This is a genomic window from Salinibacterium sp. NK8237, assembly GCF_015864955.1.
GTDB lineage: Bacteria > Actinomycetota > Actinomycetes > Actinomycetales > Microbacteriaceae > Rhodoglobus.
The window spans coordinates 57,173-169,947 of the sequence record NZ_JADYWE010000001.1; the positions used below are offsets into that span (position 1 = coordinate 57,173).

The following is a 112,775-nucleotide window of genomic DNA, read 5'->3' on the forward strand; positions in this document are numbered from 1 at the left end:
GATTCGCCGGTTCTCTAACGTCGAGGGTCGAGCGGGATGGCTGGTCAGACCAACGGTCTAGCCTGCCAGAGTTTCGGCAAGCAGCCCACGCAGGTGGCGTTGGTTTTCGCCACATACGCTGATCGAATCGCCACCATAGTGCTCACATGTAAGAATTCCGCTGTATCCCAGCGAAACTGCGAGTTCTACTACCTCGCGGTAGTTGATGACGCCGTCACGCAACGTGCTCGGGGCAGTTGCGTAATACGAGTGGTCGACTGCCTCATCGCGGGTGTAGTTCTTGAGGTGCCAGTAGTTGGCGTAGGGCAGAGTCTTGGCGTACGTTTCGCGCCAGTCTTCAACTTCACGGTGGAGGCGAACGAGGTTTCCAACATCTGGATTGATGCCTACGAGGTCGGTGCCGACATCCTGAACGAAGCGCACAGCGCTATCTGAACTGCCGAGGTAGGTGTCTTCATACATTTCGAGCGAGGTGATCATGCCGAGGTCTTGCGCGTGGAGAGCGAGCTCCCGGATGCGCGTGACCGCCAAGTTCCACACCTCGGTGTCGCCGACCGGATCGATTGGCCCCTGGCCATTCCAGAACCAGAGAGCCTCACGCTGAGCCTGATTGAACGGCTGGTGCAACCCTGTCGAATAGACGCTGATGCCCATCTCAGCAGCAGCCTCAATTGAGGCGTGCTGGTAAGCCAAGTTTTCGGCTTCCTTACCCGGCTCGATGACGCTGACGCGCTGGATATGAACCGACGGGATCTTCAACCCCAGGTCTGCTGCGATGGAAACAAGCTCGGCACGCTCGCTGCTGCTCAGCAAGGCAGGCTTCAGCCACGCATCCGACAGCTCCACATTGGTGAAACCTTGATTCGCGATCTTGGTTAGCTGCTTCTTCCAGAACTCTGGGCCAGCAACCTGGGCAGATGTTCCATCGCGTGTGGTGGTATCCAACCCCAGCATGCAGCTGGTGATGGGCCAAGTCTCGGCGGTAAAAGCGGACACGTCATTGTCCTAACGTTTGTGGCGCGACCGTAGTCGGGCGAAAGTGCAGAAGGGAAAAGTGAGCCGGGAACTCAGCGAATGCCGAGCATTGCCAGATCTTTAGTGAAGGTAAAGCCCGCCGTCGACGTTGAGCGTCTGGCCGGTGATGTAGCCCGTCTCTTCGCCAATGAGGAAGTGGATGGCTGCTGCGATATCACGCGGCGTACCGATGCGGCTCGTGAGCAGATCCTGAGTGAGCTCGTCTTTGCGAGCATCCGAAAGAGTGCCGCCCATGATGTCGGTGTCGATCGGGCCAGGGGAGATGGCGTTGACGGTGATGTTGAACCCGCCGAGTTCGCGAGCAACCGACCGAGTGAGACCAATAACGCCGGCCTTCGACGCCGAGTAGGGAGTCTTGCTGAACGTGCCGCCGCCGCGCTGGGCGGATACAGAGGAGATGTTGACGATGCGACCGATTTGGTTGGCAACCAAAATACGCGCGACACGCTGCGAGACGTGGTGCACGCCATCGAGGTTGATCGACATCACGCGCGACCACTCAGAAGGGGTGACCTCAAGGTATGGAACGGGGGAGCTGACGCCCGCGATGTTGGCGAGGGCCACGATCTGCGGAAGACCTGCTTCGAAGGAGGTGATGGCGGCATCTACGGACTCAGGGTCTGTCACGTTTGCGCCATAGCCGAGGGCCTTGACGCCGTAGGTGGATGCGATTTCTTCGGCCACTGCGACCGAGCTGTCGTGGTCAACATCGATGACCCCGATGTTCCAGCCGCGTTCTGCGAGGTAGGACGCTGTGTAGCGACCGATTCCACGGGGGGACACTGCTCCGGTAATGATCACGGTGCGTTCGGTGGGGAAATCCATATTGCCAACTCCTTTGTTGATTCTCGGGCCAATTCGCCCGATGCATCTAATCGTAGATCATATAGCATCTTTTGAATCGCGCGCAAGCTAGACAGGAGTAGCACCGCATAATGCCAGCAGACAGGCCGGAGTCAGCGCTCGGGGAAGGAGGGCAGCGTGGGACTCGGAGGCGCGTGGGGCCGAAGGATGGGCGCGCACATTGCGCACGACAGTCACGTACTCATTGCGTGAGAAAGCGACCGAACGCGTGTGAGGGCTGGTGTTCGTACTAGCGCTGGTGTTGCTACTAGCGCGGGTGCTGGTTAGCGAATGGAGTCGTCGCGGGCACGATCGCGCACTTTAAGGATGTGGCTGCGCATGGCAGCCTCGACCGCCTCGGGGCCGTCAGGGAACGCGTCGAGGATGGCGCGGTGTTCCACTGTCGCCTCCTCAGCATCGCTCACGCCGGTGGCGACGGTCTGACGCATCCGATGAACGCGCGTAGAGATCGCTTCAGACATATCAATGAGGAACGGGTTGTGCGTGTGCTCAAAAATAAGGTGGTGAAAGTTCCAGTCGGCGGCGAAGTAATCGCGCAGCAACTCCAACGGAATCTCGCCAACCAGCGAGGCGTCGTGAACGGCTGCGGTGAGCTTCACGTGCTGGGCGAGTGCCTTCTCAAGAATGGGGAGGAGTGTCTCGGGATTGCGGGCAGCGATGGCGGCAGAACCTGACTCGAGCACGAGCCGAGCGTCGAACAGTGCTTCGAGCTGGTCGGCGGCCAGCGGCTCAGCAACGGTGTACCCCTTGTTGGCCACTCGAGTGACGAGGCCGGTGCGTTCCAGCTGCACAAGGGCTTCTCGAACGGGAGTGGGGGAGACACCAAGGTCTCGAGCAATCGTGTCGATTGAGAGGCGGGAGCCTGGTTCGACTCCGGGCCCTAAGAGAACGTCGAGCACGCGGTCATAAACGTGGTCGCGCAGTCCGCGGCGCTCGATTGAGGGTGACGAGTTCGATGTGAACAGCGAATCGGTCGTCATTGGAGCCTTTCCTAGAGACCGGCCACGGCAGAGTGGCCGGATCTGCGGTCGACAGTGATTCTACCTATTTCATCGAGGATCGATCGGATGGCAGCCGGATCGTGTGCAAATCTCCCGAGGAAAAGTCCATCAACGGTGCCGGCGAGTTCGGTCAAGAGTCCTGGCCCGGCGCTTCCGCCATAAATGACCGTCGAGCCGGCGTGGAGCGTGAGCGTGTGAGCATACTCGCGCAGACGAGTGCAGACCGCCTGAATGTGCCCGGCCGATGCTGGCTCTGGCGCACCAATAGCCCAGTGCGGCTCATACGCGATCGTGATCGGACCCTGGTGGTCGTGGGTATCTGCATCCCTCACCGCGTCATCCAACTGTCGGATGCACTCAGTTGCGGCCTCGGCAGGAGTCGCCTGAGCTGCCTCTCCGATACACAGCACCGGGCGCAAGTTGTTGCGCAACGCTGCCGCTATTTTTGCCCGCACAATATCGTCGGTCTCGCCGAAGAGGCTCCGTCGCTCCGCATGGCCGACTTCAACTACTGTGCAGCCGACTTCGGCAAGAACACTGCCACTGACTTCGCCGGTAAGGGCACCGGCATCCTCTGTGCTGAGATTTTGAGCTCCCACTCGGGCAAGACCATTCAGTATCTGCTGCGCCGCGGGGATAGACGGGAACGTGGGTATAACGAACAGCTCAGCAGCGCCCGACAGCACGGCGTCGTGAGTGCGTGCGATCTCCGCGACCGCAGTGCACCACTCAATAGTGCGTTGATGACTGAAGTACATCTTCAAGCTCACGCCTACCTGCACCGGCGTGACGCTGCTGAGACTGTTCACGATTAGGCGTTCTCGTAGGCAGAGATCTCTTGCACCTTGTCGTTCGAGGCACTTGCAGTGTCGAACTCGTAGGTGAGCCATTCGCGCACGTTGCGGCGCGCAAGTTCGAGGCCAACTACACGCTGGCCCATGCACAAGATCTGCGCATCATTAGAGAGGATGCTTCGTTCAACCGAGAACGAATCATGCGCGGTGACCGCACGGATGCCCGCAACCTTGTTCGCGGCAATCGCGACGCCGAGCCCCGTTCCGCAAATGAGGACAGCGCGGTCAGCATCGCCCGCCGCCACGATCTCGGCAGCCGCAATTGCCACGCCAGGGTAGTTCTGTGAAGCCTCAGCCGAGACTCCAACGTCGACCACCGAAGTGACTAACGGGTTGTTCTCCAGATCGCGCTTGATGATCTCTTTGTAGTCGAATCCGGCCTCGTCTGAGCCGATAACAACGCGCCATGTCGTGGACATAGTGTTCTCTACTTTCTCTGCAATGGATGGTTGGGCAAGGGCGTAAGGAACTAGGCGTCCGCGAGCTGGGTGCCGAGCATCGTCACGATGAGCGACAGCGACACCGCCCCAGGATCGGGGGTACCTACAGACTTTTCGCCGTGGGAACGGGCACGCCCAAGCCCAGGCATCATGTCGCTCGTGCGCTCCGTGGCGAGAGTTGCTTGCTTCGCAGCCTCGATCCACGCTGCCGCGAGAGTGTCGCCAGCCTCAACACGCGTGAGGAGCGATTCAGAGAATGGAACTAAGGCATCCACCAGCGTTTTGTCGCCAACGGATGCTCCGCCATACGCCATCACAGCGTCACTCGCAGCGCGCACCCCGTCGCTCACCGACTGGCTCGTGATCTCGGTGGTATCCCCGAGATGCTCGCCCAGATTCTTTAGAATTACCGCCCAGAGAGCGCCAGAGGTTCCACCAGCTCGGTCGGACCACTCGTCAGCGGCACGGTTGAGCAGTGTCTGTGCGCCAGCGCCTAACTCCGCAGCCTGCGCGGCGGCGACTGCCGCGGCATGCGCGCCACGCTGCATGCCGATGCCGTGGTCACCATCGCCGGCGACGGCATCCAATCGTCCAAGTTCTTCGACATTGTCGTCGATGAGGGTACTAATAGCGGCAAGGGATTGAGCGATCGTGGCTGCTGCGGCCTTCGACTCCGGTGAGGACTCAGCGACAGCCTCGTCGACCGTTGGTGAGTCGTCGCTCTCGATGGCAACGACGCCCGCTGATCCCATCGAGCCGGTGCGGAACGCCGGAGTGTGTGCTGGAGCGGCCCAGAGTTCCTCGAGTTCGTCGTTGAGCCAGAACAGGGTGAGCGAGACGCCGGCCATGTCGAAGCTCGTGCAGAACTCGCCAACCTGGGGATCGACGATAGTGATGCCGGCGGCTTCGAGAAGCTCGGCGATGCGGGAGAACACCACAAAGAGTTCTTCGTTTTTCACGGACCCGAGCCCATTGAGCACTGGAACGACCCGGGCGCCCTGAGCCTCAACGCCCTCGGGGATCTCGGCCTCAGCGAGCAGGCGCTCTACAAACAACTCAGAGAGAGCATTTGCCGTTGGTACCTCGGTCTCTTCGAGCCCGGGTTCACCGTGGATGCCGAGGCCGATTGCCATGCGACCTTCCGGCACCGAGAATAACGGCTCCGATGCGCCGGGGAGCGTGCATCCGGAGAATGCGACCCCCATCGTGCGAGTTCGTTCGTTTGCGAGAATCGCAACGCGCTCAACATGATCGAGATCGTGCCCAGCTGCCGCAGCTGCGCCGGCCACTTTGAAGACAGTGAGGTCGCCAGCGATTCCACGGCGCTTTGCCTTCTCCGTGGGGGGAGCGCTGAAGATGTCATCGGTTACGACGACCGAGCGGCAGTCGATGCCCGCCGCTCGCGCCGCAGCTTGGGCGGTGGAGAAATGCATAACGTCGCCCGCGTAGTTGCCGTAACTGAGCAGCACACCGCGACCTTGTTGGGTGGCGTGGATGATGGACTCCACTTGACGGGACGAGGGGGAGGCGAAGAGGTTACCCATCGCGGCTCCGTGGGCCAGCCCGGGACCGACGAGTCCGGCGAAGGCAGGGTAGTGACCAGATCCGCCACCGATGACGACCGCTACTTCCGGTGCCTCGGAGCGGGTGGAGCGAGCCACGCCGCCTGAGGTCTTGCGGACCCACTTGCTGTTGGCGCGGACGAATCCGTCAACCATTTCGTTGGCAAAGTCCGCTGGTTCGTTCCACAAACGGGTCATTGTTCACGCTCCTCATCGTTGAGCTGCAGCCCTACGCGACTGCACATTCAAAGATACTATAGGAAATAGGAAACGTGGTGCGGCCGATGTTGATTACGAACGGCCTCCATCCGCAGCGGAATACGAATGGCGTTGTCGGTGTTGCACACGAGAGCGACGACCGCACCGGCCTCAATCGCCGGCGTAACGTACCGTCACACACGCCCGGTGCGCGTCACCGAAAAATATTATGAAGAGGTGAATTCTGTGGAAACCGCGTTCCTGCTTATTGGCTTGGTGGTTTTGTCGACCGTCCTGGGGCTCGTCTGGCGCGCTCGCACGGGCCGCATCCAACGAACCCGCACCACCGCCGCGGCTCACGAGGCGAAACGCATCACGATTCCCGGTGCCGCACCGTTCGGCAGCCGCGTGACTCTGGTTCAGTTCTCAACCGAAGCCTGCGCAATCTGCCCCACGGTTCGCACACAGTTGAGCGCCCTCGCCGACGAATTCGATGATGGAACCGGCTCTGTCGTTCACGTCGACGTGGATGTCACCTCGCGCCCCGAAATCGCCAACCAGTTCAATCTGTTGCAGTCTCCGACCACGTTCATCCTCGATGGCAACGGTGTGCTGCAGGCCCGCATCGGTGGAGCCCCCAAAATCAACGATGTCCGTGCCGAACTGCACCGGATGCTCAGCCCCGCGCTGGTCTAAAAACTAGTCACCGCACCCGTCCACCCCGAGACAGCGCTCCCACGCGGAGCACCACAGATAGCGACTCCCATGACTTCGAATGACACCCGCGCCACCGAGCAGGCCCAGCTCTCCGGCTCCAAAGCAGCTCTCGCAGCAAAGCCCGGCCAGGCCGGAATCGACCCGCGTGGTCCTCGCTTCGGCGCCGGCATCACCGCCGTACTTCTCCTCACCGTCATCGGGCTTGGATTGGATGCCGCGGCAGCCGTACCAGCCGCACTCGCCGAACGCGCGACCCAGCCAGCCTTCCTTCTTCTCACCGCCATCGCAGTGCTCTTCGCGTGGGGCGCGTTCGCTGGCATTCAGCGTCACCCCTATGGGTTCTTCTTCAAGGCAGCGATTCGTCCGCGCCTGAGCGCACCGAGTCACCTCGAAGACCCGCGCCCGCCGACGTTCTCGCAGGGCGTTGGCCTCGTGGTGACCGTGATCGGCATCGTTCTGCACTTGCTCGCGGTGCCCTACGCGCTCGTCATCTTTGCGGCCTTCGCGTTCATCGCCGCGTTCCTGAACTCGGTCTTTGACTACTGCCTCGGATGCCAGCTCTACGTGCTGCTCGTGCGTGCCGGGCTGGTTGGTCGCGCTCGCTCCGCTGCCTAAGTTCTTAGGCGGCGGAGCGTAACTGCGAGCCCGGGAAACGTCAGGCCTTTCGGGATACGTTGGATGCATGCAACGCACGAGCCTGACTCTCCGCCTGATCATCCCCGCAATCTGGCTGGGGCTGATCATCGCCATCTCCTTCGTGGAGACGCCGCTGAAATTTCAGGCACCGGGAATCACGCTTGAGCTCGGCCTCGGCATCGGTCGCCTCGTCTTCTTCGCCATGAACACCACGGCGTTGGTGTTGGTCGCGATCCTGACGCTCGCGATGATTCGACCGCGCGCATCACGACTGCAGTGGGGGCTACTCGTTGGCCTGTGGGTGGTGCTGCTCACTCAGATCCTGATCATCCGTCCGCCGCTCAATGCGCGAACGGATGCCGTCATCGCTGGCGTAGACACCGGCGGCTCGCTCTGGCACTACTTCTACATCGCAGCCGACGGCACGATCTTCGTGCTCCTCATCGTCTTCGTGGTCGTGACGGCTCGAAAGCTGATTCCGGCGATCGCGCCTCAAAAAGCTGGATAGCTAATCCGTAGAAAGCGAATGCCGTTAGTGAAAGCTTGAGTGGTGCGTGCTCCTGCAACGTGAACACGCACCCCGACGCTTGGTTAGAGCGAGACGCTGGTGTGCTCCCACTTCCACTTAGCGATTCGCGGTGCGACCCAGAAGCCGTAGATGCCCAGCGTGATCACGATGAGAAAGAACCATTTGATCCAGAGGCCGAAGAGTCCCAATCCGGTGCCCGTGAAAATCAACGGCTGACCGTCGATGAACGAGTGCTTAGCGCGCCAACGTTCGGTAAGCACCAAGCTAAATGGGTAGCAGATTCCTAATGTTAAGAATGTGATGAGACCGCCAAGGAATGCGGTGCCGAAGTAGGTGCCGGCCCCTCCGTCGAAGGTAAAGCTGCCGTTACGTGCCATGGGAAATCCCTAATATCAGGTGCGCGGTAATCTGTGTGCTTCCTGAACGTAACATTGAGTGTTCGCCACTTTCGCCAATCGATGACCCCAGTGTGAGGCGGCGGCTGTGGGCAGCGAAAGTGAGCCGGGCGTCAGCGCTAGCTGGCTAGCGACTCCCACGGTGCGAGCGTGACGGTCCCCTCGATGCGTCGTCGGAAGTCGGCATCCACAGTGACAAAAGCATCAGCTTGTAGCTGCGCGACCGCGACGTACTCGGCATCGTTTGTGTCGGGCCAATCGAGACTCGCGGCAATCTTCCACGCCGTCGCACGGGATACGCGGTCGCCGAGAAGACGGATGCGCATGGTGGTGATGCGATTCAGTATTTCTAGGGCATCATCCTGACTCAGTTCTCCCGCGCGCGCTTGGGAGTAGAGAATCGACAGCGCCTGTGATCGCAAGACATTCGGCGCGACAAGTTGATGCTCTGCGGAGACAATGATCTTCTCGCGCGCGAGCCGGATCGCGGTGGGAGCGTCGATCGCATAGCGGGTCATGTGAATATTGTGCTGTCGACCGCTAGCAAAGTACAGGGGCGACGGCGTGAATCGTATCGTGGAGGTCTTGACAGAAGTGTAGACATTCGTTGACACTAATAATGTGACCAACACCGGAGCCGAAACGGACGACACCGACGCAATCATCGCTGCGGTGAATCCTGCCAAGCAAAATCCTGCCAAGCAGAATCCCGCTCAAGGGAATCGCGAAGGCGACGCCGACCTCCGTGCGCTCGCCAATTCTGTGCGCCTCGACATGCTCAGACTGCTGCGCGATCGCGAGTGGACAATGGCAGAACTCGCCACCGAGTTGGGCCTGCGCAAGGGAAGCATCAGCTACCACTTGCGTGTGCTGGAGCGTGCCGGAATCGTTCGCCAATCTGCCGAGCGAAACGTTCGCGGTGGGCACCAGCAACTCTGGGCGCTGAGCGCCGCATCAATGGCGGGCAGCCCAGAGTCGACAACTCCCCGCTCGCGGCCCGCAGTGCTTCGCGCGTTAGCTTCGCAGATGGAAGCAAGTGCATCCCAGCGATTGCTCGTTTGCCCGGCGCGACTGGATGCTGCAGGAAAAGAGAAAGCGATCGTTCTGTTGGAAGCTGCGCTGGCATCGATCCGCGAACTCGAGACCGAGGCGGGAGACGTCGTCACTCTTGGTGCCTTCACCTTCGGTTCAGCCGCCGAATGACAATCTGATCGTGGCCACCGAGTCTCAGCTTGGGCGACCATTCTGGGTTTTCTGGAGTGCACTCACTGCGACGAACATTGGCGACGGTATCCGGCTCGTTGCCTTGCCGTTATTGGCGACACAGCTCACTCAGAACCCCACGCTCATTGCGTTGGTGACTGTCTTCACCTATTTGCCGGCGTTGATGTTTGGGCAGATTGCCGGTGTTGTCGTTGACCGGGTGCGCAAGCGCCGACTGATCGCCGGTTCGCAGATTGTTCGCGCGGCGGTGTTGACGTGGGTGGCGTTCGCAATTGCCCTCGGGAATCTCGACATCAGTATGTTGTGCGCGGCGGCGTTTCTGTATGGCGTGGCAGAGGCCGTCTCTGATCCCGCCGCCCACGCAATGCTTCCGGGACTCGTTCCTGCCGCAGGGCTGAGCCGCGCTAACTCTGACCTGCAGTCGGGGCAAATTGTCGGCGAAATGTTCGTCGGGCGAGCGCTCGGCGGTATCCTCTTCGCGGTGGCCCAACCGCTGCCTGTCGTGGCTAACGTGCTGCTGCTCGCAGTCGCGGCGGTCGGGATGTTGTCGCTCGGAGAGCGGGAGAGCGAGACTCACAGCGATCAGGCGGCGCACGCAGGGGAGCACCCGTTACATCGCGCAGCGGAGCGGACCGATTACCGCGGCGGCGACCGCGCGGCAGGCAGCATCCGTAAGTTCGTTCGTGAACTAGCTGACGGCATCCGCGTCGTGACTCACTCCCGACTGCTTGGTGCCATGTCACTGCTGCTGGCGGTGTGGGCGGGCGTATCCGGCGCATTCTGGGGCGTTGCCGCCATTTACGCCCTTCGAAATCTTGATTCTGGAGAAATCGGATTCGGGATCATGCTGGCATTGTCAGCGGTCGGATCTTTGGCGGGCGCTCGACTCGCGGTCCGGGTGATCCGAACACTAGGGGCACCGAGTGCGGCGCTCACCGCAGTGCTCGTGAGCAGTGCCTCGATCATCGCCCTCACCTGGACGCGCGAACTCTGGCTCGCCTCTGTGCTGCTCGCATTCAATGGTGCCGCCGTAACGCTCTGGAACGTAATGACCATCACCATAAGACAAGCCACCGTGGAGCCGCGCCTACTCGGTCGTGTCAGCAGTACCTACCTCGTACTTGCACGTCTCGCCTTGCCCATTGGTGCCGGACTCGCAGGACTCATTGCTGCTGCGGCCGGTGCGCCCGCAGTCTTCCTTGTCTTCGGCGGCTTTCTTTTAGCAGTCTCTGCCGTGCTCCTTCCGATGTTGTGGAAGGTGTTTGGCCAGGTATGGCCGCGTGGTCAAGCGTCTGCGATGCACTCGGCACGCTGGCCTTCCCAGTGAGAATGCCGTGACCTGGGCCGCAACTCTTCCGCCGTCTGAGGCACGCGATTATCGTGGCATTACAGTGGGCGGCTACCGAACACGATGGTTGCCCGATTCCTCAACGCGAGCGAAAAGGACGAAACCATGTCTGATCTCAACAGCCCAGCAGCCGCCGAAAACGGTTCAGGCCCCGACGCCCACAACATCCAAGACTGGACAGATCTTGGCAAAGAAATGTGGTCGTATCTCACGGGTCGCAGTGCTGTCATTGACTACAACTTCATCGACATGACGGTCGAAGTTCCCCGCGATGTTGGTCAGGATGCGCCGCGTGCCACCTGGAAGCTCAACGGCACTCTCAGGGTGACCACGAGCGAGGGATCCGGCTCCGAACCGACCGCCCCGTAACGATGAGTACCTCAACGACGAGTACGCCAACGAGGCTCGACATCGATCTAGCGTTCTCCCTCATCGAACCGATACTTGACGATGCGGATGACGCGTCATCAGGCAGCGGTGAGTCTGGAGCCGCGCCGCTCGAGACCGAGAAGATGACGGGCACCATCAGTGCCAGCGGCATGGACATCGAAGTATTTTCGAGCAAGCCAGAGCTGTTCCTTCAGGCACGAACGGTGAAGCTCAAAGACGTGCGTAGCGTGGCCAAAGTCTTGGCGGACCGCGGGCTAACCGTCGCGCTCTCAGGGCCGCTCGGTCTCATCGCTCGTGTCGGGGCGATCAAGCCTTCGGTCGCGCAACGAGTGCTTACTGGCTCTCCGCACATTTCGCTGGGGAGTCGCGCTGCGATTGCTCCGCTGCTGCGGCGCCGTGATGCGGGCGCGGCGACGGCATCCGAAATGCAGTTTCCGCCAAGCACGCTGCTGCCGCTGGTGCCGACGTTCGATCGGTTTGTTCGCAAACAGATCACCACAACGCACTACACGGCGGGTGCGGGGCGACCTCGACTGTTCTTCGTTGTGGGCTCCGAAAACTGGAACGGCCAGATGCCGCGAGAGTTCGAGCTGCGATCAGAAGTCACCACTATTGGATCGTCTTCTGCCGCGGACCTGCAGCTTCCCGGCCTCGAGCCAATCCACGCCGAAATCCGCCACGATGATGACGATGAGTACGTGCTCCACGCCATCGGTGCCGTGGGTGGCGGTTCGCGCCCGCTCACAGGGCAGGATCCCGGCGCACGCACGCTCAGAACGGGCGCGCGAATGGAAATGGGCGAGTGGCGCCTCGGGTTCTTCCGCGAAGAATACGCCGACCACGGTCGGCCATTCGGCGGTCGCATCGGAGGCGAAATGGGGCACCAGAAACCGCAACCCGGGCGGCACCGAAATGCACCGGAATCCGCACCGGCCACACAGCCCGAGGGGCCGGAAGTTCCGGAGACGCCCTAAAGGCCGACAGTTCGCTTCTTGCGTGGGCTACTGCTCGATGAGCAGCCTGCGCAAGGTTGAGCGCGTCGCAATTGAGACGTCGAGGAGGTCGAAGACCTCATGAGCACGCGTGGCGGTGTCATGCACGAGTGGCAGTTTGTCGAACATCCATTCGTCGACTTCTTCGGGCGTCTGCACGACTTGGGGATCTTCGTCGGGAGTCACCTGCGCAACGACAGCCATCGCGTGAACGGAGGCGGCGTAATCGGCGACGACCGCGTCGGGTTCAACTCCAGCGTTGCCGAGGAGTAGAGCGCTGATCATGCCGGTGCGATCGCGACCGGCGCTGCAATGCACGAGCGTTCCGGGGGTGGCAGCGGCGATTGCCTCGAGCGCGCCCCGCACTAGTTGGGGTTGCAACCGCCAGTTGTGCTGCCAGTATTCGGGGGAGTCAAGAATGGGGGCGCAGGTCTCCCAGAACTCGGGATCATCTTGATCCTCGGTCGGGGCGTTGACGATGGAGATGCCAGTGAGCACGTCATCCGCAATGTCGTGATCGCCCTGGCCTGCACCTACTTCATGCTCGCAGCGGAGATCGACGACGGATGCCAAACCCCACGAGCGAGCATCGTTCCACCCGGCCGCGGTTAGACGTTCCCGGCGCGGCCCTCGCGCAATTCGGCCTGAAATGGTCGCCCCGGTGCTCGACAGCGCTGTCGGAAACCCTCCCAAGTCTCGGGCATTGATATAGCCATCCCACTCAAGTGTTGTCATTTCCTCAGCATAGGGATCGGTCGCAGCACAGGCCAGAGTGGCGCCACGGATCACGGCGAATTCAGATGTTTGCGCGCCTCCGCAGAGAGCTGGCAGTGAGGCGTAGCTCTGCAGTTCAGCGAAACAATCGGCCGTTACCCGGGATCGGTGATTATGCTCGCGACGTGTCAACGACATCCGTTGCTAACCCCGAACCCACGAAGGAGCGCACCATGTCAGTGCTCGACGAAGTCCTCTCCGCCAACGCCACCTATGCCGAAAACTTTGGCGACAAATCCGAACTCGCTTTGCCGCCGGCTCGTGGCTTCGCGATCCTTACCTGCATGGATGCGCGCCTGGACCCTGCACAATACGCCGGCTTGAGTGAGGGCGACGCGCACGTCATCCGCAATGCGGGAGGACGCGCATCCGACGACGCCATCCGGTCGCTCGTGATTTCGTACAAACTCCTCGGCACGAAGGAGTGGCTCGTGATTCACCACACCAACTGCGGGATGCAGTTCTTCACCGATGACGTCATGCGGGGGCTCCTGGCCAACAGCCTTGAGACCGCTGCTCTGGGCGATGCCGGATTCGAAGACGTGGGCACCGGTCCAGGCTCGGCCGAAGCCAAATATATTGACTGGCTCACCATCGCTGACCAGGCCGAGAGCGTGCTCGAAGACGTCACCCGAATCAAGGCTCACCCTCTGGTTCCGAGCCGTATTCCGGTCTATGGCTACATCTACGACGTCGCTACCGGGCAGCTCATCGAAGTGCCGGAGGCAACCGCGGCAGGTGCTGCGGCCTAGAGCTACCCAAACCCGCGCGGTGTCAGCGACGGTTGTCGACACGTAGGCTCGACCCATGGCTATCTCCCGCTTCGAAGAGCTCGACTTTCAAGAGACCCCGATGGGGGAGCTCAACCTGCGACGCCGGCGCGAGCCAACGCTTGACGTTGACGTCTATGAGGTCAAACTCGGCGATGAGTACCTCATGTCGAGCCTCTTCACTGTCGCCGAAATCGCGCTTTCCGATCTCGGGCTTGCGGCGGCTACCGGGGATGGACTGCGCGTCGTCAACGGCGGGCTCGGCCTTGGCTACACGGCCGTTGCCGCTCTCGCCGATCCGCGCGTGACTTCGCTCGAAGTGATCGATGCTCTGCCGGCCGTGATTGATTGGCACAATCGTGGCTTGCTGCCGGTGTCTGCCGAACTCACGGGTGATAGCCGCACCACTCTCACCCACGCCGACTTCTTCGCCGTGATGCGCGCCGAACCGACGGTGCCCTACGACGTGATTCTTCTGGATGTCGACCACTCACCCCGGCACCAGCTCGACCCCAGCCACGCCGACCTCTACACCGTCGAAGGTCTTCGTCGTGTGCGAGCCCATCTCACCGTCGGTGGCGTCTTCGCATTGTGGTCGGATGACCCTTCCGATGCCGAATTCATGGAGCGCCTCGGCCAGGTGTTCGAGAGCCCCATCGCGCACGCGGTCGACTTCGATAATGCGCTCACCGGTGGGGTGTCATCCAACACGGTGTACGTCGCGATTCGTGGCGAGTAGAGCCCTCCCCACACATCGCGCAACTGCGCTTTGCTGTGTGAAACCTCGATATAGAACCGTTCGGTAGCAAAGCGCAGTTTGCCGTGCTAGCGTCCCGTACAGAACGAGAGATTGTTCCCGGGGCTCTACTGGGCTCCGTCCCCAGAACAGGAAGGATCCCCACATGGACCTCACGAACCGCCACGGAATCATCACCGGAGCAGGCCAAGGAATCGGGCAAGCCCTCGCCCTCGATTTCGCCGCTAAGGGCGCACACCTGCTGCTCGTCGGCCGCACAGCAGAGACGCTGCAGAAGACCGCAGAACTTGTCAAAGAAGCCGGCGGAACATCCGAAATCCTCGTCCAAGATCTGGGCCAAGCGGATGCCGCAGCCAACGTAGCCGAGGCCGTGAAGTCGTGGGACACCCTCGACCTTCTCGTCAACAACGCCGGTAACGTGCGCGCTGGGCGACTCGAGGAAGCCACCGCAGCCGAGGCCACCGCGATGATCGACCTCAACCTGACCGCACCAGTGCTCCTCACGCAAGCACTCTTGCCGCGCCTGCGCACCAGCGGCGCCGCAGGGGGAAGCCTCATCGTCAACATCTCCAGCGAGATCGCTCTCGTTGCGATGCCGTTCTACGCCGTCTACGCCGCAACCAAGTCGGGCCTCGCAGCATTCGGAGAAGCGATGCGCCGCGAGCTTCACGGTACGGGAGTGCACGTCTCGACCGTCTACCCGGGCGCCACAGACACCGAAATGATGAGCAGCCAGAACGCTGACTGGAAGCGCGGACCCGTCTCTGGTGTTGTCGATCGCGTGATCTCGGGTCTCAGCAACGACGAGTACGAAATCAACGCAACGCACGAGCGAGCTCGCAGCATGCAGGAACTCAACCACTCCGATCCGCTCGCTGTCGATGCCGCTATGGCCGATGGCCTCGCGGACATGGAAGCGGCCGTCAAGGACCACAACAGCATCTAGCGGATCGCGCCTCGGTAGCGCCCTGAACGCAGGCGCGCCAGACGTCGCCTAGACAACACGAAAGCCCACGACTGCATCCTTGGAGTCGTGGGCTTTCGCGTGCGGAACGCGAGGCTGTTTAGGCCTTGCGTCCAGAAATGGTGCGGAACAGGAACGCGATCACTGCAAGCACAGCCAGAACGACTCCCACCCAGAGGAGGAAGTTGAGCGACTGCACGAGGCCACCCGTGAGCAGCAGGGCGATGGCGATAACGGCGACGATGATGAGGAGAGTGTTCATAAGGGGATACCTTTCGAAAGGAGTTGAGGGGGAGTAAGCGAGTTGCAGCGGGTAAGCGAGTAGCGGCGAGTGTTACTCGGAGACAGCATCCTTCACGTTCTCGCCGGCCTTCTTGAGGCTGGCCTTCGCCTGATCGGCGTTGCCCTCAGCTTCGAGTTTTTCATTGTTGGTTGCCTTGCCCGCAGCTTCTTTAGCCTTGCCGGTGAGGTCTTCTGCAGCGTTTTCGATTTTGTCTGAAGCGCTCATTATGGAGCTCCTATTTTCTCGGGGGAGTGGGTTGGCGTGGTGTGCCCGTCTGCACTGGCGGAGGGCGACGGGCACCCCACAAGCTGACAATAATCTGGGCACTCGGTGTGAGGCTTCACCCCTAGGGGTGAACTTTCCCCATTTGTTTTCGTGACGACCTATCGTTGAGCCATGAACGCCGTACGAATTGCTTTAGTAAACGATTATGAGGTCGTCGCGCGCGGCGTCGTCGGGATGCTGCGCTCCTACCAGAATCGAATTCAGGTGGTCGAGCTTGACCTCAACAAACAAGTCGACGAATCGGTTGACATCGCGCTGTACGACACGTTCGCTGGAACACAAGGAGATCGTGTAGCCGTGAAGGCTCTCGCGGCCAACCCTGCCGTCAGCGCCGTCGTCGTGTATTCGTGGAACCTCGATCCGACCCACATCGCAGCGGTGCTCACCAACGGGGCCGCTGGCTACATCTCTAAAGGCTTGCCGGCTTCCATGTTCGTCGCTGCTCTTGAGGCGATTAATCGGGGCGGCGACCGGATTCATATCGGAGGTAAGAGCACTCCAACCGTGATCACAGGTGACTGGCCCGGGCGCGAAGAAGGGCTCACCGAGCGCGAAGCCGAGGTCTTGGCGCTCATCACCCAAGGGCTGAGTAACGCCGAAATCGCTGAACGAACGCACCTTTCGATCAACTCCATCAAGACCTACATTCGCAGTTGCTACCGAAGCATTGGCGCCACAAGCCGCACCAACGCGGTGCTGTGGGGAATCGAACATGGGTTTCGCCCCGATCGAGTTCGAGTCGATCATCCGGAACCTGCCCCCGGTGGCAGCGAACTCGCGCCGCAAGCATGAAACGACCCGTCGTACCCGCGCCCTCGCTAGAGCCCGTCAAGAAAACTGCCGGACGCATGCGGTCAGATCTCACCCGGGCGCGCATGCTGCAGGCCGCCAAAACTGCGGTCGCGGTCGCCATCGCCTGGAAACTCGCGCCCTATCTTCCGGGCGTCGCCGATAACTATCCGTATTACGCTCCGCTCGGCGCGATCGTCGCTATGTATCCCACGCTCATGGGCTCGATGAAGAATGCGGCGCAAACCATCGGCAGTCTTGCGGTGGCTATCGTGCTGGCGGGTGCCGTGATTATCTTCAGCTCACCGAGCGTCATCACGACGTCTCTTGCTGTCGGTGCCGGTGCCCTCATCGCCGCGACAGGCTGGTTTGGTGCTAACCGTGAGTACATCCCCGTGACAGTGCTTTTCGTGCTCATCATCGGCGGGCCGGATGCCGATTCCTACTCAATCGGCTACCTCGAGCAGGCCACCCTGGGCATCGTCGTTGGGCTCCTCGTGAACCTGCTGATCTTTCCGGCACTCACCCACAACGCCGTCGATCAACAGCTGGCAAACTTTCGCGCAGTTCTCTCTAGTCACCTCTCCGAAATCGCTGAGGCTCTTGCTGAAAGTTGGCCGCCCGAAAAAGACGGGTGGGCTTCGGGCAAAGACTCGCTCATGGCCGTATCTGGCCAGGTGCGTGAGGCGGTGCTGCTCGCCGACGAAAGCCGGAAAGCTAACCCGCGAGCACGTCGCTATCGTCGCGATCTGAAAGCAGATTACGACGATCTTGCGGCTCTCGAAAATGTGACTTTTCATGTGAGGGACATCACCGATGTACTCACTGGGGCCGTGTGGGGTATTCCCATCAAGGTGCAGTTGAGGCCCGAATTGCGGCCAGCACTCAGCGCTGCACTTGCTGCCGTCGCCACCGCCCTCAACAGTTGGGACTCCGTGGAGGAACGTCACGAGGCGCACGACCGCGCTACGGAGGCTCTTGCAGCGCTAACCGCGGAACTGGACGCTACTAAAGACACCGCAAATGCGACGACGATGGGTGCATCAGCTGCGATCTCCATGGATATCGCGCGAATCCTCGCGGCTCTGAATACGCGTCTGGAGCAGGCTGAACAGCTGGATGAGGCAGCGTCGAACGAAGCGAGCTAGCGCCGCCAGCTTTCAGCCTCAGCCTCGCACTACAACCGGGCGTAGCGAGCCCGGATGAAGCAGTACACGCCATAGGCAATGAGCCCGATGGCGATCACGATCAGCACCACCACACCAAAAGGCAGTTCGGTGAGGCTCGTGAGCGCAGCATCCAATCCTGACGACTTTTCGGGGTCGTGAGTGAATGCAGCAGCGATGACAAGGATGCCCACAACCCCGATCGCAATACCCTTAGCGATATAGCCAGCAAAGCCGAGTCCGAGAACCGCCTTGCGCACAGTGCCTCCGGGCACAGAGATGTCCTCCGTAAACTTTCGGGTCGCGCCCTTGTAGATGAAGAAGCCGCCAACGCCCATGACCGCAAGGCCCGCAACGACGAGCACCGCGATGCCGATGGGGTTCCCCATGAGCTCGCCCGTAAGACTGCTCGTGCTGCTCGAAGAGTCTGACGAACCGCCGAGCGCGAATGTCAGCGCCGTAGAGCCCAGCGCGAAATAGGTGACGCCCTTCGCCGCTTCGGCGCCGCGACGAGCCCATTTGCGTTTCGAATCCTGAGGCTGCATGAGGAATGCCGAAATCAACAGCCACAGACCGAGGGCGAACATACCTATGACGACGGCCCAGAGCAGAAATACACCGCCCGGAGTCGAGGCCAACTGCCGGAACGCTCCGGACTGGTCAGCATCGGTTTGGCCGCCACCCGTCGCGATGCCGATCGCGAGTGCTCCAATGAGGAGGTGCACGAGTCCGTTAACGGCAAAACCAAGGCGGGCGAGAACTTGCAGTGCGGTGCTATTTTTCGCGCTGCGCGCGGCATCTGAAGCTGAGGCATCATTCATGACGGCCAGTGTAGATGAAAGACGTGACGAGTTTTGAACCTCGCAGCCTCATCCCAGCAGGCGAATGCAGGATGGGTTCATGACCCCCGCACCTGCACCTCGCCGCCTTTCGCGCCCGACTCCCATCACGCCGAAAGCGGGCCAAGAGTCAGTGTGGGATTACCCGCGACCTCCGCGAGTGGAGCACATGCCTCAGCGCGTTGTCGTGCGGCTCGGCGGGCACGTGATTGTGGACACGACGGATGCTGTGCGAGTGCTCGAGACGAGTCATCCGCCCGTCTACTACTTGCCGATCGCGGCCTTCCCAGGAGGCGCGCTCGTTGCTGTTCCCGGCACGAGTTTCTGCGAGTTCAAGGGCGAAGCGCACTACTTCGACGTGACCGCCGGGGGAGTCGTAGCCGAGCGAGCGGGTTGGTTTTATCCCGATCCCACTCACCGGTTCGAGGAGCTTGCTTCGCGCGTCGCGCTCTACCCTGGCCAGATGGACTCGTGCGAGATCGACGGCGAGCTAGTGACCTCTCAGGAGGGAGATTTCTACGGTGGCTGGATCACCAAGAACCTCGTTGGGCCGTTCAAGGGCGCGCCGGGCACGATGGGCTGGTAGCCGCAGCGCCCTCCAACTTTCGAGACTTAGAGCGGCCCGCGGAATGTTGCGGCGACGGGAGAGTCGTCGGGGAGGTCGTCACTTCGAACTGCTTTGACCGTGCCGCCTGTGCGCAGCACGCGCGCGGCGATCTCGTCAACGAGGCCGTAGGTGCTCGGGCCAGGCTCACTGGCGAACACAATTTGGCCGTATTCGTCGATGCTGCCCTCCTCGGTCGAAGCCAGATCGAACAGAAGCGTGTCAACGAGTCCGGCGGCCGCGGCGTGAGAAACATCGCTCATTTGCGAGCTAGCGAGTCCATTGCTCTGTTTGTTGCCGAACTTCGTAGACCACGACGCGAGCTCGTCGGTGTGCCTTTCGGCCAGAAGTGCACGGCCGCGATCCTCGAGATCATCGATGGACAACGAACTGGGGTTCGCATCGATGGCGGATGAGAGAAGTCCGCGATAGGTAGAGATTTCACGATACGCGGGCTGCAAGTCTGAGGATGCGGCGAGTACCAAAGGCAACCCCGAGTCACCGATGATGGGGAGCAGCGCCTCCTGAATCAGCGAGCAATAGCGACGAAGTTCCACTTTCGAACCCAGAGCGCCATCCGCTCGAGGAGTGTCTGCCTTGCCGTGGTTGTCGGCGGTTTCCAGCGTTCTGCCGAGGTCCTCGGGGAGGTCAGGCAACGCGATTTCGTCGCTCGAATCATCGGCGTTGAGGGAAAGAAGCCTCACACTGCCGAGCGTCACGGCGAGCACATAGCCGGAATGGCCGAACGTGGTGGCGCGCAGCAGCGGACCGAGGTCGAATCGATCACCAATGGCAACAAGAGTGGGAAGTTCATTGCGCAGGCGGAACGACTGGGTGATCTCCGGCGAGACAAAAACGGCAACTGAACGCGCAGAAGAAGCCCAAAATTCGGTGTCGTGATCCAACGCTCCCAGCGACTGGCCGATCGCATCCAGCTCGGCTTTCTCCACGCCAAGCACGCCGAGCTCTGCCATCGCTTCCGTGGCTGCTGAGCGCAGCGCGAGTCTCGCCGCCTCAGTGTCGCGGCCAATTGGTGGCCCGCCATCGGTCGATCCTGGCGAGACATACAGCGAAACGCTTGCCACGTTTCGCTGCTGCGAAAGTGCTACTAGGTCTTCATGAGAGGGGATGTCGATGCTCATGGGGCCACGATACTCAGAACGACTGGGAGCGCAATCAGGTCAATATGGTCGACTAGGTGAGTGCGTGTGAGAAACGACTACTCTTCGCCCGGGATCAGTGCGGCGTGGTCAGTAGCAACCGAGCATGCATCACTCGGACAGTAGACCGTGAAGCCGTCGAAGTCCGGGTACGGGGTTCCGTCTTCTTGATCGGATGCCAGCATCCAGAACAGCGCCCCGTCTACGCCCGTATCGCGCACGGTCGTCAACCACGATGCGTAGGTGTCGGCGCGCGTTGACGCGTCCATCACGCCGAACTCGCCAAGAAACACCGGCTTGCCGATTTCTGCGGCCGCTTCTGCGTGTTTCTCGATCCACCCGGTGCCCCACGCCGTCGAGGTCTGCCAATGGTCGGGGTAGAGGTGCATCGACATGATGTCGATGTTGCGCAGCGACGCCAGCGCCACAGTATCGACGCCGTTGGAGCAGTTCTCGCCGAAGCCAGCCCCATATCCGGAGGCGCCGAATTCTTGCGTGAGCGTCCACGTGTCTTCATCTCCACAGAAAAAGCCTTCATCACCGACGCCAAGCAGATGAATGCGGTCGATTGATTTCACATGACTGCTCATCTCATCCACCCACTCGGTGATGGTCGTGGTGTCACACTCACCATCAGCAAAAGTGCCCGAGCCGGTGCAGCTGGGCTCGTTCGCAAGCTCCCACGCGAGGATCGTTGGGTCGTCTTTGTACTGGATGCCCGTAATCGTGTTCGTGCGATTCAGGAGCGTTGATACCCAATCTTTGTACCAGTCGCGAATGCGCTCGTCCGTATAGAAATCAGCGTGCTCGTCGAGGCCAGCCCACTGAACGTACTGATCCATGCCGCCGTAGGCATTCCAGTTGTTCGTGAACGGAATCACGAGTTTGATGTCGCGCGCGGCTGCTTCGGCGACTACAAAATCGAGTTTCTCGAGACCAGTCGCGCCGGTGTTCACGACGGGGGCGCCGGTCGCGTCATCCCACACTTGGTACCAGACGTCTTCAAAGTCGTCCGGTGCGACTCCCGAGCCGTTGGTGTCTCCGTAGTCTTGAAAACCCCACGTGCGGATGACGGTGAGACCGGCTTCCTCGGCATCGTCAAGCAGCGCGACCACGGTGCTCTCTGACTTGTGCCCGAGATAGTAATTGTTGGCACCGGCGAACTCGAACGGTTCGCCTTGGAACACCAGCTCAGTGCCATTTGCGCGCACAAAGGTGGCCGCGAACGCGGAGTACTGAACCGCGGCAATGATGCCGAAGACGGCAGCGATCACTAGCGCGGCCGCGACCACTGCGGCGATCACTCGCGTGCGGAGTCGAATCACCGGCACACGACCGCGACCGCGTGCGCTAAAACAGAAGCGAAAGAGAGCATGGGGAGATGGTAGTCGCCATTGACGGTGGCAGAACCAATTGCGAGAACACAAGACAGCGGATGCCCGTACCCGCTACCATGCTGAGAGATTGTCGCTCGCCGATGTTTTTCGTCCTCGCGCAACACACTGCTCCGACGAACAGTTCGCAATCGGCGGTCGATCCGCACTACGAGTCGACGGGATACACGGATGGGTTTCATAAAAGCTTTCGCAGGGGCTATCGGCGGAACATTCGCTGACCAGTGGAAAGACTTCCTCACTCCGCCGGCTCATTTGGCTCCCACTGCGGCAATCTTCCCCGCGGTAGCGCAGGGCACAAATGCTGGTCGTGGCTCGAATACCAAGGGCTCCGAGCACATCATCACGAATGGCAGCCGCATCGTCGTGCCTGAGGGCTATGGACTGGTTACCTTCCAAGACGGACAACTCACCGGCTTCGTGGGTGAGCCTGGCGGATTCATTTTTACGTCAGAGGATCAGAACGCTGAGTCGTTCTTTGCCGGCGACGGCATCATCAGTTCCACTGTCAAGACCTCCTGGGAGCGCTTTAAGTTCGGCGGTCAGCCGGGGTCACAGCAGCTTGCTTTTTACGTGAATCTCAAGGAGATCCCGAACAACAAGTTCGGCACGCAGTCGGAGATCTATTGGGATGACGCCTATCTCAATGCCCAGGTTGGCGCGATCACCCGCGGCAGTTACACCATCAAGATCGTCGATCCCATCCTTCTGGTGAAGAACTTTGTTCCGCTCACCTACCTTGGTCAGTCGCCGAAGGTGTTCGACTTCTCGGACCTCGACAATGATGCTGCCAGCCAACTCTTTAACGAAGTTGTGGGATCGCTCGCTGCAGCCTTCTCGTATTACACGAACGACCCCAGCAAGGGAAACCGCATCGCACGCATTCAGGGCGACGCCATCGGATTCGCGCAGTCGTTAAGCGCAGCCGTCGACGACGCTTACCAGTGGACGAGCGATCGCGGCCTCACCATTGAGAAGGTCGCGCTCCAATCGATCGAATACGACGAAGACACCCGCGCTCTGCTCAGCGACGTCAAGAAGGCGGATGCTCTTGGCGGTGCCCGCGGAAACTCGTTCATGCAGCAGGCAGCAGCCCGAGGCTTCGAAGCCGCAGGGTCGAACGAGGGCGGCGGCGGGGGAGGCGCAGGAATGGCTTTCCTCGGCATGGGGATGAACGCAACCGGTGGTGCCGCCGCTGGCTTCCAGCAGCCGAACGCGGCTCCGCAGCAGCAGGCAGCTCCTGCAGCCGCACCGGCCGCTCCCGCAGCTGACGATCCCATGGCGAAGCTGCAACAGTTCAAGACCATGCTCGATCAGGGACTGATCACGGAAGCCGATTACGAAGCGGCTAAAGCTAAAGTCCTCGGGTTGTAGTCCGCCATGCCGATGGATGCTGTCGAACCCGATACTCCGCCGCCGGCCACCACCGACGACGCACCTCGCGTCATCAACACCGACGATGGTGCAAAGGATGGACTCGCAAAGTGTGCTCGGTGTGGTGCCACCGAGATCTCGCTCAACGTAGCCACGGGCAACTTGCGGTGTGGGTTTTGCCGTTTTGAATGGTCTACTGACAATGCCATCGAGGCATTCAATCTCAACGGTGACATCGCCACATTGACGGGGCTCCTCGTCGGTTCGGGTTCGAGTGACATTGTGCCCTCCACCGAAGAAATCCTGACCTTCAAATGCAGTGCGTGTGGCGCAGAAGTGGTGATCGATACCAACACGAGCACGCAAGCTCGCTGCCATTGGTGCCGCAACACGCTGTCGATGAATCAGCAGGTTCCCAACGGCGCCGTTCCCGACATGATTCTGCCTTTCAAGGTCGAGAAGTCGACGGCGGTAGAAAAGATTGCCCACTTCGTGGGCAAGCGGAAGTTCTTCGCGCATCCGACCTTTAGAGCGGAGTTCAATGCCGAAAACGTGATGGGCGTCTATTTGCCGTACATGGTCGTGGATATCAATGCTCACGCCAAGTTGAGCGGGCAAGGCGAACATCAAACGCGTTCCTACACGGTTAAGGTAGGGGACTCAACGCAGCAACGCTATGACGCAGATCTCTACGATGTGGCGCGTGAATTCGACATTCACGTGAATGATCTGACCGTGGAATCTTCTAGCGATCGTCTCGACCAGAACACGGCCGTGAACTCGAACAACATCATCAATACGATCATGCCGTTCGACGTCGAGAACTCTGTGCGGTACGACTCCAACTACCTCGCTGGATTCACCTCAGAGCGTCGCGACAGCAATTTGGATCAGCTTGAGCCTCTCGCCCACACGCAGGCGGAAGATATCACTCGGCATCGGGTCAACGACACCTTGAAGTTCTACGATCGCGGCGTGCGTTGGGCTGCTGAAGAAGTGGAGGTGCGCGGTCAGCGCTGGGTTTCGGCCTACTTGCCCGTATGGCTTTATAGCTATCAGCAGCGCAAGTCGAACGGCAAGACGTTCCTGCACTACGTCGCGGTGAATGCACGAACGGGAGAGACGATGGGAAGCATTCCGTTGCACCAGAGCAAGTTGTTGCTGGTCTCCGGCGTCGTGCAGCTTGTCGGCACCGTAATCGGTCTTGTACTTGTGGCGGTGGGAGTCTGATGCTGAATCTCACCCTCTGGGCCACCGAGAGCGGCCAGATAATCGCTGCAGGATCATCGGATGATGACTCGGGCGGGCTTGGGCTAGTTTTCTTGCTTTCTGGCTTCGTCTTCTATTCCGCCATCTACTTTCGCTATCGCAACACAGACAAGCGGCATGGTCACGAGTCTGAGACAGAAGCGACGCTGGTGAACATGCAGGAACACGACGAGTTCGTGAAAGCTCGAAAGGGCCTGAGTAACCGTCGGATGTCCGGTGCAAACAACACGGCCGTGCGTGGCGCGAGCAACAAGGCCGCCACGGGCATTATGAGCAAGTTCAAGCTGATGTAACGCTCGTGCCAGAACCGAAGCGCCAGTGGGCGGGGCTGTTTCTTAGCCCTGCCCCTGGTTGCGTCGTCGCGTGACACGGGGCGGGCGGCCGCCGAGAAATGACTTCCCTGAGTCAACGAGAAACTCTTGGCTGAGCGCTTCGCGGCCGACGAGCATCCGGAAGCCCATTTCGTCGCGATTAGTGAGCGTGGTTTCGGCGGTGACGGTGTGGCCGCAGAGCACGACGTCGATGAGGATAACGATGCGATCTTCGCGGTGTCCCGAAGAGCTGCGCACGGTGCGACGGTCGTGGATGGCGCATTCGACTACCGCGTCGTCCTTGGGTGAGCGCTGCCACGGACGCACTCGAAAGCGCACCCATTCGCTGCCGTCGGGGCGCACGAATTCTTCGATATCGTCGGCATGAAGGGCAGAACTCTGCGCGCCAGTATCGAGTTTTGCTTTAATCCACGGCACGCCAAGATCGGGTAGGGAAACCCACTCACGCCAGCCTGCGATCGTGTTTGAATGGGTGGGCTCTATCACCCCCTTATCTTGGCAGGTCATTCGATGAAACTCGCTATCCTCTCCCGTGCGCCGCAGGCGTATTCCACTGTGCGACTTCGGGCGGCCGCTGAGCAGCGTGGGCATACGGTGAAGGTTCTCAACACTTTGCGCTTCGCAATCGACCTCACGGGCGAGGAACCCGATCTGCAATATCGCGGCAAATTGCTCTCGGACTATGACGCCATCCTGCCCCGCATCGGCAACTCCATCACCTACTTCGGCACCGCTGTCGTTCGCCAGTTTGAGCAGATGGATGTCTACACACCCAACACCTCGAGCGGAATCACGAACTCGCGCGACAAACTCCGGGCCACCCAGATTCTTTCTCGCCACGACATCGCAATGCCGGCGACCACCTTTGTGCACAACCGGGCGGATGTCGAGATGGCCATTGAGCGCGTCGGCGGTGCGCCCGTCGTCATCAAGCTGCTCGAGGGCACGCAGGGCATTGGCGTGATCCTGGCTCCGGACACTCAGGTTGCCAAGGCGATCATCGAGACCCTGCATTCGACGAAACAGAACGTGCTGATTCAGAGCTTCATCTCTGAGAGCAAGGGCCGCGACATCCGCGCCCTCGTTGTCGGTGATCGAGTAGTCGCGGCGATGCGTCGCATTGCGGTGGGTGACGAGTTCCGGTCGAACGTGCACCGCGGCGGCAACGTCGAAGCCGTTGAGCTCACCCCCGAATACCACCGGGCCGCCGTCAAAGCCGCGCAAATCATGGGATTGCGGGTTGCTGGCGTTGACATGCTTGAGGGCAAAGACGGCCCGCTCGTGATGGAGGTCAATTCGTCGCCCGGGCTCGAAGGCATTGAACGCGCAACTGGGTTGGATGTCGCGGGCGCGATCATTGACTACATCGCCAACCAGGTGGCGTTCCCTGAGATCGATGTTCGCCAGCGTCTCAGCGTGTCAACCGGGTATGGCGTCGCTGAAATCGTTGTGGGCAGCGACGCGGATTTTGTGGGCAAGCAGCTCGGCGAATCGGGTCTCGGTGAGAAAGACATCACGGTGCTCACCCTGCACCGCGGTTCTAACGTCGTGCCGAACCCTCGCCGCAGCACCGTTCTCGAATCAAACGACCGCTTGCTATGTTTCGGCAAGCTTGAAGAAATGCGCGCAATGATCCCGGCACGTCGCCGCCGTCGCGCGAAGGTGCGCAAGCTTCCGCCTCAGCCGGTCGCCGAAGACTAGACGTGGGCGAGATCGACGATCTTCCCGTGAGTGAATTCGCGTTCCCGGGAGCGCTTCGCGACACCCTCGTGGCCGCGATTTTGGAGGGAGAGAAGACTTCGACGTCGTCCACACTCATCGAATACGAAATTGAGAAAGAACCGCTGCCGGTTGTCGGTCAGCGCTATGCCCTCGTCGACTCCGACAACAAACGAGTCGCGGTGCTTGAAGTGAGCGACGTTCAGCAGGTTCGACTGGTCGACGTGCCGTGGGAGCATGCGCGTGACGAAGGCGAAGGGTACAAATCGGTAGCGCAGTGGCGCGCGGGTCACGAAGCGTATTGGCACGGTGACGCTATGCGCTCATTTCTCGGCGATCCGACGTTTACCGTTACTGACGAGACCATCGTCGTGCTCGAGCGCTTTGTGGTCGTCTCTCGCGTGGCTGCAGCATGAGGCACGTGATCGCGGGCATCTATCGTGCTCGCGTGGTGATCATGTACGTCTCGGTTATGACCATTTTTGTGGGAACCGTTGGCGCTCAAATGATTCCAATAACCCCGGTGAAAGCGGTGTTCACGCTGCTGCCGTTGGCAGGAATCGTGGGGATGCTGTTGGTGCTCGCTGTACTCGTTCCTGGCCTCAAGCTCGTACCCAGTCGCGAGCCGATAACTGTTTTGGCTCCCGTAACGGGGCGATGGTCCGCGCTGAATAGCCCCGCGACGCGGGTGCCCAGCCACGGCGTTCGAGCCTACGGTCAAACCTACGCAGTCGACCTCGTTTTCGATCCGAAGAAACGAGCCCGACCCGCCTTCGATACGGGAATAGCTCTGCGGTATCCGAATGAGTACCCGGCGTTCGGCGAGCCCGTTCGAGCAATGATCGACGGCGTCGTCGTGCACGCTAGTGACTCGCAGCGTGATCATCGCGCTCGGTCCTCGGTGCTCGGTTACATCTACATGCTGATGGAAGGCACGATTCGAGAGATCGGTGGCCCTCACCTCATCATCGGCAACCACATCACCATTCGCGGCGAGGATGGTGTGTACGCCCTTATTGCTCACGTGAAGCAGCACTCGGCGCTCGTCGAGGTCGGCGACGCTGTCGTGGCAGGCCAGACCATCGGCGCGTGTGGTAACTCGGGAAACTCCAGCGAACCGCACGTTCATGCTCAGTTGATGGATCGGGCCTCGGCGTGGACAGGCCACGGATTGCCGATGGTCTTCGCTGACATCATCGTTGGTGACGAGAACGAATCAGGCGACGCGATGCCGGCAGACAACGAGCACATCATCGCTCGTTAGGGGGTGACGGCCTGCACGACCTTCGCAGCGACATGCTCAGGAGTAATATCCGTGGTGTCGATGACTACGGTTGTGGCGCGAAGCCATGGAGTCGCCGTCTCGTACGAGTCGATGTGGTTCAGTCTCCATTCTCTAGCGCCCGTTGTGAACTCGTCGTTAGTGATGCGTCGTTCGAGCTCCTCTTTCGCCGTGTGCAATGTAACCGAACGGCAGTCGAGGCCTGCAGCGGCGAGTCCGGACCGCAGTTCATCCCAGTACCGTTCGACCAACACTGACTGCGGAACAATCACATCGCTCTCGAAATAATCCGATACCTCTTTGATCGCCGCAATAGTCAAGCGTCGCCAGGGACCAAGTTCTTGAAAGTCGCCGTCGGGAAGAGCGCCGCCGAGAGCGTGCCGCAGCATGAAACCAATTTCCTCGGGATCAAAGACGACTGCAGCCGGGAGCGCCTTTTGCAATTCGAGGACGGTCGTTGTCTTGCCAGCGCCAAAGGGTCCATTGAGCCAAATGATCATGAGGGAACCTTACGACAGCAATGGGGTGTTAGCCCTTGATTGCCTGAGCCCAGCTCACCCGGCTTCCCACCTTCAGCAGTGAGTTGTTGTAGATGCGCGAGCCCAGAAGAATGGCGAGCCCGGCCGTGATGACGAGTATCGCGAGGGAAATCAGTGGCTCCCACCATTCGGCGGTTCCGAGGAAGAGGCGCATCGGCATCCCCACCGGTGCCGAGAACGGCACGTACGACATGATCGTCAGAGCGACGGGGTTGTCGTGCAGGAAGATGATTGCGAAGTACGGCAACATAATGAGCATCGTCACGGGCGTCATCGTTGTTCCCAGATCTTCTTGACGGGACACCATGGCACCAACAGCGGCGAACAGAGCCGCGAGCAGAATAAAGCCGATGATGAAGAACCCGACGAACCACAGCAGCGGTGCGCCCAAAAGTGCCAGCAGCTCAGCCTGGCCGGTGACCGAAAGGCCGACGATCGCCAGCACCGCGATCGCGATGATTTGAGCAAAGGCCAGAAGCGAGTTGCCGATGACTTTGCCGGCCATGAGCGCCGAAACGGGCACTGCCGACATCAGAATCTCCACGATGCGCGTCTGCTTTTCTTCCACAACGCTCTGCGCGATCATCGGGCCAAACGTCATGCCCGAAGCGAAGAAGATGATGCCGAAGCCGAACGCAGCGAGATAGCTCAGAAGGTAGCTCGTGTCGCTCGGGTCGAGGAGGATCAGCTTCGGGCTCACACTGAGCCCCTGCATGAGCGACGACGGCGCATCGCTTGCGGCTATGACGGTAACGGGAATCGTGGAGCCTTCCTCCGACGGCACGACCGCAGCATCCACGGTTCCCTCGGTGACGAGGGCTTCAGCTTCAGTGCGGTTGTCCACGACCGTAATCTCGAGTCCGGGGATGTTCGAGAGTTCGGACGACACCGAACTGACAACGGCCACCGGTGTGGTTGAGACGCTCTTCGACATGATTCCGCCGGCAATCACTCCGCCAAGAACGAGAAGGAGCAGGATGCCGGTGGTGATGAGAAAACTTTTAGAGCGCAGTCGTGTGGTGATTTCTCGTTCGGCCACAAGCGCAACCGAGTGCGCAAAGCGGGGGGAGCGGCGGTCAGCAGTAGTGGCGTTCATTAGATGACCTCTCGGAAGATTTGGGCGAGGGATGCGCGCTGAGGCGAAAACGACGTGACGTCGCCGTCGGCGAGTGCCCGTCGTAAGACGCGCTGCGCCGCGGCGGGCTCGACAGCATCGAAAGTGGCGTGGCCGCCATCGAGCTCGACCACTGTGATGTCGGGTTCGCCGCGAAGCCAGCCGAGGTCGCTACTGCACGCGATGGCGTAGCGCGGTGCCGAGTGTAGGGTGCGCAAAGCTTCGCGTTCTCCGGATGCCCGGATGCTGCCATCCGCAATGATGACTAGGTCGTCGCAGAGCCGCTCGACGATTTCGAGTTGGTGCGAGGAGAACAACACCGATGCGCCGGATGCCGCGCGCTGCTTGAGCGCCTCTACGACTGTGTCGACGGCGAGGGGATCCAACCCCGAGAACGGCTCATCGAGCACGAGTACTTCAGGCTCATGCACGAGAGATGCTGCGATTTGCGCGCGCTGCTGATTTCCGAGCGAGAGGCTCTCGAGGGTGGAATCGCGACGCTCACCGAGGCCGAGTTCCTCAAGCAGGCTGTCAGCGTTGCGGCCAGCCGCGGCCTGCGTGAAGCCATGGAGCCGAGCGAGATAGACGAGCTGCTCCCGCACCTTCATCTTCGGGTACAGCCCACGTTCTTCGGGCATGTAGCCGAAACGACGCCGTTGTTCTGTACCCAGAGGTTTGCCGTCGAGGTGAATCTCACCGGCATCCGCATTGAGAACGCCCAACAGGATGCGCATGGTCGTCGTTTTGCCCGCGCCGTTGCCACCAACGAAACCCGTCATGCGCCCATCGCGCACGGCAAAGGTCACCCCGTCGAGTGCAGGGCGCACCCCGAAGCTCTTGGTGATGTTGTCGAGTTGGAGCACCAGTACCGCCTTTATCCACAGAAAAACTAACTACCGACCACGCTAGCCACTCGCAGGACTGAGAGGTGCTCCCTCGCGGTGCTTCATCGCACCGAGTTGCTTGATCTCAGCGACACCGCGCGTGATCTTCTCTTGCAGACTGCAGACTGCAGACTGCTGCAGTGCTGCGCTATGCAGCCAGTTGTCGTGACCGAGGAGTCGACGTTCGCACCCCAACAGTTTCTATGTGCGCAAAGTGGCCGACATTCGCCAGCGCCTGCTGGGTGGCATGAGGGAGAGCTTTCGCAAACCAGACATCGTCAGTGGCGCTCACAAAAGCGTCTCGTTCGCCACGAACCAGCGTGACGCGGCACCCAATACTCGACCACTCTCGCTCGTCGTAACGGGCCGCAGCCTCAGCACCCTGAACGAACGAGCGCGGACGGATTTCGGCGGCGAGTGAATCGAATACTGAACTGTCGAGCTCACGTCGGTTCTCAAAAAGAGGAGCACTGAGCGGTGCGAGGAGTCTCATACGGTGCAACGCATGCACGACCACTCGTCCGGCAGGACCGAGCGCGGAAAGTAACCGCATGGCACCGAGCATCCCTGCCAACAGCGGCAGAACGGTGAAACGCCGAATCGGATGCCGCAGCACCGCCAGCGCCCCAGGTCCGGTCGCCGAGATGGCCGTCACGCTCAACGTGCGCTCCGGATACCGAGCCGCCAGCGTGAGCGCAAGGTGCCCTCCCAGAGAGTGACCGAAGACGTTCCACTTCGCAAAGCCGAGGGTGCTCGTGACGTGGGCCACTGCATCCACCATGTCTTCGACCGAGGTACCAGGGCGGACACTTCCGCTCTCACCCCAGCCGGGAAGATCGATCGCAACCACATTCTGCAATGGTTCGTTCGCGCTGTGAGCGGCGCGGATGAGGGGCAACCATGTGGTCCACGAACCTGCGGCACCGTGGAGAAGCACAGTGGCGGTATCTGAGCGCGCAGCAGCATTCGGATCCACGTGCACAACAACGTCTCCTAGGGCGGTGGGCACCACGACGCGGGAAAACCCCGCAGTGGCGCGATCAAACCGGTTGTCGGCGCTGAAGTGCGTACTGGAAGCGGGTGTTGTGTTCACGTGGGTGGTTCGGAGCCGCAGCATCCGGCGATTGCCTGAATGTGCGGCCACGAACGAACGGTGGTGGGTTACTGCACAACCTCGATCTGGGTTGAGGCTTCTGCCTCACCGATGGAGCCGAGGTCGATAACGTTCTCGAAGCCAGCTTCTTCCATCAGTGCGACGGCCTGGCCGGAACGGTTGCCCGACTTGCAGTAGACGGCATACTCAGCGTTGGGGTCGAGTGTGGGAAGAGCCGCAGCAAACTCGCCACCGTTGAGGTCGAGCAGTGTGGCGCCCTCAAGGTGCCCAGCCTCGTATTCTGCGGGGGTGCGAACATCAATGAGAATGGTGTCGGCGGTGAGCTCGATCTCCGGAGAGCCGTCGCCGGTCGAGCATCCAGCGATCGATGCGAGCACGACGAGAGAACCAGCGAGAGCGGCGAGGGGACGGAACATTTTTTCTCCTTGTGAAACGGGTGGTTATTCGGAAACCCGGCATGAGTCGCCTGGGCAGTATTGGGGTGGGGTTTTTGTGAGCAAGCGCTGAAGCGAGCATCCAACGCAGATGCCGAAGGCGGCTTCTAAGAAAAGCATGGTGAGGCACAGTCCGCACAACAGCAGTGTGGCTTCGAGCGGCGCACCAAGCACGCCCATTCCGGCGCACGAGAGTAGGGCGAGGCCGTAGCCAAGCCACCAGGCGAATTCCTTCTGGCGGGCTCCGACCCAATTGGGCTGGTGTCGTCGAACGAGCAGACGGCCTAGAGCCAGTGTCGGCGACCAACGATCACCGATCGTGACACGCACGAGCATATCCATCATAAAAAAGACGCCGAACGGGCGAAGCGGAACGGCTGAATGTTGGATGACAGCAAGAGTGATCGAGACCGCTCCGGCAAGAAAGAGAATGCCTGCAGCGACGCGCACAGCGCGCTCGTTCACCACCGGAATGTCATAGCCCTCGACGAGGGAACCCACGGTGGGAGCGTGTGCCGGGGTCGACGTTGTCGTTGCTGGTGTGGTCGTGGGCAACGGTCACGCTCCTGTCACGAGGGGTAGCAATTGCGGGATTTCTTGCACAAGCACGAAGGCGCCGATAGCGAGAACGAAGATTCCGAATCCCTTGCGCAGGGCGGTTTCGGGAATTCGACCAGCGAGAGCGGCGCCCACAAACGAGCCCGCAACGGCGATCCCGGTGAATGCGAGGATGGTTGGCCACGGAAGGTCAACGGTAAAGAGGTGGGCGACAAGCCCTGCCGACGACTGCATCGCAATAATCAGTAGCGAGGTGCCCACGGCGACCGCCACCGGAAGCCCGCCGAGAAGCGTGAGCGCGGGAACAATGAGGAAGCCGCCCCCAGCGCCCACGAGCCCGGCGGCAATTCCGACGAAGAAGCCGTCCCGAACAATGCGGAGGACGGGAAGCTTTGCTGGCTCGTGAACTGATCCCGCCGGCACCTTCTTGCGCCCGCGGATCATGGCAGTTGCGGTGGCGACCATCATGGCGGCGAAGAGCACCATCAGGATTGTGCCGGGGATGTAGCCGCCGACAATACCTCCGGCGAAAGCGCCAGCCATTCCCGCGACACCGAAAATCAATCCGGTTCGCCAGCGAACGCGCCCTGCTCGGGCATGATGGAAAACGCTGACGGCGCTCGTGACGCCCACAATAAATAGTGAAGCCGAAATCGCTTGCTGTGGCTCAAAGCCAGCAACGTAGGTGAGGATCGGCACGGTGAGGATCGAGCCGCCCCCGCCGAGCATCCCGAGAGAAACTCCCACGAGCACGGCAAGGGCCAGCGCGATGATCAGATTTGGCTCCATGAGGGCGCGTTAGACCGCGGGAACGGCACCGGCAGTTGCGAGCCAACCAAGGTACGAGCCATCGAGTTCGGCAACGTCGTAGCCTGCGCGACGCAGAGCACTCGCGGCCACGCTGTTGCGCACTCCGCTTTGGCAATACGTCACGATGGTTCCTTCGCGGGGGAGTTGGTCGAGCGACCACATCACACGGCCGCCACTCAGTTGCTCGGCCCCGGGAATGTGTCCCTCGGCGAACTCGGTTTTGTTGCGTACGTCGAGCAGAAGCACGCGCTCAACGTCATCGAGCGTGGCTGGATCGACAAGCTCGGGCACAACAAGATTGAGCCCATCGAGGGTCGTCACGAAGCCTGACACGGTGTCGATGCCCACGCGCACGAGGTGATCGCGCAGCTCTTGTGCATGTTCAAGGTCGTCAGCGAGCAGGATGACGGGCCGTGTTTCAGTATCGGGGTTGTAGACCCAAGCGCCGTAGCTTGCTGCTTTCTCGGGCCCAGGGACGTTGAGGGATCGCGGCACAGTGCCACGGTGAACTTCGCTGTTGTTGCGAGTGTCAATGAGGATGGCGCTGTCGGCGTCGAGCGCTGTCGCGACTTCCTCGGTCGTGTACTCGCGCAGCGGGGTAACGGTGCCCATGACATTCGGGCCCTGTCGGTTCTGCACCTTCATGCGGCCAAAGTAGGCGTGAGCATCCGGTTGACCGTTGAGTAGCTCGTCGATGAAGCCTTGCTCGTCGTTGTTCTCCACATAGTGGCTCCACCACGCGAACGCGCGTTCGTACCCGACAGTGGTTGTCGGAATTGCGCCGAGAGCTTTGCCGCAGGCGCTACCGGCCCCGTGGGCAGGCAAAACCTGCACATAGTCGGGAAGGGTGAGGAAGCGGTCGCGCAGGCTGGCGAAAATGTCTTTCGCTCCGCCGAAACGGGTATCAACGCCGCCGGCAGCTTCATCGAGAAGGTCGGGGCGACCGAGATCTCCGACGAAGACAAAGTCTCCGCTGAGCATGAAACCGGGAGCGTCAGCTTGTGCGCCATCGGTGACCAAAAAGGAAAGGTGTTCAGGCGTGTGCCCAGGAGTGTGCACAGCCTTCAGCGTGATGTTGCCGAGGGTAATGATGTGGCCGTCTTTCATGCGTACAGCACCGTCGAAGGCGCTCCCGTAGGTCCAGTCGGGGCCACCTTCGTCAGACACCAGAATCTCCGCACCGGTGCGAGCGGCAAGCTCGCGGGTGCCGGAAAGGTAGTCGGCGTGAATGTGGGTTTCGGTGATGGCCGTGATGGTCATCCCGTTCTTGGCGGCGATCTCGAGATAAACGTCGAGGTCGCGGCGGGGGTCAACAACGATCGCTTCGCCTTTGGCTTGGCAACCGATGAAGTAGCTAGCCTGAGCGAGGTCGGTGTCATAGATGCGTTCGAGAAGCATGTTTACTCCAGTGAGTGTTCGCTATGTCCGGGGGAGGGAAGACGCTAACGGCGGTGCATGGTTAGCGGTGGCTGTGGGTGAGCAGTAGTTGCTCGTTAGCAGTGGCATCGGTCGCGTTCAGCGACGTTGGCGAGGGCATCCTCGATATGTTCTCCGCAGCCAGCCCAGGTGGGTTTACCGCAGTTCTGGCAAGTGACTTGTGCACACATGTGATCTCCTAACGACCGAAGAGGCGGGCAAAAAAGCCGCCCTGATTTGATTTCGCGGCGTCAATCTCCGACTGCGAGTGCTTGCCGTTGCACCAGTTGGATGCGGGCACGCTGCGCTTGACGGTCTGGATGTGTTCTCCGCATCCGGCCCACGTAGTTTTGCCGCATGTACGACACGTAACTGCTCTGCACATAACTCTGCTTTCGTTGATTGGCTATCCGTTGTAATACCCTAGGGGGTATGCTCAGACTATACCCCATGGGGTATCGAAACTGTCAACTCACACGAGAGAAGCGAGACAACTATGGATTCCTCCACATCCGAATCAGTGTCGGTAGCCGATCCCGACGCGCAAAAGAAGATCGCGAATCGTCTGCGTCGCGCTCAGGGACAACTGGGCGCACTGATCGCGACAGTCGAAACGGGAGCCGGATGCCGCGACGTCGTGCACCAGCTGGCTGCAGTCTCGAAAGCTCTCGACCGCGCAGGGTTCCTCGTGATCTCCGAAGCGATGAAGGAATGCCTCATTAACCCGGATGCCGAAGGCTCGCCTCAGTCAGACGAGATCGAGAAGCTCTTTCTTTCGCTCGCGTAGCGGATGCGCACGTACGAGGCCACTGGGGGTTAGCGGCGCCACTCTCCGAGGCCGTGAGCGTTAAAGAACTCCAGCGTCACCCCGGTGACGGCCCCGCCTGACCGCGCGAAGGTCGCCGAAGAGAGGGAGCCGTGGGGCGCGTTTTCGCCCGTGGGGACGAAAGCAAAGGTGTCAGAGTCCCAAGTTTCGAGCGTAAGAATGTAGTTTTCGCGCGGGCCGAGGGCAGCCTGTAACGAACCATCGACTTCAGCCACGACGAGGTCGCCAAAGTAGTCATTGCGGTAGGTGCCTTCATAATCGCTGAGGTAAAGGGAAGCCCCAGCGGTGTCGGGCTTGGTCTCTGCGACAAGATCTCCTGCCGGGGCGTTGAGTCCAGAAAGTGCACCGTAGTAGTCGCCGAGCCAATCGCGCTGAATCTCGCCGTACTGAACCAGATCGAGAAACTGCGCGTTGAGGGCTTCAGCAGTGCCGATGGGGCCCGCATTGGTCAGAATCACTATTCCCAGATCGAGACTGGGCACGAGTTGGTAGTTTGTGCCGGCGCCGAGAACGAAGCCGCCAGAATGACTCAGCGTTGTTCGGCCTCCAGCCTGGCTGCCCACGTTGAACCCGAAGCCGTAGCTTGCGGTGCGCTGGTCGGGGGCGGAGGCTTGCGCGCTAATGCTGTGCGCCGTGATCGCAGGCACGAGCGATTCGGGGGTGACGAACGGCTCACCATTATGCTCGCCGTCGGACAGGATCATCGTCATCCACTGCGACAGGTCGCCGACGGTCGATGAGACGCCTCCCGCGGGGGACTGTGGGTCGGGATTTCGTTCGAAGAGCGGCTGAAATTCGCCATCGACGAAGGTGTGGAGCGTTGCCCGATTGGGCTGCGCCACAAAGTCCGCATAACTCGAGCTTGTGGCGGTCATTCCCAACGGTTCGTAAACAAGTTCACGGATGGCGTCGTTCCAGTCCATACCGAGTGCTGCAGCGGTCGCTTCCGCTCCTACCGTGATGCCGTAGTTCGAATAGTGGTAGCTACTGCGGAAATCGTCGAGGGGCTGATACCGAAGGTGGTCGAGGATGTAGTCGCGCTCGTAGCCCACATCTTCCAGGTCATCGCCAGCTCCGGTCGCGAGCCCGGTGCGGTGGCTAAAGTAGTCGCCAATCGTTGCGTTCTGCGTGACATACGAGTCTGCGAGAGAGAAATCAGACAGCAGCGTGCGCACGGGAGTGTCCCACTCCACTGCCTCTTGGGTGATGGCGCGGGCGACGACCGTGGCAGAAAGGGATTTCGAAACTGACGCTATTTGAAACACCGTGTCGGCATCCACTCTGTCAGTGGTTCCTGCTTTGCGCACTCCAAAACCGTTGGCATAAATCATCTCTCCGTTGTGCACAACAGCGATCGCGAGACCGGGGGTGCCGGTCTCATCCATAGCGATTGCGGCCAACTCAGGAAGTTGTTCGACCGCAGCGTCGACCGCTCGCACCACGTCCACGTCGCTGCTGCCCGCACTCAGCGCGATGACATCAGAGGCTGGGGAGTCGCCCTCAATGACCTCAAGACCACCGGATGCCGCTGCCGTGCATCCAGAAACGGCAACAGAGACAGCAAGCAGCGCCACCATCGCGGGCGCTGTGCGGGAGCGACGGACTGTGCGGAACTTGGCTGAAGATTCCATGGCTCCAGCCTAGAACGCGGGCGATGAACTCGGCAGGGCTAGGCAGAAGTGACGTCGAGAATGAGACGCACAAGGTTGAGCATCGGTTCCCGGAGGGCTGTCGTCAGAATCGCAAACACCAGAATGTTGAGCACAACAGTGCCCCAGAAGGCTTGGCGGAAGAGCGGCTTGTGGGTTTTGTGGCGCAGTCGCTGTTGCGCAAGAATCGCGCCCGGCCAGCCGCCGAACAACCCGAGACCGAGGAGGGCACTTTCGGTCACCCGCCACTGTTTTGTTTGCGCAGCCTTCTTGTCGCTGGCGTACAGGATGTACGTGATGATGCTCATTACGAGGTATAGCGCTGCAAATAGCCACGGGAGGGCACCGATGGCGGTGAGAATACCGATCGCGACGACGAAGGTAGCCAGCACGACATAGCTCATGGTGCCGGACTTGCGTCGTTTCGTGCGTAGCGGGCGACCTGAGGCGGAGAGGTAACGAATTGTGCGAGCCCGAACTTTACCTTCATTCGTGTGCTCGACCACGAAACTCACGCGTTCGCCGGGAGTCGGGCGGGCATCACGGCGTGGGAAGGCAGAGATGTGGGCAAAGACGCTTTCGCCGTTGCGGCTGTTGTCGCCGCTGTCGTTGCCAGCGCCGTTAGCGCTGCGTGGGCCGTCAACGGTGATGAACCCGAAGCCACGTTCGTCGTTCCATGACGCCAACGCACCCTGCTGTCGTGCGCTTCGCGAACCCATGTATTGAGGGTAACTGCCCGAGCCGCTGTGCACGGTATCGGCGTACCCTCAGGCTCGCTGTATTTGGCCCACAGAGCTGAGCTCTGCTCCTAAACTGGCGGGGCGCCCTCAGCGAGAATGGGGTCGCGATCGAACGGATGACCTCAACCACATCATCGTGAAGAGAAGAGAGAATCTCGTGCCTGTTCAAGAACCCGTCGCCCGCCAGCCATGGTGTGGCCCTCGTGCCGCCGAAGTGCAACCCCACACGCTCGATCAGCTGGATGCGTGGTGGCGCGCAGCCAACTACCTCGCTGTTGGCCAGATCTATCTGCTCGACAATCCGCTGCTGCGTGAACCTCTCCGCCGCGAGCACACGAAGCCTCGACTCTTGGGGCACTGGGGTACGACGCCCGGCTTGAACTTTGTGTGGGCCCATCTCAATCGCATCATTCAAGAACGCGACACCGACACTATTTTCGTGGCTGGGCCGGGTCACGGTGGTCCTGCCGTTGTCGCGAGTGCGTACCTCGATGGCACCTACAGCGAGACGTACGGCGATATTGATAAGAGTGCGGATGGCATCCGCAAGTTGTTCAGACAGTTTTCGTTCCCGGGTGGCATTCCGAGCCACGCCGCTCCCGAAACGCCGGGCTCCATCCACGAGGGTGGCGAGCTGGGCTATGCCCTGTCGCATGCCTACGGCGCCGTCTTCGACAACCCCAACCTGCTTGTCGCCGCGGTCGTCGGCGATGGTGAAGCCGAAACGGGGCCGCTCGCGACGAGCTGGCATTCGAACAAGTTCATTGACCCGGAGCGGGATGGTGTGGTCTTGCCAATCCTGCACCTCAATGGCTACAAAATTGCGAACCCGACAGTGCTGGCCCGCATTCCCGAAGACGAACTGTGTGATCTGATGCGCGGGTACGGGCACACACCCTACGTCGTCTCTGGTGGGTTCGACGGCGAAGATCCTCGTGCTGTGCATGAGCGCATGGCGGCGACGCTTGACGACATCGTCGATCACATCGCTCGGATCAAAGCGGATGCCGCAGCAGGAACGCTCGAGGGGCGCCCGGCCTGGCCGATGCTCATTCTGCGCACGCCCAAGGGCTGGACGGGCCCGAAAGTGGTCGACGGGCGCCCTGTTGAAAACAACTGGCGTTCGCACCAGGTGCCGCTCGCGAGCGTGCGCGACACCGAGGAACATCTGCAGCAGCTTGAGGAATGGATGGCCTCGTACCGCCCAGAGGAACTCTTCGACGAGAGCGGCGCACCGCGTGAGCTGACCACCGCACTCGCTCCTGCGGGAGATCGCCGCATGAGCGCCAACCCCGTTGCCAACGGTGGATTGCTCCGTGCGCCGTTGCGCCTCCCTGACTTTCGGGAGTACGCCGTCGACGTGCCGAATCCGGGCGAGACCACGAGCTCGGCGACGGGCGCGCTGGGGGAGTGGCTGCGCGATGTGATTCGCGACAACCCCGACAACTTCCGTATCTTTGGGGCCGATGTGACGGCATCCAATCGTCTGAGTGCTGTCTTCGACACCACCGATAAACAGTGGGATGCCGAGTACCTCCCCATCGATTCCGATAACCACCTCGCGCGGGCGGGGCGCGTCATGGAGATGCTCAGCGAACACCAGTGCCAAGGCTGGCTGGAGGGCTATCTCCTCACCGGTCGGCACGGGATGTTCAATTCCTATGAGGCGTTCATCCATATCGTCGATTCGATGTTCAACCAGCACGCCAAATGGCTTGAGGGCGCTAACGCAATCCCGTGGCGTCGACCAGTGTCATCGCTCAACTATCTGCTGAGTTCGCATGTCTGGCGTCAAGACCACAACGGTGCCTCGCACCAAGACCCCGGCTTTCTTGATCTGGTCATGAACAAGAAGCCTGATGTCGTTCGGGCCTACCTCCCGTGCGACGCCAACACGTTGATCGCCACCTACGACCACTGCTTGCGTTCCGTCAACAAGATCAACGTCGTCATTGCTGGCAAGCACCCCGAGAACAACTGGCTCGACATGCCCGCGGCGATTGAACACTGCACGCGCGGCATCGGGCTGTTCGAGTGGGCTGGCACCGAAGTCGTCGGCCAGGAACCGGATGTCGTCCTCGCCTGTGCCGGCGACGTTCCGACCCTAGAAACCTTGGCGGCCGCGCAAATCTTGCGTGAGCGGATCCCCGAGCTGCGCGTGCGGGTCGTCAACGTCATCGACTTGATGCGCCTGCACAGCGAATCGGAGCATCCGCACGGTCTCAGCGATGCCGAGTATGACGCGATCTTTACGACAGACAAGCCCGTGATTTTTGCCCACCACGGTTATCCGTGGCTGATTCACCGCCTCACCTATAAGCGGGCGGGGCACGCAAACCTTCACGTGCGCGGCTACAAAGACGAGGGCACGACGACGACACCGTTCGACATGGTGATGCTCAACGATCTTGACCGCTACCACTTGGTCATTGACGTGCTTGAGCGGGTTCCGGGCCTCACTTCACGGCACGCGGCGTTCTGGCAGGAGATGCATGACACGCGACTGCAAGCGCGGCAGTACACGCGAGAACACGGCGAGGACATGCCCGAAGTGGCCGACTGGAAGTGGAACCGGCCGTGACGCGCTTAGCGCAGTGCTGACAGTCGTATTTGGACGCGATTGTTGACGCTGGCGGCCCGCAAAAAAGTACCTCCCATGGGGTGATGGTGCACGACGTATTTTGTGCTTAGAATGAGCGTGACATCGCGTTGATGCCCGGCAATCGTGCCCCTTCGGGAGTTCTTCCCTAGGCCGTCAGAAAGATCAGATCCTCCGGTATGAACATCACCGAAATCGCTATTAACGCACTCGGATTCGCGGGCACCGTTTTCTCCTTCCTAATGTGGGTTCCTCAGGCCCGTATCACCTGGCAGAGCCGCAACGACGCCGTGCGTCTTGCCGGTATTTCGGAGACCACGCAGTGGCTGTTGGTCTTTGGCTACACCGTCTGGGGCGCTTATGGTTTGATGAGTTCGTCGTTCTGGGTTGCCGCTCCCAGCGCTGTCGCGATCCCGCTTGCCGTCGCCACGATCGTGGTCATTCGCCGTGGTCGCCGCTTGCCCGATGAGGGGCGTTCCTTCCCGATTTTCTCGAGCACGGATGCCGATCCGCTCGTCACCATCAGCGACGGACTGGTGGCGCTCACCGAGTCCATTCCGATCATCCACGCCCACGCTGAGACTCCTGTCGAGGCGGCCGTTGTCGCGCACGACACGTCGGATGTCTTGGGCGAGCCATTGCCGCACTCCGCGGGCTACACCGCGACAGGCACGATCCCGATTCTCGCTTAGCGAGGCGGCGCTCATTTAACAGGGTGGTGCTCACCTAGAGCGTTGGCGATGTCGCGCCGGCTTCAGCGAGTCGGCCGTCGCGACGCTTAGGCCTCTTCGGCGATGTGTGGTTCGCCAGGTCGGTCTTGGGCATCATCCCCGGTGCTGCTCGCGTGCAGCTGGGCGGCGTCTCCGCGCAACGCCATCGCGATGACCGGGAAGATCAGCACGGATAGTAGACCGGCTCCGACGAGAGCGGCGGCGATACCAGAGTCGATGTATTCGCTATCGACGCCGATTGCGGTGACGGCGACGATGATGGGCAACCCTGTGGCGCCGAGAAGGCCCAGCGCGGCGCGTTCGCGGGTGCTCGCGCCTTTCTGTGCGGCGAACATCGAGGGTACGCCGCGCAGAACGAGCAGAAGTACGAGGAAGACGGGAACGAGTGCCGCCACGCTCAAGTCTGAGGTGAGAGCGCTGAGCTCGAACGAAACTCCCGTGTTGATGTAAAAGATCGGAACAAGGAATCCGAAGGCGATGGCATCCAACTTGGAGTCGACCATCGCGCGGTCGCGTTCGGGAGCTTGGCGCATCATGACCTGCCAGAGCAAACCGGCGACGAATGCACCGAGGAGCATATCTAGGTCGAGAACGATGCTCAGCACGACAAGCGCAGCGACGATGAAGATCACAAGCCGGATCGCGAACTGACCTGAGGTGTGCAGGGTCGTTGTCACGAGGCGGTGGAGCGAGTTGTGTTCGATGCGGGCCGCGAGGAAAAGCAGCGTCATCGCAATCAGGATGAATATACCCAACACGATCGTGGAGACTCCGAGTGAGCTGGCTCCGAGAAAAATGGAGATGGCAATCAGCGGCCCAAATTCGCCGACGGTACCGAGCGCGACTGCGGAATTGCCGAAGCGGGTTGGTAGTTCTCCGGCGTCACGCAGGATGGGCATGATCGCTCCGAGTGCCGTCGAACAGAGCGCGATCCCGATGACGACGGCGCCAAAGCCTGGCTCGATGAGATAACCGATCGCCACTCCTGCGACCAGCCCAATGAGCCACCCGAGTGATGCGCGTCGACCATTCCGGCCGCGGATAGCGCTCAGTCGGATTTCGTTTCCGGCCATAAAGAACAGCATTGCCAAGCCGAAGTCGGAGAGCTGCTCGACGAACTCGGATTCGCCAACCCAACCAAGAACACTTGGCCCGATCAGGATGCCGAGAAGGAGCTCGAAAACGACGATCGAGATGCGGACTAGGGGAGAGAGTGCGCGTGCCAGCAGCGGTGCCATGACAGCCAGGATCGGGATGAGTACGAGACCCCAGTTGGCAGCTTCCACGGCTTCTTCGGTGCTATCCATTGTTCACAAAACTATTCACTTCGGCGGCGATCACGTCTCGCACCACTGAGGTGTCGAGGGTCGCGATACCGTCTCCGGCTTGCACTCCGTAGTCTCCGAAGCTGGCGTGGTTGGCACCATCGATGGGAAAGAAGGTGGTGGATGTCGGCAACAGGTCGGCGGCATCCATGATCTTCTCGGGCGTGCTCAAGAGGTCATTGCTTCCGCTGAGGCTCAAGACGCGAATGTCGACTTCGGAAAGATCGTTGGCACAGTAGCTGCCGAAAAGCACGAGTCCGCTGACGTCGGGCTGCTCGGCGTATTGGCAGGCGCGAACGCCGCCCAGGGAATGCCCTCCGACGATCCAGTCATCAACGTCGGGCGCCGCATCCGTAAAGGTGTCAAGCGATCGTTGGTCGAAAAATGCCAGATTCAGGATGGGCTTCGTCACGACAACGGTGAGCCCTGATTCGGCCACCGCTCCGGAGAGCTTATAGAGGTAGGCATCTGCGCTGACTTTTGCACCCGGGATGAACACGAGACCTTCGCCTGAAGCGTCACCGGTAGGAGTGAGAACGAAGGAGTTTTGGTTTTCGGTGATGGTTACGGCCGGGTTTGTTCGCGCGCTCTCCAGTGCATCAGGCTCTGCCTGCATCACCCCCACATTCGCCCACACGAGCATTCCGGCCACGAGCAGAACAACGATCGCGGCGAGTGAGATGAAAATCGTGCGCGCGACGCGTCGAGTTCGCCGAGGACCTGGAGTTGAGTTCGGTGATGTTGGCTCCGCTGGCGCAATCGACTCGGTCGGGTCAGCGGGAGACGAATCAGCAGCGTGCATTGCCCCAGTCTAGGGAGTGGCAGGTCGCGCGCGCACTGAAGGGCCACCTGAGAATCGTGGTCGCTTCGTGCTGTAGGCCCGCTAACTCGCTCACTCAGGAATATCCACGCCTGGGGAGCGTTGAATAGGAGTGATGACTACACCACTTCGCCTTTCTGTTCTTGATCTCATTCCTGTTCGCAGCAACCAGACTTCGGCCGACGCACTGGCGGCGACAACCGCGCTCGCGCAGCGCGCCGACGACCTTGGTTTCTCGCGATACTGGGTTGCCGAGCATCACAATATGAAGGCAGTGGCATCCACGAACCCTGCGGTGCTGATCGGTATTCTCGCCGCCCAGACGAAGCGAATTCGCGTCGGTTCTGGGGGAGTGATGCTTCCCAACCACGCGCCCCTCGTCGTAGCGGAGCAGTTTGCGATCCTTGAAGCAGCATTTCCGGGCCGCATCGACCTCGGCATCGGTCGCGCTCCCGGCAGCGACCCTGTGATCACCTCATATTTGCGGATGACCGGCACCACTAGCGATGTCGACGCGTTCCCGCGCAACGTGGCCGACATCCGCAGCCTCATGAATCCCGACGGCGCCACTTTGCAGCTGCAGCAGGGCCGCAGCTACGAACTCACGGCAACGCCGAACGCGGCATCCGTCGCGGATCTTTGGCTTCTCGGCTCAAGCGACTACTCGGCCCGTCTAGCCGCAGCTCAGGGCATGCCGTACGTTTTTGCCCACCACTTCTCGGGCGAAGGAACCGCGCGCATTCTGGGGCTCTACCGCGACAACTTTGTGCCGTCAGACTTGCTGAAGGCCCCCAAGACGTTCCTCACCTTAAACGTGGCTGTCGCCGAAACGGCGGCGGATGCTCGTGCCGCAGCCTTGCCCCAACTTCAGCAAATGGCGCGCCTCCTCAGCGGCATGCCGCTCGGCCCGCTCTCGACCATCGAAGAAGCTGCCTCGACAGAGCTCGCCGCGCCGCAACAACAAATGGTGGATGATATGGCTCAGCGTTGGGTAATCGACGAACCGGTCGCGGCAGCGCAACGCATCCGGTCGCTCGCCACTCGTTTCGGCGTAGACGAAGTAATGGTCGTGCCTGGGCTGTCGGCACACAACGCGGATGCGGCGAACACTTCGCCCGTGCGCGTGCGCGCTCTCGAACTGCTCGCGGAGCAGTTGCTCGTCTAATTCGCGCTAGGACGAGGAGCATTTGTCGTGCTCGCGCGGCTATTTAATTTGAGATGCATTCGCACGCAACTTCAGCTCGCGCACACCGTCGCGTTCGCGCACTTCGATGTGCGAACTATGAGACGAGACAAACTCGCTGAAGGTCTTAAATTTCAGTGCGGCTTCGTTGAACGACGGGTCGATTCTCAACATCTGATTCTTCACTCCCGAGCTGTTGAGCCACTCTGAATCTTCTTTTTGCTGAACGAGTCGCATGGCCCTCACCAGCATCTTGAAGGGTCGCATTCCGTTCGCAGGAGAGTCTTTATCTGACTGTGTGGTTTGCTTGGCGACCGCAGCGGTCTTCTTTGCCGATCCCGCTTTCATCGCATTGGCTTGTGGGGTGGCCGGCGACTTCTTGGGCCCCGCGGCCTTGGGGGTTTTCGAAGCCACAATCGTCGTGAGCTTCGGTGCAGGTGCAGGCGCAGGCGTAGCGGCGGCTGCAGGTGCATCTGCCGATTTCGGTGACTTTATTACCGAGGTCGGCTGTGTAGTTGCGGCTGTCTGTTGAAGCGATGGTGGCGTGCCGAACTCGACACCGGGAAGCGAATCGTAGTCCGCGAACTTGTCACAGGATGAAGTGAGCGCATCGCTAGTGCCCCCGGCAACGCCGATGCCGATGACGTACCGGCCGAGCGTCTTGGCGCGTTGGGCAAGCGCTACATAGTCCGAATCCCCAGCGACAATAACGACATGCGTGATGTCAGGTAGTCGGAACATGTCTTCCATCGCATCAACGGAGAGGCGGATGTCGGCACCGTTTTTCATCTGCGCGGTAAGGGGAAAGAGCTGCACGAGCTCCACGGCGCGATTGATGAGCTGCTTCTGGTAACTGGAGTTGACCGGCACCGACCAGTCGGCGTAGGCGCGGCTGAAAGCCACCGTTCCAAACGAAGAGGCGTAGTCGAGGATAGCTTCGACATCCACAGTGGCTTCGATGAGTTTGTTGCCAATCACGCTCGTCGTCACGCGATTCGAATTGTGAAACCGAGCCTTGTCCTTTAGAAACTGCCCGTTGCCATGAATTTGGTTGTAACGAGAGATCACAATGTTGTCGAAATCGATGTACACGGCCACGCGGCCTTCGGTGGCGGTTGCCATGTGGTCTCCTCGGGAAAAGTTCTTCTCAGTCTTATCGTGAGCCTCGCTCATGACAATCCCCTTTTCCGGGGTGATCGGCGGAAAGACTCCAGCCCTTTCGCTCGGTAACATTGAGGTCGACACCGCAAGAGTAGGGAACCTCACGTGACGTATAGTGCTATTCGAGTTCGCGCAACTCCGGGCACACCTGGTTCTGGTCGAGTGGGTGTTGCCGCAATCGTGTGTGGTGTCGCGGTGGCGGGTTGGGTTTCGTTCGGACGTCATCTATTCGGCATCGGCGGCGATCTCACCATCATCTACGCGACGACGTTGGGTGTCCTTTTCGGTGTGCTGCTGGTCCTCATTGGGCTAGCGATGCGGCGCACCGAACTCCGCGGTTTTGAGACGCGGCCTCTCACTCACACGATGCTCATCGCATCCGGCGTGTGTGCCTTTCTGCTCGGGTTGACGATACCTGATTCCACGCCGATCGGTCTGCAGACCATCATCAGCGGCCCCAATGAGCCCGCTCTCGGTATTGCGATCGGTATCGCAAACCCGCTGGGGGTTGTTGGCATCGCAACGGCCATCATCGCTTTGGTGCTCGCGGTCAAGGATTCACGCGGTCGGGTCACTCTCGTGGAGAGCTGGGGCGACGACGAAGCGTTAGCCGAACCGCAGATCAGTTAGCGATGCCTCAGTCGAGGTGGGAATGATCTCCTAGGCGGTGCCACGCCCGATTGTGGTGAACCAGTGGGGGAGTGAGATCGGCCTCTGGGGTGATGTGCGCGTCTTGCGCGAGCACGAGAATGAGCGATGCGGATTCGGTATCGAGTTGGTCGATACGCTTGCCGAGGATTCGTGCAGGAGCACTCGGAAAGTAGGGTTCGCCCGTGGGCAGGCGTTCCCACAGTCCGCGGTCGGCAAACCGGTCAACCCCGCTCGTGGCGCACAGCTGCGCAAGAGCGAGTTGTTCGCTTCCGAGAAAGTGGATGACGTACGAGGTCGCCGCGCGAATACCGGGCGCTGTGGATGCGCGGTGTCCGATCGAGAACGCCAGTAGTGGGGGCTCGGCACTCACCGAGACCACCGACGTCACCGTCAGCGCAACGGGGCCGAGCGGCGATTCCGCCGTGACAACAGCGACTCCACCGGGGTAGTGGCGGAATGCGCTGGAAAATTCCGCGACGCTGATTCCTGACATCGTCTCCTCGACGTCGATCTCGTGGTGGGCAAGGCTCTGGCTAGCGGCGGCCGGTGGTTTTTCCTTTGTTGTCTGCATCTGTCCATCCAATGTTTCGGGGATGCGGACAAGCGTGCACCCCCGCACGCGACGAAGCGAGAATATGTCGATATGTGTCCTTCTGTTTCGCCGATTGTTTCGCCATGACGTGCGGAGGTGACGGCTGCGGCGCACCATAAGGGCATGCCTAGACAAATTCGCTTCAACGCCTTTGATATGAACTGCGTCGCTCACCAGTCCTCCGGAATGTGGCGCCATCCCGACGACCAATCGTGGCGCTACAAAGACCTCAATTACTGGACCGAACTCGCAAAGCTGCTTGAAAAGGGAACCTTCGACGGCATCTTCATTGCAGATGTCCTCGGCACCTATGACGTCTACGCCGGCTCGAACGAGGCCGCGATCCGCCACGGCGCTCAGGTCCCGGTGAACGATCCGCTGTTGCTCGTCTCGGCCATGGCGCATGTCACCGAGAACCTCGGATTCGGCATCACGGCGGGAACCGCCTACGAACATCCGTACCCATTCGCTCGGCGGATGTCGACGCTTGATCACCTCACAAAGGGCAGGGTCGGCTGGAACGTTGTCACGGGCTATCTCCCCTCGGCTGCTCGCAACATGGGCAACGACGATCAGCTCGAACACGACGATCGTTACGACCACGCTGACGAATACCTTGAGGTGCTCTACAAACTGTGGGAGGGGTCGTGGGAAGACGATGCGGTTATCCGTGACCGGGAGTCCGGTGTGTTCACTGACCCGAGCAAGGTGCACGACATCGAGCACAAGGGCAAACACTTCACGGTTCCCGGCATCCACTTGTCAGAACCGTCGGTGCAGCGAACACCGGTCATTTACCAAGCCGGTGCTTCGCCACGAGGAATCCAGTTCGCCGCAGGCAACGCGGAAGCGATCTTTGTTGCGGCATCGACCAAGGCGGGGCTCAAGGCAACGGTTGCTCGCATCCGGGATGCTCTCGAAGAGGCGGGGCGCGATCGCTACTCAGCGCGCATCTACACGCTTCTGACGATTATCACGGATGAGACAACGGAGAAAGCTCACGCGAAGTATGCCGACTACTTGAGCTACGCCAGCGAAGAAGGTGCGTTGGTGTTCATGTCGGGATGGATGGGCATCGACCTCTCGCAGTACGACCTCGATGAACCCATCGGCAATGTCAAGAGCAATGCAATCCAGTCGACGGTGGCGAACTTTCAGCAGGCCAATGACGACGGCAGCGAGTGGAAGGTTCGGGACATCGCTCGGCTCGGTGCGATTGGTGGCCTGGGGCCGTTCATTATCGGCTCTGGCGAAGAGATCGCCGATGAGCTCGAGGCGTGGGTGGCAGAGACGGATGTCGACGGCTTCAACCTCGCTTACGCGATCACGCCGGGCACGTTTGAGGATGTCGTCGAGCACGTCATTCCTGTGCTTCGGGCGCGCGGAACCTATCCCGAGGAATATGTGGAAGGCACGCTGCGCCACAAGCTGCACGGGCGTGGCAACAGGCTCCCGGCGGAGCATGCGGGCGCTCGCTATCGGCGTTAGGAGTCACCTGCCGTGACTAGTGCACCGCGAACCCGCGTCTACTGTGCGGGGGTCTCGCGGTGCAGGTCGACGGCGTACTTGAAACCGATGTGCGACGCTTCGAAGCCGAGTTTGGTGTAGAAACGGTGAGCATCGGTGCGTGCTTCATCAGAAGTGAGTTGGATGAGGGAGGCGCCAAGCGTGGGCGCTGCGGTGTCGATAACCCAGCGCATCATGGCGCCGCCGATTCCGCTCGAACGCTGGCTCGCGGCTACTCTCACGGCTTCGACTTGGAGGCGGTGCGAGCCACGGCGGGCCATGCCGGGAATTGCGGTCAGTTGCATGGTGGCGACGACATCGCCCGAGGGCGCTTCGACAACGAGGAGAGCATTCGCGGGAGTGGTGGCGATAGCGTGAAACGCTTTTTCGTACGCGGGGCGGTCTTCTGGGCGCGCAGTATCGCCTCGCAGCGCGCTGATCGCGTCGTCCGCGAGCAGTTGCAGAATCGTGTCGATGTCGCCAAGAGCGGAGTAGCGAAGAATCATTTCGCCGTCTCGCGTCTGGAGAGTTGTGGGAACAGTCACTTTAGAAAACACTCCCACGACGATAGCAGCGCTAGCACTGCCCGCGAGCCAGCGGTGCTCAATTGTGCGGCGAATTATCGGCATTCCTTGGTGTCGAGGGCGTCGGTCTCGGCCTCGATCGTCACTGTGTATTCGAGGTTGCTGAACTCGCTTTACCCCTTCCGTAGTGTCGCCAATTACACGCAACACCTATGGGAAAGGTAGTTCAATGACTACAACTAATGACTCCACCATCGCTCACACGTCCGCCTCGGTCGGTCGCCGCGCTCTGGCGGGTGTCGTCGGCGGCGTTGCCGGCGGTGTCGTCTTCGGGATGATGATGGCAATGATGGGCATGCTGCCCACGCTCGCCATGATGGTCGGTTCTGAATCGGCCGTCGTGGGATTTCTCGTTCACCTAATGATCTCGATCATGATCGGAATCGGGCTTACGGTCCTCTTCGGCAACCTGCTTCTGACGAGCTACGCTCGCGGCGCCGTCGTAGGTTTCGTCTACGGCGCTGTCTGGTGGGTTCTCGGACCTCTCATGATGATGCCGCTCATGCTCGGCGGTGCGCTCTTCGCTATCGACACCGCAGCGCTCTTGTCTTTGATGGGCCACATGATCTTTGGTGTCATCCTCGGATTGGTCGCAGTGCGGGTTCTCGCTTCGCGACGATGAGCAACTGTGCATGGCCCGGGTGCCCACCGTCGTGGTGGGTCACGCCGGGCCGTTGCGCTGCTCGGGGGCTAGTAGTTCATGATCTGGTAGCCGTCGACAACGAGCTTGCGAACGCTGGCTTCGCCGCCGTTGTCGGAAAGCAGCGGGAAGCCGCCGTCGCGAATGGGCTCGAACACATTGTGCGACTTGGAGCAGAACTCGCAGGCGCCGATGATCGTGTCGCCAAGAGCGGTAACAAGGCCGTGCATGGGGTGGCTAGCGTCAGCAATCTTCGCGAGGGTCTCAACACCTGAACCGTCGAACATGACGATGACGTCGTCGCCAGCAGCCTTGAATTCGAGAGCGGTCTTGAGGCCGCGGTAGACGCGAGCGTTGTTGTTCTCGAGCGTCTCGAGGATGACGACGGCGATCTTGAGGTCTGACATTGAAAACTCCTTGTGTTGGCCATCCAGCGTTTCTAGACGGATCCGTCTAGAAAATATAGACGGGTTCGTCTAGAATTGCAACATGGCCTCAGAAACTCCTCAGATCCGCGTGACTTCGCGAATGAAACTCCTCGCTACTGCGGCGGATCTCTTCTATACGCACGGCATCAATGCCACGGGAATCGATACGGTGATCGCCAAAGCGGGGGTGGCGAAAGGCAGCATGTATCACCACTTCCCGAGCAAAGAAGCTCTCATCGCGGCCTACCTCGATGACGAGGCGGATGCCTGGCTAGATCGGGTAACGGAGTTCGACGACGAGCACGCCTCGACCGCCGAACGCGTCGCGCGTCTCTTCACTGCAGTCGCCGATCAAGTCGACGAGGGCACTTTCTACGGCTGCCCCTTCACTAATGCGGCCATCGAGTGCCCCGATATGGCTGACGTGCAGTCATCAATTGCCCGCTACCGCCGGGTGCTTCGCACTCATGTGACCCACATCATTGGTCCGGATGCGGCCGAGAGCGTGATCACGCGGCTCATTGTTCTCTACGACGGTGCGCTCACGACGGCCAAGCTCACGAGAGATTCGGCTCAGGTTCGCGATATTGCACAGTTCGCGCGGGAGCTGGTGTCCGCGGCCTAGCTGCGGGCGCGTCGGCTTGCGCACTATTCGAACATATGTTCGAATAGTGTAATGCGATGGAGTGGGCAACAAATTGGCAGTGAGGCTCCCGACGCGCTGCCCGGTCTTGCCAAGCTCAACAACCTGGTGCGCACAGTGCGAACCCCTGAATTCGACGGTGTCACGTTTTACGAAGTCGCCGCCAAGAGTGCACTCAACAAGGTGCCCACCGCCAGTGATATGCCCTTCGGGTGGACGATCAATCCCATGCGTGGATGTCTCCACCAGTGCACCTACTGCTTCGCCCGTCCAACCCACGAGTTCCTCGATCTCGACGCGGGCAAAGACTTCGACACGCAGATCATCGTCAAGGTGAATGTGGCTGAGGTGTTGGCTAGGGAGCTGAGTAAACCCAGTTGGGGGCGGCATCCGGTCGCGCTCGGCACGAATACGGATCCATACCAGCGCGCCGAGGGTCGCTATCGGCTGATGCCCGGCATCATCGCCGCCCTCGCGGCATCCGGAACGCCCTTGTCAATCTTGACGAAGGGCACGCTGTTGCGGCGTGATCTTGCCTTGTTATCGGAGGCAAGCCAGCATGTTCCCGTCGACGTGGGCATGTCGATCGCGATTTACGACGACGAGCTTCAGCAGTCGGTCGAGCCGGGCACGCCCACCGCGAAGGCTCGCTTGGCCACGGTGAGCGCTGTGCGTGATGCTGGACTCGATTGCGCTGTCTTCTTGATGCCGATTCTGCCCTTCTTGACCGACACGCGAGACCATCTTGAGCGTGCCGTTTCTCAGGCGAAAGAGGCAGGGGCAACCTCAATTACGTATTCGGCGTTGCACTTGAAGCAGGGAACGAAGGAGTGGTACCTCGGGTGGCTTGAGCAGGCGCATCCGGAATTGCTGGGCAAATATCGTTCGATGTATTCGCGAGGCAACTATGCCCCCAAAGAATATCGACAATGGCTGGCAGCCAAGGTGAAGCCGATTATTCGGCGTCATGGCTTAGAGCGAACATTGCTTGATCCCGCGACGGGAATCGTCGGTTCCCGAGCCCGCACTCCGGTTCATTCTGGTCTCATTGGCCGATCGTTAATCGCGGAAGAAATGCCACCCGAGCTGGCGGCGCGCGCAATGCCGCAACCGACCCTCTTCTAGCGCGGTCTTCGTCTGACTCGCTGTCGCTCCCGCCATCGCCGCTGTATTGCTGGGTGTTCGGTTCGCGCTCACTGAGCGTTTTCGCACAATCCCTACCGCCGCCGGATGTGGTGCGTAATGTTTGGCTGAACGAGCACAGCCGTGCTCGAGGATCTCAGGAAGGGTAAGAGCAGATGCCTAGGAACAAGAATTCACGCCTCAAGGATCCTGAACTGTATGAGTCGTTGAGAGATGATGGCGCCTCAGCGGAGAAAGCGGCACGCATTTCTAACGCCGCAGCACGGGACGGACGTTCCGAGGTAGGGCATCGTGGGGGAGAAGCGGGTTCGTATGAGGACTGGACTGTGGCAGATCTCAAGAAGCGGGCGCGCGAGCTGGGCCTCCACGGTTATTCGGCGCTCACGAAATCCGAAGTAATCGAATTGCTTCGTTCGCACTAGAGGTGAGCCCGTGGTCGGTGGGTATTGAGGGCAAGAGACGATGACGGCGAGCGACGAGCTAACTAGTCTGGGGGAGTGACCACACCAGCAGAGTCTTACTATCTCCGACACGATGCCACCCATTTTGAGTCGACCATTCATGCACAGGGCGCGTGGAATCCCCACGAGCAACACATGGCTCCGGTCGCCGGTATTCTCGCGCACGTCCTTGAAGCATTTGAGGCACGCGAAGGCCTCCGCATCGCTCGCATTAGTTACGAGATCTTGGGTCTTATCCCGGCGGGTGAATTCGACATTGTCACTTCAGTGGTGCGTCCAGGGCGCACCATCGAACTGGTGCAGGCGGAGCTCAGTGCGGGCGGCCGCGTTGCCGTGCGTGCGACGGCGTGGCGCCTACAAATTTCGGATACCTCAGAGGTTGAGGGAATCGTCGATCAACCGATGCCTGGCCGCGAGCTCGCGGGGGAACCGGTGAACCTTTCCGAGTGGCCTGGCGGCTACATCCAATCAATTGAGGCGCGGGCGCTTCCCGAGCATGCGTCGGGCAGTGGCCGCGTGTGGTTGCGCACGCCGTATCCCTTGCTCGCTGATGAGCCGGTGAGTGACTTTGCTCGACTGGCCGGCCTTGTCGACACCAGCAACGGCATCGCAACTCGCGTCACACCGGGGGCGGGCGGATATGCCTTCCCCAATGTCGACCTGCAGGTGCACTTGTACCGCTTGCCGGCTGGCGAGTGGCTTGGTCTCGAGAATGCGGTGAACTTTGGCTCGGATGGCATTGGCCTGACCTCCACAGTGCTCCACGACGAGCGGGGGCCGTTCGGTCGCGCCGAGCAAATCTTGACCCTGCGCAAGGTCTAGCGTTCTCTGGCGCGAGACTGCGGAGAAAGTTTTCTCACTACCTCTTGCGCCGATTTTCTCGCTGCCATAATATACAACCAAATGGTTGTATATGAATTGACAGACTCCGAAGTTGACGCGATGTTCCGCGCCCTCGCCGATGCCACCCGACGTGACATCGTCGATCGCGTGCTGCACGAAAATGCTTCAGTGTCGCGTCTCGCTGAGCGCTACGACATGAGTTTCGCCGCAGTGCAAAAGCACGTTGCCGTCCTGCAAGCAGCAGGGTTGGTGACAAAGTCCCGGCAGGGTCGTGAGCAGATTGTCAGTGGCAATCTCGCCTCGATTCATCACATCCAAAAGCTTCTTTCTCACTTCGAAGCGGTGTGGAAGCAGCGTGCAGTGCAAATGGCTGACGTGTTGCGAGATGACGCAACCGCTGAGGCCCCACCGAGCCCCATGAGTTCAAGGGCTCGGGTCGATATCCCTCACGACTAAAGAAATGGTGAAGCAATGAACGTCACAACTCACACTGATCCTGAAGCACTCACCCTAACGACCACCACCGAACTTGCCGCGTCTCTTGAGCGCGCCTGGCAGCTGGTGAGCGATCCGCGCCAACTCGAGCGCTGGTGGGGGCCGCCCGAGTGGCCAGCAACTTTCGTGCGTTACGAGTTCGTTCCCGGTGGGCGCGCTCACTACTTCATGCAAGGTCCTGATGGTGAGCGGATGCACGGTATCTGGCGCATTCTGTCGATCACCGCGCCGCGTGAAGTCTCCATCGAAGATGAATTTGCGGATGACCAGGGCGAACCATCGGGGGATATCGGTGTCACGACCGCTCTTCTGACGTTCGAGCCCATCGACGGCGGCACCCGGCTGACGATCGTGTCGGGTTTCGCGTCTGCAGAGCAGCTCGAAGAAATGGTGAAGATGGGTATGGAAGAAGGCATGCGAGAGGCTATCGGCCAGATCGATGCACTGCTCTCCGACGACTAGGAGGGGCTGCTCATGTCATTTCAGGCATATCTCGATGCGGTCGAGAAGAAGACAGGGCTCACGCCGCGGCAATTGATCGCGAAAGCGGCTGAGAAAGGTTTCGTCGATGACTCGGCGAAAGCGGGACAGATTCTTGAGTGGCTTGCGAGCGATTACCAGCTTGGCCGCGGATACGGCATGGCGATTGTTCACGTCATCAAGAACGGTGCTCGTATCGACTCCAAGCATGTCGGCACTTCGGGCACGCATCGCGACGAGTCAGACACGTTGTGGCTCGATGGTGCCGCGAGCAAACCAGGCTAACCCCGCGATGTGAGCGTGGTGGTGGGCAGTGCTCTGGCGCTCCGATGTGCTGTCACTGGGTAGGGTGGAGGAGTGACTCTTCTTGGGGTCGAGAAGCAGGGTAGTTGAGTGCCCCGAGAGGATCAGTAGCGTGAAAAACAGCGGCAAGCCACAGTCGAACCGAGCTCGACAGGGCGGCCGCAAGTATTCCCGCAAACAGCTCGTCATGCTACTCGGCGGGCTAGGCGCGCTCGCGCTGCTCGCCGTCGCGTTCGTTGCCGGTGCCCAGGCAAACTCCGGTTCGTCAACGCCTCAGGCATTGCCGTCGGTCTCTGCCGAGGAGGGCAGCCAGCCCACGATTGACTTGGCTCGTCGAATCGATGGAGACCCTACGGCGATGGGAGCGATTGATGCTCCCGTCGTGCTCGTCGAATATGCGGACTATCGCTGTCCTTTCTGCGGGGTGTTGTCGCGCGAGACCCTTCCTGAACTGATCAGCGAATACGTCGACTCCGGGCAGCTGCGCATCGAATGGCGCGACTACCCCATTTTTGGTGAAACCTCGGTGTTGGCGGCTGTTGCAGCCCACGCGGCGGGCGAGCAAGGCCTCTTTTGGGAATACAACACAGCAGTGTATGAATCGGCGCCCGAAACGGGACATCTCGAGATCGACCAAGAAAAGCTCCTTGCGTACGCTCGCGACATTGGGGTGCCTGACCTTGCTCAGTTCGAGGCAGATCTCAGTAGTCCGGCTCTGATCGCTCGAGTTCAAGCGAACGTGTCCGAAGCACAGCAAATTGGCGTCACGAGCGTGCCGTCCATTGTGATCGACGATGTGCCGATCGCGGGTGCTCAGCCTCTTCAGGTCTTCCGTGACGTAATCGATGAGCAGCTCCGATTGGCCGGCCAGTAACGGTGGACATCGGTTACGCCGGGGCATTCATCGGCGGATTGTTTGCGCTATTGAGCCCGTGCTCCGTCATGCTGTTGCCGGCGTTTTTCGCCTATGCGTTTGGTTCAGCGGCAAAGCTTTTTGCGCGAACGGGATTGTTTTTCGGTGGTTTGGTGACCACGTTGGTTCCGCTGGGAGTGTTTTCGGCCACGCTGGGGTCACTCGTCAATGAGCATCGCGGTGCTCTCGTGGTTGGCGCAGCATTCGTGGTGATCGTCGCCGGAGCGATTCAGCTGTTCGGCATCCCGATTCCCGGTTTCAGTCGAACCGAAAACGCGGATGCCGCGACAGATCGAACCTCGGCAGTTTCCGTCTTCGCCCTCGGCATGGTCTACGCGGTCGCCGGTGTCTGCGCTGGCCCCATCCTTGGATCGGTGCTCGCGGTTGCGGCTCTGAGCGGAAACGCTGCCTACGGCGCCATCATGCTTACGCTCTATGCGCTCGGGCTCACGGTCCCTCTACTCGTGCTTGCTGCGGTGTGGAAGCGTGTGGGGGCGCGTGGTCGGTCATGGCTGCGTCCGCGCACGCTCACGATCCGTAACTGGTCAAACTCGTGGACCATGATCGTTTCTGGCGCGCTCACGATCGGGATCGGTGTCCTTCTGTTGGTCAGCGACGGGACCGCGTCTCTGGGGGGATTTGTCCCGATCACCGCTCAGTACCGTGCAGAGTCATGGGCCGCCACAACGGGCGCGAGCATCAACAACGTTGTGTTCTTGCTCGGGGTGGTAGCGGTGTCTGCTCCTGCCGCCGTCGTTGTGTGGCTGGTGTCGCGTCGGGCCCGTTCCAAAGCACTCCTGCAAGCGCCTGAACAAACCGAAGCGCCCGAACGAACCGAGGCACCTGAGCGCCACGCTGAATCGAACTAAAGCTCGGTCATCCAATCGTCGCCGGTGTCGATACTGTCTCTGCCGCGCAGCTTCTCAAGGTCGCGTCGCTCACGTTTGGTGGGTCGCCCGGCGCCGCGGTCACGCATCGGCGCGAAGGCACGCTCTTCGCGAGTGGGCGGTGGGGGAGTCTCGTCCACGTAGCTTTCGGCGGCCGTCACTGCTGAAACGCGTTTCACAATCGTCTGCTTGACGACCAGGATGCGGTCAAATCCAGCGATACGAACGCGTACCTGATCGCCGATTTTCACTGCTTGCGCTGCTTTGACACTCGCGCCACCAATTTTTACGTGGCCCGCACGGCACGCAGTAGTCGCTTGAGAGCGGGTCTTGTAGACGCGCACCGCCCACAACCAGCTATCGACGCGAACTGCTCCGGCAGCCATTAGGCGGAGGCGAGTTCAGTTTTCCACTGCACGAGTCGCTGCACAGTGGCGCTGGTATCCGCGGCGAGTGTGAGCATGGTGTCTTCGGGAACGAAGAAGTTGATCGCCAAGAAACCGCGCACGGTCTCCGAGGGATCGTCGACGAGTATCCGGAGAACGTCGCAGGGAGCGTATTCGTTGCGAGCCACACAGGCGCGCACTCCGTCGTCAGTATCGCGGGCGAGCGTTTCGAACACGTCGATGGGCGTGTTGTGGTTACTCGCGGCACTCTCGCGAATTTTCGGATTGGGGTCGGCCGCCAGGATGCGGATCCTCGCGATTTTGCTCGCGGTTACTTCGGGGGCCGGGTGGAGTTCTGCCGCTTCCTCGGCGGTGAGCATCGAGGGGGCCATTGCTCGCATTTGTTCCCGCTGGGCTGGAGTGTTGAAGCGGATGCATGACATGCATTCAAGGGTACGCCTGCGTCCAGAGAAGATTGAGTTGCTTTCACGGCATTTTGCGCGCGGATGATCGCTAGACTTGGAGGGTGGCCACACGCAGTTCACCCGAGATCAGCGATCGTGTGTGGACTGTGCCCAATGTCTTGAGCTTCATCCGGCTCGCGTTGGTTCCGGTCTTCTTGTATTTGATCATCTCGGCCCAAGACGCGCTGGCGCTGATCGTTCTCGTGTTCTCCAGTCTGAGCGACTATCTCGACGGCGTGATTGCTCGTCGGTTCAACCAAATCACTCGACTCGGCCAATTGCTCGATCCAGCGGCCGACCGCCTGTTTATTTTTGCCGCGCTGATTGGTCTCGCCGCGCGCGACGTCATCCCCTGGTGGCTGTTCTTAGTCATCGTCGGGCGCGACATCATGCTGGTGATTTTGGGAATCATTTCGGCGAATTACGGTTTTGGCCCGCTACCGGTGCATCATTTGGGCAAAGTCGCCACGGCGGCACTGTTCTATGCGTTGCCCATTTTGATGCTGGGCCAAGCATTCCCGGCAATTGCCGGGGTTACCGATCCAGTCGGGTGGGCGTTCGCGCTCTGGGGTGCGTTCTTATATTGGTGGGCAGGCTTCATCTATGTTGCGCAATCTGTCCGTATTTCTCGCCTCCCGAGGGGCTGAGTTGTGTTCCGATCCGATACGCTGGTCAGTCAGGGAGGTTTGCGATGGTTGAGTCAATGAATAATGGTCACGGCGCCGACGTAGAGTCGGCAAATGAGACGTCCGCGCAGCCTATTGTCGAGCGGATCGACACCACTGCCACGTACAGTCATGAGTTTGCGGCTCAGGTCGCCGCTATGGGGGTCGACGTTTCTGTCGATGAGCAGGAAGCGATCGCCGCATTGCCTTCGGGGTCTGCGCTGTTGATCGTTCGCCGCGGCCCAAACGTGGGGGCGCGTTTTCTTCTGGATGCTGACATCACTACGGTGGGGCGTCATCCTGAGGCTGATATTTTTCTCGATGACGTCACGGTGTCTCGTCGTCATGTCGAGTTTTTGCGTTCAGGCACCGCGTTTGACGTCAAAGATTTGGGGTCGCTCAATGGCACCTATCTTGGCGGCGACCGTATCGAGTCCACCGCTGTCCTCCGCGACCGCGCTGAGGTTCAAATCGGCAAGTACAAGCTCACGTTTTACCCCTCGCGTCGCGATCTTGCGTCGGCGGTTGGTAATTAGTGGCTGGGGTAGCGCGTCAGTCGCGTTCGACTCCTGCACAAGCGCTCCTCAGCATTGGGCAGGTTCTTGCCAAGCTCAGTCCTGAGTTTCCTGATCTAACTCCGTCCAAGCTGCGCTTTCTTGAAGAGCGCAAGTTGGTTTCGCCGGCGCGCACTGCCTCGGGCTACCGCAAGTTTTCGTCGGCAGACATGGAGCGCTTGCGCTTCGTGCTCACGATGCAGCGTGACCACTACCTTCCGCTCAAGGTCATTCGTGGCTATTTGGAAGAGATGGATGCCGGGCGCACGCCTGAACTTCCTGGCGGCGCGGTTGCTGCGGCATCCATGCTGTCGGCCGAGCGCAAGCTCACTCGCGATGAGTTGATTCGCGAAGCGGGTGCTAGCCCCATGTTGTTGGGCGATGCTATTTCGTCGTCGCTTATTGTTGCCTCCGATGTTTTCGGAGAAGACGCGCTTGCGGTCCTCAAGTCACTTGTGGAGCTTCAGCGCAGCGGGATTGAACCACGACACCTTCGTGGCTTCCGCGCGGCGGCAGAGCGGGAACTGGGGCTCATCGAGAGTGCTCTGATGCCCGTTGCTCGCCGCAAGGATGCATCGAGTCGCGCTCGTGCTGCCGAGATGGCGCGCGAAATCGCGGGCCAGTTAGAGATTGTTCGCAGCAGTCTTATCCGATCCGCACTCAGCCGGCTCGATTCGTAGTACGGTCGATCTGTTGACCGTTTTTCGGCTCGTGCCGAAGGCGGTTCCGCGAGGTTGGCCCAGTTTTTATCCGACTGATTCCGACACGCCGCCGACTTTTTACGAATGTCGTTGATAGACGCGGTGGGCGTGACTACCGTGGGGTAACACGAAACACTAAGCGTCAACTTCAACATGAAGGTTCGTTGTTTTCGTGCTGGTCAATCAGAACTAAAGGGGCAAAGCCATGAGTGAAGTGAACCGTAGCGAAGACTCACGCTACGACCTTGGTCTCCTCTTTACCGATGGAATGCCAGACCTCGACGACAACTCCGGCTACCGTGGCGCTGTCGCCGCGCGCGCAGCCGGCATTAGCTATCGCCAGCTCGACTACTGGGCTCGCACCCAGCTCGTTGAACCCACTGTCCGCAGCGCCGCAGGCTCGGGTTCGCAGCGACTTTATGGCTTTCGCGACATCTTGGTCCTCAAGCTTGTGAAGCGCCTTCTCGACACGGGAATCTCGCTTCAGCAAATCCGCATCGCCGTTAATCAACTTCGTGAGTCAGGCATTCACGATCTCGCTCAGACCACCCTGATGAGCGATGGCGCGGGCGTCTACCTCTGCACGTCGAACGACGAAGTTATCGACCTCGTCAGCCGCGGCCAGGGCGTCTTTGGCATCGCGGTGGGCAAGGTCCTGCGCGAGGTCGAAACCAGTCTTATCGACCTCGATACGGTCAAGGGCGAAGACCCCATGGATGAGTTGGCTAAGCGCCGCGCATCCCGTGCTTCCTAAGAAGCGTTTTCGACACTAGTAGCCCATCACCGGGGCGCCGATTTTTGACGCGCTCATGCAATTCTTTAGTGTGCCCACGCGAAACATGCGCTTACGCCGAAGGCTGCTGATGCAGGGTACCTAGGCTGGTTTCTCGCGAAAATGGTTCAGGGCACATCAGTGCTCGCTTAACACCCATTGAGCTGCCGTGCTGTGGCGGGTACCCGAAGGTTTGTTACTGGCCGCTGCTGTACTCGCCCATGCGTGCTGCACGCATGACGCGATCGAGCAGTTGGTCAAAGTAGCGCGCCATTTCTTGGGCGCTCTCACCCGGCCATACGTGCAGAGGCTTCGCGGCACCTTGAGCTTGCTGGAGCGACGTGCGCTCAGGGAGCTGTGGCGAAAGTACGAGCGGTCCAAACATGTCCCGCAGTTCTTTGATGCGGAACTGGTGCTCGAGCGATTGCGAACGCAGACGATTAACGATGAGGCCAAGCGGCTGAAGTCGAGGCGAAAGACCGCGACGGATCTCTTCGATCGCGCGGAGGGCGCGGTCGGCAGCTGCAACGGAGAACAAGCCAGGTTCGGTTACAATGGCTACTCGATCGCTTGCTGCCCATGCGGTGCGCGTGAGGGCGTTGAGTGATGGTGCGCAGTCGATGAGCACGAGGTCGTAGTCAGATTCGACGTTCGCGAGGGCTTCTTCGAGTTTCCAAATGTCGCGGATGCTCGGGTGCGGGCCATCGAAGTTGATGGCGGATGGCGAACCGATCAGTACATCCACTTTGCCCGGGCGGCCTCTGGTCCAGCCACTCGGCGCGATCGCGGCACGCACGATCTTCTCCTTGGGAGAGGCGAGTACGTCAGCCACGTTGAGGTGACCGGCGACATCAATGTCCATTCCGGTCGAGACATCGGACTGGGGATCAAGGTCGACAACGAGGGTTCGAAGACCGCGAGCGAAAGCCGCCGAAGCGAGCCCAAGCGTGACGGTCGTCTTTCCGACGCCCCCCTTGAGGGAACTAACGCTAAGTACGTGCACGAGTAACGACGATACCTTCACTACTGTTAAGAAACCTAAAACACCGCCAACTTTTGCGCACCCTTGAGGAAACTGCCAGAGTTCAATCACTCTAGGCTTGGTTTTTGTCAGGAAGGACCGAATGTTTAAGAAGATTCTCGTTGCCAACCGAGGTGAGATTGCTATCCGCGCAATGCGTGCAGCTGTCGAGCTCGGGGCAAGAACTGTGGCCGTTTTCCCTTACGAAGACCGAAATTCGGTGCATCGTCTGAAGGCTGATGAGGCATATCAGATCGGCGAAGAGGGGCATCCTGTCCGCGCCTATCTCGATGTCTCGGAGATTATTCGAGTAGCGAAGGAGTCCGGCGCAGACGCGATCTACCCCGGTTACGGCTTCCTCTCGGAGAACCCTGACCTTGCTCGCGCAGCTGCGGAAGCGGGAATTACTTTCATCGGTCCGCCAACTCGCGTGCTCGAGATGGCCGGCAACAAGGTGACGGCCAAGGAACACGCGATTGCGGCGGGAGTCCCCGTTCTCAAATCGACTCCTGCGAGCACTGACCTTGATGAGCTCATCGCTGGCGCCAACGAGATTGGTTTCCCGGTCTTTGCCAAGGCCGTTGCCGGCGGTGGTGGTCGCGGTATGCGTCGCGTCGACAAGAAAGAAGACTTGCGCGGTGCTCTCGAAGAGGCCATGCGTGAAGCAGACAGTGCGTTCGGCGACCCCACGATGTTTGTTGAGCAGGCGGTTGTCCGCCCTCGCCACATCGAAGTTCAGATCCTGGCTGATGCCCATGGCGGCGTCATCCACTTGTTCGAGCGTGACTGCTCGGTGCAGCGTCGTCACCAGAAGGTTGTTGAGATCGCACCGGCGCCGAACCTCGACGAAGACACTCGTCAGGCGATGTACCGCGACGCGATCGCATTCGCGAAGTCAATTGACTATGTCAACGCCGGCACCGTTGAGTTCCTGCTCGACACGGCGGGGGAGCGCAAGGGCGAGCACGTCTTCATTGAGATGAACCCGCGCATTCAGGTCGAACACACGGTGACAGAAGAAGTTACCGATGTTGACCTCGTGCAGTCGCAGATGCGGATCGCTTTCGGCGAGTCGCTAGAGGAGTTGGGGCTGCGCCAAGACGAGCTCAAACTGCGCGGAGCGGCTCTGCAGTGCCGCATCACGACGGAAGATCCTGCCAGCGGTTTCCGCCCCGATACGGGCAAGATCACCACGTACCGCTCGCCTGGTGGCGCCGGCATCCGTCTGGATGGTGGAACGGTTTCTGCTGGTTCGCAGATTTCTCCCCACTTCGACTCCATGCTCGTGAAGATGACGTGCCGTGGCCGCGACTTTGCGTCAGCAGTGCGTCGCGCCCGTCGTGGGCTCGCTGAGTTCCGCCTTCGCGGTGTCACGACGAACATCCCGTTCCTTCAGGGCGTGCTCGACGACCCCGAATTCATTGCGGGAGATTTGAGTACCGCGTTTATTGATGAGCGCCCGTGGCTCGTCAACTCGCATCGTTCCAAGGACCGCGGAACAAAGATCCTCACCTGGCTGGCAGACGTCACCGTCAACCAGCCCAACGGTGATGGTGCAGGCATCATCAGCCCACAATTGAAGCTGCCGACCGTTGATCTCTCCACAGAGGCTCCGGCAGGATCGCGGCAGCGTTTGTTGGAGCTCGGCCCGGCCGGGTTCGCTTCGGCTCTGCGTGAGCAGAAGTCGCTCGCCGTCACCGAAACCACCTTCCGCGATGCCCACCAGTCGCTGTTGGCCACGCGGGTGCGCACCCGCGACCTCGTCGCGGTAATGCCGCACGTGGCACGCATGACGCCAGAGTTGCTCTCGGTCGAAGCATGGGGCGGAGCAACGTACGACGTCGCTCTGCGGTTCCTCGCCGAAGACCCGTGGGAGCGTCTCGCGTCCATGCGCGAAGCGCTGCCGAACGTCGCGATTCAAATGCTTTTGCGCGGTCGCAATACGGTTGGCTACACGCCGTATCCGACCGAGGTTACGGATGCCTTCGTGCGTGAGGCCGCTGATACCGGTGTCGATATCTTCCGCATCTTTGACGCGCTCAACGATGTTTCGCAGATGCGACCGGCCATCGATGCTGTGCTGAACACGGGCACTGCCGTTGCTGAAGTTGCTCTCTGCTACACGGGTGACTTGCTCGACCCGAATGAGGATCTCTACACACTTGACTACTACCTCAAGCTTGCAGACCAGATCATGGAGAGCGGCGCCCATGTGCTCGCGATCAAGGACATGGCTGGTCTCTTGCGTGCGGAAGCCGCTGAGAAGCTTGTAACGGCTTTGCGTGAACGTTTTGATGCTCCGGTGCACGTTCACACTCACGACACGGCAGGCGGCCAGCTGGCTACTCTGCTGGCGGCATCCCGTGCCGGTGCAGACGCAGTGGATGTTGCGAGCGCCCCGATGGCAGGAACAACGAGTCAGCCATCCATGTCGGCTTTGGTCGCGGCTCTCGCCCACACCGAACGCGACACGGGCATCTCGCTCGATGCGGTCTCCGATCTCGAGCCGTACTGGGAGGCTGTGCGTCACGCCTACGCGCCATTCGAATCGGGCCTGCCCGGTCCGACGGGGCGGGTCTACCACCACGAAATCCCTGGTGGACAGTTGTCGAACCTGCGCCAACAGGCGATTGCGCTGGGTCTCGCTGACCAGTTCGAGACGATTGAGAACCTGTACGCTGCGGCAAACAAGATGCTCGGCCGTCCGCCGAAGGTCACCCCGTCCTCGAAGGTCGTTGGCGACCTGGCGCTAGCTCTTGCTGCAGCGCACGCAGACCCTGCCGACTTCGAAGAGAACCCCGACAAGTACGACATCCCTGATTCGGTGATTGGCTTTATGGCTGGCGAGTTGGGCGAACTGCCCGGTGGCTGGCCTGAGCCCTTCCGCTCGAAGGTGCTGAAGGGGCGCAACGTCAAAATCGGCATTGAAGAAATCAGTGCTGAAGATCAGGCCGCTCTCGACGGCGAGCCACAGGAGCGCCGTTCGGCGCTCAACCGGTTGCTGTTCGCTGGCCCCACTCAGATCTTTGAGACGGCTCGCGAAACCTATGGCGACTTGTCGGCCCTCGATAGCAAGGATTACCTCTACGGCATCCAACAGGGGCACGAGCACGTTGTCGAGATCGAGAAGGGCGTGCAATTGTTCGTCGGTCTCGAAGCGATCGGCGAGGCTGACGAGAAGGGTATGCGCACCGTCATGGCGACCCTGAATGGTCAGCTGCGCCCGGTGTTTATCCGCGATCAGAGCATCAAGGTCGATTCGACTGCGGCGGAGAAGGCCGATGCATCCAAGCCGGGACACGTAGCGGCACCGTTCTCCGGTGTTGTCACGTTGCAGGTAGAAGAGGGCGCAACTGTTGCCGTCGGTGACACCGTGGCCTCGATCGAAGCGATGAAGATGGAAGCTGCAATCACGGCATCCGTTGCGGGAACGGTCAAGCGATTGGCCATTCCGAAGACGCAGCAGGTAGACGGCGGCGACTTGCTTGTGGAAATCGAACCCAGCTAAAACACAGAAGTTTGTAGGGTAGGGACGTGATCGTTGTAACCGCATCGGTCACGTCCCGCTCGTTAACGCGGTAAAGTAGCGTGTTTGCTTTCTGGAGGGGATCGATACGTGACTACGAAGCGCAATGAACCTGATGTGCAGCCGTCCGTCGACGAGCACGATACGTCGACCGATCACGATGCGAAGGAGTCGACGGTCGAGCAGACCCCGAGCACCGACAACGTGACGTTCACGCTCTCGCTGCCGGTCGCGGTTCGCGAGACTCCCGAGCACGAAGCTGCTGTGGCCATCGACGATGTTGCTGTCAATGCGCATCAAGTGGATGTCGCAACTATGGCAACGACAACCATCACGTTTGCGCCGGAGTCAGTGGTGACGATCCCACCCGAGTCTGTGCCTGAAGTGGCCGTTATTCCTGAGCTGCCGCCGGCGGACCGACCGGCTACTCGTCGCGGACGCCAGCGCACCGAAGTTCGCGCGACGACGCCCGAGACGGCCACGATGCTCACCGCTGAGCGATTGATCAATCCGGGCAAGAAGAACCGAGCCACCGCGCCAGAGGGCTTCTTCCAAGAGCTCGTCTACGCTGTCACATTCCATCTCGTCAATCTTGGCGATTCTTACCGAGTTAAAGAGCGCAAAGCTCTTGAGGCTCGCGTTACGAAGACATTCGTGGGTGGAACTCGGTTCGTTCCGGTTCTCACCCGCAAGGGCGGGGTCGGCAAGACCACGATCACGGCACTTCTCGGCATGGCATTGGCCGACACCCGCGAGGACCGCATCATTGCGATCGACGCTAACCCTGACCGCGGAACGCTTGCCGAGCGAATCGACAAGCAAACCCGTGCAACGGTTCGCGATGTCGTGATGCGTGCGGAGTCGCTCCACACGTTTAGCGAATTCCAAACCGTGGTGTCTCGTGATGAGACTCGCCTCGACGTTTTGGCATCCGACACTGATCCACACGTCTCAGAAGCATTTGACGAAAACGACTACAACGTGGTTGCCGATATGGCCGAGCGTTTCTATTCAGTCGCTATCACCGACTGTGGAACCGGAATTGTCCACTCGGTCATGCGTGCAACGCTGCAGCGTGCTGACTCGATTGTCATTGTTTCCGGTGGCAGCGTTGACGAGGCACGTCTCGCATCAGAGACTCTCACGTGGCTCGAATCCAACGGGCACGAAGATCTCGTGAAGAACGCTGTCGTGGCAATCAACACCGCCACTCAGGGCACCAACTTGGTGAAGCTCGAGGAGATCGAGGCGCACTTTAAGTCGCGTGTACGCGAGATTGTTCGCGTGCCATACGACCCCAGCTTGGCTACGGGATCCGTTGTTCATTATCGTGACCTCAACAAGTTGACCAAGGCTGCTGCCCGCGAACTCGCGGCCGTTGTCATGGATGGTCTTCCCGCAGTTCGGGCTAACTGACGCTATGGCTGTTCGTGAGATTCGCCTGTTCGGCGATCCCGTCCTTCGCTCAGTATGCGATCCCATTGCTATCGGTGATGCGCGTGCTGATGCGCTCATCGACGACCTCATCGAGACGGTCAAGCTTCCCGGTCGTGCCGGGCTCGCTGCTAACCAAATCGGTGTCGGCTTGCGTGCATTCAGCTACAACATCGATGGCGATATCGGCTACATCATCAATCCGGTTCTTGCCGAAGTGTCGGGGGAGCCGGAGCTGGTGGATGAGGGTTGCTTGTCTGTGCCCGGATTCTATTTTCTCCGCCGTCGCTATCCTTTCGCCCGCGTCATGGGAGTAGACCTCGCGGGCGAGCCTGTTGAGCTCAGCGGCGAAGGGCTCATGGCTCAGGCGTTGCAGCACGAGACCGATCATCTCGATGGCCATCTGTATATCGAGGGCCTCGAGCCTGAGGCTAAGCGTGAAGCGATGCGCGCCATCCGTCAGGCACCCTGGTACTAAACCCCACCCGCGTCACGTCACCTCGCTTCGAGGGGACGGGCGCTATTTGGCGCGCCTGCCAGTTGAACGCAGTGGGGGATCCAACGACGAAGGCCCCGCCACACTTGCGTATGACGGGGCCTTCAGCATTTGTGGTGCTACTTCAGCGAGATTCCTTCTGTCGCCGGCGAGTTCGAGTACAGCGACTCGATGACATCGGCGAAGTCAGCCAAAATCACATTGCGCTTGATGCTCATCTTGGGCGTCAGGTGACCGCTGTCTTCGGTGAGGTCCGCATCGAGGATGTGGAACTTACGGATTGACTCGGCACGGGAGACGCGAGAGTTTCCCACGTCAATCGCGCGCTGGACTTCGGCGAGTACTGCGGGGTGTTTCGCCGCCTGTTCCACTGTCCACGTTGCATCGAGCCCGTTGTTCGCGAGCCACACAGGCAGCATTTCCTCGTCGAGAGTGACAAGAGCGGAGATGAACGGACGCTGCTCACCCACGACGATTACTTGGCCGATGATCGGGTTCGCTCGGATGGGGTCTTCGAGCGCCGCGGGAGCAACGTTCTTGCCGCCGGCAGTCACAATGATTTCCTTCTTGCGACCAGTGATCTCGAGGTATCCATCTTCGTCGAACTGCCCGATGTCGCCGGTCTTGAACCAACCGTCTTCAAAGACGTCGTCGGTAGCAGCCTGGTTGTTCCAGTACCCGTCGAAGACGCACACGCCCTTGGCTTGAATCTCGCCGTCTTCGGCAATCCGCACCGAAACGCCGGGGAGCGGCGGGCCGACCTTTCCGATCTTGAAGTTGGACGGCTTGTTCACCGAAATGGGGGCGGTGGTCTCGGTGAGTCCGTAGCCCTCGAGGATCGTGAGGCCGAGGCTGCGGTAGAAGTGTCCGAGACGCAGTCCGAGAGGCGCGGATCCGGAGACCGCGTATTTGACGCGCCCGCCGAGTGCTGCGCGAATCTTGGAGAGCACGAGACGGTCGAAGACAGCGAACTGGATTTTGAGCCCCAGCGGCACGTGACCCTCATCGAGCGCCTTCGAGTGTGCGATCGCAACATCGGCAGCCTTGCGGAAGATCTTGCCCTTGCCGCCAGCTTCCGCCTTCTGCTCGGAGGAGTTGTAGACCTTCTCGAAGACACGCGGCACAGCCAACAGGAACGTTGGCTTGAACGATGCCATCGAGGGCAGCAGCAACTTGGTGTCCGGCTGGTGGCCTACTTTGACGCCACCGTGAACACAGAGGATCGAGATGAACCGAGCGAAGATGTGCGCTGTAGTAATGAAGAGCAGCGTGCTCGAATCGGGGTTGACGACCTCGGGGATTGCCTTCTGCGAGTTGCGGCACAGCTCAACAAAGTTGGAGTGCGTGATCACGCAGCCTTTGGGCTTTCCGGTTGTTCCCGAGGTATAGATCAGCGTCGCGAGATCGGAACCCTTGGCCAAGTTGCGGCGACGTTCGATCTCTTCATCGCTGACGTCAGCTCCCGATTTGGCTAGTTTGTCGAGGTCGCCCAAATCGATCTGCCACAGGTTGGCGATAGCGGGCACGTCTGCACGAATCTCGTCGAAGCGCGCGAAGTGGTCGGGCGTTTCTGTGATCATCGCCGTGGCGCCGGAGTCCGTGATGTTCCACAGAATCTGGCTCGGCGAGCTGGTCTCGTAAATTGGCACAAGCACCGCGCCTGTGAACCAGGTCGCGAAGTCAATGAGTGTCCACTCATAACGGGTCTTGCACATGAGGCCGATTTTGTCGCCTGGCTCAATGCCGGCAGCGACAAGTCCCTTGGCAAGGGCTTTCACTTGGGTAAGAAATTCCGACGATGTCACGTCGCTCCAGCCACCGTTAGCGGTGGGCAGCGAGAACAAAGCGTTATTGGGTGTAGCCGCAACACGATCCATCAATAGATCGGTAGCGTTTGCATTCGGGTCAGCCTCAACTAGGGCTGGTACATCAAACTGTTTCACGGCAACTCCTTTGGCACCGGTAGGTGGTCTACTCCACTCTAGCGAGGTCAGGCACGCCTAACCACGTGCGCATTGGCGCGTGTGGATATTTGCACCCGTTTGTGGGGTACGTTCTGGCAAACGGTAGAGTGGGGAGTCCCGCGACGAGGAATTGAGGTGCCATGTTCTATTGGTTTATGAAGAATCTGGTGGCTGGTCCCATTTTGAAGACTGTCTTCCGTCCGTGGGTTTCCGGTCTTGAGAACGTTCCCCGCAAGGGTGGAGTCATCTTGGCGAGCAATCACCTGTCGTTCATCGACTCGGTGTTTTTGCCGCTCATTATGGACCGACGCATCTTTTTTCTCGCCAAGAGCGACTATTTCACTGGCCGTGGCATCAAGGGCTGGCTCTCGCGAGCGTTTTTCAATGGCACGGGGATGCTGCCCATCGACCGTTCCGGCGGCAAAGCTTCAGAGGCATCGCTCAACACGGGCCTAGCGGTTTTGGCTCGTGGAGAGGTGCTTGGCATCTATCCCGAGGGAACGCGCAGCCCCGACGGAAAGATGTATCGCGGCCGCACCGGAGTCGCACGCATGATTCTCGAAGGCCATGTTCCAGTTGTTCCTGTCGCAATGATCGACACTGAAAAGGTCATGCCCATCGGCACGAAGATCCCTCGCATGGGCCGCATCGGAATCGTCTTCGGTGAGCCTCTCGACTTCAGCCGTTTCGAGGGCATGGAGGGTGACCGATTCATCCTTCGCTCGATTACTGACGAGATCATGTATGAGCTCAACCGCATCAGCGGTCAGGAGTATGTGGATGTCTATGCCACCTCGGTGAAAGACCGCGCCGCACGTCGTTAGCAACGCCCGGCAATTCACCGCAGAGTCTCGCCGTGCAGCAGTGCTGTAACGGTGACACTCAGCACCCACTTGTGCCGGTAGGCTCGTAGTGGGTCACAAACCCGTTCATTTTCGCTGTAATTGTATGAAGGAAACTCCTCGTGGTCGACCCGTCAGAACCAGTCGTGCTTGCTGATCCCGCCGTGATTGCGGGTCTAGACAACTGGCGCACGCTCCCCATCAAACAGCAGCCACAGTGGCCGGATGCCGACGCCGTTGGCGAAGCATCTAGCAAGATTGCGTCGCTGCCGCCCCTCGTTTTCGCGGGCGAAGTAGACCGTTTGCGTACCCGCCTCGCGCGCGCAGCTCAGGGAGAAGCGTTCCTGTTGCAGGGTGGTGACTGTGCTGAGACTTTTGCGGGCGCTACCGCGCAGCAGATCAGCGATCGAGTCAAGACGATTCTGCAGATGGCTGTTGTACTTACGTATGGTGCTTCGAAGCCCATCGTGAAGATGGGCCGCATGGCTGGCCAGTTCGCCAAGCCACGGTCAAGCGACTCTGAGACCCGCGGCGACGTCACGTTGCCGGCCTACCGTGGCGACATCGTTAACGGTTACGACTTCACTCCGGAGTCCCGTACTGCTGATCCTGCTCGTCTGGTTGAGGGTTACCACACGGCGGCGTCGACGCTGAACCTTATTCGCGCGTTCACGCAGGGCGGCTTCGCCGATCTTCGCCAGGTGCATTCTTGGAACAAGGGCTTCGCCGCCAACCCGGCGAACCGCCAGTACGAGAGTCTTGCTAAAGAGATCGACAAGGCAGTGCGCTTCATGGAAGCAGCAGGAGCCGACTTTGACGAGCTCAAGCGCACCGAGTTCTACTCAAGCCACGAGGGTCTCCTCATGGACTACGAGCGTCCGATGACGCGCATTGATTCGCGCACCGGTACGCCGTACAACACGAGCGCCCACTTCTTGTGGATCGGGGAGCGCACGCGCGACCTCGATGGCGCGCACATTGACTACTTCTCTCGGCTGCGTAACCCGATCGGCGTCAAGCTCGGTCCGACCACGACACCTGAGACTATGAAGCAGCTCATCGACAAGCTTGACCCCGAGCGCGAGCCTGGCCGTCTGACCTTCATTACCCGCATGGGTGCTGGCAAGGTTCGCGACGCGCTTCCGCCGCTGCTCGAGGCCATCAAAGAGATGGACGCGACGCCGCTGTGGATCACGGATCCCATGCACGGCAACGGTCTCACGACTCCCACCGGTTACAAGACGCGTCGTTTCGACGATGTCGTTGATGAGGTCAAGGGCTTCTTCGAGTCGCACCGCGCTGCGGGAACCTACCCCGGTGGTATCCACATCGAGCTCACTGGTGACGATGTCACGGAGTGCCTGGGTGGTTCAGAGCAGATCGATGAGGCTACTCTTGCGACTCGTTACGAGTCGCTGTGTGACCCGCGACTCAACCACATGCAGTCGCTTGAACTCGCTTTCTTGGTAGCTGAGGAGCTTCGCGCTTTCTAACGCCGCTGAAAACGCCCGCCAGCCCGAAACTCTCTACGGAGAGCGTTGCGGGTGGCGGGCGTTTTGCGTTGTGCTCGTGCGAATTCATGGCCGCGGAGAAACACGCGGCGACGTTAGATCTGCGGGCCGTAGACGGTGACTTCTGAGCCGCGCTTGATGGATTCGCCCGGTGAAGGATCGGTGCCGGAGACTGTGGCTAGAGAACTCCAGAAACCCGGCGGGATGTCGGTGACCACGTTCACCACAAAATCGAGAGCTTCAAGTTCTTCAACGGCGCGGGTGATTGTCTCTCCGCTGACATCGGGAACCTGAACTAGGTCAGGGCCCTTCGAGATGATGAAGCTGGCGGTATCACCCTCGCGGAAGGTGCGGGCGACTCCGTCGGCATCCTTCTCAGAGTCGATGGCGACGACCGTTCCTTCGTCACAATCGCTAAAGACTTCGCGGCCAGTTTCGGCGTTGAGCCCAACCCCGGCGAGAGTTTGAGTCGCATTATCGACGGTCGAGCACGTGACGTCGGGGAGCGCACCCGCGGAGATGACGAGAGTGACGTCCTGAAGTTCGCCGTATTTTTCGGCTCCGAGGATAGACGCTGAGTCTGCACCGAGCGCGTCAATGACGAGACCCGCAGCGATCTCGCTGTCGAACTGCTTAATGCTGGGTTCGATCAAAGTGAAAGGTGCTTCTTCAATTGCGGTTCGGGCTTCATCTTCCGTCATCCCGGCAAAATCAGGCACGTCGAGGGGTCGAGGGCCCTGAGAGATCAGCAATTGCACGGGAGAGCCGTTGGGGACCATTTCCCCTATTTCAGGAGCAGTGTTCGCGACAAGGTCGACCGCGACTACGGGATCGTAGGTTTCGCCGAGTTCATCGCTGACGACAAGTCCGAGTTCTTCCAAGATATCTTTGGCTTCTTCGGGTGTCGCGTTTCTTATGGTGTCCGGAATTGTCACTTGGGCACCAGGACCAGACCCGAAGTACCACCCTGCGCCGGCAGCTCCGCCGACGAGGAGAACGATCAGAACAAGTAGCCACCAGCCACGCGACTTTCGTTTGGTCGCGCGCGTCGAAAGGGTTGTGGTGTTCTCTGACACTTGAGTGGGTGCTGGTGGAGCGACTTGTTGAAGTTCGGCGCCGAACACTTGTGTGTCGGCGGTTGAGTTGTTCGGTTCTGCGGCTGGCGCGCTCGGCAGAACCATGGTGCGTTGTACTGCGGTGGATGCCGTTGGCGGCAGCGCGGTCATCAACGAGCTGTGCGTTTGGTACAGCTGGTCGAGCAGCACGCGTGCATCTTTGGGGCGGTCATCCGGTTCGCGTGCGGTCGCCCAGAGCACGAGGTCATCGAGCTCTGCAGGAACAAGGCGGTTGCCCGAGCTGGGGCTCGGCACTGCGTCGTTGGCGTGCTGATAGGCAATCTGCATGGGTTGCTCGCCCTTGAAGGGCTGCTCTCCCACGAGCATTTCGTACATCATGATGCCGACGGCGTAGATGTCGCTGCGAGTGTCCGCGAGTCCGCGAGTCACGAGCTCGGGGGAGAGGTACGCGATCGTGCCGAGCAGCGAGGCGCCGGTTGCGGTGTTTGCGCTGGCCGCACGCGCTAGTCCGAAGTCGGCGATCTTGATGCGACCGTCGTCGGCGAGTAACACGTTTTCAGGTTTGAGGTCGCGGTGAACGATTCCGGCTTTGTGCGCTGCGGCGAGACCGGCGAGCACGGCTTCCATGATGTCGAGGGTCTGCTCAGTGGTGAGGATGCGGTGTTCCAGAAGCAGATCGCGCAATGTAATACCGGGGAGATACTCCATGACGAGGTAGGCCATGTCGCTGTCTTGACCCTGGTCAAAGACGTTGACGACGTTGGGATGCGCGAGTCGAGCTGAAGAGCGAGCTTCTTGAACGAAGCGTTCCTTGAACTTGCTGTCGTCGGCGAGGTGCCCGTGCATGACCTTAATGGCCACTTTGCGTTCGAGTCGCTGATCAGTGGCAAGGTACACGGTTGCCATGCCGCCACGGGCAATCCGCGAACGAATCTGATACCGACCGTCGAGCAGACGGCCGATCATCGGATCACTAGAGTTCGCATTCACCTTCAGAGTCTAAAGTTCTGAGCTTCGAGAGTGCCGCTAGACACGGCTGTTCTGGCTCTTAGCCGAGCTGTTCTAGCCAAGATCGGGCGGATGTCTCCCATTTTGCGTAGGCATCGGGGTGTGCAGAAATCTGCACGGCTTGAGCTGCGTTGGTGACGCTCATGTTCTGCCAGCCAGAGATTTCGAGGAGCCCGCGAGTAATTCCCTTGTTTGGATTACTCGATCCGCCGTAGAACAAGCGCGCAGCATAGGAGGGTGTGGTGAGTTGGCTGACAGTTCCCCAGCCTGAACTCGGTCGCTGTTGAAAGAGTCCAACGGAGTCTCGATCGCCCCAGGTCAGGTTCCGCAAGCTGGATTCTTGCATTGCTGTTGCGAGGGCAATCGTGATGCCGTAGTCGGAGACGCCGAGCTCTCGTCCAACCTGAACGATTACTTCGGCGTTGGCGCGCATCTCAGCGTCGAGGTAGGTGATGCTTCCGCCAGAGCTGGCCAGTGCGGAACTCGCCGAGGGGATCGTCACTGTGTCGCCAATGTAGATGACTGAGGAGGTGTTGAGGCCGTTCGCGTCGAGCAGCGCCTGAGTGGTGATGCCGGCTCGCGACGCGATAGAGGAGACGGTATCGCCGGAAACCACGGCGTAGGCGCTTCCTTGCACAGGAGCAGGTGCCGCTTCGGCCACTGGCGCTGGCTCCTCTCCAACGACTGCAGCCGGACTTTCAACTTCAGCTGCAACTTCGGCGGGAGTCTCGTCGGCATCCGGTGCTTGTTCTTCGTTGGTTGCCGAAGCTGTGGTGTCGTTCCCCGCAGCGTCGTCATCGGACGCAAAATCGTATTCTTCGGTTTCTGCGGAGGGGGAACTCAAATTGCCGGGAATGAGCAGCGATTGCCCTGGGTAGATGATGCTCGACCAGCCGAGACCGTTTGCTGACATCAGCGAGATAGTGGAGACGCCAAATTTGTTGGCGATGCCGCTGAGGGTGTCACCGGCAACGATCGCGTATTGACCATTGGTGGTTTTGACATGGGTCACGCTCGGAACGCTGCTTACGACATCCTTTGTGAGCGTGAGCTCTTGACCGGGAAAGATCGTCGATGACCAACTCAGCCCGTTCAGTGCGAGAACGGATGCCGTGGAGAGGCCATAGCGAGTGGCGATATCGCTGATCGTGTCGCCTTCGGCAACGCGGTAACTTGCCGGAGCGGGTCCGATGATCGTTGTCGCTGCTTCGGTGATTGTCGGAGTGGTGACACGAGCTGGCTTGGTGGCGCGTTCGGTTGAGAGCCGTGGGTCGTCAGGCGTTTTCGCGTTGACGGGTTCGACAGGCCCGGTGAGATTGAACGTCGCAGCGGCGAGAGAGCCGACTAGTAGTACTGGAACGGTGTTCATCACGCTGCGGTTGACCCGTGTGCGCTGCTGAGCGATTCTTCGCGCGCGCTCTGGCGTGCGCACGGCTTTCGCGGGTACTAGTCCTGCGAAAACGGTTGAAGCGACGCTGCTTGCGTCGTCCATTGTGAAATATTTCATGGCGTTCTTCCTGCTCCCGGCCCCGAGAAGGTACACGCGATCGCTGAGATCGCGGGTTCAACGCTGTCACAGAAGAACATTAGTGTCAACCAATGTGTCTAATGAGGTCAGTGTGGTTATTGTTACCTAAGTTCACTAGTGAATATTCTGGGTAAGCCGTGCGAACTGTCCGTTTTATCCCTCATGACGTGGCAGTCTTAACGTGTGACTGAATCACCCACCATCAACTGGCTTACTGTTCCAGACCTCACCGAGCTCCTCGGGCTCAAGGTGAGCCAAGTGCGTCGCCTCATCGAAGAGGGCGCGCTGCTCGCCAGCAAGATCGACGGCGTGTGGCAGGTTCCCGACGTTTTCATCGTCAACGGAGCACCACTTCGTGAACTGAGAGGAACGGTTGTCGTGCTCTCTGACGCCGGATTCTCTTCCGACGAGTCGATGAACTGGTTGTTGTCGAACGAACCTAGCTTGGGCGTGCCGCCTGTCGAAGCGCTCCGCGCCGGTCGCAAGGCCGAAGTTCGCCGCGTAGCTCAAGCCCTCGGGTTCTAAAACCTAGTGCGCTGCACCGCGGTAAGCCGTGCAGTGCAGCGCGAGCGCTCTAGAAGGATCGCGTGGTAGCGGCTTCTGCCAATTCGAGCAGACGAGCGCGCGCTGTTGGAGCGAGATTTGCGTTCTCGATTGCCTCGCACGCTCGTTCGAGGTTGCGGGAAATCACCTTTTCCACTCTCGCTACAGCGCCGGAATCTTCGAGCGTCGAACGAATCATGTCAACTTGCTCGCTACTGAGGTCCGGGTCACCAAGCAGCTCATCCAGAATGGCGTTGGTGCTCTTGGAAAGCTTCTCGCGGGCGATTGCAATGATTGCCGTTCGCTTGCCTTCGCGCAGATCGTCGCCGGCCGGCTTGCCCGTCACTTCGGGGTCGCCGAAAATGCCGAGCACATCATCGCGCAGCTGAAAAGCGACGCCAAGGGGAAGGCCAAACGCGCGAAGCGTTGCCATTTGTTCGTCGGTGCCGGCACCCAAGCTGGCTCCGAGGGCAAGAGGAGCCTCGACGCTGTACTTTGCAGACTTGTAAATTAGGACCCGTTGCGCACGATCGAGAGCTTCTGACTCCGGGTAACTTGCCCACGCGCTTTCATCGTGAATATCCAAGAACTGGCCGGCCATGACTTCTGTGCGCATCGTCATGAACTCTTTGCGTGCTGCCAAGGCTGAGGTGCGGGGGAGCGTCGCGATTCCTCGCCCCAATAGTTCGTCGCTCCAGCCCAGGAGCAAGTCTCCGAGCAGAAGTGCGGATGATTCTCCGTACGCTTCAGCGTTGCCACTCCATCCGCCGTCGATGTGCATTTTCTCGAAACGGCGGTGGGCGGAAGGTGCGCCGCGGCGGGTGTCAGAGCGATCCATGATGTCGTCGTGCACGAGAGCCGCGGCGTGAAAGAGCTCTAGGGCGGATGCCGAAAGCAACACACCGGTGAGGTCTTCACTCGCGGAGTTCTCGGCGAAAGGGTCGTCAGACGACGAGAGGCCGGCGACGGATTGCCATCCCCAATAGCAGAACAGCGCACGAAAGCGCTTTCCGCCAGAAAGGAGCGCCCCGCCGACGTCGGTCAGAGCAGTCAGCTCGGGGGCGATCGCGTTTAATTCGTCGTGTTTCTCGGTGAGAAACTCATCAATTTTCAGCTGGACAAGGTCAACTAACTGGTTACTCTCAGGCACTCGTCTAGCCTACCTAGTGAATGGGGGCGTACTATAGAGACCTAGCCGTGAATCCCAGAGAGAGGGGAACGGAATGCCGCTTTCAGAGCAAGAGCAGCGGGCCCTCGATGAGATGGAGCGCAGCCTCTATCAAAACGATGCCGATTTCGTCAGCGCAGTCAACCCCCGCAAAGGTAAGCCCAACTATCGAATGATGGTCGTTGGCGTTCTTGTCGGGGTCGCCGGAATCATCGCCCTTCTTACCGGCGTGATCATCCAGCAGCCTCTCGTGGGTGTGCTCGGGTTCGTCGTCATGTTTGTCGGTGTTCTGCTTTTCGTAGCGCCGCCGCGTTCCGGAGACGCCGACGAAATGCCCGAACCGTCATCCGCCTCATCTGGCCGCTCGGCTAAGCGCGGCACCTCTTTTATGGACACGATTAACCAGCGTTGGGATCGCCGCCAGGACGGCAATAGCTAACTCCCGCTCCCTCCACTTTCAAGGACCAGCCTTCGGGCTGGTCCTTTTTTTGTGCCCTGATTGGGGTTGACGACCCACGATCGGCCAATTTTGCTCCATTTTCCTCCACCCTAAAATTCCTTGTATTTACTGGGCTCTGTGGATAACTTTCACGGAGTTTGCCGAAAAACCTTAGATATGTGGTTGAAAGTGGAGTAAAGTGGAGGCAACCAGAATCCGGGCCGGAGATTGAGGGGAGGGCGCCGTGTTTCTAGGCACCTACGCCCCCAAGCTCGACGACAAGGGGCGCATCATCCTGCCGGCGAAGTTTCGCGAGGAGCTCGCTTCTGGCGTCGTGGTCACTCGTGGCCAAGAACGTTGCCTTTACGTGTTCAGCCAGCGCGAGTTTGAAGTAATGCACGAGGCGATTCGCAAGGCGCCTGTCACGAGCAAGCAGGGTCGCGACTTTTTGCGTCTCTTTCTTTCTGGTGCAAACCAAGAGACGCCTGACAAGCAGCACCGGGTAACGATCCCCGCTGGGCTACGCGAGTACGCCGGGTTAGGACGCGACCTGACCGTGATCGGTGCGGGTAATCGCGCTGAAATCTGGGACACCGAAGCCTGGAACAACTACTACGAGGCCACCGAGGCCGATTTCGTCAACACCACCGAGGAGGTGATTCCGGGACTCTTCTAGCTCTTCGACGCTGACTCCCAGCCGAGCGCCCTGATTTTCTTCCCCGATATCAGGTCGAATCGGATGGGGATCAGCATCCGAGAACTAGCCCTAACATCATGGCTGACAACACCATTCACACCCCAGTACTCCTTGAGCGCTCGATTGAGTTGCTCGCTCCGGCACTGAACGCTCCCGGAGCAGTTCTTGTCGACGGAACTCTCGGAATGGCTGGGCATGCGGAGGCATTTCTCCAGCGTTTCCCCGACCTCACTCTCGTGGGTATCGACCGGGACGAGGATGCTCTCGCTATCGCTCGACGTCGGCTTGAGCCTTTCGCTGACCGCACACACTTTGTTCATGCTGTCTACGACGAAATTCCACAGGCACTCGATTCGTTGGGAATCATGTCAGTCGAAGGCATCTTCTTCGACCTCGGCGTATCATCCCTCCAACTCGACCGTGTTGAGCGCGGTTTCTCGTACTCTCAAGACGCTCCACTGGACATGCGGATGGATGCCTCGACACCGGTGACGGCCGAGCACATTCTCGCGACGTACAGCGAGCTCGAGCTCCGTCGTATTTTCTATGCGTATGGCGACGAGAAACTTGCCCCGCGATTCGCGAGCCGCATCGTGCAGTTCCGCGAGCAGCAGCCGCTGACGACGTCTGCCCAACTCGTGGAACTGGTCATTGCGGCTACTCCCGCGGCAGCACAACGTGCAGGTCATCCGGCGAAGCGCGTCTTTCAGGCGCTGCGCATCGAAGTGAACCAAGAACTGTCGGTTCTAGAGCGGGCGATTCCCGCTGCGGTTGACTCCCTCGCGCTCGGCGGACGGATGGTCGTGCTGGCCTACCAGTCGCTGGAAGACCGCATCGTCAAACGCGAGCTACAGCGACGTTCCAAATCCACCGCTCCGGCGGGCCTTCCGGTTGAGCTTCCTCAGCACAAACCGGAACTCAAACTCCTTGTTCGCGGATCAGAGCAAGCAAGTGAAGCAGAGCAAGCCCTCAACCCTCGAGCAAAGCCCGTTCGGCTGCGAGCGATAGAACGAATGCGAGTCATCTCATGAGCACTAACCTCGCTTATGCACAGCCACAGCCGCTTCACCAGCCAACTGCACGCCCGTCTCATATTGAGATCGTCACGACGAAGGCGCAGCGCAAAGCTCGGCCGCGCATGCTTTATGCAGTGGTAACTGTCGCGAGCCTTTTCGCGATCCTTGCCGCGCAACTTTTGTTGAGCATCGTTGTTACTCAGGGTGCGTACGAGATCGACTCGTTGCAGTACGACCAGAAAGTGCTAGTTCGTACAGAGCAGAGCCTGCTCGAATCGCTTTCATTGCAGTCATCAACGCAAAATCTGGCCGCGCGGGCGGCGGAGTACGGCATGGTTCCCAACGCGACGCCTTATTCGCTGAATATCTCAGATGGTTCGGTCTTCAGCCTTCCTGGAAGCGCGGATCCGTCCGGATGCGGTGGTAGCTGTGGCCTAGTCGGCAACACACTTCTGGATGACGCTTCACTCGTAACCGCAGCGAACGCTGCTGAAGCGACGGCTGGTGCTTCCGCGAGTGGCGCGAGTGCCGCAGCTGCGACGGATACCTCCGCCGCGCCAGAGCCCGCCAATAACGCGATTCCTGCTCCTGTCACGCGATGATTGAGGTCAATCGTCATGGGGAGGACCGATGAAACCACGCTCAACTCGTGCGCGAGTTTCATTCGTCATCCTCACCATCGTGGTGTTGACGGGCGTCTTCATGGTTCGTCTCGTCGACCTGCAGATCGTTCAAGCTGACACGCTCAATGCAGAAGCGGACACAAAACGCACTCTCACGAGCGTGAGCTACGGAACGCGCGGAGACATCGTTGATACCAACGGCGCAATCTTGGCCGATAGCGTTGAGCGTTTCGATATCGTCATTTCGCCGCGCGTAACTCTGTTGCGCGAGAATGCATCCGTTGTGGTGCTCGAGGACCTCGTCCAGATCACCGACATCATCGGGGGAGACCCTGATGAAATGCTCGCGATGATTCTCGATAACCCGGAGTCGGACTTTGAATATCTGGCGCAGGGAATCACTCTCGATGAGTATCAATCCGTACTCGAACTGGGTATCACCTGGCTCTATTACGAACTAAGCCCCGAACGCAGTTACCCCAACGGTGAGATTGCGGGCAACCTTGTGGGGTTCATTGGTACCGATGGCCCGCAGGCTGGCGTCGAACTGTCGGCCGATGAATGCTTGGCCGGCGAAGACGTTGAAGCAAGCTATGCCCGCGGCGAGGATGGAGTAGCCCTACCGGGCAGCGACGTGGAGACCATTGAAGCGAAAGATGGGGGCACGCTAGCCCTGACGATCGATAGGGATCTCCAGTTTTACGTGCAGCAACGCATGGCACAGACCGCCGAAGCACTGGGAGCTACGTGGGCGACGGGCGTTGTCATGCGTGTTAGCGATGCGCATTTGCTCGCCGTAAGCGATTGGCCGACGGTCGACCCCAATAACGTCGACCTTGCGGATCGTGGCGCTCTGGGTTCGCGTGCGTTCAGCACGCCTTACGAACCCGGTTCGACGGTGAAGGCGCTCACGGCCGCTTCTCTGATCGATGCAGGAGCCGCTAACCAGCAAACACAAGTCGTCTCGCCCTACGCACTCGAATTAACCAATGGTGGTGGAACGATCAGTGATTCCTTCTATCACGAGGACCAACGACTGACTCTTGCGGGAGCACTAGTCGAGTCGTCGAATACGGCAATCGCGCAGTACACCGACCTCTTGGATGCCGCCTCTCGTCACGACTATCTGCAGGCCTTCGGGCTCGGCGAAAAGACAGGTATCGGTTTCTACGGTGAATCCAGTGGCGCGCTCTACGAAGCCAAAGACTGGGATGCGCGCACCAACTATGCCGTTCAATTCGGTCAGGGTCTCAGCACGACATCCATTCAAATGGCGAGTGCATACCAAGCGCTAGGCAATGACGGTGTCCGCCTTCCTCCTGTGCTTGTCGAGGGCTGCGAATGGCCAGACGGCACGGTCACTGATACGCCTTCCACCGAGGGAACCCAGGTTATTTCTGAAACAGCAGCAGATCAGACTCTGGAGATGATGGAGATGGTCTACAGCTCAAGCGGTTCGGCTCCGAACCTGCAGATTCCCGGATATCGGGTAGCGGTTAAGAGTGGAACGGCTCAAGTCGCGGAGAACGGAGCCTACGGCAACAGCGTAGTGATTTCCTACGCGGGACTCGCTCCTGCAGAGGACCCTGAGTACATTGTGATCGCGACAGCGGGTATCCCGGATAGCATATATTCCGGCGCCATTGCCACGACGTTTCGCGACATCATGGCCCAAACGCTCACCACTTACCGCGTTACCCCGTCAGAAACTTCGGGACCGGATCTGCCGTTGCGTTGGTGAGCTTCCCCCGCGTTTACCTACCCCTGGAGCACACCCCGTGATCGAACTGAGCATTGCCGAGATTGCCACCGCTGTCAGCGGAGAGCTTCGTAACAGCAGTGACGGTCAGCAACGGATCCTCGCGAGCAGCGTCCAGACTGATTCTCGGCTCAATACTCCCGGTTCCCTCTTCTTCGCTCTCCGCGGTGAAATCACCGACGGCCACCTTTTTGCCGCGAAGGCAGTTGAGAACGGTGCGGCGCTTGTCATTGCGGAACAACCGCTTGACCTTGATGTGCCACAGATCATCGTCGCTAACGGGGTAACGGCTCTCCAAGCTTTAGCGCGCACTGTAGTAGCCTCCGTTCGCAGCAGGGGCGTCCTCACAGTTGTCGCTGTAACGGGCTCCAACGGCAAGACCACGACGAAGAACATGCTTCGCGCGATCCTTGAAAGGGAGGGCGAGACTGTAGCGCCACAGGGGTCCTTCAACAACGACGTTGGTGCCCCGATCACCATGCTCAATGTCTCGGAGTCCACCAAGTTTCTTGTCGTTGAAATGGGTGCTGATGGCCTTGGCGACATCACGCGTTTGCAGTCGATCGTCATGCCTGATGTCGGCATCGTACTGATGGTCGGTCTCGCTCACATCGGAAAGTTTGGGGATGCCGCAGTGACGGCGCAGGCGAAGTCAGAGATGGTTTCTCACTTGCCTTCCACCGCGACCGCAGTATTGAACAGCGATGACGGTCGCGTAAAAGCAATGGCGCAGCAGACGGAGGCGAAAGTGTCGTTCTTCGGCCTCGACTCGAGTGCTGATCTGTGGGCAGACGATATCGAGGCCTCCGCTCGGGGAACGTCGTTTGTCTTGCGCATCGGAGATGAGTCGATTCCGGTGCAGTTGCGCATTCTCGGTGAGCATCATGTGACGAACGCGTTGGCTGCGATTTCGGCAGCACGGGCTCTGGGCATTGATCCCGCGCGTGCCGTGGCGGCGCTGGAATCTATTGAGCGTGCCGAACGCTGGCGGATGGAGCTATTAGAGGCTCCGGGCGGCGTCACTGTCATCAACGACGCGTACAACGCGAGCCCCGACTCGATGGCGGCTGCGTTGAAGACCCTTGTGCAGGTTGTGGGCCCCGAAAACCGTTCCGTCGCGGTGTTGGGTGAAATTGCTGAACTGGGCGACTACGCGAATGATGAGCACGATCGAATTGGCCGACTCATTGTGCGATTGAACGTGCAAAAACTCATTGTGGTCGGCCACGCGGCCCGTCACATTCACAACGCTGCCGGCCTTGAAGGTTCGTGGGATGGAGAGTCGGTCCTCGTCGATAACGTCGAAGAGGCATACGCTGTCCTGCGTGATGAATTGCGAGAAGGTGACGTCGTGCTGGTGAAATCTTCCAACTCAGCCGGCCTGCGGCACTTGGGTGACCGGATTGCCGGGGTGAGCGCATGATCGCTCTTCTCGTCGCTGCGGGTTTCTCCCTCTTCTTCACGCTATTGCTGACTCCGCTTTTTATTCGCCTTTTTGTGCGCTTGAAGTGGGGCCAATTCATTCGTGATGATGGTCCCGAGAGTCATCACACGAAGCGTGGCACGCCCACGATGGGCGGAATCGTCTTCATCTTGGGCTCGACGATCGGTTATTTCGTCGGACATTGGGTTGCTAGTGAGCCCGTAACTCTCTCCGGCCTTCTCGTGATCTACCTCATGGTCGGTCTCGGCATCATTGGCTTCATTGATGACTTCATGAAGACTCGCAAACAGCGCAGCCTCGGCCTTGGCGGTTGGTCAAAGGTTGCTGGTCAGGTAATCGTCGCTGCGGGTTTCGCGGCCCTCGCCCTCAACTTCCCCGATCCTGGCGGACTCACGCCAGCATCCTCAATGATTTCGGGATTGCGCGACATCAATTGGCTCGACCTCGCGACCTTCGGCGTGGTAACCGGTGCCATTCTGTTCGCGATCTGGGTGACACTCATCATCGTCAGCACGTCGAACGGTGTGAACGTCGCCGACGGTCTTGACGGCCTCGCGACCGGTTCAGCGATCTTCGCGATCGCGTCCTACATCGTCATCGGGTTTTGGCAAGCTAATCAGTCGTGCAGCAATCCAAGCATCGATCGTGAAGTGCTCTACAAGTGCTACGAGGTCCGCGACCCGCTTGACCTCGCCATCATTGCCGCGGCGATCGTCGGCGCGCTCATCGGCTTCCTGTGGTGGAACACCTCGCCGGCACAGGTCTTCATGGGCGACACAGGTTCGCTCGGTCTCGGAGGCGCCCTCGCTGCTCTCGCGATCATGAGCCGCACAGAACTGCTGCTCATCCTCATCGGTGGTCTCTTCCTTATCGTCACCGGCTCCGTCATCTTGCAACGTGCCTATTTCAAGATCACCGGCGGTAAACGCATTTTCTTGATGAGTCCGCTGCATCATCATTTCGAACTCAAAGGCTGGGCAGAAGTCACGGTAGTAGTGCGCTTCTGGTTGATCGCAGCGCTCTTCGTCGCCGCGGGTGTCGGAACCTTCTATCTTGAATGGATCAATCAGTAGTCGTGCGCGATCTCAACTCATTCACCAGCTGGAACTCGGCCTGGAGCGAACTGAGCGTTGCGGTCCTCGGGCTGGGGGCGACCGGCTTCTCAGCGGCCGACACCCTCACCGAACTCAAGGCTCGTGTTCTCGTGATCGCGGATGCGGCATCCGACAATCGCGTCGAAATGGTGCAGGTCATCGGTGCCGAGCTGGAACTCGGCGGCAGCGCTGACGATCAGCTTGCCGCGCTCACCGCGCATGCCCCCGACGTCGTCATCGTGTCGCCTGGCTATCCGCTCGATCACGTTCTCGTGGAGTGGTGCCGCACTAACGCTGTTCCGATGTGGACCGAGATTGAACTTGCCTGGCGTCTGCGCGACAAAACAGGCACGCCTGCCGAATGGATTGCCATCACCGGCACCAACGGCAAAACGACCACGGCGCAGCTGACCGCCCACATTCTGACAACGGCCGGTTTCCGGGCGGGTGCAGTCGGCAACATCGGTATTCCGGTGCTCGACGCGATTCGATACCCCGATGGCTTTGACTTTCTCGTCGTTGAGCTCTCGAGTTTTCAGCTTCACGGGATGCCGCGCGAGGGCGCTGGTGCGATCTCACCGCTCGCTAGCGTCTGTCTCAATTTTGCTGACGACCATCTCGATTGGCACGGTTCTCGTGAGGCATACGCGCACGCAAAAGCGACCGTCTACGCCAACACGAAAGTTGCCGCGGTTTACAATCGCGCGGTGCCCGAGACGCTGGCCATGGTCGAAAATGCTGACGTGGTCGACGGATGCCGTGCAATCGGGTTCGGACTCGATACGCCGGGTCCCAGCGACTTCGGTATTGTCAGCGACCTGCTCGCTGACCGCGCGTTCGGCGATGACCGCCACAACGCTGCCCTCGAACTTTTCACGCTCGACGAGCTGCGCCAGCGCAACCTTGCGGCGCCGCACATGGTCGCCAACATTCTCGCGGCGAGTGCACTCACTCGAGCCGCCGGCGTAAGCATCGAAGCGGTGCGTGAGGGTGTAGCTAGTTTCGAGATCGATGGCCACCGCAATCAGGTCGTGCTTGTCAGTGGGGGAGTGACCTGGATCAACGATTCCAAGGCCACTAATTCCCATGCCGCGAGTGCATCGCTTTCCGCGGCCGACCCTGTGGTGTGGATTCTGGGCGGCCTGCTCAAGGGAATTGATGTTGCTCCCTTGATTGAGAAACACGCTCGGAGACTTAAGGCTGCAATCGTCATTGGTAACGACAGGCTGGCAATACAGGCGGCATTCCAGCGACACGCGCCGCAGATTCCGGTCTTCGAGGTTGACTCGACTGACACTGATCACGTGATGCCCCGTGCCGTCGAGATGGCGCACGGAATCGCTACCGAAGGCGACACGGTCTTGTTGGCGCCAGCGGCAGCATCCATGGATCAATTCACGAGTTACGCAGATCGCGGAGACAAGTTCGCAGCAGCAGTGCTCGAACGAGTAGGAGGGAACGACGATGACGCCTCCTCAGCGACCACACCGACCCCAACGGCCGAGTAGCGGGGCGAAGTCTTCGCAGACCGCCGCAGCGCCCGAAGACGCTTCGCCGAAATTACATGACCGCATATCGGCTCGTGTGCCGGTCAAGCGCATTTTCGCGGGCGAATCGAGCAACTATTTTCTGCTCTTAGGCACAACGCTCTTCCTCGTTATTTTCGGGCTCGTGATGGTGCTCTCCTCCTCATCAGTGGAGTCTTATGCCGCGGATGAGGGGTTCTTCGGCAGCTTCCTTCGCCAAGGATTGTTCGCTCTCATCGGAATTCCGCTGATGCTGATCGCGTCGCGGGCCCCGACGAGGTTTTGGAAGCGATGGGCATTCCCTGGGCTCATCCTTGGCGCCGTCCTGCAGCTTCTTGTTTTTGTGCCCGGAATCGGTCTCGGATACGGCGGTAACCAAAACTGGATCCAGATCGGGACTTTCAGCGCGCAACCGTCTGAGTTCTTGAAGATCGCTGTGATCGTCTGGGTGGCTTGGGTCCTGTCTACGAAGCAAGACATGCTGGGTGACTGGCGTCAGGTGGTGCTGCCCGTCTTGCCCGTAGCCGGCGTAGCCATCGGACTCGTTCTTGTCGGCAATGACTTGGGAACAGCATCCATCATGCTCCTCATCGTCTTCGCTTGTCTCTTATTTGCCGGTGTCCGGCTGAAATTTCTGTCGATCGGAGTGCTGGCTGTAATCGCCGGAGCGGTGCTATTCGCTACCACTAGCAGTTCACGCACATCGCGGATCGATATTTGGCTGAACGGATGCTCCGACGTCGACTACCTAGACTCCTGCTGGCAAATTGATCAAGCGTATTGGGCTCTCGCTGGCGGCGGACTTTTTGGCCGTGGTCTTGGAAACTCGATTTCCAAGCGTGGCTGGCTACCTCACGCCGACAACGACTACATTTTTGCGATCATTGGCGAGGAACTCGGACTCATCGGTGCCATTGTCGTGCTGCTGTTGTTTGTCGTTTTGGCGATCTCCTTTATCCGCATCATTCGCACTACTAACGACAGCTTCGTGCGCATCGCGACCGCGGGCGTCATGGTGTGGACGGTCGGTCAGGCTTTTGTGAACTTTGCGGTGGTGCTGGGAGTTCTTCCCGTGCTTGGCGTGCCGTTGCCGCTGATATCGACGGGTGGCTCTGCGCTCATCGCGACACTGTTGGCTATCGGAATAGTGTTGTCGTTTGCGAGATCGGAGCACAGGGCGGCTGGCTCCTCGCCGCGGCCCTCCGACGCGGCGGGTGCTTCAGCAGGAACGAGATCCGCAGCATCGCCGACAGCGTCGCCAACTGCGGCACCCACTCAGACTGCAGCAGATCGCTCCCGCATGCTGGCGGCAAATCGAGCACGAGGACGCCGATGACTACTTATCTTCTTGCCGGCGGAGGAACCGCCGGCCACGTGAATCCGCTGCTTGCTGTAGCCGAACGTATTCGCTGGAGTGAACCCGAAGCAGAGGTGCTGATTTTGGGCACCGAGGAAGGGCTAGAGGCTCGTTTGGTGCCTGCCCGCGGCTTTGAATTGCTCACGATTGCGAAGCTTCCATTTCCGCGTCGCCCGAACCGGGCGGCGTTGAAGTTTCCGGCGCGACTGCGCTCCACTATCGACGAGGTAGTCGCGATCATTACTGAGCGCGGTGTGGACGTTGTTGTCGGCTTCGGCGGCTACGTTGCGGCGCCGGCATATTTGGCTGCGCGCAAAGCTGGGGTTCCCCTAGTCATCCATGAGGCGAATAGTCGCCCGGGCATTGCGAACCGTCTTGGTTCCTTCTTTACGAAGTTTGTCGGCACCGCTTTCGATCGCACGCCAATTCGTGGCGGCGTTGTTGTGGGGATGCCGCTGCGCGCCGAAATCGAGAAGCTCGATCGGTTTGCGGCACGCACCGAGGCCGATAGCTTCTTCGGCCTTGATCCTAAAAAGCCGACGCTTCTTGTGACCGGTGGTTCTTCGGGAGCTAAGCGCATCAACGATACTATTTCGGCGTCGATCACGCGCATTTTGGGCGCGGGCTGGCAAGTGCTGCACATCACGGGGGAGTATCGGGATGCGGTCGACGATCAGCAACTCCCGGGCTACGTTGTGGTCAAGTATTGCGATCGTATGGAGCTGGCGCTGGCAGCGGCGGACCTCGCGATTGCACGCGCGGGCACGTCAACGGTTGCCGAGCTCACCGGGCTGGGCATTCCCGCGATTTATGTTCCCTACCCAGTGGGAAACGGCGAGCAGAAGTTCAATGCTCGTACCGCAGTCGAGGCTGGGGCCGCAATTCTCGTCATGGATTCCAGCTTTGTTCCTCAATGGGTCGGTTCGGACCTTGTTCCGATGTTGCGCAAGCGGGCCTTGATCGCAGACATGGCCGCCCGCGCCTCCAGCGTTGGTTCGCTGGATGGTACTGACCGGATGCTCGAACTCGTCCATCTGGCCCTCGACCGCGATCTACCATTGACATCATGATCTTTCCTGACTTGTCTATGCCGTTGCCCGGACCACTGCGTTCGGCGCACTTCGTTGGTGTCGGTGGCGCAGGTATGAGTGGCATCGCCAGAATGTTCTTGGATGCCGGAATTACGGTCACAGGTTCCGATAAGGCAGCGAACGCCAACATTGAGTCGCTGCGCGCTGCCGGGGCAACGATCTCCATCGGGCATGACGCCGCTCACCTCGGTGATGCGGAAGTTCTCGTGTACACGGGCGCACTATGGCCCGATAACCCCGAGTATCTCGCTGCGGTTGAGCGTGGCATCCCGGTCTTGCACCGCTCTCAAGCCCTTGCCTGGTTGGTGGGATCGACCCGCCTAGTTGCCGTTGCGGGTGCGCACGGCAAGACGACGTCGACGGGGATGATTATCACTGCGCTGCGCGAGCTTGGCACGTCGCCGAGCTTTGTGAATGGTGGAGTTATTCAGGGTCTTGGCACCAGTTCAGGCTCAGGAACCGACGATCTCTTCGTGGTTGAAGCCGATGAGTCCGATGGTTCATTTTTGCTGTACTCCACGGCTGTCGCATTAATTACCAATGTCGATGCAGATCACCTCGACCACTATGGCTCTCACGAGGCCTTCGATGATGCTTTCGTCGATTTCGCTTCGCGCGCTACTGAAGCCGTGGTTGTTTCCAGCGACGACGCTGGCGCGATTCGGGTGACCAAGCGACTCACCCACGACAATGTGGTGACGTTTGGTGAGGCGGATGACGCGACCGTGCGCATCCATTCCGTCACGTCTCTCGGCCCTGTGGCATTCACCGTCGTGGTTGACGGTCGCGAAGAGCGCGTGCAGCTCGCTGTCCCTGGGCACCACAACGCTCTCAACGCTGCAGGAGCGATTGCAGTACTCGTCGGGCTTGGTCACGAACTGGGAGCCGCTATTGACGCGGTTTCTACTTTTGCGGGCACGCAGCGTCGTTTTGAGCTGCATGCTGTTGTCGATGGAGTGAGCGTCTACGACGACTACGCTCATCACCCCACCGAGGTCGAAGCGGCCCTCAGCGGTGCCCGCAGTGTGTTGGGCAATGGCCGATTGATCGCCGTGCACCAACCGCATCTTTTTAGCCGCACCCGCGACATGGCACCTGAATTTGCCGAGGTTTACGAACGTCTGGCAGACCACACCGTTGTTCTTGGAGTGTTCGGTGCGCGTGAGGACCCGATTCCCGGTGTCACCGGAGAACTCGTATCGTCTGGTTTCGTCGATCCTTCGCGTGTCGACTACCAGCCCGACTGGGAGTTGGCGGCGCAACGCGTCGCTGAGATCGCTCGGGAGGGTGACATTGTCATGACTCTGAGCTGTGGTGATGTTTACCGCATCATCCCGCAACTTGTCGCAGCGATCGATCGTTATCCCGTTGTTTCGGCATCCGAGACGGTCGCAGATCAGGTGCCGAGTGAAGAGGCCTGAAGGGTTCGATAAGTCTGCTGCTCAGCCTGATCCGCCTCCGACGAAGTCTCGCCGAAAGCGTGCAGCTCGGTCGCAAAAGGACACGACGCGAACGGATGTCGACGGCGGCCAAGCTGAGCGAGTAGCCCCGCTGCACTCGCCCTCAGTGAACACTTCGCACGAGAGTAAGCCGAAGCCGGCACCGAAACCAGAGCGAGAACCACGTCGACGCATTCGTGCGGTTCGCAGTGCACCGAACCCTGAGGTGCACGCCAAGCGCGAGCTGCGTCGCGCGGCGCGCGCACGTAAGCGCGCAGAGAAGGCGGAGCTTCGTCGTTTCACTCGTCGGGCACGGACTCGTCGCTATGTTTGGCTTTCTGTTTCCGGCCTCGTCGCGGTATTGCTCGCACTCATTGCGGTTGCGGTCTTTTCTCCGATCCTTGCACTCCGCACGGTCGTGGTCGACGGAACGAATCGCATTGACCCGGCGGATATTCAAACTGCGGTCGAGACGCAACAGGGAACACCGCTCGCGCTCTTGGACTTCGACGCGATCAACGAAGAGCTTTCGGTTTTCCCGTTGATCCGCAGCTATGTCACAGAGATTGTGCCCCCGGATACGTTGCTCGTTCACATCGTCGAGCGGGAACCCATCGGTTCGGTGAAAATCGATGGTGTCTACACTTTGGTTGATCCCGCCGGAATCACCATTCAGGAGTCTGCGGAGCAAATCGCCGGGGTTCCGTTGATCGATATTGGTGGCGCAGAGCTCTCGAGCTCCGCCTTCACCGCGGCGACTGAAGTGCTGCTAGCTCTGCCGACTGACCTTCGCGCACAAGTGGAGAGCGTTTCCGCTACGACTAAGGACGATGTGTCATTTGTGCTCACTGGAGTCGGTCAGCGTGTGGTGTGGGGGAGCGCGAGTGAGTCGGCCCGCAAAGCGGCAGTGCTCGAGAGTTTAATTTCCATTAGGGATGCGGATGAAGCTGGCGAGTTCGATGTGTCGGCTCCCAGCAATGGCATTTTCCGTCCCAGCTAGCCCTTCGCAAGCGCTGAGTGTGCGGCAAGGTCGCTAATTGCCAGAACACTTTCCGACACGCGGCCTGTTGTGCATCCGTGTGGGGTGCTGTCCGCATACTCTCAACAAAAGAAATACATACTGAGCATAACTTTAAACCTCAAGTCGAGGTTGATAGTTTCCAGTGGAGGCCGAAAAGTGACATCAAACCAGAACTACCTCGCAGTCATCAAGGTAGTCGGCATCGGTGGCGGTGGCGTGAACGCTGTCAACCGGATGATCGAGCTCGGCCTGCGAGGCGTCGAGTTTATTGCGATCAATACCGACGCCCAGGCGCTGCTCATGAGCGATGCTGACGTCAAGCTTGACGTCGGTCGCGAACTCACGCGCGGACTTGGAGCCGGCGCCGATCCTGAGGTTGGCCGACGTGCCGCCGAAGATCACGCCGAAGAGATCGAAGAGGCGCTTGCGGGCGCCGACATGGTCTTTGTTACCGCTGGTGAGGGTGGTGGAACGGGCACCGGTGGTGCTCCCGTCGTCGCCCGCATCGCTAAGTCGATTGGCGCACTCACGATTGGTGTTGTCACGAAGCCGTTCGGCTTCGAGGGCAAGCGCCGTTCGTCTCAGGCAGAGATCGGAGTGGAGACCCTCAAGAATGAGGTCGACACCCTCATCGTCGTTCCCAATGACCGCCTTCTCGAGATTAGCGATCGCGGTATCAGCATGCTCGAAGCGTTCTCGACCGCCGACCAGGTTCTGCTTGCCGGAGTTCAAGGCATCACAGACCTTATTACGACTCCTGGTCTGATCAACCTCGACTTCGCCGACGTCAAGTCGGTCATGCAGGGTGCCGGTTCTGCACTGATGGGTATTGGCTCATCACGCGGGGCCGACCGGGCCATAAAAGCGGCAGAACTTGCTGTGGCTTCACCGCTGCTCGAAGCCAGCATCGATGGTGCGCACGGCGTGTTGCTGTCGATTCAGGGTGGATCAAACCTCGGTATCTTCGAGATCAACGATGCCGCTCGCCTTGTCCAAGAAGCTGTTCACCGTGAGGCCAACATCATCTTCGGTGCCGTCATTGACGACACTCTGGGTGACGAGGTTCGTGTCACAGTGATCGCTGCCGGCTTCGACGGTGGAGAGCCGTCCGCCAAGCCTGTAGAGGGTCGCCGTACCAACTACGTTGTTCCTGAGCCCCCGGCCGAGCACATTGCGGCAGAGGAAAAGGCGCCGAGCAAAGACACCGACTGGAAGTCGCAGCCGAGCGCGGTTCCTGCGACTCCGATCGACCGCAGTTTTGATGATGACGACGAGAACGACAACGATCTCGACGTTCCTGACTTCCTGAAGTAGGCGCGATGGTCGACCTGACTCCGTTAGGCGAACGACTCGCAGAGGTCGACGACAGGATCGCGGATGCCGCACGTTCGGCATCCCGCGACCTGTCGTCGATTACGCGCATCGTGATCACCAAGTTCCATCCGGCGAGCCTCGTGCGACAGTTGCACGCGCTGGGCGTTCGTGACATCGGCGAGAATCGTCACCAAGAAGCGCAACCCAAGGCGGCTGAGTTAGCTGACCTCGATCTGCGCTGGAACTTTGTCGGTCAGTTGCAGAGCAAGAAAGCACGTCAAGTGCGCGCGTACTGCCAAGCAGTGCATTCTGTGGATCGCGATTCCTTGATCACCGCGCTTGCCAGCGACGACGCAGAAAGCGCGCTTGATGTTTTCGTTCAGGTCAATCTCACGGACGATTCCGGTCGCGGTGGGGTAGTGCCGGCCGAACTCGAAGGCTTTGCCGACCGAGTAGCCGCTGCGCCAGGGCTGCGACTCCGTGGCCTCATGGGGGTCGCGCCACTAGACGGCGACCCGAAGCCCGCCTTCGCCGCCCTGCGGGGGCTGTCCGAGCGCGTGCAGCTGAACCATCCGGATGCCGCAGCACTGTCTATGGGCATGTCTGGAGACTTCGCCGAGGCTATTGCCGAAGGCGCGACACACCTAAGAATTGGCACGGCAATCACGGGAAAACGACCCGACCATGGTTAATCTCGAAGCAGAAGCTTCACCATTCGGAGGATTATCATGGCCAACCCACTGCGCAAGACAATGGTCTACCTCGGCCTCGCCGATGAAGACTACGAGTACGAGCAGGGACCAGCCGCGCCGGTTGCCCCTGTTGCAGCAGCACCCGCACCAGCGAGTTCTAACCGTGCCCCGGTTACTCCGTTGCGTCGCGCTGCACCCAGCACTGCGGAGGCAGAGATGAACGAGATTTTGACGGTGCACCCTCGCCAGTACAAGGACGCTCAGCTTATTGCTGAGAACTTCCGCGAGGGCATCCCCGTAATCATCAACCTGTCGCAGATGAGCGAGCCAGATGCTCGTCGTCTTGTCGACTTCGCTAGCGGACTCTCGCAGGGCCTCTACGGAAAGATTGAGCGCGTGACGAGCAAGGTCTTCCTGCTCTCTCCCGCCCACGTTGCGGTCAGCGGTGAGCAGGCTGAAGTCGAGTCTGACGTCGACGCTTCATTCTTCGGCCAGTAATTCAGCTGTGCGGCGGGTGTGTATTCGCCCGCTAACCTAGAGGGGTGAATCCCGTTTCTGTTATCGCCCTGGTGGCTTACTACGCCATCACTTTGTTCATGTTCGCGATGTGGGCTCGGTTCATTCTCGATCTCGTCGTAGTCTTCGCTCGGGGTTGGCGCCCCAGCGGAGTAGGTCTCGTTCTCTCTGAGCTCGTTTTCACCATTACTGATCCTCCGATCAAAGCGGTTCGCAAGGTTGTCCCGATGATTAGAATTGGCAACGGAGCGCTAGATTTGTCGTGGATGCTTGTCATGCTGGTGTGCATCATCCTTACCTCCATTTTGCGGGGCTTTTAGAACTAGCCGCTACCGATGTACTCTTATCGGAGAGCATGCGGCAACTAATCAGGTTCCGTTACTACTATGTGATGTGAACGTTGAACGTTGTGTATACGTTGAAAGAAAGTGTTAGAGGTGGCGGAAATGGCTTTGACTCCAGAAGACGTGGTCAACAAGCGGTTTGAATCAACAAAATTCCGCGAGGGATACGACCAAGATGACGTCGATGACTTCCTCGACGAAGTTGTCGTTGAGTTGCGTCGTCTCAACCAAGAGAACGACGAGCTTCGTCAGCGGTTGAGTGCCGCAGAGGCTCGTGCAACTGAGCTTCAGCAGAACGCGAGCAGCGCTCCAGCAGCCGCCGCACCCGCTGCGATTGCCGCTCCGGCGCCTGCAGCGATTGAAAGCGCTCCAGCACCCGCTGCCATTGAGCCAGCTTCGTCTGTTCTTGACGACGCCAGCAGCACCAACAACCTTCTTCAGCTCGCACGTCGTCTTCACGAAGAACACGTTCGCGAGGGCGTTCAGAAGCGTGACGCACTCATTGCTGAGGGGCAAGCATCCGCTGCTGAGATCCTCGCAGAGGGTCAGGCTTCGGCAGCAGAAGTTGTCGCCGAAAGCAAGGCTACGGCTGCTGAACTTGTTGCTCAGGCTCAAGCCCAGCAGCGTGAGCAGATCGGCACACTCGAGCGGGAACGCCAAGCTCTTGAAGGTCGCATTGAATCGTTGCGTAGCTTCGAGCGCGAGTACCGTGAAAAGCTCAAGAGCTACATCGAGGGCCAGCTACACGAACTTGATTCTTCGAGTCTCGTTACCGCTGGTAGTCCCTCGGGTCAGCAGGGGCAGACGGGCACATCACAGTCCTCTGGTCAGTTGACTGCAGAAGACTTCGCTTCGCCCCAGTCGGCGCAGCAGCCTCCCGCCAGCTTCTCGGGATTCTCCGGCAGCTAGTTTTTTGCAATGGCCGTCAGCCGGTCGGTGAGAGCTTCGGCTCCGCCGCCGCTGGCGGCTTTTGCTGTGTTCGCACTCAGCCCCGTTAAGCGGGGGAGTGCGGCTTTTTCGCTTTAATCGCATCACCAACCAAGGAGCATCCGTGGAAACCCGAAGCTTGCCGGTTCCTGAGGGCCTTGCGGGGCAGCGCGTAGACGCGGCACTCGCCAAACTATTGGGTTTCTCCCGCACTTTCGCAGCCGAAGTAGCGGCGGGTGGCGGAGTCATCATGGATGGCGCGACTGTCGGCAAGTCTGACCGTCTCACTGAAGGTTCTTGGTTAGAAGTCTCGTGGGTTTCGAAAACCGAACCGCAGATCGTGCCCGTTGTCCTCGATTCTCTCGGCATCATTTACGACGACGAGCACATTGTTGTTGTCGATAAGCCAGCCGGAGTAGCAGCCCACCCTTCAGTTGGCTGGGATGGCGTTACGGTGCTTGGAGCGCTAGCAGGCGCGGGCTACCGCATTTCGACCTCGGGCGCTGCGGAGCGTGCCGGAGTCGTTCACCGTCTCGATGCTGGAACAAGTGGTCTGATGGTGGTCGCGAAGTCTGAGCTGGCGTATACCGAACTCAAGCGCGCGTTCCACGACCGCGAGGTGAGTAAGATCTATCACTCTGTCGTTCAGGGGCATCCCGACCCCCTCGCAGGCACAATCGATGCGCCGATTGGGCGTCATCCTGGCTCGAGTTGGAAATTCGCCGTGGTTTCGGGTGGCAAAGACTCAATTACCCACTACGAAACCTTGGAAGCATTCCCGTCTGCTGCTTTGGTTGAGGTGCACTTGGAGACAGGGCGCACGCATCAGATTCGTGTTCATATGGCTGCGCAGCGGCATCCTTGCGTAGGCGACACCATGTACGGAGCAGACCCCACGATTTCGGCGAGGCTGGGGCTGACGCGTCAGTGGTTGCACGCTCACAAACTCGGTTTCGCGCATCCGGCCACCGGCGAACAGGTGTCGTTCGAGTCGCCGTATCCCGCCGACCTTCAGGCGGCACTTGAGGTGCTTCGAGCCGACTAGGGCGCGTCAGTTAGAGTCTCATCGACCCGCTGGCTTAGGCTGGATTTCGAAAGAATTCGGAGTGTCTTTGGCTGCCAATAACGACTCGTTTGTGCATCTGCACGTTCACAGTGAGTACTCAATGCTCGACGGAGCGGCGCGTGTCGGTCCGCTGCTGGATGCTGCGGTAGAGCAGGGGATGCCTGCTATCGCGATCACTGACCATGGCAACATGTTCGGTGCCTACGACTTCTGGAAACAGGCGACTGCCCGCGGAATCAAGCCGATTATCGGTACTGAGGCGTACATCACGCCCGGCACGTCGCGTCGCGATAAGACTCGCATACGGTGGGGTGGTAGCCACCAGGTGCGCGACGATGTCGGCGGTAGCGGTGCTTACACCCACATGACGTTGCTCGCTCAGAACAACGAGGGCATGCACAACCTCTTCCGGCTGTCTTCGCGAGCGTCGATCGAGGGCTTCTACTTCAAGCCTCGAATGGACCGTGAACTGCTGAGTCAGTATGCCAAAGGCATCACGGCAACGACGGGGTGTGTCGGTGGAGAGGTGCAGACCAAGCTCCGCCTTGGCCTCTATGACGAAGCTCGAGAAGCTGCAGCTGAGTTCCAAGACATTTTCGGCAAAGAGAATTTCTTTGCAGAAATAATGGATCACGGCATTGACATCGAGCGGCGCACGATGCTCGATCTGCTCAAGCTTGCCAAAGAGCTTGGCATGCCACTGCTGGCGACTAACGACTTGCACTACACGCACGCTCACGATGCCACCGCGCATGCGGCGCTCTTGTGCGTGCAATCTGCATCCACGCTCGACGATCCAAACCGCTTCAAATTCGACTCGAATGAGTTTTACCTCAAGACAGCCGCAGAGATGCGGTCGCTCTTTCGGGAGCATCCCGAAGCATGCGACAACACTCTGCTCGTTGCGGAACGCAGTGAGATCAGCTTTGAGGGCCGCGACCTCATGCCCCGTTTCCCCGTGCCCGCGGGCGAAACCGAAGCGACCTGGTTCGAAAAAGAGGTCGCGCGTGGAATGAACAAGCGATTCAACAACGCTCCGTCCGACGCTCACCTTGCGCAAGCAAAATACGAGGTTGATGTAATCCAACAAATGGGGTTCCCCGGCTACTTCTTGGTGGTTGCAGACTTCATTGAATGGGCAAAGTCGCAAGGCATCCGTGTTGGTCCGGGCCGTGGTTCTGCGGCGGGGTCGATGGCTTCCTACGCCGTGGGCATCACTGAACTCGACCCTCTCGCGCACGGCCTCATTTTCGAGCGCTTCCTCAACCCCGAGCGCGTCTCTATGCCCGATGTCGATGTCGACTTTGACGACCGGCGCCGTGGTGAAGTCATCCGCTATGTCACCGACAAGTATGGCGACGACCGGGTAGCGCAGATCGTTACCTACGGCACGATTAAAGCCAAGCAAGCTCTCAAGGACTCTGCTCGCGTGCTCGGCATGCCGTACTCGGTCGGAGAAAAGCTGACGAAGGCGATGCCTCCCGCCATCATGGGAAAAGATATTTCTCTTGGCGATGTGCGCAACAAAGATGCAGCTCGCTACAAAGAGGCCGCTGATATTCGTGGAATTCTTGACACCGATCACGAAGCGGCGAAGGTATTCGAAACCGCGGTCGGTCTTGAAGGACTGAAACGACAGTGGGGCGTGCACGCGGCTGGCGTAGTGCTTTCTGCTGAGCCCTTGCTCGATGTTCTCCCGATCATGCGTCGCGAAGATGACGGCGCTATCATCACCCAGTTTGATCAACCGCCGCTGGAGAGTCTCGGCCTGATCAAAATGGACTTCTTGGGTCTTCGAAACCTGACGGTCATCGAAGACGCGCTCAAGATGATCGAAGCCAACACTGGTTCGCCGCTCATCATCGAAGACCTTGATCTCGACGCTGACCAGAAGACCTATGATCTGTTGGCGCGAGGCGACACTCTTGGCGTATTCCAGCTCGATGGCGGCCCCATGCGAGCGCTGCTTAAGCAGCTGAAGCCCACCAACTTCGAAGACATCTCGGCCGTAATCGCGCTGTACCGCCCAGGCCCCATGGGAATGAACTCGCACACCAAGTACGCGTTGCGCAAGAACGGCTTGGAAGAGATCGACGCGATCCACGCCGAACTTGAAGAGCCGCTGAAGGAAATTCTCGGCACCACCTTCGGTCTCATCGTGTACCAAGAGCAAGTGATGTCGGTGGCTCAGAAGGTCGCAGGCTTCACCCTCGGTCAAGCCGACGTTTTGCGTCGAGCGATGGGTAAGAAGAAGAAAGAAGAACTCGACAAGCAGTTCCTCGGCTTCGAGACCGGGATGCTCGACAACGGCTTCAGCAAGGAGGCCGTAAAGGTCCTCTGGGAAACCCTGATGCCGTTTGCCGACTACGCGTTCAATAAGGCGCACAGTGCCGGCTACGGTGTGCTCAGCTATTGGACTGCGTACCTCAAGGCGAACTATCCCGCCGAGTACATGGCGGCCCTGCTGACCAGCGTTGGCGATTCCAAAGACAAGCTCGGTATGTACTTGAGCGAATGTCGTCGTATGGGCATCAAGGTGCTGGCGCCAGACGTCAACGAATCAACAGTCAACTTCACCGCTGTCGCCGGCGACATCCGCTTCGGCCTCGGTGCGGTGCGCAACGTTGGTGCTGCAGTAGTGGAGCAAATTGTTCGCGCGCGCACTGACAAGGGGCGCTATGAGTCGTTCCACGATTTCTTGCGGAAGGTGTCGATTCAGGTCGCGAACAAGCGCACGGTTGAGTCTCTGATCAAGTCGGGCGCCTTCGACTCGCTGGGAGCGAGCCGTCGCGGTTTGCTGGAGATTCACGAGGATGCTTGCGACTCCGCAGTCAGTCTCAAACGAAACGAAGCTAACGGCCAAGTAGATCTCTTCGGTGGGATCTTCGATTTCAACGAAGAAGAAGAAGGTGTCCCCGATCGGCCGGAGTGGTCGAAGCGTGACAAGCTCGCGTTTGAACGTGAAATGTTGGGGCTGTATGTCTCCGATCATCCGCTGTCGGGTCTCGAGATCCAGCTAGCTAAGCATCAGGACTTCACCATTACCGAGGTTCTTTCGGGCGACACAGTCTCAGACGGCGAGCACGTGTCGATCGCCGGGCTGGTCACAAGCGTGCAGCATCGGGTGGCGCGAAACAGCGGTAATCAATACGGGATTGTCACTGTTGAGGACTTCGGTGGCGAGATCGATGTCATGTTCTTGGGCAAGACATATCAAGAGTTCGCACCAGGGCTGGTCAACGACTCCATTGTTGTGGTTCGAGGTCGGGCTAGCGCCCGTGATGATGGCATGAATTTGCACGCTGTGAGCATGTTCTCGCCTGACCTTGGTGCGAGTTTGGGGTCTGGCCCGATCGTGCTGACGCTCAAGGAACAGCGAGCAACGACGGAGGTCGTTTCGGGGCTTGGCGAGGTGCTCATTCGTCATTCCGGCACGATTGAAGTGCGCTTGCGACTTGTGCGCGATGACATTGCACGGGTCTTTGAGCTTCCGTATCGGGTGAAAGTCTCCGCGGACCTTTACGGAGAGCTGAAATCGTTGCTGGGGCCAGGCTGCCTCGGGTAGAGCGGTTCATCTCTCGCAGCCGCGCGTCGTAATTGTCTAGTGCTCAACGTCGTCGGTGAGTTCGACGGGGCGCATGTAGGTGCGCTCGTGGTACAGGAGTGCTTCGTCTTCTGCGCCAAGCATGCCATGGTCGATTTGGACGACGACGACAGCGTTGTTGTGCACGGGATGCACGTCAACAATGTGTCCGATCGCGATGGCGGTCGCTTCCTCAAGCAACGGCAGGCCCTTTTCGCCGGCGTGCCAGTGATCGCCCACGAATCGCAGCTCGTGATCGGCTGCCATCTTCTCGGCAAGGTGACGGCTACGCGGGCCCAGCATATGGATGGCGACCTTGTTGCCAACGGTGATGGCTGGCCACGAGCTGGATACTTGCGCCATGTTGAACGTGGCAAGCGGTGGCACCGCAGCGAGTGAGGCGAGAGACGTGGCGGTAAAACCAACCGGATGCCCGTCGGGCGCCAGCGATGTGATCACGGCGACGCCGGCCGCGTGTCGTCTGAAGGCACCTTTGAAGGCGTCGATTCCGTCTGCTGCTTCTGAATTTTCCATGTGCTTACTACAACCCTAATTGGCATGGGCAAATTCCTTGCCGATAACGAACTAGCATGGTTGAGCCATGTCACTGAATACTATTGATCTTCGGTCCACCGCTCTGAGCCGTGCGGAACTTTCTCGTGTCATCCCGCGCGCCGCGATGGACGTGTCTATCGCGTCCGCTGCCGCCATCCAACTCATTGAGGACGTGCGGGAACACGGCGAGCAAGCATTGCTCGACCAGGCCGAGCGTCTCGATGGCGTTCTTCCTGAGCGTGTGCGCATTCATGCGGATGAGATCACTCGCGCCACGCGGGCGCTCGAACCCGCCGTGCGCGAGGCTCTCGAACTCGCCATCGATCGCGTGCGCACGGCGAGTAAAGCGCAAGTGCCTCCGGCGATGATGACTCAGCTGGGCGACGGTGCTGAAATTATTCAGCGCTGGCAGCCTGTCAACCGTGTGGGACTGTATGTTCCCGGCGGTAAAGCTGTGTACCCGTCGAGCGTGATCATGAATGTCGTTCCGGCCCAAGTAGCCGGTGTCTCTTCGGTGGCGCTTGCTTCTCCTCCGCAACGCGCGTTCGGCGGAGCAGTCCACCCGACGATCCTCGGTGCGGCCGGTTTGCTTGGCGTTGATGAGGTTTACGCAATGGGCGGCGCTGGCGCGATCGGCGCGTTTGCCTATGGTGTCCAAGAATTGGGTCTCGACCCCGTCGACATCATCACGGGTCCGGGAAACGTCTACGTTGCCGCAGCCAAACGTGCTGTGCGTGGCGTGGTGGGCATCGATTCCGAAGCTGGTCCGACAGAGATCTTGATCATTGCCGATGCTTCGGCTGACCCTCGGCTCGTCGCTGCCGACTTGCTCAGTCAGGCTGAGCACGATGAACTTGCGGCTGCCGTGCTCGTCACTGATTCCGAAGAACTTGCGGATGCAGTGCGCACGCACTTGGCCGAGCAACTGGCCGTGACACCACACTCTCAGCGCGCGGGCGTTGCTCTCGCCGGGCAGCAGTCTGCAATCGTCTTGGTGAGCGATATGGCGGCCGCTGCCGCACTCAGCAATGCGTACGGCCCGGAGCACCTCGAGATTCAGACGGAAGAGTCTGGCGCTGTGCTCGACATGATCGATAACGCCGGAGCAATTTTCTTGGGCGACCAGTCACCCGTGAGCTTGGGGGACTACCTCGCTGGCTCGAATCACGTGCTCCCCACCGGCGGTCAGTCACGCTTCTCTTCAGGGCTGGGGGCATACACTTTCCTTCGCCCACAGCAGATCATTCGCTACAGCCACGACGCTCTTCGCGAGCTCGAACCGCACATTGTGGCGTTGAGCTCTGCTGAAGATCTTCCTGCCCACGGTTCGGCTGTGAGTGAACGGTTCCGCGACCGCTAACCGGGTACTCTTAAGGGACTATGTATTGCCCTTTTTGTAGGCATCCTGACAGCAGGGTTGTTGATTCGCGCACCAGCGATGATGGTCTTTCGATCCGTCGCCGCCGGCAGTGCCCCGAGTGTGGTCGTCGTTTCTCGACCACCGAAACCGCTTCATTGAATGTCATCAAGCGCAACGGTGTTGTGGAGTCTTTCAGCCGCGAGAAAATCGTGAGCGGCGTGCGCAAGGCGTGCCAGGGGCGACCTGTCACCGATACCGACCTCGCTGTGCTGGCACAGAAGGTCGAAGAAGCGATTCGTGCGACCGGCACCGCTCAGATCGACGCCAACGAGATTGGCCTAGCGATTCTTTCGCCGCTGCGCGATCTCGATGAGGTCGCGTACTTGCGCTTCGCCAGCGTGTATCAGGCGTTTGATTCGCTCGATGATTTCGATGCCGCGATCAGCCAATTGCGGTTGGATCACGGCACCGCCTCCTAACTAAACCATCCGGTTTCGCTGTTTCCCGCCTTCTAACGCTGAGAGCACCGTTCGCTATGTACGACTTCTTCTTCCGCACCGTTCTTAAGCGACTTGATCCCGAGTTTGCGCATTCGCTCGCCTTTTCGGTGATTAAGGCGCTTCCTGTCATCGGTGTGGGAAAGCTTGTGCAGGGGGCGGCTGATCCCGCGCTTGAAGTGAAGACTCTGGGGCTCACGTTTAGCTCACCGTTCGGTGTGGCTGCGGGCTTTGACAAGTCGGGCGCTGGCATCCAAGGTCTGGGGCAATTGGGCTTCAGCCATGTTGAGGTAGGCACGATTACGGCCCTTCCTCAGCCGGGCAATCCCAAGCCGCGGTTATTCCGGCTTGTCGCCGATCGTGGCGTCATCAACCGTATGGGCTTCAATAACGCGGGAGCGTCCAAGGCCTCAATGGTGATCGAGCGAGCGCGCCATCGTGCCGGGCGTCCCATCATTGGCATCAACATTGGCAAGTCGCGCGTTGTCGCCGTCGAGGACGCCGTCGCGGACTATCTCACGAGCGCTCGAGCACTCGCGCCGCTTGCGGACTACCTGGTGGTGAACGTGAGTTCGCCCAATACCCCTGGGCTGCGCGGTCTCCAAGAGATTGACAAGCTCAAGCCGTTGTTGGTTGCGGTGAAGTCGGCTGCCGGCCAAACGCCCGTGCTGGTCAAGATTGCCCCTGATGTGACGGATGACGAGGCTCGAGCCATCGCTCAGCTTGCGGTCGACGAACTCGACGGCATCATCGCCACCAACACAACGCTGTCGCGGGAAGGCCTTGCGACCCCTGTCGACGTCGTTGAGGCAGCCGGAGCCGGGGGAGTGTCTGGCAAGCCTGTCGCTGCTCGTTCGCTCGAACTATTGCGGGTCATCCGCAGTGTTGTGCCCGCCGATTTCTGCGTAATTTCAGTGGGTGGAGTTGAAACGGCTGCGGATGTCGCTGAGCGTCTCCGCGAGGGGGCGACGCTCGTTCAGGGCTACACAGGCTTCCTCTATCACGGCCCGTTCTGGGCGCGCTCAATCAATCGCGGTCTGTCGAAACTGTTTCGCGCAGAGAACGCCGCATAGCCGATTCCCTAAGGAACCGGCCGGCCTTGCGACTAGCTCGGGAACTGGCCGCGCTTAACCTGAGGCTTCGGCAAACGCATGATGCGCAGCTGAAGCGAACGCATCGCGGCGTACCAGCGCACGCGCTCGGCGCGAGACTCACCAAATTTGGCGTTGATCAGTTTGCGCAAGCGCAATCCGAGTAGAACGGCGTCGATTGCGGCGATGATGAAGAAGCCCCACAGGAAGAGCAAGCCGAGGGCTTGAATCGTGGGGTCGTTGATGAACGTGAGGATAATCACGGCGAACATCACGGGGACAAGCAACTCGCCCACGTTGAAGCGTGCGTCAACGTAGTCGCGCACGAAACGCTTCTGCGGCCCGCGGTCGCGGATCGGCAGGTATTTTTCCTCACCGTTCGCCATGCCTACGCGAGCTCGTTCGCGTTCGACCTGCATTTGGGCCCGAGCCGTACGCTTAGCTTCTTTGCGGTCGTTGGAGACCAGCGGGCGCAGATTTGCCGCCTCGCGCTCTTTGCGTGTGGGGGTGGGGCGACCCTTGCCTGAACTGGCGCTGTCGTTCGCGTCGGAGTTCTCAGGATTGGGGGTGTTTTCGGTTGAAGATGCTTTTGCCACGGGGGTTCCTTGCGTTGGTGTCGATCTAAGATTACTCGTATGACTCACACGCCGCAGCCGACGTCAGCGTCGACGACTCCCGATCCTCTGCTCATTGCTCTTACTGAGGCTGTTGATGGCGCTTTACCGGCCACGATTGCGGAGCTGTCAACGCTGGTTCGCATCCCGTCAGTGTCGTGGGACGGCTTCGATTCAGATCAGGTCGCTCGTAGTGCTGAAGCTGCGCGAACGTTGATCGACGGCATTGGAGTTTTCGACACCGTTGAGCTGGCTCAGGCGCCGATTGATGCCGACACGCTCGGGCATCCGGCTGTGCTTGCCACGCGCAAGGCGAAGAACGGAAAGCCCACCATTCTGTTGTATGCGCACCACGATGTGCAGCCTCCCGGTCAGGATGCCGATTGGGATTCGCCTCCCTTCGAGCCGACCGTGCGCGGTGATCGTCTCTACGGTCGCGGCGCGGCTGACGACAAGGCGGGGATCATGGCGCATGTTGCGGCCATCCGCGCTTTCGTTGACACCGTCGGGCCCGATTTTGATCTCGGCCTTGTTGCTTTCTTCGAGGGCGAAGAGGAGTTTGGTTCGCGATCGTTTGCCAATTTCATCGTCGAGAACCGCGACAAGCTCGCGGCTGATGTGATTGTGGTTGCGGACTCCGACAATTGGGATGTGAACACGCCGTCGCTCACGGTTGGCCTCCGCGGCAACGTGACCTTCAAGCTGAAGGTGTCCACGTTGGCGCATGCCTCTCACTCGGGAATGTTCGGGGGAGCGGTTCCGGATGCGATGCTCGCTGCTATCAAGTTGCTCGCGACGCTCCATGACGAGAACGGTGCTGTGGTCGTTGAGGGGCTCACGAGTCGCGAATCCGAGACGCCGGACTTCAGCGAAGAGAAACTCCGCCACGAAGCGGGGCTGCTGGAGGGCGTCACGTCGGTGGGCACCGGCAGCGTGCTGAGCAGACTGTGGGACAAGCCGGCCATCACTGTTACCGGCATCGACGCGCCCAGCGTGCAGAACGCCTCAAACACTCTGGCACCCACCGTCACCGTCAAGGTGAGTGCTCGTATCGCACCAGGGCAAGATGCAGAGGCGGCGTACGAGGCTCTTCGAAGCCACTTGGTCGCGCATGCGCCGTTCGGTGCGCATCTCGAGCTCTCCGATGTCGACACTGGCAGCCCGTTCCTCGTCGACACCAGCGGTTGGGCGGTTGACGTCGTCAAGTCCGCCATGCGTGAGGCGTGGGGAAATGAACCGTTGGAGACAGGAATCGGCGGCTCCATCCCCTTTATTTCAGATCTTGTCGAAGTTTTCCCGGAAGCCCAGATTTTGGTGACTGGTGTTGAAGACCCGGAGTCGCGAGCACACAGCCCTAACGAGTCCCTCCATCTCGGAGTTTTCAAGCGCGCCATCCTTACGGAGGCGCTGCTGCTCGCAAAGTTGGAACGTCGGGCGTAGAATTACGTTATGACTGAATCCGCTGTTGAAACTGCCACCCACGGGGTCGCGCTCACGGAGGCTGCCTCGAACAAGGTTCGTAGCCTCATGTCGCAAGAGGGTCGTGACGACCTGCGTCTGCGATTGGCTGTGCAGCCGGGCGGATGCTCGGGACTCATCTATCAGCTCTACTTCGACGAGCGCATCCTTGACGGCGACGTGAGCCGTGATTTCGGTGACGGTGTCGAGGTTGTCGTTGACAAGATGAGTGTTCCGTACCTCGAAGGTGCGAGTATCGACTTCGAAGACACGATCGAGAAGCAGGGGTTCACTATTGACAACCCCAACGCCGAAGGCAGCTGTGCCTGTGGCGACAGTTTTCACTAATTTCATAGCAATTTTTTGAGAAGGTGCGCCGATTCGGTGCACCTTTTCGCTTGTGCGGGGCGAGCCGGTAATCACTACCCCCTCTCGCTGCATATACACTGGAAAGGTATTAGTCCGTGTTCTTCGAGAGGTCACAGGTGCGCTCTAACCGCCGAATTCGATTGGCAGCGATTCCACTCGCTCTGGTTACGATGCTGGTCCTGACCGGCTGTACTCAGGACCAGTTGCAGGGATATTTGCCAGGAAGTCCAGACACCACCAACCACACGAGCAGCGTGATTGGCCTCTGGGTCACATCATGGATCGTTCTTCTGGTCGTTGGTGTCATCACCTGGGGTCTCATCATCTGGGCCGCAGTTGTTTACCGCCGTCGCCGCGGACAGACCGGCCTTCCGGTCCAACTGCGCTACAACATGCCAATCGAGATCTTCTACACGGTCGTGCCGCTGATTCTGGTTCTTGGTTTCTTCGCCTTTACTGCGCGTGACCAGGCGGCTATTGAAGCCGTTGAAGTTAACCCGGACGTTCAGATTGAGGTCATAGGCAAGCGCTGGGCATGGGACTTCAACTACGTTGACGAAAACGTCTACAGCCCCGGCGTTCAAGCAGATTTTAACCCCGATGGCACCATCAACGTTGACTCTTTGCCGCAACTCGTTCTCCCTGTCGACAAGAAGGTCGAGATCAAGGTTGAGGCGCGCGACGTTGCTCACTCTTTCTGGGTAGTGGACTTCTTGTACAAGAAGGACATGCTGCCTGGCAAGACCAACTACATGTACTTCATCCCGACCAAGGAAGGCACCTATCAGGGCAAGTGCGCTGAGCTGTGTGGTGAATACCACTCGCTCATGCTCTTCACTGTGAAGGTCGTCTCCGAGGCCGAGTACGAGGACTACATCGACGCCCAGCGTGCTGCTGGCTTCGAGGGTCAACTCGGTCTTGATTACAACGTGAACCAGAACTTGCCCGGCAACGGCAGCAGCGACGAGGAATAGGGCTCATGAGCGTCGAACGTAAGGGCAACGTCTTGGTGAACTGGATCACCTCGACCGACCACAAAACCATTGGGTACATGTACCTGATCACTTCTTTCTTCTACTTCCTTCTCGGCGGTGTGATGGCGCTTGTCATCCGTGCCCAGCTCTTTGAGCCGGGTCTGTCGATTGTGGCAACGGGTGAGCAGTACAACCAGTTGTTCACGATGCACGGCACGATCATGCTGCTGATGTTCGCTACTCCGTTGTTTGCTGGATTCGCTAACGTTCTCATGCCGCTTCAAATCGGTGCTCCTGACGTTGCGTTCCCGCGACTGAACGCATTCGCTTACTGGCTCTACAGCTTCGGTTCACTGATTGCTGTCGCCGGATTCCTCACCCCGCAGGGTGCGGCATCCTTCGGTTGGTTCGCTTACGCGCCGCTTTCGAGCACCACGTTCTCTCCGGGAATCGGCGGAAACCTTTGGGTGTTCGGTCTCGCAATGAGTGGTTTCGGCACCATCTTGGGTGCTGTTAACTTCATCACCACGATCATCACGATGCGCGCTCCTGGCATGACGATGTTCCGCATGCCTATCTTCACGTGGAACACGCTCGTAACCTCGCTGCTCATCCTCATGGCGTTCCCGGTTCTCGCCGCTGCAATGTTTGGTCTCGGTGCTGACCGTGTGTTCGACGCTCATATTTATGACCCCGCCAATGGTGGAGTTCTGTTGTGGCAGCACCTCTTCTGGTTCTTCGGCCACCCTGAGGTCTACATCATTGCGCTTCCGTTCTTCGGAATCGTCTCTGAGGTGTTCCCGGTCTTCAGCCGCAAGCCGATCTTCGGTTACACCACACTGGTGTACGCAACAATCTCGATTGCTGCCCTGTCAGTAACGGTGTGGGCTCACCACATGTACGTGACCGGTTCAGTGTTGCTTCCGTTCTTCTCGCTCATGACGATGCTCATCGCGGTGCCAACAGGTGTGAAGATCTTCAACTGGGTCGGCACAATGTGGCGAGGCTCAATCACGTTTGAGACCCCCATGCTCTGGGCTATCGGCTTCCTCGTGACCTTCACCTTCGGCGGACTGACCGGCGTTATCCTCGCTAGCCCGCCGCTCGACTTCCACGTTTCTGACACCTACTTCGTTGTGGCTCACTTCCACTACGTCGTATTCGGAACCGTTGTGTTCGCCATGTTCAGTGGTTTCTACTTCTGGTGGCCCAAGTGGACAGGCAAGATGCTCAACGAGCGTCTCGGCAAGATTCACTTCTGGTTGCTGTTCGTCGGTTTCCACATGACGTTCCTCATTCAGCACTGGGCTGGTGTAGTGGCGCTCCCGCGTCGTTACCGCACCTACCTTGCCGAAGATGGGGTCACGTGGATGAACCAGGTCTCCACCATCGGTGCCTTCATCCTTGCGGTGTCGATGATCCCGTTCCTCTTCAACGTTTACATGACCACGCGCAAGGCTCCCAAGGTCACGGTCAACGACCCGTGGGGCTACGGACGCTCGCTCGAGTGGGCCACAAGCTGCCCGCCCCCGCGTCACAACTTCACCTCGATCCCGCGGATTCGTTCCGAATCTCCTGCCTTCGATCTGAACCACCCTGAAGCAGGCATCCCTGTTGGTATTGGTCCAGGCAAGGATGCGCCTGACGCTCCTGTCTACGACCTTGCAGATGAGAAGGTGAAGTAACCGATGAACGCGAACGTCAAGCTGTACTGGATCCTCACGGTTTTCTTCCTCTTTCTCTCTGGTCTCTACACGACTTGGTCGCTCCTCGATGCGAGTCATCAGCGTGTTGAGTGGGTCGGCACGATCGCTCTGCTGCTGAGTGGTCTGTTGTTCCTTCTCATTGGTTTCTACTTGAGCAAGGTGCACGCGGCCCAGGGCGGCGAACTCGCTGAGGACCGTCTCGATGCAAATATCGAAGACGGTGAAGCCGAGCAGGGGCACTACAGCCCTTGGAGCTGGTGGCCGATCGTGCTTGCCGGCGCTGCCTCGCTCGTGTTCTTGGGTGTCGCTATTGGACCGTGGATCGCATTCATCGGCGGAGGTATTCTCGTCGTTAGCCTCGTAGGGTGGACGTATGAGTACTACCGCGGATACTTCGCCCGCTAAATCTGTGCAGATTCGCTCTGCGACCGCGAACGATGCGGCCTCTGTATTCGAGTTGCTGAAGCAACTCGGAACTGAGTACGCACCCGACCGGGCTGCGTTCGACTCCGCCTTTGTGCACGCAGTCGACGATCGCGCGACAACGCTCCTGTTGGTCGCCGAACAGGTGGACGGCATTGTTGTCGGCTACGCGTTCGCGACGATCGCCCACCTGCTGCACACCAACGGCAGTTCCGCACAGCTTCAGGAACTCGTTGTTGATGGCACCGTTCAGAGCACCGGCATTGGCACACGGTTAGTAGAAGCCGTCGAGGCCGTATGCCTCGAGCGCGGCGTACGCCAGCTCACCGTGCCCAGCCGTGGTTCTGCTGACTTCTTTGAGCGAATCGGCTACATGTCTACGGCTGACTTCCTCAAGCGCGTTTTCGACTAAAGCCACGATTCGTGGTGTGCTCGACCAGGTCGACTGTGCCGAATGCTGGCTCGCTGAAGGTTATGGCGCGGAGGGATCGATCCGCGTGACCCACACTGCACCTGCGAAGGTCGCTGAGACCGCATGCGAACCCGCAGTTGTTGTGAGGTAGCACTCGCCATCGACGCTGTGCGCGTCGACGACGCTCCCCGGTGCAACCTCAAGTGTGACGGCAATCTCAAGGTTGGCGGACTCTGCATCGGAAATCCTCTGCACCCGGTATCGTCCCGGCGCAGCGCTAGCGAGACGAATGGCGCCCTGTGCAGTATTTGTGTGGCCTTCTGCGGTAGGTATGGGGTCGCCGTGCGGATCGCTCGGGGGAAAGCCGAGCAGGGCATCCATCCGATCGATCAGCGTCTCTGTTGCGGCGTGCTCGAGTCGTTCCGCTTCGTCGTGGACTTCATCCCACCCGTAGCCGAGAGTTGTGACTAGGAACGTTTCGATAATGCGGTGTCTGCGCACCATTGCTATGGCAAGACGCGCACCCGTCTTCGTCAGCTGGACAGGTTTATAGGGCCGATAGTCGATGAGCTGCTGCGCAGCGAGGCGGTGCAGAGTGTCGGTGACGTTGGCGGGGCTGGTTCCGAAGCGGGTAGCGAGTGCTTTCGTGGTTATCGGCGGGTCGCCCCACTCTGTGGCGCTCCATATCGCCTTCAGATAGTCCTGGGCCACCAAACTTATGGAGTCAACGTCTGTGAGCTGCCCGCTCGGGATCGCCGCACTCACGATTCGCCCATAACAATGAGCACAATGAGAATCACGTTGAGTAGCACGATGAGCGCGGTCACGATCCACGCGAGCCAAGTGATTACGCGGGGATTCGTGAACTGACCCATGATTTCTCTATTTTGGGTATACGCGACGAGTGGAATCAAGGCGAAAGGGACTCCAATGCTCAAGAAAACCTGACTGAGCACAAGAGCGCTAGTGGGGTCGAAGCCTATCGTAAGCACGATGAGTGCAGGAATCAGGGCGACGACTCGTCGTAGCAGTAGCGGAACCCTGAGGTGGAGGAGACCGGCCATGATCTGTGACCCTGCGTAGGAGCCTACTGACGGGGAGGCTAGTCCGGAAGCAAGTAGTCCGATGCCGAAAGCGATGCCGACAACGGGCCCCAGCGCCGCCACAATCGCAGCGTGAGCCCCCTCGACGCCTCGACGCTGCGAGAAGCAGCATGGCAATGTTGACCGAGCCAGCGATGACGAGCGCGATCAGAACATCCCAGCGAGTTGCCCGAAGAAGATGAATAATGCGCGCAGGGTCGATGCTTGCGCCATGTCTGTCACGTGCGAGTCCGGAGTGAAGATAGATCGCGTGGGGCATCACTGTCGCCCCCAGCATGCTCGCGGCCAGGAGAACAGTCTCAGTTCCTTGGAATCGAGGTACGAGGCCGCCAACGAGTTCGCTCAGGCAGAGTGGGCTGACGAAGAGGCCCGCAACGAATCCCACGGTGACAACGGCAAGAAGGCCGATGATCACGAATTCGAACGGTCGCTGCCCGCGTCGTGATTGCACCGAAAGCAAAGCGGTGGAGACCACGCCCATACTCAATCCGCCGAGTGACAGGGGGAGTCCGAAGAGAATGTGAAGGGCAGGCTTTTACCTGTGACTAGGCCCAGTTTTGCTGAGAGGTATTGGATAAGGACTGCCATCACATTGGCGACGACTAGCACCCAGACGAGCAGGTAGCCGTATTTAGCGCCCGCGGTCAGATTGGCTGCAACGTTGCCAGGGTCAACATAGGCGATTGCAGCGACGAATGCAGGGCCGAGGAGAAAGAGAAGTCGTTTTTCCGGTCGTGGGACCCGCGCCGAAGGCCGGGGGAGCGACGGATCAGGAATCCGCTCGGAACGCACATCACTCATAAAGTTAACCCAGCTTAACTTATGAGATCCCTTCGACGGGTAGCACTCGCGCCGTCACCGTGGGTGCGATCGTCGAAGAAGATTTTGGGCCCGACTATTCTTCGGCATCGAGTATGTGTGCGTCGTTAAACGAGTGTGGGCCTTACCGAAACTAGTTCGGCAAGGCCCACAACAGTCATGCAAGGGGAGCAGATTTAGTGGTGCTCGTCCTTGGACTGTTCGATTTCTTTCTGCGACACCGGCGCGATGCGGTCTTCGAAGAACCAACGCGATACGGATGCCCGGAGGCGCTGTCCGATGGTGATGCGGCCCTGAGCATCCGGACGCACCATGAGCGGCTTGTAGTCCTCGTAGCTGACGAGCTTCCACAGTTCGTAGTCGTCGAGCTGCTCGTGAACCTCGATGTACTCACCGTGTGGCAAGCGCACGATGCGACCTGATTCGTAGCCGTGAAGAGCGATCTCGCGATCCTTCTTCTGCAGACCCAAGCACACGCGCTTCGTGATGAAGTAGGCAATGATCGGTCCGAAGATGAGCAGCGCCTGACAGGAGTGGATCACTCCTTCGATGGATAACTTGAAGTGGGTAGCCAAGAGGTCAGAGCTCGCGGCGGCCCAGAGGACTGCGTAGAACGTGACGCCAGCAGCACCGATTGCGGTACGGGTCGGAGCGTTGCGAGGACGGTCAGCGATGTGGTGTTCACGCTTATCTCCGGTGATCCACGCCTCGATGAAGGGGTAGAAGGCAACGATCGCAATGAAGAGGCCCAAGATCACCAAGGGAGCAATGATGTTGAACGACCACGTGAAGCCGAACCACTCTGTTTCCCACCCTGGCGGAACGAGTCGGAGGGCGCCGTCGGCGAATCCAATGTACCAGTCAGGTTGGGTGCCTGCCGAAACAGGGGAGGGGTCGTAGGGGCCGTAGACCCACACCGGGTTGATCGAGAACGTCGACGCGATCAGCGTGATGACACCGAAGATGATGAAGAAGAATCCACCAGCCTTCGCAGCGAAGCCAGGCATGACGGGCGAGCCGACGACGTTGTCGTTGGTGCGACCGGGGCCAGCGAACTGGGTGTGCTTGTTGATCACGAGCAACAGCATGTGAATACCGATTGCAGCGATGATGATCGCCGGCAGCAGCATGATGTGCAAGATGTATAGGCGGCTGACGATGTCGACGCCCGGGAACTCTCCACCAAACAGCAGGTAAGAGATCCACGTACCAATGACCGGAATTCCCTTGACCATTCCATCGATGATGCGCAGACCGTTACCGGAAAGCAGGTCATCGGGGAGAGAGTAGCCGGTGAAGCCCTCGGCCATCGCGAGTACGAAGAGTACGAAGCCGATGAACCAGTTGATCTCACGGGGCTTGCGGAATGCACCGGTGAAGTACACGCGGAGCATGTGCAGACCGATGGATGCCACGAACAGCAGGGCTGCCCAGTGGTGGATCTGGCGCATCAGGAGTCCGCCGCGGATGTCGAAGGAGATGTCGAGTGTCGACGCCATAGCGGCCGACATCTCAATTCCCTTGAGCGGTGCGTACGAGCCCTCGTAGTGAACCTCGACCATCGAAGCTTCGAAGAAGAACGTGAGGAACGTTCCCGAAAGAAGAATCACGATGAAGCTGTAGAGAGCAACCTCTCCGAGCATGAACGACCAGTGGTCGGGGAAGATCTTGCGACCTACCTCTTTGACGAGTCCAGAGATGCTGGTGCGCTCGTCAATGTAGTTGGCAGCAGCTCCCGTGAAACGCTGTCCGCGTGTCTTGGGCTGTGCGTCCTGGGCGGGGGTGGTTGTCATAGCTTGCGCTCCCAGAAGCTTGGTCCGATGGGTTCTTCGAAGTCGCTCTTAGCGATCAAGTAGCCCTCTGAGTCGACCGTAATTGGCAATTGCGGAAGGGGACGCTTGGCTGGACCGAAGATAACGGCTGCTTCGCGCTTGATGTCGAACTGTGATTGGTGGCACGGGCACAGAAGGTGATGCGTTTGCTGTTCGTAAAGTGCAACCGGGCATCCAACGTGGGTGCAAATCTTGGAGTAAGCGACGATTCCGTCGTAGTTCCAGTCTTCGCGACCCTCCGATACCTCAAGGTCTTCTGGCTTGAGGCGGACGAGGAGAACTGAAGCTTTTGCCTTCTCTTCGATGCGGTGTTCAGAGTCGTTGAGACCTTCAGGGATGACCTGGAAGGCTGAACCGATGGTGAGGTCCGATGCCTTGATGGGGGTTCCGCTCGGGTCACGCGTCAACCGCATGCCCTCTTCCCAGAAGGTGTGCTTGAGAAGCGTGACCGGGTTGTCGGCGGGAGCAAGATCACGGAACAACACGATCGCGGGAAGCGGGGTGACAACGAGGGCGCCGATTAGCGAGCGACGCAACATGGTGCGACGGCCAAATCCGGAGTCCTTGTTGCCGAGGGTGAACACCTCGACAGCCTTGGCGCGAGTTTCCTCGCTGCCTCGCGTGCCGTGGCGCTGCTCAACAAGGTCGTGACCCTGCATAAGAGCCTTGGACCAGTGAACGGCACCGATGCCGATGCCGAGTAGCCCCAACGTGATGCCGAGACCCAGGAACAGCGTGTTGTTACGCACCGACTGCATGTTTCCTGGCTCAATCGGGAACACGAAGTAAGCGACAACAGCAAGCACACTTCCCACGATGGAAAGGAGGAACAGCATCGAAACGCGGCGTTCCTGTTGCTTGTCGACCTTGGGGTCGAGATCCGTTACGCGTGGGCGATGCGGGGGAAACCCAGGGTTGGGCACCTCGTCGGTTGCGACGACGGCGGTACCTGCGCTGTGCGCAGGAGCCCCGTGCTGCTCGACGTCCTTACCCGCAGCTGTGCTGCCGGCGGTATCGCCGTGGTCGTCTGCCATTCTTATCCCTTCAACCGTCCGCTGTACAGCGGTCGCTAACTAGTTTGATTTAGCCGTGAGCCAGACCGTGATTGCCACGATCGCGCCAAGGCCGAAGATCCAGATGAACAGACCCTCAGAAACGGGGCCAAGTGATCCAAGCGTGAATCCACCAACAGAGGGCGTCTCATCGAGGTACTTGAGGTACGTGATGATGTCGGCCTTTTCTTCAGGCGTGAGGTTCGTGTCGTTGAACACGGGCATGTTCTGCGGGCCCGTCAGCATTGCCTCGTAGGCGTGCTTGGCAGTCACGTCAGCGAGCGCTGGAGCAAACTTGCCCTCGGTAAGCGCTCCACCAGCACCGGCAACGTTGTGGCACATGGCGCAGTTGATGCGGAACAGTTCGGCACCGTTGGAGACGTCATAGCCTTCCCCGGTGAGGTACACGTCAGCGGGAATCGCTGGGCCAGGACCCTGGGACGCAACATAGACCGCGAGAGCCTGAATCTGCTCTTCAGTGAACT

Annotated in this window: 118 protein-coding genes and 1 pseudogene (1 of these 119 cut by a window edge); 73 read left to right on the forward strand and 46 right to left on the reverse strand. The window is 59.7% G+C overall.

Features of this window, described 5'->3' with window-relative positions:
- Positions 1-57: 57 nt before the first annotated feature.
- From I6E56_RS00285 to I6E56_RS00310, 6 genes are all read right to left on the reverse strand, one after another.
- Positions 58-996 (reverse strand): sugar phosphate isomerase/epimerase family protein, encoded by a 939-nt coding sequence (locus tag I6E56_RS00285; protein WP_307842689.1) that lies wholly within the window; start codon positions 994-996, stop codon positions 58-60.
- A 99-nt stretch (positions 997-1,095) separates the two neighbouring features.
- Complete coding sequence (locus I6E56_RS00290) at positions 1,096-1,860, reverse strand: SDR family NAD(P)-dependent oxidoreductase (RefSeq protein WP_197135366.1); 765 nt, start codon at positions 1,858-1,860, stop codon at positions 1,096-1,098.
- A gap of 302 nt (positions 1,861-2,162) precedes the next feature.
- Positions 2,163-2,879 carry a GntR family transcriptional regulator gene (locus tag I6E56_RS00295; protein WP_197135367.1) on the reverse strand — a complete coding sequence of 239 codons (717 nt, stop codon included), beginning with the start codon at positions 2,877-2,879 and terminating at the stop codon, positions 2,163-2,165.
- A gap of 11 nt (positions 2,880-2,890) precedes the next feature.
- Positions 2,891-3,709 (reverse strand): triose-phosphate isomerase family protein, encoded by an 819-nt coding sequence (locus I6E56_RS00300; RefSeq protein ID WP_307842691.1) that lies wholly within the window; start codon positions 3,707-3,709, stop codon positions 2,891-2,893.
- 2 nt (positions 3,710-3,711) lie between these two features.
- Positions 3,712-4,173, reverse strand: a complete 462-nt coding sequence (locus I6E56_RS00305) for a ribose-5-phosphate isomerase (RefSeq protein WP_197135369.1) — start codon at positions 4,171-4,173, stop codon at positions 3,712-3,714.
- 50 nt (positions 4,174-4,223) lie between these two features.
- Positions 4,224-5,954, reverse strand: a complete 1,731-nt coding sequence (locus I6E56_RS00310; protein ID WP_197135370.1) for a dihydroxyacetone kinase family protein — start codon at positions 5,952-5,954, stop codon at positions 4,224-4,226.
- Positions 5,955-6,200: 246 nt separating this feature from the next.
- Here I6E56_RS00310 and I6E56_RS00315 point away from each other — a divergent pair, with 246 nt between their 5' ends.
- From I6E56_RS00315 to I6E56_RS00325, 3 genes are all read left to right on the forward strand, one after another.
- Positions 6,201-6,650 (forward strand): thioredoxin family protein, encoded by a 450-nt coding sequence (locus tag I6E56_RS00315; RefSeq protein ID WP_197135371.1) that lies wholly within the window; start codon positions 6,201-6,203, stop codon positions 6,648-6,650.
- 69 nt (positions 6,651-6,719) lie between these two features.
- Entirely contained in the window at positions 6,720-7,286 is a 567-nt protein-coding gene (locus tag I6E56_RS00320) for a DUF4395 domain-containing protein (RefSeq protein ID WP_197135372.1), read from the forward strand.
- Between the two features lie 67 nt (positions 7,287-7,353).
- Positions 7,354-7,815 carry a hypothetical protein gene (locus I6E56_RS00325; protein ID WP_197135373.1) on the forward strand — a complete coding sequence of 154 codons (462 nt, stop codon included), beginning with the start codon at positions 7,354-7,356 and terminating at the stop codon, positions 7,813-7,815.
- 83 nt (positions 7,816-7,898) lie between these two features.
- Here the strand turns inward: I6E56_RS00325 and I6E56_RS00330 are convergent, their stop codons facing one another.
- Complete coding sequence (locus I6E56_RS00330; RefSeq protein ID WP_197135374.1) at positions 7,899-8,213, reverse strand: DUF898 family protein; 315 nt, start codon at positions 8,211-8,213, stop codon at positions 7,899-7,901.
- 137 nt (positions 8,214-8,350) lie between these two features.
- Positions 8,351-8,749 (reverse strand): type II toxin-antitoxin system VapC family toxin, encoded by a 399-nt coding sequence (locus I6E56_RS00335; protein ID WP_197135375.1) that lies wholly within the window; start codon positions 8,747-8,749, stop codon positions 8,351-8,353.
- Positions 8,750-8,852: 103 nt separating this feature from the next.
- Here I6E56_RS00335 and I6E56_RS00340 point away from each other — a divergent pair, with 103 nt between their 5' ends.
- The 4 genes from I6E56_RS00340 to I6E56_RS00355 all read left to right on the forward strand — a co-directional run bounded on the left by I6E56_RS00340 (position 8,853) and on the right by I6E56_RS00355 (position 12,167).
- Positions 8,853-9,434 carry a winged helix-turn-helix domain-containing protein gene (locus tag I6E56_RS00340; RefSeq protein WP_197135376.1) on the forward strand — a complete coding sequence of 194 codons (582 nt, stop codon included), beginning with the start codon at positions 8,853-8,855 and terminating at the stop codon, positions 9,432-9,434.
- 10 nt (positions 9,435-9,444) lie between these two features.
- Positions 9,445-10,782 carry an MFS transporter gene (locus tag I6E56_RS00345; RefSeq protein WP_197135377.1) on the forward strand — a complete coding sequence of 446 codons (1,338 nt, stop codon included), beginning with the start codon at positions 9,445-9,447 and terminating at the stop codon, positions 10,780-10,782.
- A 126-nt stretch (positions 10,783-10,908) separates the two neighbouring features.
- The gene (locus tag I6E56_RS00350; RefSeq protein WP_197110045.1) at positions 10,909-11,172 is read left to right on the forward strand and encodes a hypothetical protein; all 264 of its coding nucleotides are present in this window, start codon (positions 10,909-10,911) and stop codon (positions 11,170-11,172) included.
- A 2-nt stretch (positions 11,173-11,174) separates the two neighbouring features.
- Positions 11,175-12,167, forward strand: coding sequence for an FHA domain-containing protein (locus tag I6E56_RS00355; RefSeq protein ID WP_231606184.1), 993 nt, complete (start codon positions 11,175-11,177; stop codon positions 12,165-12,167).
- A 27-nt stretch (positions 12,168-12,194) separates the two neighbouring features.
- Here I6E56_RS00355 and I6E56_RS00360 read toward each other — a convergent pair whose 3' ends face one another.
- Positions 12,195-12,920, reverse strand: coding sequence for a tyrosine-protein phosphatase (locus tag I6E56_RS00360; RefSeq protein WP_197135378.1), 726 nt, complete (start codon positions 12,918-12,920; stop codon positions 12,195-12,197).
- A 164-nt stretch (positions 12,921-13,084) separates the two neighbouring features.
- On the opposite strand from I6E56_RS00360, the gene I6E56_RS00365 reads away from it, so the two are divergent.
- The 3 genes from I6E56_RS00365 (at position 13,085) to I6E56_RS00375 (ending at position 15,432) form a co-directional block, all read left to right on the forward strand.
- Entirely contained in the window at positions 13,085-13,711 is a 627-nt protein-coding gene (locus tag I6E56_RS00365) for a carbonic anhydrase (RefSeq protein ID WP_307842692.1), read from the forward strand.
- Positions 13,712-13,766: 55 nt separating this feature from the next.
- The gene (locus I6E56_RS00370) at positions 13,767-14,468 is read left to right on the forward strand and encodes a spermidine synthase (protein WP_197135379.1); all 702 of its coding nucleotides are present in this window, start codon (positions 13,767-13,769) and stop codon (positions 14,466-14,468) included.
- A 163-nt stretch (positions 14,469-14,631) separates the two neighbouring features.
- Positions 14,632-15,432, forward strand: a complete 801-nt coding sequence (locus I6E56_RS00375) for an SDR family oxidoreductase (protein ID WP_197135380.1) — start codon at positions 14,632-14,634, stop codon at positions 15,430-15,432.
- A 118-nt stretch (positions 15,433-15,550) separates the two neighbouring features.
- Here the strand turns inward: I6E56_RS00375 and I6E56_RS00380 are convergent, their stop codons facing one another.
- On the reverse strand, positions 15,551-15,712 hold the full coding sequence (locus I6E56_RS00380) for a hypothetical protein (protein WP_197125027.1): 162 nt from the start codon (positions 15,710-15,712) through the stop codon (positions 15,551-15,553).
- 72 nt (positions 15,713-15,784) lie between these two features.
- A complete protein-coding gene (locus I6E56_RS00385; protein WP_197135381.1) occupies positions 15,785-15,958 on the reverse strand; it encodes a CsbD family protein in 174 nt (57 codons plus the stop codon).
- 171 nt (positions 15,959-16,129) lie between these two features.
- On the opposite strand from I6E56_RS00385, the gene I6E56_RS00390 reads away from it, so the two are divergent.
- Positions 16,130-16,810 (forward strand): response regulator transcription factor, encoded by a 681-nt coding sequence (locus I6E56_RS00390; RefSeq protein WP_197135382.1) that lies wholly within the window; start codon positions 16,130-16,132, stop codon positions 16,808-16,810.
- Positions 16,807-17,955 (forward strand): aromatic acid exporter family protein, encoded by a 1,149-nt coding sequence (locus tag I6E56_RS00395; RefSeq protein ID WP_231606185.1) that lies wholly within the window; start codon positions 16,807-16,809, stop codon positions 17,953-17,955. Before I6E56_RS00390 ends, I6E56_RS00395 begins: the two co-directional genes overlap by 4 nt.
- A gap of 29 nt (positions 17,956-17,984) precedes the next feature.
- Here the strand turns inward: I6E56_RS00395 and I6E56_RS00400 are convergent, their stop codons facing one another.
- Positions 17,985-18,794 (reverse strand): DUF1206 domain-containing protein, encoded by an 810-nt coding sequence (locus tag I6E56_RS00400; protein WP_197135383.1) that lies wholly within the window; start codon positions 18,792-18,794, stop codon positions 17,985-17,987.
- Between the two features lie 79 nt (positions 18,795-18,873).
- Here I6E56_RS00400 and I6E56_RS00405 point away from each other — a divergent pair, with 79 nt between their 5' ends.
- Positions 18,874-19,398: a DUF427 domain-containing protein gene (locus tag I6E56_RS00405; protein WP_197135384.1), complete on the forward strand. Its 525-nt coding sequence runs from the start codon at positions 18,874-18,876 to the stop codon at positions 19,396-19,398.
- 26 nt (positions 19,399-19,424) lie between these two features.
- Here the strand turns inward: I6E56_RS00405 and I6E56_RS00410 are convergent, their stop codons facing one another.
- Both I6E56_RS00410 and I6E56_RS00415 read right to left on the reverse strand, forming a co-directional pair.
- Positions 19,425-20,558 (reverse strand): hypothetical protein, encoded by a 1,134-nt coding sequence (locus I6E56_RS00410; RefSeq protein ID WP_197135385.1) that lies wholly within the window; start codon positions 20,556-20,558, stop codon positions 19,425-19,427.
- 77 nt (positions 20,559-20,635) lie between these two features.
- Complete coding sequence (locus tag I6E56_RS00415; RefSeq protein WP_197135386.1) at positions 20,636-21,901, reverse strand: cellulase family glycosylhydrolase; 1,266 nt, start codon at positions 21,899-21,901, stop codon at positions 20,636-20,638.
- A 240-nt stretch (positions 21,902-22,141) separates the two neighbouring features.
- On the opposite strand from I6E56_RS00415, the gene I6E56_RS00420 reads away from it, so the two are divergent.
- Genes I6E56_RS00420 through I6E56_RS00430 form a run of 3 tightly spaced genes read left to right on the forward strand, consistent with a single transcriptional unit; the run spans position 22,142 to position 24,906 of the window.
- Positions 22,142-23,344 (forward strand): SHOCT domain-containing protein, encoded by a 1,203-nt coding sequence (locus I6E56_RS00420; RefSeq protein ID WP_197135387.1) that lies wholly within the window; start codon positions 22,142-22,144, stop codon positions 23,342-23,344.
- A 6-nt stretch (positions 23,345-23,350) separates the two neighbouring features.
- Positions 23,351-24,574, forward strand: a complete 1,224-nt coding sequence (locus tag I6E56_RS00425) for a TFIIB-type zinc ribbon-containing protein (RefSeq protein ID WP_231606187.1) — start codon at positions 23,351-23,353, stop codon at positions 24,572-24,574.
- Positions 24,574-24,906 carry a hypothetical protein gene (locus I6E56_RS00430; RefSeq protein WP_197135388.1) on the forward strand — a complete coding sequence of 111 codons (333 nt, stop codon included), beginning with the start codon at positions 24,574-24,576 and terminating at the stop codon, positions 24,904-24,906. Before I6E56_RS00425 ends, I6E56_RS00430 begins: the two co-directional genes overlap by 1 nt.
- A gap of 42 nt (positions 24,907-24,948) precedes the next feature.
- Here the strand turns inward: I6E56_RS00430 and I6E56_RS00435 are convergent, their stop codons facing one another.
- On the reverse strand, positions 24,949-25,431 hold the full coding sequence (locus tag I6E56_RS00435; protein WP_307842695.1) for a RimK/LysX family protein: 483 nt from the start codon (positions 25,429-25,431) through the stop codon (positions 24,949-24,951).
- Between the two features lie 24 nt (positions 25,432-25,455).
- Between I6E56_RS00435 and rimK the strand changes: the two genes are divergently transcribed.
- Genes rimK through I6E56_RS00450 form a run of 3 tightly spaced genes read left to right on the forward strand, consistent with a single transcriptional unit; the run spans position 25,456 to position 27,928 of the window.
- Complete coding sequence (gene rimK / locus I6E56_RS00440; protein ID WP_197135390.1) at positions 25,456-26,646, forward strand: 30S ribosomal protein S6--L-glutamate ligase; 1,191 nt, start codon at positions 25,456-25,458, stop codon at positions 26,644-26,646.
- Positions 26,647-26,648: 2 nt separating this feature from the next.
- Positions 26,649-27,080, forward strand: a complete 432-nt coding sequence (locus I6E56_RS00445; protein WP_197135391.1) for an ASCH domain-containing protein — start codon at positions 26,649-26,651, stop codon at positions 27,078-27,080.
- A complete protein-coding gene (locus I6E56_RS00450; RefSeq protein ID WP_197135392.1) occupies positions 27,077-27,928 on the forward strand; it encodes a M23 family metallopeptidase in 852 nt (283 codons plus the stop codon). The genes I6E56_RS00445 and I6E56_RS00450 overlap by 4 nt, the downstream gene beginning before the upstream one ends.
- On the opposite strand, the gene I6E56_RS00455 is transcribed toward I6E56_RS00450, so the two are convergent.
- The 9 genes from I6E56_RS00455 to I6E56_RS14935 form a co-directional block, all read right to left on the reverse strand.
- On the reverse strand, positions 27,925-28,446 hold the full coding sequence (locus tag I6E56_RS00455) for an AAA family ATPase (RefSeq protein WP_197135393.1): 522 nt from the start codon (positions 28,444-28,446) through the stop codon (positions 27,925-27,927). The genes I6E56_RS00450 and I6E56_RS00455 overlap by 4 nt on opposite strands.
- Positions 28,447-28,474: 28 nt before the next feature.
- Positions 28,475-29,581 (reverse strand): ABC transporter permease, encoded by a 1,107-nt coding sequence (locus I6E56_RS00460; protein WP_197135394.1) that lies wholly within the window; start codon positions 29,579-29,581, stop codon positions 28,475-28,477.
- The gene (locus I6E56_RS00465) at positions 29,581-30,462 is read right to left on the reverse strand and encodes an ABC transporter ATP-binding protein (RefSeq protein ID WP_197135395.1); all 882 of its coding nucleotides are present in this window, start codon (positions 30,460-30,462) and stop codon (positions 29,581-29,583) included. Before I6E56_RS00465 ends, I6E56_RS00460 begins: the two co-directional genes overlap by 1 nt.
- A 169-nt stretch (positions 30,463-30,631) precedes the next feature.
- Positions 30,632-31,627, reverse strand: a complete 996-nt coding sequence (locus tag I6E56_RS00470) for an alpha/beta hydrolase (RefSeq protein ID WP_307842697.1) — start codon at positions 31,625-31,627, stop codon at positions 30,632-30,634.
- A gap of 17 nt (positions 31,628-31,644) precedes the next feature.
- Positions 31,645-32,013: a rhodanese-like domain-containing protein gene (locus I6E56_RS00475; RefSeq protein ID WP_197135396.1), complete on the reverse strand. Its 369-nt coding sequence runs from the start codon at positions 32,011-32,013 to the stop codon at positions 31,645-31,647.
- A gap of 24 nt (positions 32,014-32,037) precedes the next feature.
- A complete protein-coding gene (locus tag I6E56_RS00480) occupies positions 32,038-32,586 on the reverse strand; it encodes a DUF4395 domain-containing protein (protein WP_197135397.1) in 549 nt (182 codons plus the stop codon).
- A 3-nt stretch (positions 32,587-32,589) separates the two neighbouring features.
- Positions 32,590-33,378 (reverse strand): sulfite exporter TauE/SafE family protein, encoded by a 789-nt coding sequence (locus tag I6E56_RS00485; protein WP_197135398.1) that lies wholly within the window; start codon positions 33,376-33,378, stop codon positions 32,590-32,592.
- A 9-nt stretch (positions 33,379-33,387) separates the two neighbouring features.
- Positions 33,388-34,797, reverse strand: a complete 1,410-nt coding sequence (locus I6E56_RS00490; protein WP_197135399.1) for a rhodanese-like domain-containing protein — start codon at positions 34,795-34,797, stop codon at positions 33,388-33,390.
- A gap of 217 nt (positions 34,798-35,014) precedes the next feature.
- Positions 35,015-35,200: a hypothetical protein gene (locus I6E56_RS14935; RefSeq protein WP_231606188.1), complete on the reverse strand. Its 186-nt coding sequence runs from the start codon at positions 35,198-35,200 to the stop codon at positions 35,015-35,017.
- A gap of 111 nt (positions 35,201-35,311) precedes the next feature.
- Here I6E56_RS14935 and I6E56_RS00495 point away from each other — a divergent pair, with 111 nt between their 5' ends.
- Positions 35,312-35,602 (forward strand): metal-sensitive transcriptional regulator, encoded by a 291-nt coding sequence (locus I6E56_RS00495; protein ID WP_197135400.1) that lies wholly within the window; start codon positions 35,312-35,314, stop codon positions 35,600-35,602.
- A 29-nt stretch (positions 35,603-35,631) separates the two neighbouring features.
- On the opposite strand, the gene I6E56_RS00500 is transcribed toward I6E56_RS00495, so the two are convergent.
- Positions 35,632-37,272 (reverse strand): serine hydrolase, encoded by a 1,641-nt coding sequence (locus I6E56_RS00500; RefSeq protein ID WP_197135401.1) that lies wholly within the window; start codon positions 37,270-37,272, stop codon positions 35,632-35,634.
- Between the two features lie 38 nt (positions 37,273-37,310).
- A complete protein-coding gene (locus tag I6E56_RS00505; protein ID WP_197135402.1) occupies positions 37,311-38,009 on the reverse strand; it encodes a DUF1294 domain-containing protein in 699 nt (232 codons plus the stop codon).
- A 235-nt stretch (positions 38,010-38,244) separates the two neighbouring features.
- Between I6E56_RS00505 and I6E56_RS00510 the strand changes: the two genes are divergently transcribed.
- A complete protein-coding gene (locus I6E56_RS00510; protein ID WP_197137920.1) occupies positions 38,245-40,611 on the forward strand; it encodes a phosphoketolase in 2,367 nt (788 codons plus the stop codon).
- 197 nt (positions 40,612-40,808) lie between these two features.
- Positions 40,809-41,321, forward strand: coding sequence for a hypothetical protein (locus I6E56_RS00515; protein WP_197135403.1), 513 nt, complete (start codon positions 40,809-40,811; stop codon positions 41,319-41,321).
- An 86-nt stretch (positions 41,322-41,407) separates the two neighbouring features.
- Here I6E56_RS00515 and I6E56_RS00520 read toward each other — a convergent pair whose 3' ends face one another.
- On the reverse strand, positions 41,408-42,667 hold the full coding sequence (locus I6E56_RS00520; RefSeq protein WP_197135404.1) for a cation:proton antiporter: 1,260 nt from the start codon (positions 42,665-42,667) through the stop codon (positions 41,408-41,410).
- Positions 42,660-43,487 (reverse strand): alpha/beta hydrolase, encoded by an 828-nt coding sequence (locus I6E56_RS00525; protein ID WP_197135405.1) that lies wholly within the window; start codon positions 43,485-43,487, stop codon positions 42,660-42,662. The genes I6E56_RS00520 and I6E56_RS00525 overlap by 8 nt, the downstream gene beginning before the upstream one ends.
- 133 nt (positions 43,488-43,620) lie before the next feature.
- On the opposite strand from I6E56_RS00525, the gene I6E56_RS00530 reads away from it, so the two are divergent.
- Entirely contained in the window at positions 43,621-44,670 is a 1,050-nt protein-coding gene (locus I6E56_RS00530) for an MsnO8 family LLM class oxidoreductase (RefSeq protein ID WP_197135406.1), read from the forward strand.
- A gap of 39 nt (positions 44,671-44,709) precedes the next feature.
- Here I6E56_RS00530 and I6E56_RS00535 read toward each other — a convergent pair whose 3' ends face one another.
- Entirely contained in the window at positions 44,710-45,861 is a 1,152-nt protein-coding gene (locus I6E56_RS00535) for an NYN domain-containing protein (RefSeq protein WP_231606189.1), read from the reverse strand.
- 93 nt (positions 45,862-45,954) lie between these two features.
- Between I6E56_RS00535 and I6E56_RS00540 the strand changes: the two genes are divergently transcribed.
- Positions 45,955-46,479 (forward strand): hypothetical protein, encoded by a 525-nt coding sequence (locus I6E56_RS00540; protein ID WP_197135407.1) that lies wholly within the window; start codon positions 45,955-45,957, stop codon positions 46,477-46,479.
- A 7-nt stretch (positions 46,480-46,486) separates the two neighbouring features.
- Here the strand turns inward: I6E56_RS00540 and I6E56_RS00545 are convergent, their stop codons facing one another.
- Positions 46,487-47,071: a flavin reductase family protein gene (locus I6E56_RS00545; protein ID WP_197135408.1), complete on the reverse strand. Its 585-nt coding sequence runs from the start codon at positions 47,069-47,071 to the stop codon at positions 46,487-46,489.
- A 144-nt stretch (positions 47,072-47,215) separates the two neighbouring features.
- On the opposite strand from I6E56_RS00545, the gene I6E56_RS00550 reads away from it, so the two are divergent.
- Positions 47,216-48,580 carry an LLM class flavin-dependent oxidoreductase gene (locus I6E56_RS00550; protein WP_197135409.1) on the forward strand — a complete coding sequence of 455 codons (1,365 nt, stop codon included), beginning with the start codon at positions 47,216-47,218 and terminating at the stop codon, positions 48,578-48,580.
- Between the two features lie 38 nt (positions 48,581-48,618).
- Here the strand turns inward: I6E56_RS00550 and I6E56_RS00555 are convergent, their stop codons facing one another.
- A complete protein-coding gene (locus tag I6E56_RS00555; protein ID WP_307842699.1) occupies positions 48,619-49,227 on the reverse strand; it encodes a GNAT family N-acetyltransferase in 609 nt (202 codons plus the stop codon).
- A 124-nt stretch (positions 49,228-49,351) separates the two neighbouring features.
- Between I6E56_RS00555 and I6E56_RS00560 the strand changes: the two genes are divergently transcribed.
- Positions 49,352-49,804, forward strand: a complete 453-nt coding sequence (locus tag I6E56_RS00560; RefSeq protein WP_231606190.1) for a hypothetical protein — start codon at positions 49,352-49,354, stop codon at positions 49,802-49,804.
- 68 nt (positions 49,805-49,872) lie between these two features.
- Here I6E56_RS00560 and I6E56_RS00565 read toward each other — a convergent pair whose 3' ends face one another.
- Positions 49,873-50,229: a sulfur reduction protein DsrE gene (locus tag I6E56_RS00565; protein ID WP_197135410.1), complete on the reverse strand. Its 357-nt coding sequence runs from the start codon at positions 50,227-50,229 to the stop codon at positions 49,873-49,875.
- Between the two features lie 82 nt (positions 50,230-50,311).
- Between I6E56_RS00565 and I6E56_RS00570 the strand changes: the two genes are divergently transcribed.
- From I6E56_RS00570 to I6E56_RS00610, 9 genes are all read left to right on the forward strand, one after another.
- Positions 50,312-50,875 (forward strand): TetR/AcrR family transcriptional regulator, encoded by a 564-nt coding sequence (locus I6E56_RS00570; protein WP_197135411.1) that lies wholly within the window; start codon positions 50,312-50,314, stop codon positions 50,873-50,875.
- A 51-nt stretch (positions 50,876-50,926) separates the two neighbouring features.
- Positions 50,927-52,018 (forward strand): Rv2578c family radical SAM protein, encoded by a 1,092-nt coding sequence (locus tag I6E56_RS00575; protein WP_197135412.1) that lies wholly within the window; start codon positions 50,927-50,929, stop codon positions 52,016-52,018.
- Between the two features lie 173 nt (positions 52,019-52,191).
- Positions 52,192-52,458 (forward strand): Rho termination factor N-terminal domain-containing protein, encoded by a 267-nt coding sequence (locus tag I6E56_RS00580; protein ID WP_197135413.1) that lies wholly within the window; start codon positions 52,192-52,194, stop codon positions 52,456-52,458.
- Between the two features lie 75 nt (positions 52,459-52,533).
- The gene (locus tag I6E56_RS00585) at positions 52,534-53,319 is read left to right on the forward strand and encodes a thioesterase family protein (RefSeq protein WP_197135414.1); all 786 of its coding nucleotides are present in this window, start codon (positions 52,534-52,536) and stop codon (positions 53,317-53,319) included.
- A gap of 81 nt (positions 53,320-53,400) precedes the next feature.
- A complete protein-coding gene (locus I6E56_RS00590; RefSeq protein WP_197135415.1) occupies positions 53,401-53,796 on the forward strand; it encodes a helix-turn-helix transcriptional regulator in 396 nt (131 codons plus the stop codon).
- 15 nt (positions 53,797-53,811) lie between these two features.
- Entirely contained in the window at positions 53,812-54,297 is a 486-nt protein-coding gene (locus I6E56_RS00595; protein ID WP_197135416.1) for an SRPBCC domain-containing protein, read from the forward strand.
- A gap of 12 nt (positions 54,298-54,309) precedes the next feature.
- Positions 54,310-54,600 (forward strand): DUF4287 domain-containing protein, encoded by a 291-nt coding sequence (locus tag I6E56_RS00600; protein ID WP_197135417.1) that lies wholly within the window; start codon positions 54,310-54,312, stop codon positions 54,598-54,600.
- A 130-nt stretch (positions 54,601-54,730) separates the two neighbouring features.
- Entirely contained in the window at positions 54,731-55,492 is a 762-nt protein-coding gene (locus I6E56_RS00605) for a thioredoxin domain-containing protein (protein ID WP_197135418.1), read from the forward strand.
- 2 nt (positions 55,493-55,494) lie between these two features.
- Entirely contained in the window at positions 55,495-56,400 is a 906-nt protein-coding gene (locus I6E56_RS00610; protein ID WP_197135419.1) for a cytochrome c biogenesis CcdA family protein, read from the forward strand.
- Here the strand turns inward: I6E56_RS00610 and I6E56_RS00615 are convergent.
- The gene (locus I6E56_RS00615; protein ID WP_197135420.1) at positions 56,397-56,804 is read right to left on the reverse strand and encodes an RNA-binding S4 domain-containing protein; all 408 of its coding nucleotides are present in this window, start codon (positions 56,802-56,804) and stop codon (positions 56,397-56,399) included. The two genes, I6E56_RS00610 and I6E56_RS00615, sit on opposite strands and share 4 nt — an antisense overlap.
- A complete protein-coding gene (locus I6E56_RS00620; RefSeq protein ID WP_197135421.1) occupies positions 56,804-57,247 on the reverse strand; it encodes a hypothetical protein in 444 nt (147 codons plus the stop codon). Before I6E56_RS00620 ends, I6E56_RS00615 begins: the two co-directional genes overlap by 1 nt.
- 83 nt (positions 57,248-57,330) lie before the next feature.
- Between I6E56_RS00620 and I6E56_RS00625 the strand changes: the two genes are divergently transcribed.
- The 4 genes from I6E56_RS00625 (at position 57,331) to I6E56_RS00640 (ending at position 59,942) form a co-directional block, all read left to right on the forward strand.
- Complete coding sequence (locus I6E56_RS00625) at positions 57,331-57,915, forward strand: CDP-alcohol phosphatidyltransferase family protein (protein ID WP_197135422.1); 585 nt, start codon at positions 57,331-57,333, stop codon at positions 57,913-57,915.
- 44 nt (positions 57,916-57,959) lie between these two features.
- Positions 57,960-58,469, forward strand: coding sequence for an FHA domain-containing protein (locus I6E56_RS00630; protein ID WP_197124945.1), 510 nt, complete (start codon positions 57,960-57,962; stop codon positions 58,467-58,469).
- Entirely contained in the window at positions 58,469-59,167 is a 699-nt protein-coding gene (locus tag I6E56_RS00635; protein WP_197135423.1) for a MerR family transcriptional regulator, read from the forward strand. Before I6E56_RS00630 ends, I6E56_RS00635 begins: the two co-directional genes overlap by 1 nt.
- Positions 59,168-59,393: 226 nt before the next feature.
- Complete coding sequence (locus I6E56_RS00640; protein WP_197135424.1) at positions 59,394-59,942, forward strand: MerR family transcriptional regulator; 549 nt, start codon at positions 59,394-59,396, stop codon at positions 59,940-59,942.
- 214 nt (positions 59,943-60,156) lie between these two features.
- Here I6E56_RS00640 and I6E56_RS00645 read toward each other — a convergent pair whose 3' ends face one another.
- Positions 60,157-60,963 (reverse strand): ParA family protein, encoded by an 807-nt coding sequence (locus I6E56_RS00645; RefSeq protein ID WP_197137928.1) that lies wholly within the window; start codon positions 60,961-60,963, stop codon positions 60,157-60,159.
- 121 nt (positions 60,964-61,084) lie between these two features.
- Between I6E56_RS00645 and I6E56_RS00650 the strand changes: the two genes are divergently transcribed.
- From I6E56_RS00650 to I6E56_RS00660, 3 genes are all read left to right on the forward strand, one after another.
- On the forward strand, positions 61,085-64,489 hold the full coding sequence (locus tag I6E56_RS00650) for a pyruvate carboxylase (RefSeq protein WP_197135425.1): 3,405 nt from the start codon (positions 61,085-61,087) through the stop codon (positions 64,487-64,489).
- Between the two features lie 108 nt (positions 64,490-64,597).
- Positions 64,598-65,923, forward strand: coding sequence for a MinD/ParA family protein (locus I6E56_RS00655; RefSeq protein WP_197135426.1), 1,326 nt, complete (start codon positions 64,598-64,600; stop codon positions 65,921-65,923).
- A 4-nt stretch (positions 65,924-65,927) separates the two neighbouring features.
- Positions 65,928-66,419 carry a peptide deformylase gene (locus I6E56_RS00660; RefSeq protein ID WP_197135427.1) on the forward strand — a complete coding sequence of 164 codons (492 nt, stop codon included), beginning with the start codon at positions 65,928-65,930 and terminating at the stop codon, positions 66,417-66,419.
- A gap of 137 nt (positions 66,420-66,556) precedes the next feature.
- On the opposite strand, the gene I6E56_RS00665 is transcribed toward I6E56_RS00660, so the two are convergent.
- Positions 66,557-68,380 (reverse strand): long-chain fatty acid--CoA ligase, encoded by a 1,824-nt coding sequence (locus I6E56_RS00665; protein ID WP_197135428.1) that lies wholly within the window; start codon positions 68,378-68,380, stop codon positions 66,557-66,559.
- Between the two features lie 161 nt (positions 68,381-68,541).
- Here I6E56_RS00665 and I6E56_RS00670 point away from each other — a divergent pair, with 161 nt between their 5' ends.
- Positions 68,542-69,225 carry a 1-acyl-sn-glycerol-3-phosphate acyltransferase gene (locus tag I6E56_RS00670; RefSeq protein ID WP_197105512.1) on the forward strand — a complete coding sequence of 228 codons (684 nt, stop codon included), beginning with the start codon at positions 68,542-68,544 and terminating at the stop codon, positions 69,223-69,225.
- Positions 69,226-69,365: 140 nt separating this feature from the next.
- Positions 69,366-70,736 (forward strand): class II 3-deoxy-7-phosphoheptulonate synthase, encoded by a 1,371-nt coding sequence (locus I6E56_RS00675; RefSeq protein ID WP_307842702.1) that lies wholly within the window; start codon positions 69,366-69,368, stop codon positions 70,734-70,736.
- A 113-nt stretch (positions 70,737-70,849) separates the two neighbouring features.
- On the opposite strand, the gene pknB is transcribed toward I6E56_RS00675, so the two are convergent.
- Together pknB and I6E56_RS00685 are read right to left on the reverse strand one after the other, a co-directional pair.
- Entirely contained in the window at positions 70,850-72,820 is a 1,971-nt protein-coding gene (pknB, locus tag I6E56_RS00680; RefSeq protein WP_197135429.1) for a Stk1 family PASTA domain-containing Ser/Thr kinase, read from the reverse strand.
- A 58-nt stretch (positions 72,821-72,878) separates the two neighbouring features.
- Entirely contained in the window at positions 72,879-74,330 is a 1,452-nt protein-coding gene (locus I6E56_RS00685) for a LysM peptidoglycan-binding domain-containing protein (protein ID WP_231606191.1), read from the reverse strand.
- Positions 74,331-74,549: 219 nt separating this feature from the next.
- Between I6E56_RS00685 and I6E56_RS00690 the strand changes: the two genes are divergently transcribed.
- On the forward strand, positions 74,550-74,891 hold the full coding sequence (locus tag I6E56_RS00690; RefSeq protein WP_197135430.1) for an Rv2175c family DNA-binding protein: 342 nt from the start codon (positions 74,550-74,552) through the stop codon (positions 74,889-74,891).
- 49 nt (positions 74,892-74,940) lie between these two features.
- On the opposite strand, the gene I6E56_RS00695 is transcribed toward I6E56_RS00690, so the two are convergent.
- The gene (locus I6E56_RS00695) at positions 74,941-76,059 is read right to left on the reverse strand and encodes a polyprenyl synthetase family protein (RefSeq protein ID WP_197135431.1); all 1,119 of its coding nucleotides are present in this window, start codon (positions 76,057-76,059) and stop codon (positions 74,941-74,943) included.
- A 73-nt stretch (positions 76,060-76,132) separates the two neighbouring features.
- Between I6E56_RS00695 and I6E56_RS00700 the strand changes: the two genes are divergently transcribed.
- The 19 genes from I6E56_RS00700 to dnaE all read left to right on the forward strand — a co-directional run bounded on the left by I6E56_RS00700 (position 76,133) and on the right by dnaE (position 98,007).
- Positions 76,133-76,516 (forward strand): DUF3040 domain-containing protein, encoded by a 384-nt coding sequence (locus tag I6E56_RS00700; protein ID WP_197135432.1) that lies wholly within the window; start codon positions 76,133-76,135, stop codon positions 76,514-76,516.
- Between the two features lie 244 nt (positions 76,517-76,760).
- Positions 76,761-77,192, forward strand: a complete 432-nt coding sequence (gene mraZ, locus I6E56_RS00705; RefSeq protein WP_129071303.1) for a division/cell wall cluster transcriptional repressor MraZ — start codon at positions 76,761-76,763, stop codon at positions 77,190-77,192.
- A 98-nt stretch (positions 77,193-77,290) separates the two neighbouring features.
- Positions 77,291-78,244, forward strand: coding sequence for a 16S rRNA (cytosine(1402)-N(4))-methyltransferase RsmH (gene rsmH / locus I6E56_RS00710; RefSeq protein ID WP_197135433.1), 954 nt, complete (start codon positions 77,291-77,293; stop codon positions 78,242-78,244).
- Complete coding sequence (locus tag I6E56_RS00715) at positions 78,241-78,831, forward strand: hypothetical protein (protein ID WP_197135434.1); 591 nt, start codon at positions 78,241-78,243, stop codon at positions 78,829-78,831. The genes rsmH and I6E56_RS00715 overlap by 4 nt, the downstream gene beginning before the upstream one ends.
- Positions 78,832-78,859: 28 nt before the next feature.
- Positions 78,860-80,593 (forward strand): penicillin-binding protein 2, encoded by a 1,734-nt coding sequence (locus tag I6E56_RS00720; protein WP_197135435.1) that lies wholly within the window; start codon positions 78,860-78,862, stop codon positions 80,591-80,593.
- Between the two features lie 37 nt (positions 80,594-80,630).
- The gene (gene murF, locus I6E56_RS00725) at positions 80,631-82,034 is read left to right on the forward strand and encodes a UDP-N-acetylmuramoyl-tripeptide--D-alanyl-D-alanine ligase (protein ID WP_197135436.1); all 1,404 of its coding nucleotides are present in this window, start codon (positions 80,631-80,633) and stop codon (positions 82,032-82,034) included.
- Positions 82,031-83,128: a phospho-N-acetylmuramoyl-pentapeptide-transferase gene (gene mraY / locus I6E56_RS00730; RefSeq protein WP_197135437.1), complete on the forward strand. Its 1,098-nt coding sequence runs from the start codon at positions 82,031-82,033 to the stop codon at positions 83,126-83,128. Before murF ends, mraY begins: the two co-directional genes overlap by 4 nt.
- The gene (gene murD, locus I6E56_RS00735) at positions 83,113-84,657 is read left to right on the forward strand and encodes a UDP-N-acetylmuramoyl-L-alanine--D-glutamate ligase (protein WP_197135438.1); all 1,545 of its coding nucleotides are present in this window, start codon (positions 83,113-83,115) and stop codon (positions 84,655-84,657) included. The genes mraY and murD overlap by 16 nt, the downstream gene beginning before the upstream one ends.
- Positions 84,614-86,011: a putative lipid II flippase FtsW gene (gene ftsW / locus I6E56_RS00740; RefSeq protein ID WP_197135439.1), complete on the forward strand. Its 1,398-nt coding sequence runs from the start codon at positions 84,614-84,616 to the stop codon at positions 86,009-86,011. Before murD ends, ftsW begins: the two co-directional genes overlap by 44 nt.
- Positions 86,008-87,102 carry a glycosyltransferase gene (locus I6E56_RS00745; protein ID WP_197135440.1) on the forward strand — a complete coding sequence of 365 codons (1,095 nt, stop codon included), beginning with the start codon at positions 86,008-86,010 and terminating at the stop codon, positions 87,100-87,102. The genes ftsW and I6E56_RS00745 overlap by 4 nt, the downstream gene beginning before the upstream one ends.
- Positions 87,099-88,544 (forward strand): UDP-N-acetylmuramate--L-alanine ligase, encoded by a 1,446-nt coding sequence (gene murC, locus I6E56_RS00750; RefSeq protein WP_197135441.1) that lies wholly within the window; start codon positions 87,099-87,101, stop codon positions 88,542-88,544. Before I6E56_RS00745 ends, murC begins: the two co-directional genes overlap by 4 nt.
- Positions 88,531-89,562 (forward strand): FtsQ-type POTRA domain-containing protein, encoded by a 1,032-nt coding sequence (locus tag I6E56_RS00755; protein ID WP_307842705.1) that lies wholly within the window; start codon positions 88,531-88,533, stop codon positions 89,560-89,562. The genes murC and I6E56_RS00755 overlap by 14 nt, the downstream gene beginning before the upstream one ends.
- 177 nt (positions 89,563-89,739) lie before the next feature.
- A complete protein-coding gene (gene ftsZ / locus I6E56_RS00760) occupies positions 89,740-90,897 on the forward strand; it encodes a cell division protein FtsZ (protein WP_197135442.1) in 1,158 nt (385 codons plus the stop codon).
- Positions 90,898-90,902: 5 nt separating this feature from the next.
- Complete coding sequence (locus I6E56_RS00765; protein ID WP_197135443.1) at positions 90,903-91,589, forward strand: YggS family pyridoxal phosphate-dependent enzyme; 687 nt, start codon at positions 90,903-90,905, stop codon at positions 91,587-91,589.
- A gap of 36 nt (positions 91,590-91,625) precedes the next feature.
- Entirely contained in the window at positions 91,626-92,087 is a 462-nt protein-coding gene (locus I6E56_RS00770; RefSeq protein ID WP_197135444.1) for a cell division protein SepF, read from the forward strand.
- A gap of 44 nt (positions 92,088-92,131) precedes the next feature.
- Positions 92,132-92,425, forward strand: coding sequence for a YggT family protein (locus I6E56_RS00775; protein ID WP_197135445.1), 294 nt, complete (start codon positions 92,132-92,134; stop codon positions 92,423-92,425).
- Positions 92,426-92,551: 126 nt separating this feature from the next.
- Entirely contained in the window at positions 92,552-93,358 is an 807-nt protein-coding gene (locus tag I6E56_RS00780) for a DivIVA domain-containing protein (protein WP_197135446.1), read from the forward strand.
- Positions 93,359-93,500: 142 nt separating this feature from the next.
- A complete protein-coding gene (locus I6E56_RS00785; RefSeq protein ID WP_197135447.1) occupies positions 93,501-94,421 on the forward strand; it encodes an RluA family pseudouridine synthase in 921 nt (306 codons plus the stop codon).
- A 67-nt stretch (positions 94,422-94,488) separates the two neighbouring features.
- Complete coding sequence (dnaE, locus tag I6E56_RS00790; protein ID WP_197137944.1) at positions 94,489-98,007, forward strand: DNA polymerase III subunit alpha; 3,519 nt, start codon at positions 94,489-94,491, stop codon at positions 98,005-98,007.
- 36 nt (positions 98,008-98,043) lie between these two features.
- Here the strand turns inward: dnaE and I6E56_RS00795 are convergent, their stop codons facing one another.
- Positions 98,044-98,559 carry a flavin reductase family protein gene (locus tag I6E56_RS00795; RefSeq protein ID WP_197135448.1) on the reverse strand — a complete coding sequence of 172 codons (516 nt, stop codon included), beginning with the start codon at positions 98,557-98,559 and terminating at the stop codon, positions 98,044-98,046.
- Between the two features lie 67 nt (positions 98,560-98,626).
- On the opposite strand from I6E56_RS00795, the gene hisD reads away from it, so the two are divergent.
- Genes hisD through I6E56_RS00810 form a run of 3 tightly spaced genes read left to right on the forward strand, consistent with a single transcriptional unit; the run spans position 98,627 to position 101,510 of the window.
- The gene (gene hisD, locus I6E56_RS00800; RefSeq protein WP_197135449.1) at positions 98,627-99,940 is read left to right on the forward strand and encodes a histidinol dehydrogenase; all 1,314 of its coding nucleotides are present in this window, start codon (positions 98,627-98,629) and stop codon (positions 99,938-99,940) included.
- Positions 99,941-99,960: 20 nt separating this feature from the next.
- The gene (gene nrdR / locus I6E56_RS00805) at positions 99,961-100,419 is read left to right on the forward strand and encodes a transcriptional regulator NrdR (protein ID WP_197124888.1); all 459 of its coding nucleotides are present in this window, start codon (positions 99,961-99,963) and stop codon (positions 100,417-100,419) included.
- A 56-nt stretch (positions 100,420-100,475) separates the two neighbouring features.
- A complete protein-coding gene (locus I6E56_RS00810) occupies positions 100,476-101,510 on the forward strand; it encodes a quinone-dependent dihydroorotate dehydrogenase (protein WP_197135450.1) in 1,035 nt (344 codons plus the stop codon).
- Positions 101,511-101,542: 32 nt separating this feature from the next.
- Here I6E56_RS00810 and I6E56_RS00815 read toward each other — a convergent pair whose 3' ends face one another.
- The gene (locus tag I6E56_RS00815) at positions 101,543-102,124 is read right to left on the reverse strand and encodes a DUF3043 domain-containing protein (protein ID WP_197124886.1); all 582 of its coding nucleotides are present in this window, start codon (positions 102,122-102,124) and stop codon (positions 101,543-101,545) included.
- A 39-nt stretch (positions 102,125-102,163) separates the two neighbouring features.
- On the opposite strand from I6E56_RS00815, the gene I6E56_RS00820 reads away from it, so the two are divergent.
- The 6 genes from I6E56_RS00820 to I6E56_RS00845 all read left to right on the forward strand — a co-directional run bounded on the left by I6E56_RS00820 (position 102,164) and on the right by I6E56_RS00845 (position 107,484).
- The gene (locus tag I6E56_RS00820) at positions 102,164-103,582 is read left to right on the forward strand and encodes a dipeptidase (protein ID WP_197135451.1); all 1,419 of its coding nucleotides are present in this window, start codon (positions 102,164-102,166) and stop codon (positions 103,580-103,582) included.
- Between the two features lie 9 nt (positions 103,583-103,591).
- Positions 103,592-103,948: an iron-sulfur cluster assembly accessory protein gene (locus I6E56_RS00825; protein WP_197135452.1), complete on the forward strand. Its 357-nt coding sequence runs from the start codon at positions 103,592-103,594 to the stop codon at positions 103,946-103,948.
- Positions 103,949-104,085: 137 nt separating this feature from the next.
- Positions 104,086-104,943 carry a cytochrome c oxidase subunit II gene (gene coxB / locus I6E56_RS00830; RefSeq protein ID WP_197135453.1) on the forward strand — a complete coding sequence of 286 codons (858 nt, stop codon included), beginning with the start codon at positions 104,086-104,088 and terminating at the stop codon, positions 104,941-104,943.
- A gap of 5 nt (positions 104,944-104,948) precedes the next feature.
- Entirely contained in the window at positions 104,949-106,628 is a 1,680-nt protein-coding gene (gene ctaD / locus I6E56_RS00835; RefSeq protein ID WP_197124880.1) for a cytochrome c oxidase subunit I, read from the forward strand.
- A 3-nt stretch (positions 106,629-106,631) separates the two neighbouring features.
- Positions 106,632-107,054 (forward strand): cytochrome c oxidase subunit 4, encoded by a 423-nt coding sequence (locus I6E56_RS00840; protein WP_197135454.1) that lies wholly within the window; start codon positions 106,632-106,634, stop codon positions 107,052-107,054.
- Entirely contained in the window at positions 107,023-107,484 is a 462-nt protein-coding gene (locus I6E56_RS00845; RefSeq protein ID WP_231606194.1) for a GNAT family N-acetyltransferase, read from the forward strand. Before I6E56_RS00840 ends, I6E56_RS00845 begins: the two co-directional genes overlap by 32 nt.
- Before the next feature lie 60 nt (positions 107,485-107,544).
- Here I6E56_RS00845 and I6E56_RS00850 read toward each other — a convergent pair whose 3' ends face one another.
- The 5 genes and pseudogenes from I6E56_RS00850 to I6E56_RS00870 all read right to left on the reverse strand — a co-directional run.
- On the reverse strand, positions 107,545-108,249 hold the full coding sequence (locus I6E56_RS00850; RefSeq protein WP_307842708.1) for a metal-dependent transcriptional regulator: 705 nt from the start codon (positions 108,247-108,249) through the stop codon (positions 107,545-107,547).
- Positions 108,246-109,388, reverse strand: a pseudogene (locus I6E56_RS00855) (Nramp family divalent metal transporter). Before I6E56_RS00855 ends, I6E56_RS00850 begins: the two are co-directional and overlap by 4 nt.
- Before the next feature lie 194 nt (positions 109,389-109,582).
- The gene (locus I6E56_RS00860) at positions 109,583-111,199 is read right to left on the reverse strand and encodes a ubiquinol-cytochrome c reductase cytochrome b subunit (RefSeq protein ID WP_197135455.1); all 1,617 of its coding nucleotides are present in this window, start codon (positions 111,197-111,199) and stop codon (positions 109,583-109,585) included.
- Entirely contained in the window at positions 111,196-112,272 is a 1,077-nt protein-coding gene (locus I6E56_RS00865; RefSeq protein ID WP_197135456.1) for a ubiquinol-cytochrome c reductase iron-sulfur subunit, read from the reverse strand. The genes I6E56_RS00860 and I6E56_RS00865 overlap by 4 nt, the downstream gene beginning before the upstream one ends.
- A 39-nt stretch (positions 112,273-112,311) precedes the next feature.
- Positions 112,312-112,775, reverse strand: the 3' portion of a protein-coding gene (locus I6E56_RS00870; RefSeq protein ID WP_197135457.1) for a c-type cytochrome. 349 nt of this gene lie beyond the right edge of the window; the window shows 464 of its 813 coding nt (coding positions 350-813); its start codon lies beyond the right edge, outside the window; the stop codon is at positions 112,312-112,314.

Excerpts from the sequence above, each read along its gene's own strand:
- I6E56_RS00290 (WP_197135366.1), bottom strand. The coding sequence starts at position 1,860 with ATGGATTTCCCCACCGAACGCACCGTGATCATTACCGGAGCAGTGTCC.
- I6E56_RS00295 (WP_197135367.1), bottom strand. The coding sequence starts at position 2,879 with ATGACGACCGATTCGCTGTTCACATCGAACTCGTCACCCTCAATCGAG.
- I6E56_RS00305 (WP_197135369.1), bottom strand. The coding sequence starts at position 4,173 with ATGTCCACGACATGGCGCGTTGTTATCGGCTCAGACGAGGCCGGATTC.
- I6E56_RS00310 (WP_197135370.1), bottom strand. The coding sequence starts at position 5,954 with ATGACCCGTTTGTGGAACGAACCAGCGGACTTTGCCAACGAAATGGTT.
- I6E56_RS00320 (WP_197135372.1), top strand. The coding sequence starts at position 6,720 with ATGACTTCGAATGACACCCGCGCCACCGAGCAGGCCCAGCTCTCCGGC.
- I6E56_RS00325 (WP_197135373.1), top strand. The coding sequence starts at position 7,354 with ATGCAACGCACGAGCCTGACTCTCCGCCTGATCATCCCCGCAATCTGG.
- I6E56_RS00330 (WP_197135374.1), bottom strand. The coding sequence starts at position 8,213 with ATGGCACGTAACGGCAGCTTTACCTTCGACGGAGGGGCCGGCACCTAC.
- I6E56_RS00335 (WP_197135375.1), bottom strand. The coding sequence starts at position 8,749 with ATGACCCGCTATGCGATCGACGCTCCCACCGCGATCCGGCTCGCGCGC.
- I6E56_RS00350 (WP_197110045.1), top strand. The coding sequence starts at position 10,909 with ATGTCTGATCTCAACAGCCCAGCAGCCGCCGAAAACGGTTCAGGCCCC.
- I6E56_RS00355 (WP_231606184.1), top strand. The coding sequence starts at position 11,175 with ATGAGTACCTCAACGACGAGTACGCCAACGAGGCTCGACATCGATCTA.
- I6E56_RS00360 (WP_197135378.1), bottom strand. The coding sequence starts at position 12,920 with ATGACAACACTTGAGTGGGATGGCTATATCAATGCCCGAGACTTGGGA.
- I6E56_RS00370 (WP_197135379.1), top strand. The coding sequence starts at position 13,767 with ATGGCTATCTCCCGCTTCGAAGAGCTCGACTTTCAAGAGACCCCGATG.
- I6E56_RS00375 (WP_197135380.1), top strand. The coding sequence starts at position 14,632 with ATGGACCTCACGAACCGCCACGGAATCATCACCGGAGCAGGCCAAGGA.
- I6E56_RS00380 (WP_197125027.1), bottom strand. The coding sequence starts at position 15,712 with ATGAACACTCTCCTCATCATCGTCGCCGTTATCGCCATCGCCCTGCTG.
- I6E56_RS00385 (WP_197135381.1), bottom strand. The coding sequence starts at position 15,958 with ATGAGCGCTTCAGACAAAATCGAAAACGCTGCAGAAGACCTCACCGGC.
- I6E56_RS00390 (WP_197135382.1), top strand. The coding sequence starts at position 16,130 with ATGAACGCCGTACGAATTGCTTTAGTAAACGATTATGAGGTCGTCGCG.
- I6E56_RS00395 (WP_231606185.1), top strand. The coding sequence starts at position 16,807 with ATGAAACGACCCGTCGTACCCGCGCCCTCGCTAGAGCCCGTCAAGAAA.
- I6E56_RS00400 (WP_197135383.1), bottom strand. The coding sequence starts at position 18,794 with ATGAATGATGCCTCAGCTTCAGATGCCGCGCGCAGCGCGAAAAATAGC.
- I6E56_RS00405 (WP_197135384.1), top strand. The coding sequence starts at position 18,874 with ATGACCCCCGCACCTGCACCTCGCCGCCTTTCGCGCCCGACTCCCATC.
- I6E56_RS00410 (WP_197135385.1), bottom strand. The coding sequence starts at position 20,558 with ATGAGCATCGACATCCCCTCTCATGAAGACCTAGTAGCACTTTCGCAG.
- I6E56_RS00420 (WP_197135387.1), top strand. The coding sequence starts at position 22,142 with ATGGGTTTCATAAAAGCTTTCGCAGGGGCTATCGGCGGAACATTCGCT.
- I6E56_RS00425 (WP_231606187.1), top strand. The coding sequence starts at position 23,351 with ATGCCGATGGATGCTGTCGAACCCGATACTCCGCCGCCGGCCACCACC.
- I6E56_RS00430 (WP_197135388.1), top strand. The coding sequence starts at position 24,574 with ATGCTGAATCTCACCCTCTGGGCCACCGAGAGCGGCCAGATAATCGCT.
- rimK (WP_197135390.1), top strand. The coding sequence starts at position 25,456 with ATGAAACTCGCTATCCTCTCCCGTGCGCCGCAGGCGTATTCCACTGTG.
- I6E56_RS00450 (WP_197135392.1), top strand. The coding sequence starts at position 27,077 with ATGAGGCACGTGATCGCGGGCATCTATCGTGCTCGCGTGGTGATCATG.
- I6E56_RS00455 (WP_197135393.1), bottom strand. The coding sequence starts at position 28,446 with ATGATCATTTGGCTCAATGGACCCTTTGGCGCTGGCAAGACAACGACC.
- I6E56_RS00460 (WP_197135394.1), bottom strand. The coding sequence starts at position 29,581 with ATGAACGCCACTACTGCTGACCGCCGCTCCCCCCGCTTTGCGCACTCG.
- I6E56_RS00475 (WP_197135396.1), bottom strand. The coding sequence starts at position 32,013 with ATGTTCCGTCCCCTCGCCGCTCTCGCTGGTTCTCTCGTCGTGCTCGCA.
- I6E56_RS00485 (WP_197135398.1), bottom strand. The coding sequence starts at position 33,378 with ATGGAGCCAAATCTGATCATCGCGCTGGCCCTTGCCGTGCTCGTGGGA.
- I6E56_RS00490 (WP_197135399.1), bottom strand. The coding sequence starts at position 34,797 with ATGCTTCTCGAACGCATCTATGACACCGACCTCGCTCAGGCTAGCTAC.
- I6E56_RS14935 (WP_231606188.1), bottom strand. The coding sequence starts at position 35,200 with ATGTGCAGAGCAGTTACGTGTCGTACATGCGGCAAAACTACGTGGGCC.
- I6E56_RS00495 (WP_197135400.1), top strand. The coding sequence starts at position 35,312 with ATGGATTCCTCCACATCCGAATCAGTGTCGGTAGCCGATCCCGACGCG.
- I6E56_RS00500 (WP_197135401.1), bottom strand. The coding sequence starts at position 37,272 with ATGGAATCTTCAGCCAAGTTCCGCACAGTCCGTCGCTCCCGCACAGCG.
- I6E56_RS00505 (WP_197135402.1), bottom strand. The coding sequence starts at position 38,009 with ATGGGTTCGCGAAGCGCACGACAGCAGGGTGCGTTGGCGTCATGGAAC.
- I6E56_RS00515 (WP_197135403.1), top strand. The coding sequence starts at position 40,809 with ATGAACATCACCGAAATCGCTATTAACGCACTCGGATTCGCGGGCACC.
- I6E56_RS00520 (WP_197135404.1), bottom strand. The coding sequence starts at position 42,667 with ATGGATAGCACCGAAGAAGCCGTGGAAGCTGCCAACTGGGGTCTCGTA.
- I6E56_RS00525 (WP_197135405.1), bottom strand. The coding sequence starts at position 43,487 with ATGCACGCTGCTGATTCGTCTCCCGCTGACCCGACCGAGTCGATTGCG.
- I6E56_RS00530 (WP_197135406.1), top strand. The coding sequence starts at position 43,621 with ATGACTACACCACTTCGCCTTTCTGTTCTTGATCTCATTCCTGTTCGC.
- I6E56_RS00535 (WP_231606189.1), bottom strand. The coding sequence starts at position 45,861 with ATGAGCGAGGCTCACGATAAGACTGAGAAGAACTTTTCCCGAGGAGAC.
- I6E56_RS00545 (WP_197135408.1), bottom strand. The coding sequence starts at position 47,071 with ATGCAGACAACAAAGGAAAAACCACCGGCCGCCGCTAGCCAGAGCCTT.
- I6E56_RS00550 (WP_197135409.1), top strand. The coding sequence starts at position 47,216 with ATGCCTAGACAAATTCGCTTCAACGCCTTTGATATGAACTGCGTCGCT.
- I6E56_RS00555 (WP_307842699.1), bottom strand. The coding sequence starts at position 49,227 with ATGCCGATAATTCGCCGCACAATTGAGCACCGCTGGCTCGCGGGCAGT.
- I6E56_RS00560 (WP_231606190.1), top strand. The coding sequence starts at position 49,352 with ATGACTACAACTAATGACTCCACCATCGCTCACACGTCCGCCTCGGTC.
- I6E56_RS00565 (WP_197135410.1), bottom strand. The coding sequence starts at position 50,229 with ATGTCAGACCTCAAGATCGCCGTCGTCATCCTCGAGACGCTCGAGAAC.
- I6E56_RS00570 (WP_197135411.1), top strand. The coding sequence starts at position 50,312 with ATGGCCTCAGAAACTCCTCAGATCCGCGTGACTTCGCGAATGAAACTC.
- I6E56_RS00575 (WP_197135412.1), top strand. The coding sequence starts at position 50,927 with ATGCGATGGAGTGGGCAACAAATTGGCAGTGAGGCTCCCGACGCGCTG.
- I6E56_RS00580 (WP_197135413.1), top strand. The coding sequence starts at position 52,192 with ATGCCTAGGAACAAGAATTCACGCCTCAAGGATCCTGAACTGTATGAG.
- I6E56_RS00590 (WP_197135415.1), top strand. The coding sequence starts at position 53,401 with ATGGTTGTATATGAATTGACAGACTCCGAAGTTGACGCGATGTTCCGC.
- I6E56_RS00595 (WP_197135416.1), top strand. The coding sequence starts at position 53,812 with ATGAACGTCACAACTCACACTGATCCTGAAGCACTCACCCTAACGACC.
- I6E56_RS00600 (WP_197135417.1), top strand. The coding sequence starts at position 54,310 with ATGTCATTTCAGGCATATCTCGATGCGGTCGAGAAGAAGACAGGGCTC.
- I6E56_RS00615 (WP_197135420.1), bottom strand. The coding sequence starts at position 56,804 with ATGGCTGCCGGAGCAGTTCGCGTCGATAGCTGGTTGTGGGCGGTGCGC.
- I6E56_RS00620 (WP_197135421.1), bottom strand. The coding sequence starts at position 57,247 with ATGTCATGCATCCGCTTCAACACTCCAGCCCAGCGGGAACAAATGCGA.
- I6E56_RS00630 (WP_197124945.1), top strand. The coding sequence starts at position 57,960 with ATGGTTGAGTCAATGAATAATGGTCACGGCGCCGACGTAGAGTCGGCA.
- I6E56_RS00640 (WP_197135424.1), top strand. The coding sequence starts at position 59,394 with ATGAGTGAAGTGAACCGTAGCGAAGACTCACGCTACGACCTTGGTCTC.
- I6E56_RS00650 (WP_197135425.1), top strand. The coding sequence starts at position 61,085 with ATGTTTAAGAAGATTCTCGTTGCCAACCGAGGTGAGATTGCTATCCGC.
- I6E56_RS00660 (WP_197135427.1), top strand. The coding sequence starts at position 65,928 with ATGGCTGTTCGTGAGATTCGCCTGTTCGGCGATCCCGTCCTTCGCTCA.
- I6E56_RS00670 (WP_197105512.1), top strand. The coding sequence starts at position 68,542 with ATGTTCTATTGGTTTATGAAGAATCTGGTGGCTGGTCCCATTTTGAAG.
- I6E56_RS00685 (WP_231606191.1), bottom strand. The coding sequence starts at position 74,330 with ATGGACGACGCAAGCAGCGTCGCTTCAACCGTTTTCGCAGGACTAGTA.
- I6E56_RS00700 (WP_197135432.1), top strand. The coding sequence starts at position 76,133 with ATGCCGCTTTCAGAGCAAGAGCAGCGGGCCCTCGATGAGATGGAGCGC.
- rsmH (WP_197135433.1), top strand. The coding sequence starts at position 77,291 with ATGGCTGACAACACCATTCACACCCCAGTACTCCTTGAGCGCTCGATT.
- I6E56_RS00715 (WP_197135434.1), top strand. The coding sequence starts at position 78,241 with ATGAGCACTAACCTCGCTTATGCACAGCCACAGCCGCTTCACCAGCCA.
- I6E56_RS00720 (WP_197135435.1), top strand. The coding sequence starts at position 78,860 with ATGAAACCACGCTCAACTCGTGCGCGAGTTTCATTCGTCATCCTCACC.
- mraY (WP_197135437.1), top strand. The coding sequence starts at position 82,031 with ATGATCGCTCTTCTCGTCGCTGCGGGTTTCTCCCTCTTCTTCACGCTA.
- murD (WP_197135438.1), top strand. The coding sequence starts at position 83,113 with ATGGATCAATCAGTAGTCGTGCGCGATCTCAACTCATTCACCAGCTGG.
- ftsW (WP_197135439.1), top strand. The coding sequence starts at position 84,614 with ATGACGCCTCCTCAGCGACCACACCGACCCCAACGGCCGAGTAGCGGG.
- I6E56_RS00745 (WP_197135440.1), top strand. The coding sequence starts at position 86,008 with ATGACTACTTATCTTCTTGCCGGCGGAGGAACCGCCGGCCACGTGAAT.
- murC (WP_197135441.1), top strand. The coding sequence starts at position 87,099 with ATGATCTTTCCTGACTTGTCTATGCCGTTGCCCGGACCACTGCGTTCG.
- I6E56_RS00765 (WP_197135443.1), top strand. The coding sequence starts at position 90,903 with ATGGTCGACCTGACTCCGTTAGGCGAACGACTCGCAGAGGTCGACGAC.
- I6E56_RS00770 (WP_197135444.1), top strand. The coding sequence starts at position 91,626 with ATGGCCAACCCACTGCGCAAGACAATGGTCTACCTCGGCCTCGCCGAT.
- I6E56_RS00780 (WP_197135446.1), top strand. The coding sequence starts at position 92,552 with ATGGCTTTGACTCCAGAAGACGTGGTCAACAAGCGGTTTGAATCAACA.
- I6E56_RS00795 (WP_197135448.1), bottom strand. The coding sequence starts at position 98,559 with ATGGAAAATTCAGAAGCAGCAGACGGAATCGACGCCTTCAAAGGTGCC.
- hisD (WP_197135449.1), top strand. The coding sequence starts at position 98,627 with ATGTCACTGAATACTATTGATCTTCGGTCCACCGCTCTGAGCCGTGCG.
- nrdR (WP_197124888.1), top strand. The coding sequence starts at position 99,961 with ATGTATTGCCCTTTTTGTAGGCATCCTGACAGCAGGGTTGTTGATTCG.
- I6E56_RS00810 (WP_197135450.1), top strand. The coding sequence starts at position 100,476 with ATGTACGACTTCTTCTTCCGCACCGTTCTTAAGCGACTTGATCCCGAG.
- I6E56_RS00820 (WP_197135451.1), top strand. The coding sequence starts at position 102,164 with ATGACTCACACGCCGCAGCCGACGTCAGCGTCGACGACTCCCGATCCT.
- I6E56_RS00825 (WP_197135452.1), top strand. The coding sequence starts at position 103,592 with ATGACTGAATCCGCTGTTGAAACTGCCACCCACGGGGTCGCGCTCACG.
- ctaD (WP_197124880.1), top strand. The coding sequence starts at position 104,949 with ATGAGCGTCGAACGTAAGGGCAACGTCTTGGTGAACTGGATCACCTCG.
- I6E56_RS00840 (WP_197135454.1), top strand. The coding sequence starts at position 106,632 with ATGAACGCGAACGTCAAGCTGTACTGGATCCTCACGGTTTTCTTCCTC.
- I6E56_RS00845 (WP_231606194.1), top strand. The coding sequence starts at position 107,023 with ATGAGTACTACCGCGGATACTTCGCCCGCTAAATCTGTGCAGATTCGC.
- I6E56_RS00860 (WP_197135455.1), bottom strand. The coding sequence starts at position 111,199 with ATGACAACCACCCCCGCCCAGGACGCACAGCCCAAGACACGCGGACAG.
- I6E56_RS00865 (WP_197135456.1), bottom strand. The coding sequence starts at position 112,272 with ATGGCAGACGACCACGGCGATACCGCCGGCAGCACAGCTGCGGGTAAG.